This window comes from Bacillus sp. SDLI1, assembly GCF_001553895.1.
Classification (GTDB): Bacteria; Bacillota; Bacilli; order Bacillales; family Bacillaceae; genus Bacillus; species Bacillus siamensis.
Genome location: NZ_CP013950.1, coordinates 2,523,358 through 2,638,700, shown reverse-complemented (window position 1 = coordinate 2,638,700; position 115,343 = coordinate 2,523,358). Strand labels below are relative to the sequence as shown.

Annotated in this window: 120 protein-coding genes and 1 pseudogene (2 of these 121 only partly in view); 24 read left to right on the top strand and 97 right to left on the bottom strand. The window is 47.4% G+C overall.

The window, feature by feature from the left end; genetic code table 11:
- The 10 genes from AUL54_RS12710 to AUL54_RS12670 all read right to left on the bottom strand — a co-directional run.
- A protein-coding gene (locus AUL54_RS12710) for a response regulator aspartate phosphatase (protein ID WP_060964065.1) crosses the window boundary here: on the bottom strand, positions 1-571 show its 5' portion. It extends 560 nt beyond the left edge of the window; 571 of the gene's 1,131 nt are visible here — the first part of the coding sequence; its start codon is at positions 569-571; the stop codon falls past the left edge of the window.
- Positions 572-760: 189 nt separating this feature from the next.
- Entirely contained in the window at positions 761-1,786 is a 1,026-nt protein-coding gene (gene moaA / locus AUL54_RS12705) for a GTP 3',8-cyclase MoaA (protein ID WP_047475857.1), read from the bottom strand.
- 17 nt (positions 1,787-1,803) lie between these two features.
- Positions 1,804-2,592, bottom strand: coding sequence for a formate dehydrogenase accessory sulfurtransferase FdhD (gene fdhD, locus AUL54_RS12700; protein WP_060964064.1), 789 nt, complete (start codon positions 2,590-2,592; stop codon positions 1,804-1,806).
- A 94-nt stretch (positions 2,593-2,686) separates the two neighbouring features.
- On the bottom strand, positions 2,687-2,851 hold the full coding sequence (locus AUL54_RS21510; RefSeq protein WP_007407587.1) for a hypothetical protein: 165 nt from the start codon (positions 2,849-2,851) through the stop codon (positions 2,687-2,689).
- 85 nt (positions 2,852-2,936) lie between these two features.
- Positions 2,937-3,617, bottom strand: a complete 681-nt coding sequence (locus tag AUL54_RS12695) for a VWA domain-containing protein (protein ID WP_060964063.1) — start codon at positions 3,615-3,617, stop codon at positions 2,937-2,939.
- Between the two features lie 309 nt (positions 3,618-3,926).
- Complete coding sequence (locus AUL54_RS12690) at positions 3,927-4,613, bottom strand: VWA domain-containing protein (RefSeq protein WP_060964062.1); 687 nt, start codon at positions 4,611-4,613, stop codon at positions 3,927-3,929.
- 265 nt (positions 4,614-4,878) lie between these two features.
- Positions 4,879-5,910 (bottom strand): stage II sporulation protein D, encoded by a 1,032-nt coding sequence (gene spoIID, locus AUL54_RS12685; RefSeq protein WP_060964061.1) that lies wholly within the window; start codon positions 5,908-5,910, stop codon positions 4,879-4,881.
- A 201-nt stretch (positions 5,911-6,111) separates the two neighbouring features.
- Positions 6,112-7,422, bottom strand: a complete 1,311-nt coding sequence (gene murA, locus AUL54_RS12680) for a UDP-N-acetylglucosamine 1-carboxyvinyltransferase (protein WP_016937650.1) — start codon at positions 7,420-7,422, stop codon at positions 6,112-6,114.
- Between the two features lie 33 nt (positions 7,423-7,455).
- On the bottom strand, positions 7,456-8,196 hold the full coding sequence (locus tag AUL54_RS12675; protein ID WP_060964060.1) for a YwmB family TATA-box binding protein: 741 nt from the start codon (positions 8,194-8,196) through the stop codon (positions 7,456-7,458).
- Positions 8,197-8,338: 142 nt separating this feature from the next.
- Positions 8,339-8,569, bottom strand: a complete 231-nt coding sequence (locus AUL54_RS12670; protein WP_007614366.1) for a DUF1146 family protein — start codon at positions 8,567-8,569, stop codon at positions 8,339-8,341.
- Between the two features lie 172 nt (positions 8,570-8,741).
- On the opposite strand from AUL54_RS12670, the gene AUL54_RS12665 reads away from it, so the two are divergent.
- Entirely contained in the window at positions 8,742-9,212 is a 471-nt protein-coding gene (locus tag AUL54_RS12665; RefSeq protein ID WP_060964059.1) for a hypothetical protein, read from the top strand.
- Positions 9,213-9,256: 44 nt separating this feature from the next.
- Here the strand turns inward: AUL54_RS12665 and AUL54_RS12660 are convergent, their stop codons facing one another.
- From AUL54_RS12660 to spoIIR, 18 genes are all read right to left on the bottom strand, one after another.
- Positions 9,257-9,655: a F0F1 ATP synthase subunit epsilon gene (locus AUL54_RS12660; RefSeq protein ID WP_013353907.1), complete on the bottom strand. Its 399-nt coding sequence runs from the start codon at positions 9,653-9,655 to the stop codon at positions 9,257-9,259.
- Positions 9,656-9,678: 23 nt separating this feature from the next.
- Entirely contained in the window at positions 9,679-11,100 is a 1,422-nt protein-coding gene (atpD, locus tag AUL54_RS12655) for a F0F1 ATP synthase subunit beta (protein ID WP_016937646.1), read from the bottom strand.
- A 25-nt stretch (positions 11,101-11,125) separates the two neighbouring features.
- Positions 11,126-11,989 (bottom strand): ATP synthase F1 subunit gamma, encoded by an 864-nt coding sequence (gene atpG, locus AUL54_RS12650; protein ID WP_003151172.1) that lies wholly within the window; start codon positions 11,987-11,989, stop codon positions 11,126-11,128.
- A gap of 75 nt (positions 11,990-12,064) precedes the next feature.
- Complete coding sequence (gene atpA / locus AUL54_RS12645) at positions 12,065-13,573, bottom strand: F0F1 ATP synthase subunit alpha (protein WP_016937645.1); 1,509 nt, start codon at positions 13,571-13,573, stop codon at positions 12,065-12,067.
- 16 nt (positions 13,574-13,589) lie between these two features.
- A complete protein-coding gene (locus AUL54_RS12640) occupies positions 13,590-14,135 on the bottom strand; it encodes a F0F1 ATP synthase subunit delta (protein WP_003151169.1) in 546 nt (181 codons plus the stop codon).
- Positions 14,132-14,644, bottom strand: a complete 513-nt coding sequence (gene atpF / locus AUL54_RS12635) for a F0F1 ATP synthase subunit B (RefSeq protein ID WP_016937644.1) — start codon at positions 14,642-14,644, stop codon at positions 14,132-14,134. Before atpF ends, AUL54_RS12640 begins: the two co-directional genes overlap by 4 nt.
- Before the next feature lie 141 nt (positions 14,645-14,785).
- Positions 14,786-14,998, bottom strand: a complete 213-nt coding sequence (gene atpE, locus AUL54_RS12630) for a F0F1 ATP synthase subunit C (RefSeq protein WP_003151167.1) — start codon at positions 14,996-14,998, stop codon at positions 14,786-14,788.
- 46 nt (positions 14,999-15,044) lie between these two features.
- A complete protein-coding gene (gene atpB, locus AUL54_RS12625; protein WP_016937643.1) occupies positions 15,045-15,779 on the bottom strand; it encodes a F0F1 ATP synthase subunit A in 735 nt (244 codons plus the stop codon).
- A 7-nt stretch (positions 15,780-15,786) separates the two neighbouring features.
- Positions 15,787-16,170: an ATP synthase subunit I gene (atpI, locus tag AUL54_RS12620; protein WP_003151155.1), complete on the bottom strand. Its 384-nt coding sequence runs from the start codon at positions 16,168-16,170 to the stop codon at positions 15,787-15,789.
- A 419-nt stretch (positions 16,171-16,589) separates the two neighbouring features.
- Positions 16,590-17,219: a uracil phosphoribosyltransferase gene (gene upp / locus AUL54_RS12615; protein ID WP_060964058.1), complete on the bottom strand. Its 630-nt coding sequence runs from the start codon at positions 17,217-17,219 to the stop codon at positions 16,590-16,592.
- Between the two features lie 134 nt (positions 17,220-17,353).
- Positions 17,354-18,601 carry a serine hydroxymethyltransferase gene (gene glyA, locus AUL54_RS12610; RefSeq protein ID WP_060964057.1) on the bottom strand — a complete coding sequence of 416 codons (1,248 nt, stop codon included), beginning with the start codon at positions 18,599-18,601 and terminating at the stop codon, positions 17,354-17,356.
- A 147-nt stretch (positions 18,602-18,748) separates the two neighbouring features.
- Positions 18,749-19,291 carry a TIGR01440 family protein gene (locus tag AUL54_RS12605; RefSeq protein ID WP_060964056.1) on the bottom strand — a complete coding sequence of 181 codons (543 nt, stop codon included), beginning with the start codon at positions 19,289-19,291 and terminating at the stop codon, positions 18,749-18,751.
- A 13-nt stretch (positions 19,292-19,304) separates the two neighbouring features.
- Entirely contained in the window at positions 19,305-19,754 is a 450-nt protein-coding gene (rpiB, locus tag AUL54_RS12600) for a ribose 5-phosphate isomerase B (protein WP_016937637.1), read from the bottom strand.
- 131 nt (positions 19,755-19,885) lie between these two features.
- Positions 19,886-20,341, bottom strand: coding sequence for a low molecular weight protein arginine phosphatase (locus tag AUL54_RS12595; protein WP_060964055.1), 456 nt, complete (start codon positions 20,339-20,341; stop codon positions 19,886-19,888).
- Between the two features lie 73 nt (positions 20,342-20,414).
- Positions 20,415-20,972, bottom strand: a complete 558-nt coding sequence (locus tag AUL54_RS12590; protein WP_060964054.1) for a manganese efflux pump MntP — start codon at positions 20,970-20,972, stop codon at positions 20,415-20,417.
- Between the two features lie 69 nt (positions 20,973-21,041).
- Positions 21,042-22,082: an L-threonylcarbamoyladenylate synthase gene (locus AUL54_RS12585; RefSeq protein ID WP_060964053.1), complete on the bottom strand. Its 1,041-nt coding sequence runs from the start codon at positions 22,080-22,082 to the stop codon at positions 21,042-21,044.
- Between the two features lie 156 nt (positions 22,083-22,238).
- A complete protein-coding gene (locus AUL54_RS12580) occupies positions 22,239-22,682 on the bottom strand; it encodes a GNAT family N-acetyltransferase (RefSeq protein ID WP_060964052.1) in 444 nt (147 codons plus the stop codon).
- 72 nt (positions 22,683-22,754) lie between these two features.
- Positions 22,755-23,435 (bottom strand): stage II sporulation protein R, encoded by a 681-nt coding sequence (spoIIR, locus tag AUL54_RS12575; RefSeq protein WP_060964051.1) that lies wholly within the window; start codon positions 23,433-23,435, stop codon positions 22,755-22,757.
- A 160-nt stretch (positions 23,436-23,595) separates the two neighbouring features.
- Here spoIIR and AUL54_RS12570 point away from each other — a divergent pair, with 160 nt between their 5' ends.
- A complete protein-coding gene (locus AUL54_RS12570; protein WP_060964050.1) occupies positions 23,596-23,970 on the top strand; it encodes a UPF0715 family protein in 375 nt (124 codons plus the stop codon).
- Here the strand turns inward: AUL54_RS12570 and AUL54_RS12565 are convergent.
- The 3 genes from AUL54_RS12565 to prfA all read right to left on the bottom strand — a co-directional run bounded on the left by AUL54_RS12565 (position 23,957) and on the right by prfA (position 26,238).
- Positions 23,957-24,235, bottom strand: coding sequence for a DUF5316 family protein (locus tag AUL54_RS12565; protein WP_029575295.1), 279 nt, complete (start codon positions 24,233-24,235; stop codon positions 23,957-23,959). The genes AUL54_RS12570 and AUL54_RS12565 overlap by 14 nt on opposite strands.
- 70 nt (positions 24,236-24,305) lie before the next feature.
- Entirely contained in the window at positions 24,306-25,166 is an 861-nt protein-coding gene (gene prmC, locus AUL54_RS12560) for a peptide chain release factor N(5)-glutamine methyltransferase (RefSeq protein ID WP_060964049.1), read from the bottom strand.
- 1 nt (position 25,167) lies between these two features.
- The gene (gene prfA / locus AUL54_RS12555) at positions 25,168-26,238 is read right to left on the bottom strand and encodes a peptide chain release factor 1 (RefSeq protein WP_029575294.1); all 1,071 of its coding nucleotides are present in this window, start codon (positions 26,236-26,238) and stop codon (positions 25,168-25,170) included.
- A gap of 111 nt (positions 26,239-26,349) precedes the next feature.
- Here prfA and gloA2 point away from each other — a divergent pair, with 111 nt between their 5' ends.
- Positions 26,350-26,733 (top strand): SMU1112c/YaeR family gloxylase I-like metalloprotein, encoded by a 384-nt coding sequence (gene gloA2, locus AUL54_RS12550; protein ID WP_045926575.1) that lies wholly within the window; start codon positions 26,350-26,352, stop codon positions 26,731-26,733.
- A 111-nt stretch (positions 26,734-26,844) separates the two neighbouring features.
- Positions 26,845-27,408 (top strand): chromosome-anchoring protein RacA, encoded by a 564-nt coding sequence (gene racA, locus AUL54_RS12545; protein ID WP_060964048.1) that lies wholly within the window; start codon positions 26,845-26,847, stop codon positions 27,406-27,408.
- A gap of 33 nt (positions 27,409-27,441) precedes the next feature.
- Here racA and AUL54_RS12540 read toward each other — a convergent pair whose 3' ends face one another.
- The 11 genes and pseudogenes from AUL54_RS12540 to spo0F all read right to left on the bottom strand — a co-directional run bounded on the left by AUL54_RS12540 (position 27,442) and on the right by spo0F (position 37,897).
- Entirely contained in the window at positions 27,442-28,398 is a 957-nt protein-coding gene (locus tag AUL54_RS12540) for an AEC family transporter (RefSeq protein ID WP_016937625.1), read from the bottom strand.
- A gap of 85 nt (positions 28,399-28,483) precedes the next feature.
- Entirely contained in the window at positions 28,484-30,181 is a 1,698-nt protein-coding gene (gene malS, locus AUL54_RS12535; RefSeq protein ID WP_060964047.1) for an oxaloacetate-decarboxylating malate dehydrogenase, read from the bottom strand.
- A 276-nt stretch (positions 30,182-30,457) separates the two neighbouring features.
- Positions 30,458-31,048, bottom strand: coding sequence for a thymidine kinase (locus tag AUL54_RS12530; RefSeq protein WP_060964046.1), 591 nt, complete (start codon positions 31,046-31,048; stop codon positions 30,458-30,460).
- A gap of 82 nt (positions 31,049-31,130) precedes the next feature.
- The gene (gene rpmE / locus AUL54_RS12525; RefSeq protein WP_003151132.1) at positions 31,131-31,331 is read right to left on the bottom strand and encodes a 50S ribosomal protein L31; all 201 of its coding nucleotides are present in this window, start codon (positions 31,329-31,331) and stop codon (positions 31,131-31,133) included.
- Between the two features lie 122 nt (positions 31,332-31,453).
- Positions 31,454-32,740 carry a transcription termination factor Rho gene (rho, locus tag AUL54_RS12520; protein WP_003151107.1) on the bottom strand — a complete coding sequence of 429 codons (1,287 nt, stop codon included), beginning with the start codon at positions 32,738-32,740 and terminating at the stop codon, positions 31,454-31,456.
- Positions 32,737-32,946, bottom strand: a pseudogene (locus AUL54_RS21965) (hypothetical protein). The gene rho and the pseudogene AUL54_RS21965 overlap by 4 nt, the downstream one beginning before the upstream one ends.
- Positions 32,947-33,148: 202 nt before the next feature.
- Positions 33,149-34,114, bottom strand: coding sequence for a class II fructose-bisphosphatase (gene glpX, locus AUL54_RS12510; RefSeq protein WP_016937621.1), 966 nt, complete (start codon positions 34,112-34,114; stop codon positions 33,149-33,151).
- A 33-nt stretch (positions 34,115-34,147) separates the two neighbouring features.
- Entirely contained in the window at positions 34,148-35,437 is a 1,290-nt protein-coding gene (locus tag AUL54_RS12505; protein ID WP_060964044.1) for a UDP-N-acetylglucosamine 1-carboxyvinyltransferase, read from the bottom strand.
- Between the two features lie 296 nt (positions 35,438-35,733).
- Positions 35,734-36,372 carry a fructose-6-phosphate aldolase gene (gene fsa, locus AUL54_RS12500; protein ID WP_016937619.1) on the bottom strand — a complete coding sequence of 213 codons (639 nt, stop codon included), beginning with the start codon at positions 36,370-36,372 and terminating at the stop codon, positions 35,734-35,736.
- A gap of 118 nt (positions 36,373-36,490) precedes the next feature.
- Complete coding sequence (locus tag AUL54_RS12495) at positions 36,491-37,348, bottom strand: class II fructose-bisphosphate aldolase (protein WP_003151102.1); 858 nt, start codon at positions 37,346-37,348, stop codon at positions 36,491-36,493.
- Between the two features lie 174 nt (positions 37,349-37,522).
- Positions 37,523-37,897, bottom strand: a complete 375-nt coding sequence (gene spo0F / locus AUL54_RS12490) for a sporulation initiation phosphotransferase Spo0F (RefSeq protein WP_101605357.1) — start codon at positions 37,895-37,897, stop codon at positions 37,523-37,525.
- Between the two features lie 164 nt (positions 37,898-38,061).
- Here spo0F and AUL54_RS12485 point away from each other — a divergent pair, with 164 nt between their 5' ends.
- A complete protein-coding gene (locus AUL54_RS12485; protein WP_060964042.1) occupies positions 38,062-38,583 on the top strand; it encodes a DUF2529 domain-containing protein in 522 nt (173 codons plus the stop codon).
- 47 nt (positions 38,584-38,630) lie between these two features.
- On the opposite strand, the gene pyrG is transcribed toward AUL54_RS12485, so the two are convergent.
- The 3 genes from pyrG to AUL54_RS12470 form a co-directional block, all read right to left on the bottom strand.
- A complete protein-coding gene (gene pyrG, locus AUL54_RS12480; protein ID WP_060964041.1) occupies positions 38,631-40,238 on the bottom strand; it encodes a glutamine hydrolyzing CTP synthase in 1,608 nt (535 codons plus the stop codon).
- 240 nt (positions 40,239-40,478) lie between these two features.
- The gene (gene rpoE, locus AUL54_RS12475) at positions 40,479-40,997 is read right to left on the bottom strand and encodes a DNA-directed RNA polymerase subunit delta (RefSeq protein WP_060964040.1); all 519 of its coding nucleotides are present in this window, start codon (positions 40,995-40,997) and stop codon (positions 40,479-40,481) included.
- A gap of 227 nt (positions 40,998-41,224) precedes the next feature.
- Entirely contained in the window at positions 41,225-43,333 is a 2,109-nt protein-coding gene (locus AUL54_RS12470; protein ID WP_060964039.1) for a (Fe-S)-binding protein, read from the bottom strand.
- Positions 43,334-43,471: 138 nt separating this feature from the next.
- Here AUL54_RS12470 and cls (AUL54_RS12465) point away from each other — a divergent pair, with 138 nt between their 5' ends.
- The 3 genes from cls (AUL54_RS12465) to AUL54_RS12455 all read left to right on the top strand — a co-directional run bounded on the left by cls (AUL54_RS12465) (position 43,472) and on the right by AUL54_RS12455 (position 45,987).
- The gene (gene cls / locus AUL54_RS12465) at positions 43,472-44,671 is read left to right on the top strand and encodes a cardiolipin synthase (RefSeq protein WP_060964038.1); all 1,200 of its coding nucleotides are present in this window, start codon (positions 43,472-43,474) and stop codon (positions 44,669-44,671) included.
- 12 nt (positions 44,672-44,683) lie between these two features.
- Complete coding sequence (gene uvsE, locus AUL54_RS12460) at positions 44,684-45,646, top strand: UV DNA damage repair endonuclease UvsE (protein WP_060964037.1); 963 nt, start codon at positions 44,684-44,686, stop codon at positions 45,644-45,646.
- Between the two features lie 68 nt (positions 45,647-45,714).
- Positions 45,715-45,987, top strand: coding sequence for a hypothetical protein (locus AUL54_RS12455; RefSeq protein WP_007407620.1), 273 nt, complete (start codon positions 45,715-45,717; stop codon positions 45,985-45,987).
- A gap of 68 nt (positions 45,988-46,055) precedes the next feature.
- Here the strand turns inward: AUL54_RS12455 and AUL54_RS12450 are convergent, their stop codons facing one another.
- The 8 genes from AUL54_RS12450 to arfM all read right to left on the bottom strand — a co-directional run bounded on the left by AUL54_RS12450 (position 46,056) and on the right by arfM (position 57,273).
- Positions 46,056-47,780: an ABC transporter ATP-binding protein gene (locus AUL54_RS12450; RefSeq protein ID WP_060964036.1), complete on the bottom strand. Its 1,725-nt coding sequence runs from the start codon at positions 47,778-47,780 to the stop codon at positions 46,056-46,058.
- Positions 47,781-47,860: 80 nt separating this feature from the next.
- Complete coding sequence (gene cls, locus AUL54_RS12445) at positions 47,861-49,363, bottom strand: cardiolipin synthase (protein ID WP_060964035.1); 1,503 nt, start codon at positions 49,361-49,363, stop codon at positions 47,861-47,863.
- A gap of 94 nt (positions 49,364-49,457) precedes the next feature.
- On the bottom strand, positions 49,458-50,087 hold the full coding sequence (locus AUL54_RS12440) for a YitT family protein (RefSeq protein ID WP_060964034.1): 630 nt from the start codon (positions 50,085-50,087) through the stop codon (positions 49,458-49,460).
- 137 nt (positions 50,088-50,224) lie between these two features.
- A complete protein-coding gene (gene narI / locus AUL54_RS12435; RefSeq protein WP_060964033.1) occupies positions 50,225-50,896 on the bottom strand; it encodes a respiratory nitrate reductase subunit gamma in 672 nt (223 codons plus the stop codon).
- Entirely contained in the window at positions 50,893-51,450 is a 558-nt protein-coding gene (gene narJ, locus AUL54_RS12430; RefSeq protein WP_060964032.1) for a nitrate reductase molybdenum cofactor assembly chaperone, read from the bottom strand. Before narJ ends, narI begins: the two co-directional genes overlap by 4 nt.
- A gap of 25 nt (positions 51,451-51,475) precedes the next feature.
- A complete protein-coding gene (narH, locus tag AUL54_RS12425) occupies positions 51,476-52,939 on the bottom strand; it encodes a nitrate reductase subunit beta (protein ID WP_060964031.1) in 1,464 nt (487 codons plus the stop codon).
- Complete coding sequence (locus AUL54_RS12420) at positions 52,929-56,615, bottom strand: nitrate reductase subunit alpha (protein WP_060964030.1); 3,687 nt, start codon at positions 56,613-56,615, stop codon at positions 52,929-52,931. The genes narH and AUL54_RS12420 overlap by 11 nt, the downstream gene beginning before the upstream one ends.
- Positions 56,616-56,796: 181 nt before the next feature.
- On the bottom strand, positions 56,797-57,273 hold the full coding sequence (gene arfM / locus AUL54_RS12415; RefSeq protein ID WP_060964029.1) for a Crp/Fnr family transcriptional regulator ArfM: 477 nt from the start codon (positions 57,271-57,273) through the stop codon (positions 56,797-56,799).
- A 143-nt stretch (positions 57,274-57,416) separates the two neighbouring features.
- Between arfM and AUL54_RS12410 the strand changes: the two genes are divergently transcribed.
- The gene (locus AUL54_RS12410) at positions 57,417-58,130 is read left to right on the top strand and encodes a YwiC-like family protein (protein ID WP_060964028.1); all 714 of its coding nucleotides are present in this window, start codon (positions 57,417-57,419) and stop codon (positions 58,128-58,130) included.
- A 30-nt stretch (positions 58,131-58,160) separates the two neighbouring features.
- Here AUL54_RS12410 and fnr read toward each other — a convergent pair whose 3' ends face one another.
- The 4 genes from fnr to AUL54_RS12390 all read right to left on the bottom strand — a co-directional run bounded on the left by fnr (position 58,161) and on the right by AUL54_RS12390 (position 62,395).
- Positions 58,161-58,877, bottom strand: a complete 717-nt coding sequence (gene fnr, locus AUL54_RS12405; RefSeq protein WP_060964027.1) for a fumarate/nitrate reduction transcriptional regulator Fnr — start codon at positions 58,875-58,877, stop codon at positions 58,161-58,163.
- 100 nt (positions 58,878-58,977) lie between these two features.
- A complete protein-coding gene (gene narK / locus AUL54_RS12400) occupies positions 58,978-60,165 on the bottom strand; it encodes a nitrate transporter NarK (protein WP_060964026.1) in 1,188 nt (395 codons plus the stop codon).
- 134 nt (positions 60,166-60,299) lie between these two features.
- Positions 60,300-61,970, bottom strand: coding sequence for an arginine--tRNA ligase (gene argS / locus AUL54_RS12395; RefSeq protein WP_060964025.1), 1,671 nt, complete (start codon positions 61,968-61,970; stop codon positions 60,300-60,302).
- On the bottom strand, positions 61,967-62,395 hold the full coding sequence (locus tag AUL54_RS12390; protein ID WP_003151069.1) for a YwiB family protein: 429 nt from the start codon (positions 62,393-62,395) through the stop codon (positions 61,967-61,969). Before AUL54_RS12390 ends, argS begins: the two co-directional genes overlap by 4 nt.
- A gap of 291 nt (positions 62,396-62,686) precedes the next feature.
- On the opposite strand from AUL54_RS12390, the gene AUL54_RS12385 reads away from it, so the two are divergent.
- Positions 62,687-63,832: a Rap family tetratricopeptide repeat protein gene (locus AUL54_RS12385; protein ID WP_082761635.1), complete on the top strand. Its 1,146-nt coding sequence runs from the start codon at positions 62,687-62,689 to the stop codon at positions 63,830-63,832.
- Positions 63,816-63,935, top strand: a complete 120-nt coding sequence (locus AUL54_RS21205) for a PhrC/PhrF family phosphatase-inhibitory pheromone (protein WP_017418707.1) — start codon at positions 63,816-63,818, stop codon at positions 63,933-63,935. The genes AUL54_RS12385 and AUL54_RS21205 overlap by 17 nt, the downstream gene beginning before the upstream one ends.
- A gap of 122 nt (positions 63,936-64,057) precedes the next feature.
- On the opposite strand, the gene speB is transcribed toward AUL54_RS21205, so the two are convergent.
- On the bottom strand, positions 64,058-64,930 hold the full coding sequence (gene speB / locus AUL54_RS12380; RefSeq protein WP_060964024.1) for an agmatinase: 873 nt from the start codon (positions 64,928-64,930) through the stop codon (positions 64,058-64,060).
- A gap of 58 nt (positions 64,931-64,988) precedes the next feature.
- Positions 64,989-65,819 carry a spermidine synthase gene (gene speE / locus AUL54_RS12375; protein WP_060964023.1) on the bottom strand — a complete coding sequence of 277 codons (831 nt, stop codon included), beginning with the start codon at positions 65,817-65,819 and terminating at the stop codon, positions 64,989-64,991.
- Between the two features lie 199 nt (positions 65,820-66,018).
- Here speE and AUL54_RS12370 point away from each other — a divergent pair, with 199 nt between their 5' ends.
- Positions 66,019-68,091, top strand: coding sequence for a transglycosylase domain-containing protein (locus AUL54_RS12370; protein ID WP_060964022.1), 2,073 nt, complete (start codon positions 66,019-66,021; stop codon positions 68,089-68,091).
- Between the two features lie 24 nt (positions 68,092-68,115).
- Here AUL54_RS12370 and AUL54_RS12365 read toward each other — a convergent pair whose 3' ends face one another.
- From AUL54_RS12365 to AUL54_RS12355, 3 genes are all read right to left on the bottom strand, one after another.
- A complete protein-coding gene (locus AUL54_RS12365; RefSeq protein ID WP_060964021.1) occupies positions 68,116-68,547 on the bottom strand; it encodes a hypothetical protein in 432 nt (143 codons plus the stop codon).
- 142 nt (positions 68,548-68,689) lie between these two features.
- Positions 68,690-69,208 (bottom strand): YwhD family protein, encoded by a 519-nt coding sequence (locus AUL54_RS12360; protein ID WP_060964020.1) that lies wholly within the window; start codon positions 69,206-69,208, stop codon positions 68,690-68,692.
- A gap of 12 nt (positions 69,209-69,220) precedes the next feature.
- The gene (locus AUL54_RS12355; protein ID WP_060964019.1) at positions 69,221-69,880 is read right to left on the bottom strand and encodes a site-2 protease family protein; all 660 of its coding nucleotides are present in this window, start codon (positions 69,878-69,880) and stop codon (positions 69,221-69,223) included.
- Positions 69,881-69,985: 105 nt separating this feature from the next.
- On the opposite strand from AUL54_RS12355, the gene AUL54_RS12350 reads away from it, so the two are divergent.
- Positions 69,986-70,174: a 2-hydroxymuconate tautomerase gene (locus tag AUL54_RS12350; RefSeq protein WP_003151042.1), complete on the top strand. Its 189-nt coding sequence runs from the start codon at positions 69,986-69,988 to the stop codon at positions 70,172-70,174.
- Positions 70,175-70,212: 38 nt separating this feature from the next.
- Here the strand turns inward: AUL54_RS12350 and AUL54_RS12345 are convergent, their stop codons facing one another.
- On the bottom strand, positions 70,213-70,632 hold the full coding sequence (locus AUL54_RS12345; RefSeq protein WP_060964018.1) for a MarR family transcriptional regulator: 420 nt from the start codon (positions 70,630-70,632) through the stop codon (positions 70,213-70,215).
- A gap of 366 nt (positions 70,633-70,998) precedes the next feature.
- On the opposite strand from AUL54_RS12345, the gene AUL54_RS12340 reads away from it, so the two are divergent.
- The gene (locus AUL54_RS12340; RefSeq protein ID WP_060964017.1) at positions 70,999-72,378 is read left to right on the top strand and encodes an amino acid permease; all 1,380 of its coding nucleotides are present in this window, start codon (positions 70,999-71,001) and stop codon (positions 72,376-72,378) included.
- Positions 72,379-72,441: 63 nt separating this feature from the next.
- On the opposite strand, the gene AUL54_RS12335 is transcribed toward AUL54_RS12340, so the two are convergent.
- The 3 genes from AUL54_RS12335 to AUL54_RS12325 form a co-directional block, all read right to left on the bottom strand.
- Positions 72,442-72,942, bottom strand: a complete 501-nt coding sequence (locus AUL54_RS12335) for a YwgA family protein (RefSeq protein ID WP_007407653.1) — start codon at positions 72,940-72,942, stop codon at positions 72,442-72,444.
- Positions 72,943-72,981: 39 nt separating this feature from the next.
- Entirely contained in the window at positions 72,982-74,283 is a 1,302-nt protein-coding gene (locus tag AUL54_RS12330) for an HD domain-containing protein (protein WP_060964016.1), read from the bottom strand.
- Positions 74,284-74,442: 159 nt separating this feature from the next.
- Positions 74,443-74,667, bottom strand: coding sequence for a YuzB family protein (locus AUL54_RS12325; protein WP_003151034.1), 225 nt, complete (start codon positions 74,665-74,667; stop codon positions 74,443-74,445).
- Between the two features lie 202 nt (positions 74,668-74,869).
- Here AUL54_RS12325 and AUL54_RS12320 point away from each other — a divergent pair, with 202 nt between their 5' ends.
- From AUL54_RS12320 to AUL54_RS12300, 5 genes are all read left to right on the top strand, one after another.
- Entirely contained in the window at positions 74,870-75,643 is a 774-nt protein-coding gene (locus AUL54_RS12320; protein WP_060964015.1) for an RsfA family transcriptional regulator, read from the top strand.
- A 261-nt stretch (positions 75,644-75,904) separates the two neighbouring features.
- Positions 75,905-76,219 (top strand): PadR family transcriptional regulator, encoded by a 315-nt coding sequence (locus tag AUL54_RS12315; protein WP_012118696.1) that lies wholly within the window; start codon positions 75,905-75,907, stop codon positions 76,217-76,219.
- Entirely contained in the window at positions 76,220-76,774 is a 555-nt protein-coding gene (locus tag AUL54_RS12310) for an HAAS signaling domain-containing protein (protein ID WP_060964014.1), read from the top strand.
- Between the two features lie 97 nt (positions 76,775-76,871).
- On the top strand, positions 76,872-77,792 hold the full coding sequence (locus AUL54_RS12305; protein ID WP_060964013.1) for an ABC transporter ATP-binding protein: 921 nt from the start codon (positions 76,872-76,874) through the stop codon (positions 77,790-77,792).
- Positions 77,789-78,742: an ABC transporter permease gene (locus AUL54_RS12300; protein WP_060964012.1), complete on the top strand. Its 954-nt coding sequence runs from the start codon at positions 77,789-77,791 to the stop codon at positions 78,740-78,742. Before AUL54_RS12305 ends, AUL54_RS12300 begins: the two co-directional genes overlap by 4 nt.
- Here the strand turns inward: AUL54_RS12300 and AUL54_RS12295 are convergent.
- The 6 genes from AUL54_RS12295 to AUL54_RS12270 form a co-directional block, all read right to left on the bottom strand.
- Positions 78,732-79,568: a hypothetical protein gene (locus tag AUL54_RS12295; protein WP_060964011.1), complete on the bottom strand. Its 837-nt coding sequence runs from the start codon at positions 79,566-79,568 to the stop codon at positions 78,732-78,734. The two genes, AUL54_RS12300 and AUL54_RS12295, sit on opposite strands and share 11 nt — an antisense overlap.
- Positions 79,559-80,356 carry a hypothetical protein gene (locus AUL54_RS12290; RefSeq protein ID WP_060964010.1) on the bottom strand — a complete coding sequence of 266 codons (798 nt, stop codon included), beginning with the start codon at positions 80,354-80,356 and terminating at the stop codon, positions 79,559-79,561. The genes AUL54_RS12295 and AUL54_RS12290 overlap by 10 nt, the downstream gene beginning before the upstream one ends.
- Positions 80,325-81,248, bottom strand: a complete 924-nt coding sequence (locus AUL54_RS12285) for a DUF6895 family protein (RefSeq protein WP_060964009.1) — start codon at positions 81,246-81,248, stop codon at positions 80,325-80,327. Before AUL54_RS12285 ends, AUL54_RS12290 begins: the two co-directional genes overlap by 32 nt.
- A gap of 46 nt (positions 81,249-81,294) precedes the next feature.
- Positions 81,295-81,474: a hypothetical protein gene (locus AUL54_RS12280; RefSeq protein WP_060964008.1), complete on the bottom strand. Its 180-nt coding sequence runs from the start codon at positions 81,472-81,474 to the stop codon at positions 81,295-81,297.
- A 152-nt stretch (positions 81,475-81,626) separates the two neighbouring features.
- Positions 81,627-82,490, bottom strand: coding sequence for an octanoyl-[GcvH]:protein N-octanoyltransferase (locus AUL54_RS12275; RefSeq protein ID WP_045926605.1), 864 nt, complete (start codon positions 82,488-82,490; stop codon positions 81,627-81,629).
- Between the two features lie 55 nt (positions 82,491-82,545).
- On the bottom strand, positions 82,546-83,436 hold the full coding sequence (locus AUL54_RS12270; protein WP_060964007.1) for a cysJI operon transcriptional regulator CysL: 891 nt from the start codon (positions 83,434-83,436) through the stop codon (positions 82,546-82,548).
- Positions 83,437-83,551: 115 nt separating this feature from the next.
- On the opposite strand from AUL54_RS12270, the gene AUL54_RS12265 reads away from it, so the two are divergent.
- Complete coding sequence (locus tag AUL54_RS12265; RefSeq protein ID WP_060964006.1) at positions 83,552-84,529, top strand: YeiH family protein; 978 nt, start codon at positions 83,552-83,554, stop codon at positions 84,527-84,529.
- A 38-nt stretch (positions 84,530-84,567) separates the two neighbouring features.
- Here the strand turns inward: AUL54_RS12265 and pta are convergent, their stop codons facing one another.
- Positions 84,568-85,539 (bottom strand): phosphate acetyltransferase, encoded by a 972-nt coding sequence (gene pta, locus AUL54_RS12260; RefSeq protein ID WP_060964005.1) that lies wholly within the window; start codon positions 85,537-85,539, stop codon positions 84,568-84,570.
- A gap of 256 nt (positions 85,540-85,795) precedes the next feature.
- On the opposite strand from pta, the gene hemQ reads away from it, so the two are divergent.
- Together hemQ and AUL54_RS12250 are read left to right on the top strand one after the other, a co-directional pair.
- Positions 85,796-86,560: a hydrogen peroxide-dependent heme synthase gene (gene hemQ / locus AUL54_RS12255; protein ID WP_016937570.1), complete on the top strand. Its 765-nt coding sequence runs from the start codon at positions 85,796-85,798 to the stop codon at positions 86,558-86,560.
- Positions 86,561-86,681: 121 nt separating this feature from the next.
- Positions 86,682-87,461, top strand: a complete 780-nt coding sequence (locus tag AUL54_RS12250; protein ID WP_007407669.1) for an NADPH-dependent reductase BacG — start codon at positions 86,682-86,684, stop codon at positions 87,459-87,461.
- A gap of 16 nt (positions 87,462-87,477) precedes the next feature.
- Here the strand turns inward: AUL54_RS12250 and AUL54_RS12245 are convergent, their stop codons facing one another.
- The 7 genes from AUL54_RS12245 to AUL54_RS12215 form a co-directional block, all read right to left on the bottom strand.
- On the bottom strand, positions 87,478-88,677 hold the full coding sequence (locus AUL54_RS12245) for a transaminase BacF (protein WP_060964004.1): 1,200 nt from the start codon (positions 88,675-88,677) through the stop codon (positions 87,478-87,480).
- 12 nt (positions 88,678-88,689) lie between these two features.
- Positions 88,690-89,871, bottom strand: coding sequence for a bacilysin exporter BacE (locus tag AUL54_RS12240; RefSeq protein ID WP_007407671.1), 1,182 nt, complete (start codon positions 89,869-89,871; stop codon positions 88,690-88,692).
- On the bottom strand, positions 89,868-91,286 hold the full coding sequence (locus tag AUL54_RS12235; RefSeq protein WP_060964003.1) for an alanine--anticapsin ligase: 1,419 nt from the start codon (positions 91,284-91,286) through the stop codon (positions 89,868-89,870). The genes AUL54_RS12240 and AUL54_RS12235 overlap by 4 nt, the downstream gene beginning before the upstream one ends.
- Positions 91,287-91,303: 17 nt before the next feature.
- Complete coding sequence (gene bacC / locus AUL54_RS12230; RefSeq protein WP_060964002.1) at positions 91,304-92,065, bottom strand: dihydroanticapsin 7-dehydrogenase; 762 nt, start codon at positions 92,063-92,065, stop codon at positions 91,304-91,306.
- Positions 92,062-92,772, bottom strand: a complete 711-nt coding sequence (locus tag AUL54_RS12225; RefSeq protein ID WP_060964001.1) for a 3-((4R)-4-hydroxycyclohexa-1,5-dien-1-yl)-2-oxopropanoate isomerase — start codon at positions 92,770-92,772, stop codon at positions 92,062-92,064. Before AUL54_RS12225 ends, bacC begins: the two co-directional genes overlap by 4 nt.
- Positions 92,762-93,376, bottom strand: coding sequence for a prephenate decarboxylase (locus tag AUL54_RS12220; RefSeq protein WP_060964000.1), 615 nt, complete (start codon positions 93,374-93,376; stop codon positions 92,762-92,764). Before AUL54_RS12220 ends, AUL54_RS12225 begins: the two co-directional genes overlap by 11 nt.
- A gap of 160 nt (positions 93,377-93,536) precedes the next feature.
- A complete protein-coding gene (locus AUL54_RS12215; RefSeq protein ID WP_060963999.1) occupies positions 93,537-94,775 on the bottom strand; it encodes an MFS transporter in 1,239 nt (412 codons plus the stop codon).
- A gap of 220 nt (positions 94,776-94,995) precedes the next feature.
- On the opposite strand from AUL54_RS12215, the gene AUL54_RS12210 reads away from it, so the two are divergent.
- Positions 94,996-96,198, top strand: coding sequence for a multidrug effflux MFS transporter (locus AUL54_RS12210; RefSeq protein ID WP_060963998.1), 1,203 nt, complete (start codon positions 94,996-94,998; stop codon positions 96,196-96,198).
- Positions 96,199-96,229: 31 nt separating this feature from the next.
- Here the strand turns inward: AUL54_RS12210 and AUL54_RS12205 are convergent, their stop codons facing one another.
- From AUL54_RS12205 to AUL54_RS12135, 15 genes are all read right to left on the bottom strand, one after another.
- Positions 96,230-97,648, bottom strand: coding sequence for an amino acid permease (locus tag AUL54_RS12205; RefSeq protein ID WP_060963997.1), 1,419 nt, complete (start codon positions 97,646-97,648; stop codon positions 96,230-96,232).
- 24 nt (positions 97,649-97,672) lie between these two features.
- On the bottom strand, positions 97,673-99,355 hold the full coding sequence (locus tag AUL54_RS12200) for a M20 family metallopeptidase (protein WP_060963996.1): 1,683 nt from the start codon (positions 99,353-99,355) through the stop codon (positions 97,673-97,675).
- Positions 99,356-99,425: 70 nt separating this feature from the next.
- The gene (gene pruA / locus AUL54_RS12195) at positions 99,426-100,973 is read right to left on the bottom strand and encodes an L-glutamate gamma-semialdehyde dehydrogenase (protein WP_060963995.1); all 1,548 of its coding nucleotides are present in this window, start codon (positions 100,971-100,973) and stop codon (positions 99,426-99,428) included.
- Positions 100,974-101,157: 184 nt separating this feature from the next.
- Positions 101,158-102,444, bottom strand: coding sequence for a Glu/Leu/Phe/Val family dehydrogenase (locus AUL54_RS12190; RefSeq protein WP_060963994.1), 1,287 nt, complete (start codon positions 102,442-102,444; stop codon positions 101,158-101,160).
- Between the two features lie 211 nt (positions 102,445-102,655).
- Positions 102,656-103,111 (bottom strand): dTDP-4-dehydrorhamnose 3,5-epimerase family protein, encoded by a 456-nt coding sequence (locus tag AUL54_RS12185; protein ID WP_029575291.1) that lies wholly within the window; start codon positions 103,109-103,111, stop codon positions 102,656-102,658.
- The gene (rfbD, locus tag AUL54_RS12180; protein ID WP_060963993.1) at positions 103,108-103,956 is read right to left on the bottom strand and encodes a dTDP-4-dehydrorhamnose reductase; all 849 of its coding nucleotides are present in this window, start codon (positions 103,954-103,956) and stop codon (positions 103,108-103,110) included. The genes AUL54_RS12185 and rfbD overlap by 4 nt, the downstream gene beginning before the upstream one ends.
- A 20-nt stretch (positions 103,957-103,976) precedes the next feature.
- A complete protein-coding gene (gene rfbB / locus AUL54_RS12175; protein ID WP_060963992.1) occupies positions 103,977-104,924 on the bottom strand; it encodes a dTDP-glucose 4,6-dehydratase in 948 nt (315 codons plus the stop codon).
- Between the two features lie 2 nt (positions 104,925-104,926).
- Complete coding sequence (locus AUL54_RS12170; protein WP_060963991.1) at positions 104,927-105,664, bottom strand: sugar phosphate nucleotidyltransferase; 738 nt, start codon at positions 105,662-105,664, stop codon at positions 104,927-104,929.
- A gap of 27 nt (positions 105,665-105,691) precedes the next feature.
- Positions 105,692-106,696 (bottom strand): PseG/SpsG family protein, encoded by a 1,005-nt coding sequence (locus AUL54_RS12165; RefSeq protein WP_060963990.1) that lies wholly within the window; start codon positions 106,694-106,696, stop codon positions 105,692-105,694.
- Position 106,697: 1 nt separating this feature from the next.
- Entirely contained in the window at positions 106,698-107,438 is a 741-nt protein-coding gene (locus AUL54_RS12160) for a cytidylyltransferase domain-containing protein (protein WP_060963989.1), read from the bottom strand.
- Positions 107,431-108,552: an N-acetylneuraminate synthase family protein gene (locus AUL54_RS12155; protein ID WP_060963988.1), complete on the bottom strand. Its 1,122-nt coding sequence runs from the start codon at positions 108,550-108,552 to the stop codon at positions 107,431-107,433. Before AUL54_RS12155 ends, AUL54_RS12160 begins: the two co-directional genes overlap by 8 nt.
- Positions 108,552-109,415 (bottom strand): GNAT family N-acetyltransferase, encoded by an 864-nt coding sequence (locus AUL54_RS12150; protein WP_060963987.1) that lies wholly within the window; start codon positions 109,413-109,415, stop codon positions 108,552-108,554. The genes AUL54_RS12155 and AUL54_RS12150 overlap by 1 nt, the downstream gene beginning before the upstream one ends.
- Positions 109,416-110,585 (bottom strand): DegT/DnrJ/EryC1/StrS family aminotransferase, encoded by a 1,170-nt coding sequence (locus tag AUL54_RS12145; RefSeq protein WP_060963986.1) that lies wholly within the window; start codon positions 110,583-110,585, stop codon positions 109,416-109,418.
- Positions 110,586-110,607: 22 nt separating this feature from the next.
- The gene (locus tag AUL54_RS12140; protein WP_060963985.1) at positions 110,608-112,032 is read right to left on the bottom strand and encodes a capsular polysaccharide export protein, LipB/KpsS family; all 1,425 of its coding nucleotides are present in this window, start codon (positions 112,030-112,032) and stop codon (positions 110,608-110,610) included.
- Positions 112,033-112,036: 4 nt separating this feature from the next.
- Positions 112,037-112,807 (bottom strand): glycosyltransferase family 2 protein, encoded by a 771-nt coding sequence (locus AUL54_RS12135; RefSeq protein WP_060963984.1) that lies wholly within the window; start codon positions 112,805-112,807, stop codon positions 112,037-112,039.
- A gap of 280 nt (positions 112,808-113,087) precedes the next feature.
- On the opposite strand from AUL54_RS12135, the gene gerQ reads away from it, so the two are divergent.
- A complete protein-coding gene (gene gerQ / locus AUL54_RS12130) occupies positions 113,088-113,630 on the top strand; it encodes a spore coat protein GerQ (RefSeq protein ID WP_060963983.1) in 543 nt (180 codons plus the stop codon).
- Between the two features lie 46 nt (positions 113,631-113,676).
- On the opposite strand, the gene AUL54_RS12125 is transcribed toward gerQ, so the two are convergent.
- Both AUL54_RS12125 and AUL54_RS12120 read right to left on the bottom strand, forming a co-directional pair.
- The gene (locus AUL54_RS12125) at positions 113,677-114,048 is read right to left on the bottom strand and encodes a DUF423 domain-containing protein (RefSeq protein WP_003150969.1); all 372 of its coding nucleotides are present in this window, start codon (positions 114,046-114,048) and stop codon (positions 113,677-113,679) included.
- Positions 114,049-114,110: 62 nt separating this feature from the next.
- On the bottom strand, positions 114,111-115,343 hold the 3' portion of the coding sequence (locus AUL54_RS12120; protein WP_060963982.1) for a purine/pyrimidine permease. It continues 87 nt past the right edge of the window; the window shows 1,233 of its 1,320 coding nt (coding positions 88-1,320); its start codon lies beyond the right edge, outside the window; its stop codon occupies positions 114,111-114,113.

Sequence of the window (115,343 nt, the reverse complement as noted above, 5' to 3'; positions counted from 1 at the left end):
TATAGTTTCCTGAGATGACGAAATGGCACTGTATTCTCCGCACTCTGTAAAAATCGTGTTTCATATATGTATCCAGCGCCTGAATCCCGTGATTCATGGAGAAATGAGTCTGCTTCATGACGTAAAACACTTCAGACATCTTGAAATGGAATTCCGCCCTCTCTATATCATCCTCGACAAATGAAAGGAGTTTTTCCGCTTTCCGGTAAAAAGAAATAGCCGCAACATAGTTATTCTGATCGAATTCATACATTCCTCTGAACAAATGAAAATAATACTCGGACAGTCCCGATATGCTGTCCGTGCTTTCGATCGTCTTTTGCAGCTCGCTGTACTGAATTTGAGATTGTTCGGTGAAATCCGGCTTGACGTAATCAAGCATAATATGATGGCGGTAGCTGATCAGCTGGTAATATAACAGCAGCAGCTGGTCTTCCTCCATACGTTGTATATCCTCATCAATTTCCTCTTTCAGCTTTATGGCATCAGCCGCTTGAAACGCTAAAATGTGCTTGTACCATTTGTTGATCTTGACTCCAACTTGAGATGACGGAATCTCGTATGCGGTCATGCCCCTTTCACAACCTTTTCTAATTTCTATTGGTTATATTTTAACATATTGTATGGCTTTGGAATTGAATAACTTGATCGTCCTGCATCAAAATTCCTATCATATATTTCGGCAGACATCGGTTTTTTTTGAACAGGCCTGAGCTTCATTTGAATAAAAAAGCCTGCCCTTGTTCGGGCAAGCCTTTTTTCATCCGCCTATATACGACATTTCCACTTTCTTTTTCCCATCTGTTTTAGAAAGTGCGCGGTCAATTGAATACTGATCCGTGCGATTTCTCCAGACAGAGGCGATGGATTCCGTCAATTCGTCATCAGTCAGGCCGCCGCGCACAAGCTTCCGCACATCGAAGCCGCTTGAAGCGAACAGGCACGTAAAAAGCTCGCCCCTTGCCGACAGACGCGCTCTGTTGCAGGAGGCGCAGAATGCATCCGAGACGGAGGAAATCACGCCGATTTCGCCGGAACCGTCGAGATAGCGGAATCTGGAAGCGACCTCTCCTCTATAATTCGCTTCTATCGGCTCCGCCGGCATGTGCTGATTGATCAGATCAATGATTTCAGCCTTCGTGATGACGTCTTTTTTATTCCATTGATTTGTATTGCCGACATCCATAAATTCAATAAACCGAAGAATATGGCCCTTTTCTTTAAAATAGCGGGCCATCGGCAGGATGTCTTTTTCATTGACGCCCTTTTGAACAACCATATTGATTTTCACACCGAGTCCGGCCGCTTTTGCCGCTTCAATGCCCTCGAGCACCTTGTTCACCGAGACGCCGCGGCCGTTAATGGCCTTAAACCGCTCATCCTCTAAAGAATCAAGACTGACGGTCACGCGATGCAGCCCCGCCTGCTTCAGCTTTTCAGCATACACCGGAAGCAGAGAGCCGTTCGTCGTCATCGCAATATCGTTAAGCCCCGGGATGCGCGCAAGCTTTTTGATCAATTCAGGCATATCTTTTCTCATCAGCGGCTCCCCGCCCGTCAGCCTGATTTTTTCAACGCCGAAGCGGCCGACAAACAGTTTGGCAAGCCGTTCAAGCTCCTCAAATGAGAGCAGTTCCGTCTTTTGCAGAAATGGATAATCCGGTCCGAACAGTTCGGCTGGCATACAGTACGTGCATCTGAAATTGCAGCGGTCGGTTACAGAGATACGGAGATCCCTGAGCGGCCTTTCCCGTTTGTCTGACACGCGGCGCGTTTCTGTATTCATAAGCCCAAGACCCCTTTCTATTGTTCAACCCGTTCAGGATGTGTGTATATGTTAAACGATCCGTTTCTCACAAAGCCTATCGCCGTCATGTTCAGCTCTTCCGCCATTTGCAGCGCAAGCTCCGTCGGCGCCGATTTTGAAATGACAATCGACACGCCGATTTTTGCGGCTTTCAATAAAACCTCTGAGGAAATCCGGCCGCTGAAGACAATCAGCTTGTCACGGACCGGCATTCCGTTTTTCAGGCAGTTGCCGTACAGCTTATCCAGCGCATTGTGACGCCCGATGTCCGTCCTCATGAAGAGCATCTTTTCCGTATCGCACAGCGCCGCATTATGGACGCCGCCCGTTTCCTGAAATGTGCCGCTTTCGCTTTGCATCTCCTTCATGAGGCGAAGACACGTCTCAGGAGTTATAGTGATGCGGCTGACGGCCGTTTTGGCCGTTTTCACATCCTGCTGAAAGTAAAAATGGCGGCCTTTCCCGCAGCATGAACCGATCACTCTCTTCGTATAGTCTTTTTGCTCAAGCACTTCGGGATTCGTCAGCTCCACATATGCAAATCCGAGACTTTCATCTATCGTAAAACGTTTGATCTCTTTTTCAAAACGAATGACGCCTTCTGACGCGAGAAATCCGATAACGAGTTCCTCTAAGTGGTCGGGCGTGCAGACGAGCGTAACAAATTCCTGCCCGTTCACCATGACAGTCAATGGATACTCTGATACCATCCGATCTGCCGTTTTTGTTAATACCCCTTTTTCATAGCGGTATATTTCTCTTACCGCTGTTGTTTTTTCATCCACTGTTTTCCCCTCCGCAGTATCCTTCTCTTTTATTCTTCCATAATCCCTGTATTTTGTCGAATTTGCGGTTTAAAAAAAGAGCCCTCTTCGGACTCTATGTTTCGTTGCGATGATGTCTGCTCAAAATGGTGAATAAAATAACTGCGGCGATAATGGCCAATATACTGACGAATATGAAGGCGGCAAGCTTCAGAAAAATTCCCATCAGTACAAAAACGACTGCCGCCAGCACTAATATAATGCCTGCTCCTTTTAACAACAGCGCTCATCTCCTTTTAGTTGTATCATTCCCGCTGTTCCGTTTTCTAAACAAAAAAGACGCCGCGCGGGCGTCCTTTTTCAGCCTATTCTTTTGCTAAATCCTTTGCAGCGTCTTCCCAAGCCTGTTTGAACTCGTCCGCGCTGTCAGCTGAGACATACGTCCCGCCTCCTGCTTCCGCCGCTTTTTCAAGGCTTTCGCTTCCTTTCATGCCGAAGTTGAAGCCGATGATATTGACGATTGTGTTGACGTTCGCTTTACGGAGCTTTTGAATTTCAGCCTGAGGATTACCGCCGCATGTTTCTTCACCGTCTGTAATCAGGTATACGACGTTTTTCCCTTTAGCGCCGGCCCGCTCAAATTCTTCGCGCGTATCAGAAAGCGCTTTCGCTATCGGTGTCCAGCCTGTCGGTTTAATTTTGCTGAGTGATTGCTCAAACGGAGTCACGGCGTACGGCTGAAGTCCGTATAACGTTTCTGTCGCGTTACATGATACGGCTTTGCCGGAGTTTTTATTATTGCCCTTATGGCCGAATACCCGAAGCATCAGATTCGTGTCTTCAGGAAGAACTTTCGCAAAAGAGGTGACAGCATCTTTCGCAACATCTATTTTACGTTCTCCCCCCGTTTTTTGTATCATGCTTCCGCTTGCATCAAACAGCACAGCGACGTTGGTTTCCTCTTGCTTTTGCTCAGCCGCAAAAACAGGTGATCCGAGTGAGAGCGTCAAAAGTCCGACAATCCCCGCAGTAAACATTTTTTTCATTTCCTTCATTCCTCTCCATTTGTTTTTTTGCCGATGGGCCCCGGCTCTTCTCTATGCTAGTTTAGCTATTTGGAAAAAGATATAGGGCGTGATGCCTTTTGTGAGACGGCGATATATTACCAAAAATGAACAGAATTATGCGCATCATCCTAAAAAGATTGGCTAAATGATGACAGTTTTAATGCCTTTTTTGTCCTTTTTGTAATATAAGTCCGGGATCTGATTCTTTTTACAGTTTTCTCTTCATCTCTTCATGAAAATTTTGTTAAATCAAACATAAAAAAAGGGCCGATAAACGGCACCTTTTTCTTATTCCGCTAATGATCTCGCTTCCATTGTAAAGATACGGTTCATATCCTTTTGGCTGTGAGCTTCGTAATATTTTCCTCCGCCCGCTCCGGCAATCGCGTGCAGCTGGCCGTTGAAGCCTTCCTTAAAGTCAAAACCGATCACGTTGACTTTAATATGATGTTTGCGAAGTTCTTTCGCCGTCTTAATAGGATCTCCGCCGCATGTCTCCTCACCGTCCGTCAACAGGTACACGGATTTAAAGCCGAATTTATGAACACCGTTAAAAGAAGCCTTCGCATCTTCTAATGCTTTTGCAATCGGTGTCCAGCCTGTAGGCCCGATTCCGTTCAGAGAGTTGAGGAAGCTTTGTCTGTCAAACTTTTGTAATCCGTACACACCGCGAATGGCTTCACATGATTGAACTTTTCCGGAATTTTTATTATTGCCTTCCGAACCGAAAACCGTCATTCTGACCTGTGATGTAGACTTAATTTGATCCGCAAAACGGATGATTTCATCTTTTGCCATATTGTATTTAGATACGCCGTCTATCCGTTTCGCCATACTGCCGCTCGCATCAAGTAAAATGGCGGTATTGTTTCTGAATAAAAGAGTGTTCTCGTCTGCTTTCTCAGCAGCAAAAGCAGGAGATGCAGCAGTCAGCATCAATCCGAGCATAAGTATGAGTGAAAATGTTTTTTTCATTGCTTTTTCCCCTTTTCAATAGATTTACGTTCAACGCTGAACAATATTTATCGTAAATGAGATGAAAAGGGAAATAAATAGGACGGGCTTCCTCATTATTTTTGCGTACATTCACATAGAAGCGGCAATTTTATCAGTGATTTTCACCCGGTGCGCAGCCATCTATCCCCATTTGTCAGCCTTTAGCCTTTCGTTATATGAGTCCGTTGGTTGTTTTACCGTTTATGGAATAGTTTTCCGAAAAAGTAGACGCTGATGACAGCGTCTACTTTTTCGCCATATATTTGTTTAAAAAAGAAGCGGCCTCGGAAATGTTCACTCCCTGATAGTAATGCTTGACGATGTCCGTCACGGATTTTCCCTGCTCCGCCATGTAATTGGCTCCGTACTGGCTCATACCCACGCCATGGCCGAAACCCTTTGTCGTAATAGTGATGCTGCTCCCGTTTCGTTTCCATTCAAAGTCGGCAGAGCGGAGTCCGAGTTTTTCCCGGATGTCTCTGCCCTTCAGCTTCTTGCCGTTTATGACGGCCGTCGCCACTTGATGCCCCGGTGTTCTGGCCGTAATCTGCCCCACCGTGCTTTGTCCTGAAAGCTGCACGCCGAGCTTTTGCTGAAACTCAGACACACTGAAGGTCTGGGTGGCGAGATATTTAGGCGATTTCTTATCCCAGGGGCTTTTCACACTCTTTAAATAAGGAATGGCGCTTGTCCAATAGGCTTCCGCATTTTCCGTATAGCCGTTGCTTGTAGAGAAAAAAGATGCCTCAATCGGTTTGTTGTCATACGTTAAAATCTTTCCTTGGGTGCCGGCCACCGCGTTAGTGATTTTCTTAAGCTTTTGAGCGTACTCAGAACCCCATTCTTTTTTCAGCTGGCTCTTGCTTTGATAGACTTGGAACATCTGTGTGTCATCCACCAGCGATCCTTTAGGCGCCTGAACGGCTGAGTCAGCGACCATCAGTCTGACAATGAAAGTCCGGGCAGCGAGCGCCTGGGCTTTTAAGGCCTCCGGTTTAAAGTCTGCGGGCATTTCGGAAGCTACGACTCCGGTCACGTACTCTTCAAGCGGAATGTTCTCTACAGAATGTTTGGATGTCCGATAAACCGGAATGGATACAGGTGATTCTTTCAATGTTTCTGCTCCTTTTGTCTCTCGTATGGTGTGTGCTGTTTTGTGTCCGGGCTCTTTGTTCGCGGCCGCTCCTTTTTCTGCCTGAAACGGAAGAACGAGAATGGTGGGAACAAGAAGAATAAGTACACACAGCCCAGATAGTAGAAATACAATGGGTTTCATATATCAGCTGCCTCCTGCTTGGGATTCGACTCTACTTCATCTTATGGGCAGGGACAAGCTAATATGACTTCCTTTTGGACAGAATCTTTATTCGATTATTCACGCCAAAAACGTATTCTTTTTTGAAAATCAGAGCATAATAATGATGATAAACCCTATAAAAAAACAGTATGCCAGATTGACATACTGTTTTTATAACCTTTATGCGTTTAAGTCAGTAACGGCTTCTTTGCTTTCTTGTTCAGCGGCCGTTTCATCAACGACACGCTCGATGTCAGCGCCGAGAGCCGCAAGTTTTTTATGGAAATCCACATAACCGCGATCCAAGTGCTTCAGTTCCGTAACGCGTGTATGACCTTCAGCCACTAATCCCGCAAGAATCAGCGCCGCGCCCGCACGCAGGTCCGTAGCGGCAACTTCTGCGCCTTGCAGCTGTACAGGACCGTTAATGATCACAGAACGTCCTTCAATTTTAATGTCGCCATTCATCCGGCGGAATTCTTCAGCATGCATAAAACGGTTTTCAAACACAGTTTCAGTAATCATGCTTGTTCCGCTCGCACGGAGAAGCAGCGCCATCATTTGCGACTGCATGTCAGTCGGGAATCCGGGGTGAGGCATCGTTTTGATGTCGATCGGCTTCAGCTGGGCAGGACCGATGACACGAAGGCCTTCTCCTTCATCCGTAATTTTGACTCCCATTTCTTCCATCTTCGCAATTAAAGACGTAAGATGCTCAGGAACCGCACCTTTTACTAATACATTTCCTTCCGTGATAGCCGCAGCCACCATGAAAGTTCCCGCTTCAATACGGTCAGGAATGATGTTGTGTCTTACGCCGCGAAGCTTCTCGACACCTTCAATTTTAATGGTGCCTGTGCCGGCTCCGCGGATTTTTCCGCCCATCGCATTGATATAGTTCGCTAAGTCAACGATTTCAGGCTCTTTTGCCACGTTTTCAAGCGTTGTTGTTCCTTCAGCTAATGCAGCTGCCATAATCAAGTTTTCTGTCGCACCCACACTTGGGAAATCTAAATAGATTTTTGCGCCTTGCAGACGGCCTTCCACTTCCGCTTCAATAAAGCCGTTGCCTACTTTGATTTTTGCACCCATTGCTTCAAAGCCTTTTAAATGCTGGTCAATCGGTCTTGAGCCGATAGCGCAGCCGCCCGGAAGCGCTACTCTTGAATGACCCGTACGGGCTAACAGAGGGCCCATTACAAGCACTGACGCGCGCATTTTACGCACATATTCAAAAGGTGCTTCTGTTTCTAAAGCGTAAGAAGCGTTTACCGTAACTTCATTATTCTCAAAATGCACATCTGCTCCTAAATGACGCAACACTTCATTAATTGTATATACATCGGAGAGCGTAGGTACATCACATATTACGCTTTTTTCTTCACTTGCTAATAAAGATGCAGCGATAACAGGTAAAACGGCATTTTTTGCTCCTTCAACTTTCACTGTGCCGTTTAACTTCTGACCGCCGCGGACGATGATTTTTTCCAAGGTATTCCCCTCCGCGTCCCTATATTCTCTATATTAATATTCAGTTGTCACGATTGGTGTGCCAACCGTAACGGTATGTTTTTCGCCCATTCCCGCACTTCTAAGCGCAATTTGCACATTCATCTTATGTTTAGATGTCATGATGTAATCTGTCCACTTATATGTAAATGCAGAAACAGAAACGAAATGAGGCTCAACTACATGTTCAACTGGACTTGCTTCAAATTCTTTCATGAGTTGTTCTGCTTTTTTTTGCAAAACAATACTCATATTATCATTTAAATGACCCTTAAGACAAGTAAAAATAAATACTTTATTTTGAAATATGTCATGTGCCTGCCGTTCAAACTGTTCATATGTATCATTCCAGTTTTCCGGTTGCTCCGGGCTCATTTGCTCATATAATAAATACGAAGTTGGGTTCTGGTTTTTGAGGGTAGTGACGAGCTGCAGTTTAAAAGTTGTATGATTTTTTTTGTCAGAATACGTGCCGACAGCCTTTACAATTTTATCTTCTTGAGCGGTTTCCCACTGATATTGAGGATTCTGCGTCTTCAGTTCTTTCACCTTGTCATCAAATTCACTCAGTGACAGGTTCAGATTTTCTTTCGCATGAAGCGTCCACTCATCTACAGTGACATGCTGCCGCTCCATTCCTTCGGCAATCTGGGCAAGCGGAGACAGCTCACTTGCATGAATGGAATGAAATACCACAATTAAGGCGCTTAAAAAAACAAAAAACAAGATGATACGGCCTGCTCTTTTTTTCTTCATATCGGTCTCTCCCCCTTACTCCCATTTTTGCCGGAGCCGGGGAAAGCGATACATGGAAAACTTCGTCAAAACTCGCCAAACGGGTGAAGAAAAAATTGGTTTCTCCCCCAGCGATTCCCTTCATTTCAACTGACGAAACACCTTAAAACAAGTATGGAAGCTGCTTCGAATACGTAAGATAATCTAAAAAGAAGTCAGCGACTGCCGTTCCGATCGCAATGGTAAGAAGAATAATCAGCAGCCTTGCCTGCACTATTTTTCCTTTTCGGATCAGCGGATCAAAGTTGACGGCCTGTAGGGCCCACCAAGTCACCGCAATGCATACCAGATGAACCAGAATGCTGATTGCGGCCTGCTGCCCCAATACATTCACACATTCCATCTCCTTTCATTTTTTCCGTCCCTCATATCCTCTCTTATTATATAAGAAGAAAAGAGAAAGATGATCATTTTCACAGCAGAATTTTTATCCAAAATTAGGGGCAATCCCCGCTTAAATGTCCGTTCTCCTGCATGGTATACTTTTTTGGAAAGGAGATGGGAATATGAATCATTCCTTTTTTCATCCGGAAAAGCAGTATGGAGAATCACTGCCCGTATTTGACCACGAGTGGGAAGCGATAGCATTCTACTATGATTATAGACAGTCTCAAACAGAGGAACTGAAAGAATTATGTCAGTTTTTCAACATTTCTCTTGATTATTCACACGGAAGCCTGACGAAATTGGAAGCTCTTTACTTCCGCAGCATAAAAGAGCTGCTATTGGCGGACTGGAATCTGCCGATTGACGAATTTGAGAAAATGCTCAGTGTGTATGTCATAGATTGCGCCATCAGACACCATGACGATGCCGAATGGATCGTTAAACCTTATCCGTATACGGACGGCGCCTATACGACGGGCGTGCGAAGAGGAAACAAAACGTGGCACACCGACAACTGCTGTGAACATTTATATCTGCAAAAAGAAGAGGATCATCCGCTTATCGGCGTCTATGAATCTCTTATGCGTTAATATAGAAAAAGAATCCTTCTCAGACAGCCGAGAAGGATTCTTTTTTAGTTTCCTGCAACATCCAATCTGTTTACAGCCCGCTGTAACGCAAGCTCAGCCCGACGAATGTCAGTATCATCTGATCGTTTGTTCAAACGGTCTTCCGCCCGCTTTTTCGCAGCAAGGGCGCGCTCTTTATCAATGCTGTCCGCAGTTTCAGCGGCTTGTGCAAGGATAGTGACCTGATCAGGACGGACTTCCAAAAATCCGCCGCTGACAGCCGCCAAGTCGGTCTGTCCGTCTTTTTTAAGACGGACAGCGCCGATTTTAAGCGGAGCCACGGTCGGAATATGGCCCGGCAAGATACCGAGATCACCGCTCTCGGCTCTTACGCTTACCATTTCAATATCAGCATCATATACTGGGCCGTCGGGAGTAACGATATTGACTTTAACGGTCTTCATGCTTTTACCCTCCTAGGACCAGATTAAACTTCTACACCCATCTCTTTTGCATTCTCAATAACTTCTTCAATGCGTCCTACAAGACGGAATGCATCTTCCGGAAGATGGTCATATTTACCGGAAAGGATTTCTTTAAAGCCTTTAACTGTTTCTTTAACAGGCACGTAAGAACCCTTTTGTCCCGTAAACTGCTCAGCTACGTGGAAGTTTTGAGAAAGGAAGAACTGGATACGGCGTGCGCGGTGAACGACAAGCTTGTCTTCTTCACCCAATTCATCCATACCGAGAATTGCGATAATATCCTGCAGTTCTTTGTAACGCTGAAGCGTTGACTGAACTTCACGCGCCACCGCATAATGCTCTTCTCCGACAATTTCCGGAGCAAGCGCGCGGGAAGTGGAAGCCAGCGGATCAACCGCAGGGTAGATACCCATTTCAGTTAATTTACGCTCAAGGTTAGTCGTTGCATCCAAGTGAGCGAACGTCGTCGCCGGAGCCGGGTCAGTGTAATCATCGGCAGGCACGTAGATCGCCTGGATAGATGTAACTGAACCAACGTTTGTAGACGTAATACGCTCTTGAAGCTGACCCATTTCTGTCGCAAGCGTCGGCTGATAACCAACCGCAGAAGGCATACGGCCGAGAAGCGCGGAAACCTCTGAACCCGCTTGTGTGAAACGGAAAATGTTATCGATAAAGAACAGTACGTCCTGTCCTTGTTTATCACGGAAATGCTCAGCCATTGTAAGACCAGTCAGTGCTACACGCATACGTGCGCCCGGCGGCTCGTTCATTTGTCCGAAGACCATGGCTGTTTTCTTGATAACGCCTGAATCGCTCATTTCGTAGAAAAGGTCGTTCCCTTCACGAGTACGCTCTCCTACACCGGCGAATACGGAAATACCGCCGTGCTCTTGCGCGATGTTGTTGATTAATTCCTGGATTAATACGGTTTTACCTACACCGGCACCACCGAACAATCCGATTTTACCGCCCTTGATGTAAGGAGCGAGCAGGTCAACGACCTTAATTCCCGTTTCAAGAATTTCAACCTCAGTTGAAAGCTGATCGAATGAAGGAGCTGATCTGTGGATCGGGTCCTTTTGAGCATCCGCAGGCAGCGGTTCATTTAAATCAATTTTATCTCCCAGTACGTTAAATACGCGTCCGAGAGTCACATCACCGACAGGAACGGAAATCGGAGCACCTGTATCAACTGCTTCCATTCCGCGCTGAATTCCGTCCGTAGATGCCATGGCAATTGTACGGACTGTATCATCGCCTAAATGAAGAGCAACCTCTAGCGTTAGGTCGATGCCTACTTCATTTTCGCCTGTAGCTGGCTGTGAAACTTTAATCGCATTATAAATCGCAGGCAAGTGGCCGTCCTCGAAACGTACGTCGACAACCGGTCCAAGCACCTGACTTACGCGTCCTTTCTTCATCGCTATCCCTCCTGACAAAATCTTTCTATTCTAAAGCGGCTGCACCGCCGACAATTTCGGTAATTTCTTGTGTAATCGCCGCTTGACGCGCGCGGTTATATGAAAGCGAAAGTGAATCAATGAGTTCTTTCGCATTATCAGTCGCATTTTTCATTGCTGTCATTCTCGCAGCGTGTTCACTTGCTTTACTGTCAAGAAGCGCGCCGTAAATTAAGCTTTCCGCATATTGAGGAAGCAGCACTTCGAGCACCTCTTCTTCATCCGGTTCGAACTCGTAAGAAGCCGTGCGCTTCCCGCCGCTCGTTCCGAAATCCGTTAAAGGCAGCACTTTTTTCTCCGTCACTTCCTGTGAAATCGCACTGACGAAATGGTTATACACCAAATGCAGTTCATCAAAAGCGCCGTCGATAAACATTTGAACCGTCTGACGGGTCAAATCCTTAATCTGAGCAAAAGTGACCTCGTCGCCAAGCCCCACTAACTCAGACAAAATCGGCATTTCCCGTTTTTTGAAGAAATCGCGGCCGACTCTGCCGATTGCAATCACCGTGTATTCATCTTTAGACTGATGGCGTTCTTGAATGGTGCGGTAAGCGTTTCGCAAAACCGAACTGTTAAACGCACCCGCAAGCCCGCGGTCAGACGTAATGACGAGATACGCCGTCTTTTTCACTTCTCTTGAGACAAGCATCGGGTGTTTCGCGTTTTTCGCGCCTTTTCCGACGTTAAACACAACCTCCTGGATCTTATCCATATACGGAGCAAATGACTTCGCGTTGGTTTCCGCACGGTTCAGCTTCGCAGCGGATACCATCTGCATGGCTTTTGTAATCTGGCTTGTTTTTTTCGTTGACGTGATCCTTGACTTAATATCGCGTAATGAGGCCAAAGATTTCACCACCTTTATTCTTCATTTGCGTAAAAAGAGAGAAAAAGAGAACCTTTTTCTCTCATCTTCTAAGGGTTAGTTGCTTGGTGCAAATGTGCGTTTGAAGCCTTCGATTGCAGCTTTGAAGTCTTCATCAGCAGGAAGGTTTCCTGTTTTCGCAATGCCGTCAAGCAGATCTTTATGGTTTTGATCAAGGTACATGTAGTACTCTTCTTCAAAACGTCTGATATCCGCAACCGGAATATCATCAAGATATCCTTTTGTCAGCGCATAAAGAATGGCTACCTGTTTTTCAACCGGAAGCGGTTTATTCAAGTCTTGTTTCAGCACTTCAACTGTACGCGCACCGCGGTTCAGTTTCGCCTGAGTCGCCTGGTCAAGATCAGATCCGAATTGGGCGAATGCTTCAAGTTCACGGTATGAAGCAAGGTCAAGACGCAATGTTCCCGCTACCTTCTTCATCGCTTTGATTTGGGCTGATCCGCCGACACGGGATACTGATAATCCGGCATTGATCGCAGGACGCACGCCTGAGAAGAATAAGTCGGATTGAAGGAAAATCTGTCCGTCAGTAATGGAAATGACGTTTGTCGGGATATAAGCTGAGATATCTCCTGCTTGTGTTTCGACGAACGGCAGCGCCGTAATTGATCCTGCGCCTTTAGCGTCACTCAGCTTGGCTGCACGCTCAAGCAGACGGGAGTGAAGATAGAATACATCCCCAGGGAATGCTTCACGGCCCGGCGGACGGCGAAGAAGCAATGACAGCTCACGGTAAGCGGCCGCTTGTTTGGATAAATCATCATATACGACGAGAACGTGCTTGCCGTTGTACATGAATTCTTCACCCATTGTCACCCCTGCATACGGTGCAAGGTAAAGAAGCGGAGCCGGCTGTGAAGCAGACGCCGTCACAACAATCGTGTAATCAAGCGCGCCATGCTTACGAAGTGTTTCCACCACGCCGCGTACTGTAGATTCTTTTTGACCGATCGCTACATACACACAGATCATGTCTTGGTCTTTTTGGTTTAAGATTGTATCAATCGCAACAGATGTTTTACCTGTCTGACGGTCCCCGATAATCAGCTCACGCTGTCCGCGGCCGATCGGAATTAACGCGTCGATCGCTTTGATACCCGTTTGCAGCGGCTCATGTACCGATTTACGGTCCATTACGCCTGGTGCCTGGCTTTCGATCGGGCGGGTTTTGCTTGTCAGAATCGGGCCCATTCCGTCTACCGGCTGTCCGAGCGGGTTGACGATACGTCCGATTAATTCTTCACCTACAGGAACTTCCATGATGCGGCCCGTTCTTTTGACCTCATCACCTTCACGGATATCTCTGTAAGGTCCTAAGATAACGATACCTACGTTGGATTCTTCAAGGTTTTGAGCCATACCCAAAACGCCGTTTGAAAACTCAACAAGTTCACCGGCCATACAATTGTCAAGGCCGTGCACACGCGCAATACCGTCTCCGACTTGGATGACTGTACCTACGTCATGAACTTCAATTTCAGATTGGTAATTTTGAATTTGCTGCTTTATCAGCGTGCTAATCTCTTCAGCTTTGATGCTCACTTAGGTTTCACCCCTTCTATCGATTTCCTCCGGCAAGTTGACGTTCCATGCGCTCAAGCTTTCCGCTCACGCTTCCGTCATATATCCGGTTTCCAATGCGGACTTTAATGCCGCCTATTAAATCCGTCTGCACTTCATTTCTGATTCTGAGCGAAGCGATTCCGGCTTTTTTTGCAAACACTTGAGATAATGATAACATTTCCGCTTCTGACAGCGGTTTTACTGAATAAACAACCGCATCCTCTGTCTGACGGGCCTGATTGGCGAGTTTGATAAACTCGTCTGTGAGATCAGGCACAATCGAAGACCGGCGGCGGTCAATCAGAAGAAAAATCGTATGCAGCACAGACTCAGACAGTGCGCCGAACGATTGCTGAATCAGCTCTTTTTTCTTAGCAGCCGATACCTTCGGATGGCTTAACACTTCCTGTAATCCGGCTTCATTTCGGAAAACTTCTTTTAGTACGGTAAGCTCTTCTTCGATTTCATTGATTTGAGAAGTCTCAACGGCAATGTCGAAAAGCGCTGACGCGTATCGTTTAGAGACAGCAGATCCACTCATCGGCTCTCTCCTACCTCTTTAAGATAATCCTGAATCAGTTTTTCCTGGGCTTGTTCATCAAGCTCTTTTTCGATCACTTTCGATGCGATTAAGACAGAAAGTGATGCGACTTGCTCGCGAAGTGCGGAAACCGCTTGTTCTTTTTCTTTGACAATTTCGGTTCTCGCCGCTTCTTTTAATCTTTCAGACTCGGCGCGCGCAGCCTGGATAATGTCTTCCTTCTGCTTTTCACCCAGTTTTTTCGCATTTTCAATGAGTGATTGTGATTCCTGTTTCGCTTCTTTTAGAAGAACGCGCTGCTCTTCAATCAGCTTCTGCGCTTCTTTATTTCTTTCTTCAGCGGACGTAATTTCGCCGGTGATATGATCTTCACGCTGTTTCATTATATTTAATAGCGGTCCAAGAGCGAATTTCTTGAGAAGCGCTAATAAAACTAACATAGCTAACAATTGGAATAGGATATCTCCGCCGTTAAACGACAGTCCTAATTCAAGAGGTAATTGAGACATCTACTACGGCAACTCCCTTCTGCAGGTTTTCTCTGCTGATAAAAGCCGTTTCAAGACGGCCTGCTTATCAGACATAAAGCAATGGCGAAGGTTCTCTTAGAGTGATCTTCGCCATTTTTAGTTCATATAAGGCTTTTATGCTTAGCCAAAGAACGCTAAGAACGCGATAACGACAGCGATAATTGGAAGGGCCTCAACCAATGCGATACCCATGAACATAAGAGTTCTAAGTTCTTTTCCTGCTTCCGGCTGACGGGCAATTCCCTCTACCGTACGTGAAACAATCAAACCGTTACCAATACCTGCACCAAGTGCACCTAAACCGATTGCAATCGCAGCTGCTATTAAATTCATGAAAAAGTTCCTCCTTTAAAATGTTATCCGAATTGGATATATGATTTTAATGATCATGACTGATTTTGTGTGACATGTACACCATCGTCAGCATCGTAAAGATAAATGCCTGGATGGTACCGATGAACAAGCTGAACGCCTGCCATGCAAGCATCGGAATAATGGCTCCGACTGTACCGACCAAACCGAGAAAGAAACTGTTTGAGTAGAAATTCGTCGCCAGATTTGCAAGAAGGCCAAGAAGAATTTCCCCGGCGAAAATGTTACCGTAAAGACGAAGTCCGAGTGTCAGCGTATTCGCAAACTCCTCAATGATCTTCATCGGGAACATAAGCGGAACCGGTCTGAGGTAATCCTTAGAATATTCCTTCAAACCTTTCATTTTCACGCCGTAATAGTGTGTTAATGACACGACCATAACGGCTAGAGTCAGAGTAATAGCCGGATCAGCCGTCGGTGATTTCCACCAAAGCTCGTGTCCGACCGTTACAGAAAACGGCAGCCCCAGCATATTTGATACAAATATGTACATCAGCAAGGTTACACCAAGCGCCAAGAAGTTAGCCCCTGTCTTTAAATCCATTGTACTGCCTATAATATTGCGGACAAAATCAACAATCCATTCCATGAAGTTCTGGGCTTTTCCCGGACGGATGGACAGCGTTCTCGTAGTAAGAATCGCAATCAGCAGCACAATCACACTTGCCACAGTAATCATCAGAATGTTTGTCAGATTAAAAGTAAGACCATACAAATCAATAGTTCTGTAATCGTGATTCAATGGGTTTTCACCTCTCTTCCATTGATGAACGTTTGAGCTGAATAATGGAATCTATCATAATGACGGGATAAATTGTCATTAATCCAATAATCACACTTGCCACACTGACTTTGTCGGGATATTTAAAGGCGACAGCCATCGCAAGTATCGCATTGCACCAACGCGCTGCGCTCCCGAGTGATCGTATGGACTTTCCTTTCGCTACGGCCTTGTCAAAAGCATTCATTCTTCTGGTCAAGAGCCACAGATTAAACAAACTGAAAACAGTTCCCAAAAAGAGGCCTAAAAAAACAGTTTTATACGCCGTAAGACCATATCCCAGCAAATAGATTGCCAAGATCACAAATACATATCTTCGTTGTCTGCTGAATGTAAGATTGGGATCGTCCATCAACTATCTGTCTCCTGATGAAAAAGTAATATAATTCCTGGATACGGCATACATGCGGTTAACCCTTTGCAGAAGGCCTTTTTTGTCCCGCAAAAAAACGGCCTGTTCGAAAAAACCACTCATCCTCCTGATGCGGGATGCTGTTTCATTCGCTTAGATAAATCCTCATATAACGGGTTTTTTTGGAGGATTTAAAATGAGGATGGATACTAGAAATGAAAGGAATGAAAACCTTCTCATAATACCCTCGTTTAGCATACAATAGCCCCTAACATGTGTCAATCTGTTTAAAGTTAAAAAACTTTTTATACCGGAAGCATACACAGAATGTTCACAAATTCACCTATAAATGTATGAACTCTCCCCTTTCAGCAAAAATTTGGATAAAAAAAGAAAACCTCTGAATGAGGTTTTCCGATTTATTTTGTTCCGTACAGTCTGTCACCCGCGTCACCGAGACCCGGAACGATATAGCCTTTTTCATTCAGCTTTTCATCCAGGGCCGCGATGTAAATATCAACGTCTGAATGGTGTTTCTGCAGCTCTTCCACGCCTTCGGGAGCCGCTACAAGACACATGAAACGAATGTTTCTCGCCCCGCGTTTTTTCAGGCTGTTTATCGCTTCAACCGCAGAGCCTCCCGTTGCAAGCATCGGGTCCACGACAATAAATTCACGTTCTTCCACATCAGAAGGAAGCTTCACATAGTATTCCACCGGTTTTAAGGTTTCCGGATCACGGTATAATCCGACATGTCCCACTTTGGCGGCAGGGATTAATTTCAGCATGCCGTCAACCATTCCGAGACCCGCTCTCAGGATCGGCACGATACCGAGTTTCTTCCCTGAAATCACTTTGGATGTCGCTGTTTGAACAGGTGTTTTCACTTCCACATCTTTAAGAGGAAGATCACGTGTAATTTCAAACGCCATCAGTGATGCAACTTCGTCCACAAGGTCTCTGAAATCCTTTGTGCCTGTATTTTCATTCCGAATATATGTCAGCTTATGCTGGATTAAAGGATGATCAAATACGTAAACCTTTCCCATACTGTGTTCAGCTCCTTTTTTGTTGTCCGAGTGACTTTTTCACACTTCTATTGATTCTACAGAAAAAGACAAACAGTTTCAAGAAAATCATAAAAAAACCCGCCGGATTAGGCTTCCGGCGGATTTCTTCCTTATTAATAGTCCAGTTCTTTATATAAAGGAAACTTTTCAGTCAAGGCAGATACGCGCTGTCTTGCTTCTTCAAGCTTTGCTTCGTCTTCATGATTTTTCAGCGCAAGGCCGATGATGGCGCCGACTTCTTCAAGTGCGTCACCGTCAAATCCGCGGCTTGTCACAGCTGCCGTACCGAGACGGATTCCGCTTGTGACAAACGGTTTTTCCGGATCATAAGGGATCGCGTTTTTATTAGATGTAATACCGATTTCATCAAGAACATGTTCAGCGACTTTTCCGGTCAGACCGAGTGAACGGAGGTCGACAAGCACGAGGTGGTTATCCGTTCCGCCTGATACGAGCTGAATGCCCTCTTTGGTCAGAGATTCAGCAAGACGCTTCGCGTTCGAGATGACGTTTTGCGCATATGTTTTGAAATCATCTTCAAGCACTTCCCCGAAAGAAACGGCTTTGGCCGCGATGACATGCATAAGCGGTCCGCCTTGGATGCCCGGGAAAATGGATTTATCAATCTTTTTGCCGAACTCTTCACGGCAAAGGATCATTCCTCCGCGCGGTCCGCGAAGTGTTTTGTGAGTCGTTGTCGTTACAAAGTCAGCGTAAGGAACCGGATTCGGATGAAGGCCGGCCGCGACAAGACCCGCGATATGCGCCATGTCGACCATGAAGTAAGCGCCGACTTCATCAGCGATTTCGCGGAATTTTTTAAAGTCGATCGTGCGGGGATACGCGCTCGCTCCGGCAACGATCAGTTTCGGCTTATGCGCCAGCGCTTTTTCACGCACATCTTCATAATCTATATATTGCGTGTCTTTATCGACACCGTATTCAACAAAGTTGTATTGAACGCCGCTGAAATTAACCGGGCTTCCGTGTGTTAAGTGGCCGCCGTGGGAGAGGTTCATCCCGAGCACCGTGTCGCCGTGCTCTAAAATCGTGAAGTAAACAGCCATGTTCGCCTGAGCGCCTGAGTGCGGCTGAACGTTTACATGCTCGGCTCCGAAAATCTCTTTCGCGCGGTCGCGGGCGATGTCCTCAACGACATCAACGTGCTCACAGCCGCCGTAGTAGCGTTTGCCGGGGTAGCCTTCAGCATATTTGTTTGTTAAAACAGAGCCTTGCGCTTCCATTACCGCTTCCGTCACGAAGTTTTCAGAAGCAATTAATTCGATATTAGTCTGTTGACGCTTACGCTCATTTTTAATGGCGTTAAACACTTGTTGATCTTGTGCAGGTAAATGTTTCATCAGCGAAATCCTCTCCTATCCGTTTCCTGTTCTTTATTTTTACCACCCTTATTGTACATGGTTTTTCAGGTGAATGTAACAGCTTATTTAAAAAAATCACAATATTTAATTAGAAAACACGAACATTATATAGGAAAAGTATTTTCATCATTCGCATTCATAAACGGCGCGAATTCCGCCGATCAGCTTCGGCCTTGTCCGGGCCATCGTCACATGCGCTTCTCCGAGCTCACGGCTTGATATCCTAACAGGGACGGCAACGGGTTTTAAATGCATGCCGATGAACGTATCACCGATGTCAATTCCGGCGTCAGCCTGAATCGATTCAGCGAGCACGGGAGACTGCATCTGCCGGTATGCATATGAAGCCATCGCTCCGCCCGCTTTCGGGACGGGGACGGCTGAAACGATGGGGAGCCTGAACCGCTCGGCCGTTTCCGCCTCAATGACAAGCGCCCTGTTTAAATGCTCGCAGCATTGAAAAGCAAGATGAACACCCGTTTTTTCCTTGAACCGGGCAAGTCCGCCGTAAATCAATTCAGCCCAATCGCCGCTCCCCGCGGTGCCGATCCGGCTTCCGGCGGCTTCACTCGTACTGCACCCGATGACCAGCAGACTGCCGTCCTTAAGTCCGGCCTGCTCTTGAAATTCAGTCAGCATGTCCGTCCATTTTCGCTTCATCTCTTCCATTGTCCAGCACCTCTTACAGATTTTTTTCTTCGTAATCTGCGATTTTGCCGATCCGCCGTTCGTGGCGGCCGCCCGTAAATTCAGTCGTCAGCCAGATTTTTGCGATTTCGCGCGCCAGACCCGGGCCGATGACGCGTTCCCCCATCGCAAGAACATTCGTATCATTGTGTTCCCGCGTCGCTTTTGCGCTGAAGGTGTCATGCGCAAGCGCACAGCGTATTCCTTTTACCTTGTTTGCGGAAATGCTCATGCCGATGCCTGTGCCGCAAATTAAAATTCCCCTGTCAACTTCACCGTTCACCACTTTTTCCGCTACCGGAAAAGCGTAGTCAGAATAATCAACAGAACCGCTGCCGCATTCACAGCCCATATCAATGTATTCAATCTGCAATTCATCCAACAGACTTTTGATTTCTTCGCGGATATGGACGCCGCCGTGATCTGACGCAATAGCTACTTTCATTCATTTACCTCCTAGGTGTGGCTGGGCGAAGACAGCCCAGTGTGCTTGTCCTTTTTTACGAAATCCGTTGATTTTATTCTACTCTTTCATATTCGTTTTGCAAATGACCTGTTTGCAGATTTTCTGACAGATTACTTGCTTTTTCCGTCAAGCAATTGGTCAGCCAAAAGGGTCAGCAGTTCCTCCAGTTCGTCCCGCGTCCTTTTATAAACATCAAGCGGACCGCCGAATGGGTCAGAAATATCGCCGCTTTTTCCCGTTACGTATTCTTTAATGGTAAATACTTTACCATGACTGTTTCGATATCGGCTTTCGATCAGCTGTTTGTGCTGTTGGGTCATCGTCAGCACCAGATCGGCCGTCTCGATATGTTCTTCCGTTAAGGGAGATGAACTGTGATTGAGAGCGATCCGTTTTTCAAACAGCGCTTCCACGGCATGAGCCGACGCTTTTCCGTTCGGGGACGCAAATACTCCGGCAGAGCTTGCGCTGACGTCCAGCCCTTTCGTTACTGCAATGGATTTAAAAAGAGCCTCAGCCATGGGACTGCGGCACGTATTGCCTGTACAAACAAAGATTATTTTCATATCCGTCACCTCTTACTGCCTATTATAAATGAAGAAAAAAGAAACGGCATCTTCGTTTCTTTTTTACTCAGCCCTATATCGGTAAAAGCAATTTCACCCCGAATCCGATCAAAATGGCTCCGCCGAGGGCTTCACTGTAGGAGCCGAGCCATGATTGCACCTTTCTTCCCGCCAAGAGCCCCGCCCATGTTAAAACGGTGCTGAAGATTCCGAACAGCGCAACGGCCAGAATCGGGTTGGAGCCGTTCATCCCGAGGCTGAGCCCGACAGAAAAACTGTCAAGACTGACACCGACCGCGAATAAAAACAGTCCCGAGCCTGCCGGAGATATGAGCGGCCCGTCCGATTGCTTAAACGAGGCGATGATCATTTGCACTCCTAAAATGAAAAGAAGAGACCCGCCGATGTAAACGGCAAGCATACCCAGAAAACCGGACAGCAGATGCCCGGCCGCCATTCCTGCCAGCGGCATGATGACATGAAACAGCCCGATGACAATTCCTATATGAAAGATTTGTTTTTTCTTCAGCTGAATCATTCCCATTCCGAGCCCGACGGAAAAAGCATCCGTCCCCAAAGCAAATGCCATGATGCTTAAGGAGACAAGCTCCCCGATGAATAGATTCGACATGAAATAAAAAACCCCCTTGGACGTGCCCGCTTGTTTAGCTTATGCATGTCCGATAAGGGGTAGAACAAGTTAATGGATAACGGTGCCGCCCGCAGCCTTCATCAGCCTGTTCATAATGGCGAGTCCCACTCCGGTGTCCGGAAAGGATTCAGATATAATCATATCCACTTTCGCATCATCAAAGCTGCGGAGCGCATCGTACAAGGCCGACGCCACTGTTTCAAGGTCGGCGCGCCGGCCGCATACTTTAATAAAATCAGCCTGGTAGCTATCGGCATTCTCCTCTGTTGTCAGAATGCCGATCCGTTTTCCCCGGCTTTTATATTCGTCAGCCAGCTCTTGAATTCTCAGAGCGCCGCCGTCGGCAATAGCCATCGGCGCAGAAGGCGCATAGTGTGTATATTTCATACCGGGAGAAATAGGAACCTGATCTTCTTCGGTCAGCCCTTTATCCACAAGAACCGGACCGGCTGCGGATTCAATCTGTTCTTTTGTCACGCCGCCCGGACGAAGCAGCACGGGCTGTTTCCCCGTACAGGACAGAACGGTTGATTCCACTCCGATCCCGGTCGCTCCGCCGTCCACAATGCCGGCAATGCGGCCGTTTAAATCATGAGCCACATGCCCGGCCTTCGTCGGGCTCGGTTTTCCTGATAAATTGGCGCTCGGCGCTGCGATCGGCAGTCCGGCTGAGCTGATGAGGGCTAACGCCACCGGATGATCAGGCATTCTGACCGCTACCGTCTCAAGTCCCGCGGTGACACGGGGGGACAGCACGCCGGGCTTACACGGCAAGACCAGAGTCAGCGCACCCGGCCAAAAAAGCGTCATGAGCTTTTTCGCCGTTTCAGGAATATGGCTGATAAAACGATCAAGCTGGCTGATGTCAGATATGTGCACAATCAGCGGATTATCGCTCGGCCTTCCTTTCGCCTCATAAATTTTCGTTACGGCTTCCGTATTTTCAGCGTTAGCGCCCAGTCCGTAAACGGTTTCTGTCGGAAAAGCCACAACTTCATTCTGCCGGAGCAATTCCGCGGCTTGTGTAATCTGGGGATCGGTTGTGGATAATTCTGCGGAAGAATCCACAAACCATCTTCTTGTTTTCATGTATAACCAAACTCCTTATTTTAAAGCGGTAAAACTTTATTTTCTCTCGTGTATTCCTTTTGAAAGTATAAAAGATGTCCTTTAATAAAACAAGTGTTATCCACAAACTGTGGACAACACTTTTCGATAAGTGGATAACTTTGTGCATAAGTGAGGTTATGCAGAGGTTTTCACCATCAAAAACGAACCCTCTGTGCATAACGAATTGCGGAAATGCTCGGACGTATACAGTTCATCAGGCACATCTGCGCATTCTTCAAATCCCATCACATTCAGAAATTCAGCAGATGAGGGCTGATTGGCGACTAAGTAGACATCTTGAATTTCATGTTTTTTGCACAGCACATCCATACTTTGAAACAGCGTAACGATATGGCTTTGGTTCAGCCTGTCCGACATAACGAGTGAACGGAGAAGCCCTTTTCCGCCGCTGAATTTTTCGATCCCGAGACAGGCGGCAATCTCTTTCTCACTGTCCTCCAGCATGATAAACCGGCTGATCTGCTGATCGATTTCCGCATGTGCCGTATCAGCCTTTTTCAAAAAAGCCTCCAGCGCCTCCGTATCTTGATCTCTTGCCACTCTCAGCTGATAAAACATATATTTCCCCTCCGTTTCGATCAACTCTTTCTTCCAATCTATGAATCGAATCCGGATTTATGCCTTTTTGCTTCAGGAAAACAGATCTGAAATCCAATCGACGAGGAAAAACTTCACTTCGGTATCATCGTCATCTTTATTTTCTTTCTTCGCTTTATCAGCTTTCGCTTTGACGTCATCCATCACTTTTTCTGTCTGTTTTTTCGTTTCTTCCTGCTTCTGTCCGTCGTCTTCCTGATCTTTCACCGCTTCACCGTTTGAGAAATCAAGGAAGCACAGCGGCGGAAACAAGACGCACCACCAGTTGGCGCCCTCGCCATTGCCGAGGGTAATTAAAATCGCTTCATATTTTCCGGCCGGATAGACCATATTGCCGTAAAGCTTTGTCGGAAATGAAATTTTATTGAATTCAACTGAAACGGATTGATGCGCACCTTTTTCTTTCATTGTTTGTTTGGCGATGTCTTTAATTTCAGGAAGCTTTGAACGGATGAGCCGCCGCGCTTTTTCAATAGAAGTGATATCTTTCACCCAGCCCGTGATTTCCTTGTTTACAGCATCTCTGATCTGGCGCTTGAGCGTTTGATCCTCATCGTTATCACTGTTGGCTAAGATCCGAAGCCGTATCGCTTCATCCGGTATGACAACGGGCTCATTGGCTGACGCCCGCGCCGTTTCTTCTTTCGTCAAGCCCGCAAGCGCTCCTGATAATAAAAGAAAAATATATATGCAGATCATCATTGTCTGTTTCATCGGTCCCCACCGTTCCTCTCCGTGCTTTTTTATCTAGTCTTATTATGGACATGACCGAAAAGGTTTAAACCGGCGGGAAGAAAAAAATCTAGCAAGCTGATAATCTGCATTGACAGACTCAGAATATGGTACGATATTATTTTGATAGGAGGGTTTTCAGATGAAATATAATTACACCGTGCTGCTGTCGGCGGCATGTATGTCTGTCATTTATTCTATTTTGTATGTTCATCAATTTATTTTCGCGGCTTTCATTTCGATGGCATTTTATTTTTTGTTTCCCTATTTGATTTTTGCGCTGCCGCTTCAATACTTTTTGAATAAAAAGCCGAAGAGATTTCATCCGCTTTATTTCATTTATTATTTAGGAACGTCTTTTGTCGCAAACGGGATCATCTTCGGTCTTTTGCAGCCGTCAGGCCAATCCCTGTTTTCTAATTCGGCCTTTTATATTTTTGCGGTTTTAACAGCCGCCGTCTATTGGGTGTGGGATTCCGTATTGCTGCAAAGACAAAGTCCGGCTACAGAAGCGTAATCAGCAGACAGACGGCTGAAGGCAGAGCGGCGCAAAAGAAAACGGCTGCCATCTTTAAACGGGCGTGCCGGCCTTCTTTTGTTTCAGAATGATAATTGGCCCGCTGTTCTGCTCCGCTTACGGCCAACCCGGAAACAATGATCGCTGTGATGATAAGAACGGCCGTAACGGCACCGAAAATGCCGTCAAAGCCAAACGGCAGAACAAACCCCGCCGCATAAGCTGCGGCGGCGAGTATACATCCGAAGGCGAACGCTTTTTTCAAGGCGATTACCCCTTTCATTTTCTTTCCATTGTAACAAAAGCCTGCCGTGTGCGTCACCGGCAGGCTTTTTTCATGATGTGATGACCGCGGATACGGTTCTGTCTTTTCCATTGATGTCCTTTATGACTTCCACTTCCGCATTCGGAAAGGAATGACGGAACAGGTCTTTCACGGCTTTTCCCTGATTATATCCGATTTCAAAGACGACAAGCGCTTTATCTTTCATGACAAGAGGCAGCTCCTCCATAAACCGCTTGTAGAATTTCAAGCCGTCACCGCCGTCTGTAAGAGCATGAAGCGGCTCATGAAAACGGACGATATCGGATAACTCCGCCATCTCTTCTTCAGAAATATACGGCGGGTTGGACACAATAATATCCGCTTTTATTCCTGATGAAATAAAAGGAGTCAACAGATCTCCCTGCAAAAAGCGGACGTCCGCTCCGAGGTTTTGCGCATTTCTTTCCGCCACTTGAAGCGCTTCTTTTGAAATGTCCGAAGCCGATACTGAAAAATGTCCGCATTCAAGCGCAAGCGTCACCGCAATGGCTCCGCTCCCCGTTCCGATATCAATGACATTCAGGCGTTCTCCCTCAGAAAACACCCGCTTCTGTCTGTCCAGCAGATGAAAGACAACTTCTTCCGTTTCCGGACGCGGAATGAGAACATCGTCATTCACAAAGAATTCCCGGCCGTAAAACTGTTCTTTCCCGATAATATATTGAATCGGAACGCCTTCTTTATGCATTTCCACATGCCGCATGAAACGGTATAGCTCATCCTCGCCGACAGGCTCCTGCAGACTTGCGAGAAGCTTGCTCCGATCCATTCCGGTATCATTTAACAGCAGCAGCTCGGCCGCGTTTTTTTCTCTTCCCGCTTCGGTTAAATAAGAAGAAGCCCAGCTTAGGGCTTCAAAAACGGTCTTCATCTTAATTTTCCGCCTGCTGGAGCTTGCTTGACTGGTCTTCTACGATTAACGCTTCAACCACTTCATCAAGCTTTCCTTCAAGGATTTGGTCCAGCTTTTGAATCGTCAGTCCGATGCGGTGATCCGTCACACGGTTTTGCGGGAAATTGTATGTGCGGATACGTTCAGAACGGTCGCCTGAACCGACGGCTGATTTGCGTGTCTGATCATATTCAGCCTGGGCTTCCTGCTGGAATTTGTCATAGATTCTGGCGCGGAGCACCTTCATCGCTTTTTCTTTGTTTTTAATCTGAGATTTTTCATCCTGACAGGATACGACGACACCCGTCGGCAAATGCGTAAGGCGCACGGCCGACATTGTCGTGTTTACGCTCTGTCCGCCCGGTCCGCTTGATGCGAATGTATCGACGCGGATATCCTTTTCATGGATGTCCACTTCTACTTCTTCCGCTTCCGGAAGACACGCCACCGTCGCCGTAGACGTATGAATGCGGCCGCCTGATTCCGTTTCCGGCACACGCTGCACGCGGTGCGCCCCATTCTCATACTTCAGCTTGGAGTACGCGCCTTTTCCCGTAATCATAAAGATGATTTCCTTGTAACCGCCCGTTCCGGTCACGTTTGCTTCCATGACTTCGGTCTTCCAGCCTTGGATTTCGGCATAACGGGAGTACATTCTGTAGAGATTTCCCGCAAACAGCGCGGCTTCTTCTCCGCCTGCTGCGCCGCGGATCTCCATGATTACGTTTTTGTCATCGTTCGGGTCTTTCGGGATGAGGAGCACTTTTAAACGCTCTGATAAGGTTTCGGTCTCTCCTTGCAGCTCGGAGATTTCTTCCTTCACCATTTCTCTCATATCGGCATCAAGCTTATCCTCAAGCATTGCTTTCGCATCGGCAAGCTGTTCTGATGCGTCTCTGTATTGTCTATAGACTTCAACAGTTTCCTGTATATCAGATTGCTCTTTCGAATATTCTCTAAGCTTTTTCGGATCGTTGACCACTTCCGGATCACTTAAAAGCTCATTTAATTTTTCGTATCGTTGTTCAATTGACTGTAAACGGTCTAACACGGTCTTCACCTCTGTTTTCCTGTGCGTAACATTCTCATTATAGTATAGGGCTTATCGCCAGTCAAAAGCAATCGGCCTCTGCTATACTGAAACAAAAAAGGAGGAGCGGATATGCTGAAATCCATCCACCATATAGCAATCATATGCTCTGATTATGAAAAGTCGAAAGCTTTTTACACCGAAACGCTCGGTTTCGGCATTATAAAAGAAACCTACCGAAAGGAGCGCGGGTCTTATAAACTCGATCTGGCGCTGGACGGCACATATGTGATTGAATTGTTTTCCTTTCCCGATCCGCCCGAGCGGCCGACCCGTCCTGAAGCAGCAGGTCTCCGGCACCTCGCCTTCACTGTAAACGATCTTGAAGCGGCCGTCAGGGAGTTAAAAGAAAAGGGCATCGACACAGAACCGGTCAGAACCGATCCGCTGACGGGGAAACGCTTTACCTTTTTCTTCGATCCCGACAAGCTTCCGCTAGAATTGTATGAAGCGTAACGTTTTTTGAAGAAATGTTGCTTTCTTTGGCGAATTCCTTCTTGTTTTGTCTAACATGAAGGGAACGCCGCCTCATGGTCGAATACCTAGCTGAAAAGGAGGTATGTGATCATGAATACAAACATGGCCGCGAAAGAACTCGGTGTCTCCGCAAAAACGGTGCAAAGGTGGGTCAAGCAGCTGAATCTTCCGGCTGAACGGAATGAGCTCGGGCATTATTCCTTTACGCCTGAGGATCTTGATGTACTTAAATCGGTCAAACAGCAAATTTCTGAAGGCACTGCTCTGCTGGACGTACAAGTGCCCCGGCAGCCAAAAAAAAGGACGGGCTTTATTTTGCAGCGGCCGAAAACCAGCGGCGGCGCCGAACAAAGGTTGGCAGAGCTGGAACGCAAACTGGATATTCTCACGAAAGAGAAACAGGACGGGGACCAACTGCTATCAAGAATAGATGAGCTGGAACGCCAGCTGAAACAAAAGGCGGATGAAGGTGTGTCTTATCAGCTTCTTCAGCACAGACGGGAAATCGACGACCTCAATGCCGAATTGCAGACATTGGCCTCCCGCATCCAGGAACTTGCCCAGACAGCTCCCCTCTCAGAAACAGCCGCTTCTTCAGAACATAAGAAACCCAGAAAAAAAACGAGATTTTCGCCTTTTAAATTTCAATTCTAATGAAAAAAGCTCCCTGAAACAGGGAGCTTTTCATTATGCAGTCAGCGCAATGATGATCGGCAGTGAGATTAGAGATAAAATCGCACTGATCACGAACGCAGACGCAGTTTCTTCCTCTTGTTTTTCGAAACGTGTGGCAATCATCGCCGCTACCGCAGATCCAGGGAATGCAACAAGCAATACCGCTTTTGTGATCTGGTCAGCCGGAAGTCCGACTGCAAGAGCGATCAAGTACATCAATGCAGGCTGAACGGCAACTTTTAACAAAGCGATACCGAAAGCCGGCACACTGAGCTTGATGTTGCGGATACCGACAGTTACACCGACGGCGAAGAGCGCAACACCTGATGTTGTGCTTCCGAGCTGCTCAAGCATTTTATCGCCGAGCTCAGGAAGACTTACACCGAACAGCACAAGGATGATACTGATAAGCGGTGCAGCCGCAAGCGGTTCGGAAAGACCGTGAAGAATAGACTTACCAGTCATTTTCCAGAAATTCTCGTTTTCACTGTCTTGCTTCTTAGATGACTCACCGACAGTAGCGATAATGATCGCAATCGGATCAAGCATGGCGTTAACCACGATACCTGTTACGGCAATAGGAATCGCTACTTCGTTTGCGCCGAATAAGCTTCCGAGTACAGGAATACCCATAAATGCAAATGTCGGCTGTGCTGAGTTTAAAGAAAATACAGATGAGTTCGTTAAATCATACTTAAAGATGAATTTACAAACCAGCAGAATGACGATATAGAATCCGACAATCCCGATGATCAAAGCGATCATTAAAGGAACCTGTGTTAAAAACGCACTTCTTGAAGTGGTTAAAATACTGGCGATAAAATGCGCCGGAAGCGCGTACTTCGTAACTAAGGTGCTTACCCCTTTTGCTGACTTCGCGTCATAACTTCCGAAGCGACCTGCGAACCATCCCAGCACGATCACGAAAAAGATCGGCGCCAGGAGGATTAAAATATCTAAGAAGCTCAAAATGTTCTCCTCCAAATCCTTAATGTCCGTATACTTTAGCCTTTACATAAAAGCTTTCCCTCGGACTGTTAAATTAATCGTAAAATTATTTAGCGACAACTTGTTTGTATTGCGGTTTCCACATTGCATCAAGAACGGCTTGTTCTACATTTTCAGGAATGCGGTTTGCCACGCCTTCTTTAATTGCAGTTTCTGCTACGGCGATCGCAACTTTAATTGAAACTTCTTGTAAGTCGCTCATGCTCGGAAGAAGGCCTGAACCCGGTGTTTCAAAATCAACGCTTTCTGCGATTGCGTCAGCAGTTGCCGCAAACATTGCAGGAGTAATCACTTTCGCTTCTACAACGATTGAACCGAGGCCAAGTCCAGGGAACGCGAATGCGTTGTTAGATTGTCCGATTTCATGAGAAACGCCATTGTACTCAACATTGTCAAACGGGCTTCCTGTTGCCACAAGAACTTTACCGTCAGTCCATTTGAAAAGATCGCTAGGAACGGCTTCAGCAAGCGGTGTCGGGTTAGACATCGGCATGATGACCGGACGCTCAACGTGTTTTGCCATTTCTTTTACGATTTCTTCACTGAATGCGCCGCTTTGGCCTGAAGTACCGATTAAGATAGTCGGTTTTGCTTGACGGATCACTTCAATGAAAGGAATTTGTCCATTTTCATCGCGTTTCCAATCTTTAATTTCTTCAGCTGTGCGCAGGTACGGCTCTTGGAAATCAAGAATGTTTTCCATACCTTCAACTAACAGGCCTCTGTAGTCCATTGTGTAGAATGCTTTGTTAGCTTCTTCTTCAGAAAGACCGGCAAGCACCATAGTGTCGCGGATTTGGTCAGCGATTCCGATTCCGGCAGATCCCGCACCGAAGACAACCACACGCTGATCTTTAATAGAAGCGCCTGTTTTCTTCATAGCTGCAAGCACACCTGCAAGCGTAATCGCACCAGTACCTTGAATGTCATCGTTGAAAGTAAGAATTTCATGATTGTATTTCTTCATGATATTGCGCGCGTTTTTGTTTCCAAGGTCTTCCCAGTGAAGAAGAGCTTTAGGGAAATATTTAAGCGCAGCTTTTACATAAGCGTCAATGAAAGCTTCATAACGTTCGCCTTGGATACGTTCATGGCGGTTACCGATGTATAAAGGATCGTTCAGAAGTTTTTCATTGTTCGTACCGACGTCAAGAACGACAGGAATAACACGGCTTGGATCAATACCGGCAGCGGCTGTGTATACGGCTAATTTACCGATGGCGATGTTGATTCCGCCTACACCCCAGTCACCGATTCCGAGGATGCTTTCTGAGTCTGTCGCAACGATCAGATCAATATCGCCGGCAGTGGCATGAAGGTTTTCAAATGCTTCTTCAATGCCTTCCACATTGTCGATAGAAAGGTAAATCCCTTGAGGTCTTCTGTACTCATGGCTGTATTCTTGAATCGCTTCACCAACAGTCGGTGTGTAAACAACCGGCAGCATTTCGCGAAGATGGTTTTGAAGCAATTTAAAGAAAAGAACTTCGTTACGGTTTTGCAAATCATTCAAATACACGTTTTGGCGAAGGCGGTCCGGCTGAGCCTGAAACTGCTCGTATGCGCGTTTAGCCTGCTCATCAAGAGACAGAATTGTCGGAGGAAGCAGCCCGTCTAATCCAAGGCTTTTTCTTTCCTCTGCTGAAAATGCAACACCTTTATTTAAAGTAGGGATAGATAGAACTTCTTTTCCTCTTAAAGTAGTTTCTAAGTTGCCTTCCTTCGTTACTTTAATATTATTCAAGAAAATCTCCTTCTTTCTTCAAATAGTTAACAAAGTTAAGTAATCACCTAATTTGGCCAGTGTGATCGCGATCTGCTATATCTTTTTTTGACAATTATTCGAACAATGTCTCATAACTATTTACATTACTTAGTCATTTTATGCCTGTAAAAATGAAAATTCAAGAGATGAAAATTACTTAATTTTTTCATACTCTTTTTTAAGTTATTTAACTACAATTTTTGAAAAAACGTCAAAAAAACACCGGATCTTTTACCGATGTTTTCATGAAAAGGGTTATTTATCAGTCTGTTTATTCGGCACTTCATGATGGTGTCTGCATCTCGCTTCGTATGACTCTGATGCGCCGACTAAAATGACCGGGTCATCATAGGAAGCGGGCTTCCCGTCAATTAAACGCTGCGTACGGCTTGCCGGCGACCCGCAGACGGAGCATACCGCCTGCAGCTTCGTTACCGATTCGGCAACCGCCATCAGATTCGGCACAACGCCGAACGGCTCTCCGCGGAAATCCATATCAAGTCCGGCCGCGATGACACGATAGCCTTTATCGGCAAGCCGGGATAAGTCGTCAATGATCGATTCGCCGAAAAACTGCACTTCATCCACCGCGATGACGTCCGTGCTTTCACTGATATGATCCCATATTTCAGCCGAAGACGAGATGACGTGGCTTGTCATGGATGTGCCGTTGTGAGAAACGACGGCTTCCTCACTGTAGCGATTATCAATGGCAGGTTTGAATACCTTAACCTCCTGCTTCGCATATGTCGCTCTTTTCACTCTGCGGATCAGCTCTTCTGATTTCCCAGAGAACATGCTGCCGCATATCAGCTCAAGCCATCCGCTTTGCTTCATTATGTACATAGGCTATCCGCTCCCCTTTTTCCTGTTTATAGACATAAAAAACAGGCAAGAAGCAATTCTTGCCTGCCTGTAAAATCTATTATTACTTAAGACCGTATTTTTTGTTAAAGCGATCAACACGACCATCAGCAGAAGCGAATTTTTGACGTCCAGTGTAGAATGGGTGGCATTCAGAGCAAATCTCAACGCGTACCTCTTCTTTTACTGAGCCTGTTTCAAATTCATTTCCGCAAGCGCATTTAACTGTTGCTTTTTTGAAATTAGGATGAATTCCTGCTTTCATTGTATCCATCTCCTTCCGCCCTGAATCCCGTGTGGAAACAGAGTTATTATTCCGGAGCGAATCCGGAACGCATATGAGAGAATTATATCAGTCATTTACTGCATTTGCAAATACATTTTTTATCAGCGGCGGGCTGATGATGACAGGTTCGCCTGCTTCCATTCTTGGTTGATCAGATCGAAGAACTCCTGATTCGTTTTCGTTTTTTTCATTTTTCTCATAAACTTCTCTGCGAAGTCAGGAGAATCAGACATCGACTTGCGGATCGCCCATAAACGGTCAAGATGCTCTTTCGGCACGAGCAGCTCTTCTTTCCGTGTGCCGGAGCGGCGGATATCGATCGCCGGGAAAATCCGTCTTTCCGCAAGAGAACGGTCAAGGTGAAGCTCCATGTTGCCCGTTCCTTTAAATTCTTCATAGATGACGTCATCCATCCGGGAACCCGTGTCTACGAGTGCCGTCGCTAAAATGGTCAGGCTGCCGCCCTCTTCAATGTTTCTCGCGGCACCGAAAAAGCGCTTCGGACGATGGAATGCAGCCGGGTCAATCCCGCCGGAAAGCGTTCGTCCGCTTGGCGGGATAACGAGGTTGTAGGCGCGTGCCAAGCGGGTAATGCTGTCCATCAGGATAATAACGTCTTTTTTGTGTTCAACGAGACGCATCGCCCGTTCAAGCACAAGTTCCGCTACCTTAATGTGATTTTCCGGCACTTCATCAAACGTGGAGCTGACGACATCGCCCGCTACGGAACGTTCAATATCCGTTACTTCTTCCGGTCTTTCATCAATTAAGAGCACGATCAATTCAGCGTCAGGCTGATTTGTCGTAATGCTGTTAGCGATTTCTTTTAACAGCATGGTTTTACCGGCTTTCGGCGGCGCCACGATCAGACCGCGCTGGCCGAAACCGACGGGAGCCATCATATCGAGAATTCGTGTTGAGAGATAATTCGGTTTCGTCTCAAGCACCATTTGGCGGTCGGGATAAAGCGGAGTCAGCGCAGGAAAATGAACGCGCTCCTTCGCGGATTCCGGATCATCGCCATTTACCGCTTCAACGTGCAAAAGTCCGTAATAGCGTTCGTTCTCTTTCGGCGGGCGCACCTTGCCGGAAACTTTGTCACCGTTTCTTAAATCAAAGCGGCGGATCTGGGAAGCAGAAATGTAGATGTCTTCTGAGCTTGGCGAGTAATTAATCGGTCTGAGGAAGCCGAACCCTTCCGATTGGATGATTTCGAGCACACCTTCCATAAACAGAAGATCCTCCTGCTCGGCGTTGGCTTTCAGTATGGCAAAGATTAATTCTTTTTTGGTCAGTTTGCTGTAATAGGAGATTTTATAATGTCTTGCCAGTTCGTACAGTTCTTTTAATTTCATATTTTCCAAAGAGGAAATAGATACGTCTTTCATAAAAACACCACGCTTTTCATAGTCAATGTATTGCTGTTTTCATTCAAATCGGCTGCTTTGCATGATTCCGCCAAAGCACATTCTTTTATAAAACATTCAGGAACTTCTATCGGTAACACTTCCACCCATGATCGGCGCTTTTTTTTAAAAAGGATTGTCTTAATGAGTTTTGAAGGAAGCGAGGACAAAAACTTGAGAAGATCAATATTTATATCGTCTGTATGCGGTAGAATTTGAAATTTCCCAGTACTCAAAAGAAGGAATGACACAGAAAAATCGCAGCACTCTTTATTTTTACCTCATTTTAAAAAATTATTCAACTTAAATAATGCTTTGACATATAAATGATAGGGTTGACTCTTTTTTGCAAAAGAAAAGCGGGACGGAAAGTCCCGCTTTTCTCTCTATCTATGGCCGGATCACAAGATTTGGTTTTTTCTTCAGGCTGTGTCTTCCGTCAACGAATCGGACCGTTCCTGATTTCGCCCGGATAACCAGACTTTCGGTCGTGCCGACTGTGCCTTTGAACTGAACGCCTTTCAAAAGCTCTCCGTCCGTTACGCCCGTTGCCGCAAAAATGGCGTCGTCCCCCCTCACAAGGTCCTCCATCCGGAGCACTTTGGATACATCGAGCCCCATCCGCTCACAGCGGGCTTGCTCTTCCGCACTTTGCGGCAGAAGCCTGCCGATGATTTCGCCGCCGAGCGCTTTTAACGCAACGGCAGACAGGACGCCTTCAGGTGCCCCGCCTGAGCCGAAGAGAATGTCTACGCCCGTATGGTCAAAGGCCGTATTGATGGCGCCCGCGACATCACCGTCGTTGATCAGTTTGATTCTGGCGCCGGCCTCACGCAATTCAGAGATGATTCTTTCATGTCTGTCGCGATATAAAATGGTTGCCACGACATCTTCAATGTCTTTGTTTTTCGCTTTCGCAACAGCTTTTAAGTTATCAATGACAGGAGCTTCGATGTCGATGCAGCCTACCGCTTCAGGTCCGACCGCGATTTTTTCCATATACATATCAGGAGCGTTCAGCAGTGTTCCATGGTCAGCGACCGCGATCACCGTCAGCGCATTCCAGCCGCCGCTGGCTACGATGTTAGTGCCTTCAAGAGGATCGACGGCGACATCGACGCGGGGGCCGTATCCGTTTCCGAGCTTTTCGCCGATGTAAAGCATCGGCGCTTCGTCCATCTCGCCTTCCCCGATAACGACCGTGCCTTTCATTGGCACTGTGTCAAACACGTCACGCATGGCGCTTGTCGCCGCATCATCGGCTTCATCCTTTTTCCCGCGGCCCATCCATCTGGCAGATGCTAAAGCCGCCGCTTCAGTAACCCGAACCAATTCCATTGATAAGCTTCTTTCCATTTCAACACGATCTCCTCTCAAAAGTCCGCATTTCTATGAATTTTGGAGCTGTTCTATCTCTTCGTCCGTCAGCCTCTGCCGCCAGATTGTGGCGCCCAGACCTTCGAGTTTTTTCTCAAGATTGCTGTAGCCGCGGTCCAAATGCTCAAGACCGGTAATTTCGGTTACGCCGTCGGCCATCAGCCCTGCTACGACCAGACAAGCGCCTGCACGCAGATCGCTCGCCTTTACTTTTGCGCCCTGCAGCTCGGCCGGACCGGTGATAATCGCCGACCTGCCTTCCACTTTCATGTTGGCTCCCATCCGTCTCAGCTCATCAATATGCTTAAATCTGGCCGAGTAGATGGTGTCAGTCACGACACTCGTGCCGCCCGCTCTCGTTAACAGAGACGTCATCGGCTGCTGAAGGTCAGTCGGGAATCCCGGGTAAACAAGCGTTTTCACGTCAACCGGTTTTATCTGCTTCTGCCCGCCGAGCATGAGAAGCTGGTCGTCACTCGTCTCGATGTGAAAACCCATTTCCCTGAGCTTTGACGTTAATGACTCCAGGTGAGTCGGTATGACATTATCAATAATGACTTCTTTCCCCATCGCGGCGCCGGCAATCATAAAGGTGCCCGCCTCAATTCTGTCCGGGATGATGGTGTGCCTGCATCCGTGCAGCTCTTTCACGCCGTCGATTCTGATCACATTGGTTCCCGCGCCTTTTATCTTTGCGCCCATGCTGGTGAGCAGTGTGGCAACATCAATAATCTCAGGTTCCTTGGCGGCGTTTTCTATCACGGTTTTTCCTTCAGCGAGCACAGCGGCAAGCATGATATTGATCGTCGCCCCGACGCTGACGACGTCTAAATAAATCCGTGCGCCTCTCAGCCTTTCGGCGCGCAGATAAATCGCGCCTTGTTCATTGGTGACTTCAGCCCCAAGCGCCTCAAACCCTTTTATATGCTGGTCAATCGGTCGAGGCCCGAGATGGCACCCGCCCGGCAGTCCGATGACCGCCTGTTTAAAGCGGCCGAGCATCGCGCCCATTAAATAATAAGAAGCGCGGAGCTTTTTCACTTTGCCGTTGGGAAGCGGCATGCTGATCATCGGTGAAGGATCCACGACCATTTCTCCTTTTTCAAAATGGACGTTTCCGCCGATTTCTTTCAGCAGGTCACGCAGCGTTTCAATATCTGAGATCTCCGGAAGCCCTTCGATCGTTACTTCGGAATTTGCCAGAATGGTTGCGGGTATCAATGCGACGGCGCTGTTTTTCGCACCGCTGATATGTACGGTTCCGTTTAACGGATCGCCGCCGGCAATATTCAACTTTTCCATGATAGTCTCCTTCCATAAGAAGATAGCTGCGGAGCATAAATAAAATGGCATTTTATTCTGTCTCTGCAAATAAAGCTCTTGTCCAAAATGTAGCCAATTCGAAGAGAAAGAATACAAGGACATTATAAAATAACAGGAAGAAAATAGCGAAGCTTTACGGGGCATTTTTAACACAGGATGCACAGAGACCCGCCGGGTTCACATTCCGGGGAACTTTGATATGAAGGCCCGCCGTCAAACAGGAAAACATAAGGGTGCGGCAAACGGATGCAACCGGTTTGCCGCCCATTACACCCTTATTTATTCCAGTCTGCCAAAAATTGCTCAATGCCTTTATCCGTTAACGGATGTTTTGTCAGCTGGTGAATGACTTTCAGCGGCATCGTACCGATATGTGCACCGCGCAAAGCCGCTTCAGTCACGTGCTGCGCATGACGGATGGAAGCTGCGATGATTTGTGTATCAATGTCATGAAGGTCAAAAATCTGTCTTACTTCTGAAATCAGGTCAAGGCCGTTATGGCCGATATCATCCAGGCGGCCTAAGAACGGAGATACATAAGTCGCTCCGGCTCTTGCGGCTAAAAGCGCCTGGTTGGCGCTGAAGATGAGCGTTACGTTTGTTTTTATGTTCAGGTCGCTCAGCGCTTTTACGGCTTTTAACCCTTCAGACGTCATCGGGATTTTCACCGTGATATTCGGCGCAATTTTCGCAAGTTCTTTACCTTCTTCAATCATTTCTTCAGCATTCAGGGAAATGACTTCTGCGCTTACTGATCCGCTCACGACTTCCGTAATCTCACGAAGTCTGTCATGGAAAGTCACGTCAGCTTCTTTTGCTACTAAACTAGGGTTTGTCGTCACTCCGGCGAGAACGCCAAGTTCATAAGCTTCTTTAATCTCGTCAATGTTTGCTGTATCAATGAAAAATAACATAAGGAAAGCCTCCCCAGTAATCAATTTTCAGAACTGTAAAACATGATTGCGCTTTCTAAAGGTAAGACATAAAACCGCCTGTCAATGCTGTCAGGCGGTTTATGGATGTTACACTGGATTAAGCTTGGTTTGAAGAACCGAACTCACGCATTTTGCCGATAACCGTTTCTTTGATCGCTTCACGAGCAGGTCCAAGATATTTACGAGGATCATATTCGTTCGGCTTAGCTGCCAATGTTTCGCGGACAGCTTTTGCAGAAGAAATTTGGTTTTCAGTGTTTACGTTGATTTTAGCCGTACCAAGTGAGATTGATTTTTTAATGTCGGCAGTCGGAATTCCTGTACCGCCGTGAAGTACTAACGGAAGGCCGGTTGATTTGCCGATGTCTTCCATTTCTTTGAAACCGAGGTTCGGTTCGCCTTTGTAAGGGCCGTGAACAGAACCTAATGCAGGTGCAAGGCAGTCGATGCCAGTACGCTCTACAAGTTCTTGACACTCTTTAGGGTCAGCATAGATTACGCCTTCAGCGATAACGTCATCTTCCTGTCCGCCGACAGTTCCGAGCTCAGCTTCAACTGAAACGCCGTGGAAATGAGCAAGCTCAACCACTTTAGCTGTAGTTGCTACGTTTTCCTCAAACGGATGGTGAGATGCGTCGATCATTACAGAAGTGAAGCCTGCATGAATCGCTTTCGCACAAGATTCAAAGCTTGAACCGTGGTCTAAGTGAATGGCAACAGGAACTGTCACTTTGTATTCTTCCATAAGAGCTTTAACCATGGCAACGACCGTTTTGAAGCCGCCCATGTAGCGTCCCGCGCCTTCTGAAACACCAAGAATAACCGGGGATTTTTCCTCTTCTGCTGCTTGTAAAATAGCTTGAGTGAACTCAAGGTTATTTAGGTTAAATTGTCCAACAGCATATCCTTTTTCTTTAGCTGTATTCAACATTTCCGTCATTGAAACTAAAGGCATGTCGAAAGTCCTCCTTATGTAGCCTGATTTGCTTTCTCGAAAAAAGCTTTCCACCCTATAGCATGACCATAAAAACCTGTCATATGTAAAACAACAGATCGCTTTTTCTCCATCTCTAGGATACCAACTTTTCGACAAATCGGCAACACAATGACATAATTGTTTCTAATTTTATTAATTCGATTTTAGAGGTAAATATTTTTTCACCGCGTCTCTGATCTCGTCAATGTCGAAAGGTTTGGCAAAATGAGTCAGCGCTCCGAGCTCTTTTGATTCCTTAATCATATCGAGTTCTCCGTAAGCGGTCATAATAATGACGCGGATGGAGTCGTCGATCATTTTCATGCGTTTGAGAATTTCGATTCCGTCCATGCCGGGGATTTTCATATCTAAAAGCACAAGATCGGGCCGTTCTTTTGTTACGATGTCCAGCGCCTGTATGCCGTTGGCGGCCTGAAACGTCTGGTACCCTTCTTTATGAAACACTTCATTGAGCAATATACGTATACCGTATTGGTCATCTACGATTAAAATCTTTTCATTCATCATTTTACACCCCAATATTATCATTTTCGTCAAAAGGAAGCAGTTGTTTATGTATTCTGTTTGATTTTCACATTTCCTTTAATTATAATAGTCTACTTTCCGACATTTTCTGAGCATTTTCTCTTTTGTTGTATACTGTTCTTGTAAGTGTAAAGGAGGTTTCACTCATGTTAAAGATCTTTACGACGCAGCTTGCAGGCATTTTTTCCCGCATTCAGGATAAGGAATCCGAAGCAATAGAAGACGGCGCGCGGCTGCTGGCTCAGGCTGCCGTCAGCGGCCATTCCATCTATTTATACGGCGCAAATGAGATGCAGGGCATTTTGTGCGAGGCGGAACTCGGCTCTGAACCGATGCCTTCGGTCAAGGCGTTTCCGGATACAGCTGATTCGATTACAGTAAGCGACAGGGTGCTGATGTTCTGTTCAGGCCCGGGTACGGCTGAAGAACAGGCGCTGGCAAAAAAGCTTTATGAAAAAGGGATCGGCCTCGTCTGCGTGTCCCCCGTCATTAAGGATCAAACCGGGATTGAGGCATTTTGTGATGTTCATATTGACAGCAAATTAAAAATGCCGCTTCTGCCCGATGAAGACGGAACAAGATACGGCTTTCCTTCATTAATGACAGGCCTGTATGTCTATCACGCACTGTCCTTTACATTAAAGGAAATGGTGCAGGAATATGACTGATGAAGAAAAAAGACTTGCCGCTTTTAACGGAGGCAAGTCTTTTTTTATTACTTCTGTTCGGCAGCTTGTACGGAAGCGCCGATAAAGTCTTTGAATAAAGGCTGAGGTCTTGTCGGTCTTGATTTGAACTCAGGGTGGAATTGGCAAGCGACATACCAAGGATGGTCTTTCAGCTCGATAATTTCCACAAGGCGGCCGTCAGGGCTTGTGCCTGAGAACACAAAACCGTTCTCTTCCATTTTCTGTCTGTATTCATTGTTGAATTCATAACGGTGGCGGTGGCGTTCGTATACCACTTCATCCGCATACGCTTCGAAAGCTTTCGTGTCTTCCTGAAGCTTACAAGGGTACAGTCCGAGACGAAGCGTTCCTCCAAGATCCTCGACATCTTTTTGTTCAGGAAGAAGGTCGATGATCGGATAAGGAGTGGACGGATCGATCTCCGCAGAGTGAGCCCCTTCCAGACCTAATACGTTTCGCGCATATTCAATGGATGCAATCTGCATACCGAGGCAGATGCCGAAGAACGGAATTTTATTTTCACGCGCGTACTTGGCGGCGATGATTTTCCCTTCTACACCGCGGTCTCCGAAACCGCCGGGCACGATGATTCCGTCTGTGCCTTCAGTGAGCTCTTGAATATTGCTTTCTGTCACTTCTTCGGCGTTAATCCATTTGATCTTCACATCAGCGTCAAACGCATAGCCCGCGTGGCGCAGTGATTCAACAACTGAAATGTAAGCGTCCTGAAGCTCGACGTATTTTCCGACGAGGCTGATTGTAATGGTTTTAGACAAGTTTTTCACTCTTTTGACAAGGTCTTTCCATTCCGTCATATCCGGATCTTTGCACTCTAATTTCATATGATCGCAGACAAGCTTATCGAGTCCCTGCTCCTGAAGGTTAAGCGGGATGGAGTAAAGGTTGTCCGCATCTTCACATTCAATAACCGCTTTCGTGTCAATATCGCAGAAGAGGGCGATTTTATCTTTCATATCTTGAGAAATCGGCATTTCTGTGCGCACGACGATGATATTAGGCTGAATGCCGAGGCTTCTCAGCTCTTTTACGCTGTGCTGCGTCGGTTTTGTTTTCAGCTCGCCCGCCGCTTTGATGTACGGAACAAGCGTACAGTGAATGTACATCACGTTTTCATGGCCGATGTCGCTTTTCATTTGACGGATGGCTTCAAGGAACGGAAGGGATTCGATATCTCCCACGGTTCCGCCGATCTCAGTAATGACTACATCTGCATTTGTTTCTTTGCCGGCGCGGTAAACACGGTCTTTCAGTTCATTTGTGATATGCGGAATGACCTGAACCGTTCCCCCGAGGTAGTCCCCGCGGCGTTCTTTCTTCAATACAGCAGAATAGATTTTACCGGTCGTCACGTTGCTGAATCTGTTCAGATTAATGTCAATGAAACGCTCGTAGTGCCCTAAGTCAAGATCAGTCTCGGCGCCGTCATCGGTTACGAACACCTCACCGTGCTGGTACGGGCTCATCGTTCCCGGGTCAACGTTGATATAAGGGTCAAATTTTTGGATGGTGACGCTCATGCCTCTGTTTTTCAACAGGCGGCCCAGTGATGCTGCCACAATTCCTTTTCCGAGTGAAGATACAACTCCCCCGGTTACAAAAATATACTTCGTCATTTCGTTTGCTCCTCTCTTCGGTCTGCGCTACATTCTTTAAAATGTGCCGTTTTATAAAAAATCATTTCACTAAAAACAAATGATGTTTAAAAGAATTTGGGAGATGAAAATAAGAAAGCTCCCTTTCAATTTCTTGAAAGGGAGCGTAGCACTCTTATGAATTCTCTTCTTTTTGAAGAGCCCAAAATACATACTACATAGTTCGACAATGAAAGTCAAGATCGTTTTGCTGCTATGAAATCAGCGTTTTTGATCCTCGTCTTCATCCTCATCTTCTTCAATCATATCCTCTTCGATCTCAAGATCGTCGTCATCTTCTTCATCGTCGATATCTTCGTCGTCAAAGCTGTCTGCTTCAAGGTCAAGATCTTCTTCAATTTCATCGAGATCGATGTCATCTTCATCAACTTCCTCGAATTCGTCAAGATCAAGATCTTCTTCAACGGCTTTTTTCGCTTTTTTCTTTTTCGCTTTTACAGTCGGCTGTGTTTCTTCGTCCAGCTGATCGTACGGATACCAGCTGCGAAGCCCCCAAGTCTGATCTGACAGAGCAATAAAGCGGCCGTCAATGTTGAGGTCGGTATAAAATTGGGCGATGCGGTCACCCAGTTCCTCTTTCTTAACACCGAGCAAGGAGGTAATTTCATTCAGCAGCTCCTGGAACGGAACCGGTTTTTTATGTTCTGAGAAAATTTCGTGAGCGATTTCAACTAAAGCCATCTGCTTCAGCTGTTCCTGAGAATATTGTTTGATACTCAAGGTCGGACACTCCCTTTCTATTACTTATATGTATCTGTTTCTATCCTATAATAAGAACGATTTTGTATTGTTTTGTTCATAAACCATACCTCTCATTATAAACAAATTAAAACAGAATATGCTACCCTTAACAGTGTAATTTAAGAAATTTTAGAGGCGTCCCTTCATAATTCGGCCGATGCGCGAAAACAAAGCCGCCGGCATATGCGCGGGCGGCCTGCTTCTCTCTATAAAGACTCTTGTTTTTCCGTACCGAATACAGACATGGCGAGTAATTCACTGACATCATAAGTGCCGATCGCGTCTTCGGCATCTTTCGCTTTTGTACCGTCACCGAGCATGGTCAGGCAGTAAGGGCAGCCGGAGCTGATGACCGTCGGGCTGACAGAAAGCGCCTGCTCAGTCCGGGCCGTGTTGATTCTCACTCCCGTTTCTTCTTCCATCCACATGAGGCCTCCCCCGGCGCCGCAGCACATTCCGTTTTCGCGGCTGCGCTCCATTTCTTTCAATTGAACGCCCGGGATGGCTTTTAAGATCGCTCTCGGCGGCTCATACACTTCATTGTATCTGCCTAAATAGCACGAGTCATGGAAGGTAATCGTTTCATTCACCGGATGAAGCGGTTTTAGTTTCCCCTGCGACACCAGCTCGGCTAATAATTCAGTATGATGATAGACTTCAGCCTGGAATCCGAAATCCGGATATTCATTTTTGAACATATTATAGGCGTGCGGATCAATCGTGACGATTTTTTTGATCCCGTGTTTTTCAAATTCGCCGATGTTGTGTTCCGCCAGCTCTTGGAACAGAAACTCGTTGCCTAAACGGCGCGGCGTATCGCCAGAGTTTTTTTCTTTATTGCCGAGTATCGCAAAGGATACGCCCGCTTCATTGAGCAGTTTTGCAAATGAGACGGCGATCTTTTGGCTTCTGTTGTCATAGGAACCCATTGAACCGACCCAAAACAAATAATCAAACTCTTTCTCTTGTTTTTTCATTTCTTTCACCGTTGGAATCTCTGTATCCGTCTGCTCCCGCCAGTTTTCCCGCTCTTTCCGGTTTAAGCCCCACGGGTTTCCCTGTCTTTCAATGCTTGTCATGGCCCGCTGCGCGTCGCTGTCCATCTTCCCTTCCGTAAGCACAAGATAGCGGCGCAGATCGATAATTTTATCAACGTGTTCATTCATGACCGGACATTGATCTTCACAGTTGCGGCATGTGGTGCACGCCCAGATTTCCTCCTCCGTAATGACCTCGCCGATTAAGCTCGGGTTGTAGTCAATGGCTGCCGCCGCTTCACGCGAGCCTCCCCCTGAGGAAGCCGCGGCGAGCTGATTCGCCTTCGTATGCTGAAAAACGGGCGCGGGCACCCACGGAGATTTTGATGTCACGGCAGCTCCCTTTTCCGTCAGGTGGTCTCTCAGCTTTAAGATGAGATCCATCGGTGAAAGCATTTTGCCCGTACCGGAAGCAGGACACATATTTGTACAGCGGCCGCATTCGACGCAGGCGTAAAGATCGACAAGCTGGGAGCGGCGGAAGTCTTCAATCTTTCCGGCACCGTAGCTTTCTTTCGTTTCATCGGTGAAATCAATTTTTTCCAGTTTTCCTTTTGAATTCAGCCTGGTGAGGAACACATTTGCCGGACCCGCAATTAAGTGTGCATGCTTTGATTGCGGCACGTACACTAAAAAGCTGAGCAAAAACAACAGATGAAGCCACCATGAAACATAAAACACGGCGGCTGCGGCCGGTGCTGAAAGACCGCCGAGCACAAACGCAATGGAGGAAGCGATCGGCTCCGTCCAGGACAAAGAATGATCGTGCCATAAAAGGTTCATGGCGTTCCCGAGAAGCACCGTCACCATCAGTCCTCCGATGAACAGCAGGACAAGCCCCGCTTTAAACCCGCGTTTCAGTCTGACGAGTTTTTCAATGTAGCGCCGGTAAAACGCCCAAACCACGGCAATTAAAATAAGAAACGTGACGATTTCCTGAAAAAAGGTAAACGCCGGATAAAGCGGGCCGAACGGCAAATGCCGATCGGGAAGCAGCCCTTTCAGAATAAAATCAATTGCGCCGAACTGAACGAGTATAAATCCGTAAAAAAACAGAACGTGGATGATTCCGCTTTTTTTATCTTTCAGCAATTTTTTCTGTCCGAACACATTCACCCATATCTTTTGCAGACGTTCTTTCAGGCGTTTATCAAATTCTTCCCTTTGGCCGAGCTTAATATAAGCGATCCTCGTTCTGATCAGGTAAACGAATAAATAAACGGCGTAAGCGGTTACAGCTAAGAACAGCAGCGCGTTTACCATGAGAAAAGCGTTCATCTTGTCTCCCCCTTTGTTCTGATTCCCCTCTTCATTGTCATATCTTTACTTTATCATAAATAATGAATGAGTGTTCAGTCAATGGTTAAATTCGCATTCTCAGGGCACACTATGGATACTTAGGAAAGGAGTGTCGATATGAAGATCTTTGTTGTATTGCTTGTCATTTTTATCATATTAATCGCACTTATGCTGCTTGATATGCTGCTTGGCCGGGCGGCGTACAAAAAACAGGCGTATGAGCCCGTTTTTGATCCGAAAAAGAGTGATATCAGACTCATTCACTGCGGCGGCGAGCTGGTGCAGCAAATGACGGCCGATATCCGCCAAGCCGTCTCTTCTATTCATATGATGTTTTTTATTATGAAGAACGACCAAGTCTGCCATGATATGTTTCATTTATTGAAAGAAAAGGCGCAGGCCGGCGTCTCCGTATATCTGCTGCTTGATTGGGCGGGCAGCCGCCAAGTGAAAAAGCCTTCTATTCAAACGATGGAAAAAGCCGGCGTTCACGTTCATTTTCTGAACAAACCCGGATTTCCGTTTCTTTTTTTCAAGCTGCAAAAACGGAATCACCGGAAAATAACCGTCATTGACGGCAAAATCGGCTATGTAGGCGGATTCAACATCGCGGAAGAGTATCTCGGCAAAAAAGCGAAGTTCGGAAACTGGGAGGATTATCATCTGCGGATGACCGGCGAAGGCACGGCGGATCTCCAGACTCTTTTTTTAAGCGACCTGAAACGAAACACCGGAAAAACACCCGAGTCACCCGAGGTTTATCCGCCGTTGCCGGAAGGGAATATCTCTCATAGGACATATGCGTCGGACGGTTTTTCGCTTGAATCGCATTATGAAACCTGCATCCTTAAAGCAGAAAAAAACATCGTGATCGGCACGCCTTATTATGTACCGAGCAAAAGGCTTCAGGCAGCGCTTATTGCAGCCTGCCGAAAAGGCGTCAAAGTCACTTTGATCGTGCCGATGAAGTCAGACCATCCGCTCGTTCGGGAAACGGCGTTTACCTATTATCCCGAGCTTTTGAAAGCCGGCTGTCTCATCTACCGGTATTATCAAGGCTTTTATCACGTCAAAGCCTTCATTATAGACGACCGCATCAGCATTATCGGTACGCCGAATTTTGATAAACGGAGCCTGTTCTTGAATGAAGAAGTGAATGTCATCATTAATGATGAGGCCTTTACGGAAGAAGTGCTCTCAACCATAAAGCAGGACATCGAAAAATCCGAGCTTCTCACATTAGAAAAAGTGAAACAGCGCTCCGTCAGACAGCTTCCTGCAGCATGGCTGGGAAAAGCCATATCTTATTTTTTATAAAGGAGAAACCATATGCTGTTCAGATTCGGTTTCGTTTCAAACGCCATGTGCCTTTGGGACGCATCCCCCGCCAAAACCTTAACATATGCGCGCTATACAAAACTTTCACCCGGCGAGCGGAAAGAGGCCCTGCTTTCTGTGACGAAAGCAAATCTTACCAATACGCTGCGCACCCTCCACTATGCGGTCGGACACGGCATCCCTTTGTACAGGTTCTCAAGCTCGATTGTGCCGCTCGCCACGCACCCGGATGTACTGTGGGATTTTGTCACGCCGTTTCGCCAGGAGTTCCGTGAGATCGGCGGGCTGGTCAGAAAATATGATCTCAGAACGAGCTTTCACCCGAACCAATTCACCCTTTTCACAAGCCCGAAGCGGGAAATTACCGCTAATGCGGTCAAGGATATGGCCTATCATTATGACATGCTGGACGCCATGGGCATCGCGGACCGCTCCGTCATTAACATTCATATCGGAGGCGCTTATGGCGACAAACAAAGCGCGCTTGACCGTTTCGGCATGAATCTGAAAGAACTCCCCGATGTCATCAAACAGCGGATGACTTTGGAAAACGATGATAAAACGTATACATCTGAAGAAACACTCAGTGTATGTGAACAAGAGGGCATTCCGTTTGTGTTTGATTATCATCATTTTTACGCCAATCCGACCGATGACGCTGATTTAGATGACATTCTCCCGCGGATGATGAAAACGTGGCAGCGGATCGGCTTAAAGCCGAAGGTCCACCTCTCCTCGCCAAAATCAGAAAAAGCCGTACGCAGTCATGCGGACTATGTGGATGCGAATTTTATTCTGCCGGTGCTGGAGCGGTTCAGACAATGGGAGACGGACATCGACTTTATGATTGAAGCGAAAGAGAAAGACCGAGCGCTGCTTCGGCTCGTCGAAGAATTAAGCGCTATCCGCGGAGTCAAACGTCTGGCGGGCGGCGTGCTGAGGTGGAAAGCATAACCAGGTTTATCACCGGTTTATATGGGGAATGTCCGAAATAACATATCATCAGACGGAGGAGAATACATATGAAAAATATAACATCTTTGAAAATAGCCGCTAAAAAGTTCACTTTACGAAACATGCTTCAGCTTTATCAGCTTTGCCACACGGGAGGCCACGAGCTGTATATCTACTCTAAAAAAACGATGTGCAAAATCAAAGACATCATCGAACTGGAAACGTTCAGAATGGCGCATAAAGAACAAGAATATTTAATTGTAGTGGAAGGAAAGAAAGCGGTGCAGCTCATTGACCGTTTCAAACATATCATCGAACCTGCGCAAAAAGAAGCCCATTAAATACGGACTACATAAGAAAGGATAGACAGGAGGCGCCTCGGCCCCCGTTCGTCTATCCTTTTTCTATATTAATGAATCAGTTCGCCGAATTGCGCCTGATGGAGTCTTTGGTACATGCCGCCGGATGCCAGCAGTTCCTTGTGGTGTCCTTGTTCGGCGATGCCTTCTTTCGTGACGACGACGATCCGGTCCGCATCCTTAACCGTAGCCAGCCGATGGGCGATCACAAGTGTCGTGCGGCCTTCAGAAAGTTTCTGCAGAGACTTTTGAATGGCAGCTTCCGTCTCTGTATCGAGAGCCGATGTAGCCTCATCCAAAATTAAGATCGGCGGGTTTTTCAAAAACATTCTGGCGATGGAAAGCCGCTGCTTCTGTCCGCCTGACAGCTTCACTCCGCGTTCGCCGATCACCGTATCTAAACCGGCAGGATACCCGTTTACCAAATCCTCTAAATGCGCCTGGCGGACGGCCTGCCAGATTTCTTCCTCGGACGCGTCCAGCCGGCCGTAAGCAATGTTCTCCCGCAATGTGCCGGAAAACAGAAAAACATCCTGCTGGACGACGCCGATTTGTCCGCGCAGAGATGACAGCGTCATGTCTTTAATATCAATTCCGTCTATGGATATCGCGCCTTCAGACGGTTCATAAAAACGCGGCAGCAGACTTGTCAGCGTTGATTTCCCCGCTCCCGAAGGCCCGACAAATGCGACCGTCTCCCCCGCTTGAATGGACAAATTAATGCCGGACAGCACCGGATTGTTTTCTTCATAGCCGAATGACACATGATCATAGCGGATATTCCCTTTTAAACCGGACACATGTTTCGCATTCGGGGCATCCTTGATGTCAGGCTCCGTTTCCAGGATTTCCATAAAGCTTTTAAAACCGGCAATGCCTCGCGGGTACATTTCAATAATCGCGTTGATTTTATCAATCGGACGGAAGAGAACGTTCGTCAGCAGCACGAAAGCGACGAATTCCCCGTAGGATAATGATCCGCGGATGACAAACCATGTGCCGCACAACAGGACGAACAGCGTGACGAATCTTGTCAGCATGTAACTGATTGAGCCGTTTTTCGCCATGATTTTATATGACGTCAGTTTTGTTTTGCGGAACCGCTGATTGTTCACGTCAAACCGCTGCTGTTCAAACGCTTCATTACTGAAAGCCTGGACAAGGCGGATGCCGCCGATATTGTTTTCGACCCTCGCGCTGAAATCCCCGACGTCTTTGTTCAGTTTTGTAAATGCAGAGGTCATTTTTTTATTGAAATACAGAGCGAGCCAAATGACGACCGGCATGATGATAAAGGTCAACAGCGCGAGCTGCCAGTTAATGAACAGCATGACGCCGAACGCGCCCAAAATCGTCATGATGGCGATAAACAGATCTTCGGGCCCGTGGTGGGCGGTTTCTCCGATATACATCAAATCATTGGTGAGCTTGGACATTAAACTGCCCGTTTTGTTGTTATCGTAAAATTTGAAGGAAAGCTTTTGCAGATGGTCAAAAAGCTTTTTCCGCATATCGGTTTCAATGTTAATGCCGAGCATATGGCCCCAATACGTCACAACATACTGAAGTGCCGAGCTGAGGGCGTAGACCCCGAATAAAGCAGCGGAAGTCAAAATAATCAGACTCCAATCCCGGCCCGGGAGCAATGTATCGATAAAGTAATTGACAATCAGAGGAAAACTCAGCTCCATCAATCCGCCGGCAATGGCAGAAAAGAAGTCGAGAAAAAACAGCTTTTTGTACGGTTTATAGTAAGAAAAAAATTGTCGCAGCACGATTCCGTCCTCCTTGTGCCTCGTTCTTAATGATAATATTTCTCAATTATACTATACACAAGGCGTTTTTAAAGCGCTTTTTATAAAACGCCTGAAAATAACCGTGCAAAGGATTCCTTCGTTCTTTCCCATAATGTGCGCTTATAGAAACGGACGGGGCTGATCTTCTCAGATTCCTTCATATCTTCCAGATAATGTGCTTCAAGATCTTTGATCGCAGCCTGATCTGTAAAAAAGACATTGACTTCAAAGTTCAGCTGAAAGCTTCTCATGTCCATATTCGCCGTCCCGACAGAAGCGAGGTTTCCGTCAGTGATGAGCACCTTTTGATGCATAAAGCCTTTTTGATAGGAATAGACTTCGATTCCTTCGCGAAGAAGCTCGGGGAAATACGATCTCGTCGCGTACTGGGTTAAAAACCCGTCATTGGTTTCCGGCACCATAACACGCACCTCTACGCCTCTGGCAGCTGCCTCCTTTAACGCTGTGCGGATCGGCTCATTCGGCACGAAATAAGGCGTCGCAATCCATACAGACGATTCGGCTGCCGCAATCATGGCATAATACAGATCGCTCATCCTCTCCTTCATATCAGGGCCTGTCGGAACGACTTGATAGATGCCGCCGCTTTCTGCAGGGACCGGGCGGCTGTATGCTTTCTGATCAATAAGCACCTCATCCGAAACGTATTCCCAATCAAGCATAAAAATGCTGTGGAGCGTCTGAACAATCTCTCCTTCGACTTTCATATGGGTGTCACGCCAAAAACCGACATTACGGTCTTTGCTGATATATTCCTTGCCGACATTCAGCCCGCCGACAAAACCGGTTTTCCCGTCAACGATCACGATCTTGCGGTGATTTCGGAAGTTGAATTTCTGGTTGAAAAAGCCGTATTTCAGCGGCAGAAACGGGACGATATTCACGCCCGCATGTTTCAGTTTTTTAATGTCTTTTCCGGCCAGCTTCAAGCTGCCGGCCGCGTCGAACAAAAACCGCACTTCCACGCCTTCACGGGCTTTTTCCATCATAATCTCCATCATCTTGTGCCCGAGCATGTCTGATTTGAACATGTAATATTCAATATGTATAAATGACGTTGCCGCCCGAAGCGCCTCAAACAGCTCAGGGAATGTTTCATCCCCGTTTTTGAGCACCGTCAGCCTGCTTTTTGTATTGATATTCATATGGGCCGCTTTGATTGAATACTGAAAGAAACGTTTTTGATTTCCTTTCAATCCGGACAAGTCAGGAGTTTGCTCCATATCAAATATCGTCCTCAGCTTTTCCCGGTTATATGTCCGTTTCGACCTGAACAGCTTGCCTTTTTCATAAAGCTGGCCGGAAAAAAGGTAAAATAAGTACCCGGCGATCGGAAAAAACACAAGAATGTGAATCCATAACAGCGTATGCTGCGAGGTGCGGTTTTCAAGAATTAACGAATAGATGCTGAACAAAATAATACTTGCATAGCAAAGCAATCCGCCGTAAAACTCAAGCCTGGAGACCGGAAAAAACCATATGACATATGCTCCGATAAGCATCATATATAAAAAGCAAAATTCCAGTCTCCTTTTCAGCATCCCGACTCTCCCCCATCTGATCCGATATCTCTGTATACCCTCTGTTTTCCGGCCTGTAAACATATGAAAAGCCTCTCCGAACGAGCGGAAAGGCTTACGATGAGGCTTCCTGTGATTGCCCCGGCGTGAGGTTATGAAGCAAAACCGGCTTGAGGGAGCTGCTGTTTTTGATTTTATTTTTAAAAATGCCGATGATCAGGCCCGTGACCGCAATCGACACTAAGGAGAAGATTCCTCTTTGCAATCCGACGGAAAAAATGCCGGCCAGCACTACGCCAAAATCGAAAAGGAAATTAACCGCACCCGGATTCCATCCGCAGCGCTTTTGCAGAAATAAAGCGAGGATATTGGCGCCGCCGAGCGATGCCTGATGGTAAAACATGAGCGACAGGCCGAACCCGATCAGCGATCCGCCGCAAATCGCCCCGGCAAGCGGTGAAACAGAGAACGGCGGCAGCCAGTGATCTGCGCCTGTAAACATAGTCAGCACTGTGACTGCAAAAACGGTAGATAGAGTGAATTTGATGCCCATTCTGATGAGGGAAAATATATAAAACGGGATATTAATCAGAAAGAAGATAACGGCAAACGAGGATGGAAACAAATATGACAGGCTTAGTGACAGTCCGGCCGTGCCGCCGGTTAATATATGAGAATGTCTGAGTGTCAGGACGCCGGCGCTGGTGATGAGACAAGCAGCTACAATGAAGAAAACCCGCTTCATTCTTCACTCTCCTTTTGTTCATGTATTTCACATCAAACATAACAGGAATCCCGGCCGCCCAGCCATTACATTGGCAGAAAATATCTTATATTTTTATTTTTTTCACCATAAAAATCCCCCTCTTGGAAAGGGGATTTTCATGAGCGTTTCCGATAAACAACATAGCTGCGGGTCAAATACTTGAGCGGCAGGCTGAACACGTGAACCAATCTTGTAAACGGCCAGAGGATAAAAACAACATACCCGATGATGATATGAAACTTAAACCATAGCGGGACACTCTCCATCAAAGAAGCGTCAGGCCGGAACAAAACGATTTCCCTGAACCACGGCCCGACTGTCGCTCTGTAATCAAAGCCTTTCGAATCAATGTTGAGAAACGTGGCCGCAACGCCCGACAGCATCATAAACAGCAGCAGGATGAGCGTAAGGATATCCGATGGCGAGCTGGTTTTGCGGATTCTTTTGTCAAACAGCCTTCTGTACGTCAGGATCACGAGTCCGGTACACGCCGCAATCCCCGCCGGCAAGCCAGCGCCGATCGCTATTTTGTGATACATATGCTCTGAAATGCCGATGGAAGCGTACACGGCTTCCGGGATCAAAATTCCCATGACATGTCCGCCGACAACGCACACGAGGCCCCAATGAAAAAGTGTGCTGCCAGCCGCGAGTTTTTTCTTTTCTAACAGCTCGCTTGATTTCGCCGTCCAGCCAAACTGGTCATGCTGATAGCGGTAAATATGCCCGCCGATAAAGATCGTCAATACAATGTACGGCATAATCCCCCACAGGACCCGCTCGCTCATGCCTGAACAGTCCCTTCTTCAATGCTTTCCCGCACGCCGAGAATGTCCAGCGCGGCCAGCAGGGCATGCAAGAGCCCGGCGTATATGCTGTCATTTTTTTCGAGTCGGGATGCCAGCTCTCTCACATTGGACAGATATTTCTCAAACACGCTTCTCGCCGCTTCAGTCTCCGCAGCCGCCGCAAATTCCAGCATCAGCGGCAGGTAATCAGGCAGTTCTTTCTCTGTCGGCAGGAAACCGGATTGCTGGTAGGTGTTTTTTAAATGCAGCAATTCAATGCCGCGTTCCCTTTGTTCGCCTGAGTTAAAGTAGGTGACGTACATATTCGTTTTTTTCCCGAAATCGAACGTATAGACATAGTGTTCAATCAGCGCTTCCGGAGAAAATCCGGCTGCCGCCTCCAAAAAGTGCAGCAGCTTCTCCCTGATTTTCCGGCTGCTGATTTCAAGAATAAGAGACTTCCAATCAGGAAGCTCGGCTCTCCATTCTTCATCAGGATAAGAGAGAAGACAGGAAAGAGCAGAAAACGTAATTTGCCGGTCCATGGTGTTCATCTTGTTCCACCTCATTTATCAAAAGTTAGAAACAAGAGCCTGGGCCGCCTGAAAATGATAAGCCGCAGCTCCCTTGTTCAGCGTATAAATCAGACACTTCTTCCCGATGGCTGCTTGGAATCACAAAGCGGTCATCATATTTGGCGATCGCCAGCAGCCGGTACATGTCTTTAATTTGCTGTTCTGTTAAGCCGACACTGGAGATCAGTGCCGGGTCGATGGATTTATTCGTCTGGACCGCTCTCATATATTGGCGCATAACAGACATTTTCTTTAACGTGGACCGAATATGATCCGTATCACCAGCCGTTAATAGCTGCGCCAAATAGTCAATCGGAATTCTCATTTGGTCGATAGCCGGGAAAATAGCTTCCGCGGATTGCCCGCTTCCTTTTCCTTCAAAGAGATTCATAATCGGGCTCAGCGGCGGAATGTACCAAACCATCGGCAGGGTGCGGTACTCAGGGTGAAGCGGCAGCGCAATCTTCCAGTCGATGATCATTTTGTAGATCGGCGATTGCTGCGCCGCCTCTATCCATTCAGCCGGGATGCCTTGTTCTTTTGCCTGTTTGGCAACCTCGGGATCATTCGGATCGAGAAAAACGTCTAATTGGGAATGATAGAGATCCTTTTCATTTTCAACAGATGCTGCTTCCTCCACTTTGTCCGCGTCATACAGCATGACACCGAGATAGCGGATTCTGCCGACACACGTCTCCGAGCAGATGGTCGGCAGCCCCGCCTCCAAGCGCGGAAAGCAAAGTGTGCATTTTTCCGCTTTGTTCGTTTGCCAGTTAAAATAGACTTTTTTATAAGGGCAGGATGACACGCAATATCTCCATGAACGGCACGCGTTTTGATCCACAAGCACAATGCCGTCTTCTTCGCGTTTGTACATGGCGCCGGATGGGCAGGATGACACGCATGCCGGATTGATGCAGTGTTCGCAAATACGCGGCAGGTACATCATAAAGACCTCATCGAACTCCGTTTTGATCGATTCCTCCATTTTTTGAACGTTTGGATCTTCAAGCCCTGTAATATGGCCGCCGGCGAGATCATCCTCCCAGTTCGGGCCCCACTCAATATTCATGAAATCCCCCGTCAGGGACGATTTCGGCCGTGCCACAGGCTGGTGTTTTTTCTGCGGACTGTTCGTTAATGTTTCATAATCATAGTTCCAAGGTTCATAGTAATCATCAATTGACGGCTGATTCGGATTATAGAAAAGGCCTGCAAGCCGGTTTGTTTTCGGGCCGGATTTCAGTTCAAGCTTCCCTTTTTTCAATGTCCAGCCGCCTTTATATTTGTCCTGGTCCTCCCATTGCTTCGGGTAGCCGATACCCGGCTTTGTTTCTACATTATTGAAGTACATATATTCCGCACCGGAACGGTTTGTCCACGTGTTTTTGCAGGTGACGCTGCACGTGTGGCAGCCGATGCATTTATCCAAGTTCATGACCATCCCTATTTGCGCTTTAATCTTCAAGCCAATCGACCTCCTTCAGCTTGCGGATGACGACATTCAGGTCGCGCTGGTTCCCCGTCGGGCCGTAATAATTAAAGCCGTAGCTGAGCTGGGCATAGCCCCCGATCATCTGTGTCGGCTTAACGTGAATCCTTGTCGGGCTGTTATGGGTGCCGCCGCGGTTATTTGTCAGTTTTGTGCCGGGCACGTTGATATGGCGGTCCTGGGCATGGTGCATAAACGCCATTCCTTTAGGAATCCGGTGAGACAAAACCGCCCTCGCCACGACAACGCCGTTTCGGTTAAAGCATTCAATCCAATCGTTGTCTTTGATATCCGTATCCGCGGCGTCATCTTTATTCATCCACACGGTCGGCCCGCCGCGGAACAGTGTCAGCATCGGCAGGGAATCAAAATACATGCTGTGGACGGACCATTTATTATGCGGCGTCAAATAATTAAGAACGATTTCTTTGCCCTCTTGATCAGGCCTTTTGCTTAGGAACGGGCGATGCTGGAGGATCGGTTTAAATGTCGCCATCGTTTCACCGAATTCCATCATCAGTTCATGATCGACATAATAAGATTGTCTGCCGGTCAGAGTCCGCCACGGAATTAATTTTTCTACGTTTGTCGTAAACGGCGAGTACCTGCGTCCCCCTTTTTCTGAGCCGGTAAAGGCCGGAGACGTGATAACCGTTTTTGGCTGGGCTGTAATTTGTTCGAACGTAAAGCATTCTTCCTCCCGTTCTTCCGCCAGGTCTTTCAGCTCCAGATTGGTGATGTTTTCAAGTGATTCCCATGCTTTCACGGCGACTTTTCCATTGGAGGTGGACGACAGGGTTAAAATCGCTTCCGCCGCCTGCTTCGCTTCACTTATATTCGGACATCCCTTTGCGACGCTGTCCGAGGTGATTTCTCCAAGTCTCTTTTTGAGTGATTCATATTCATCGGCTATCGACCAGCTCATCCCTTTTGTGCCGCTCGGTTTTAAACCGGTGTAAGGTCCGAGCGCGGTCATTTTATGAAAGATGTGCTTGTAATCCCGTTCAACGACTTGGATGTTCGGCATCGTTTTTCCCGGAATGGCTTCACATTCGCCCCTGCTCCAGTCATTGATTTTGCCGAACGGCTGGGCCAGCTCCTGCATCGTGTCGTGGAGAAGCGGCGTTGCAACCACTTCTTTCACCGGCTCCATCTCGACTTCTTCCGCCAGATCGGAAACGGCTTTTGACAGGGCCTTGAAAATATCCCAGTCTGATCTCGATTCCCACGGAGCTGAGATGGCCGGAGCAAATGGATGGATGAACGGGTGCATATCCGTGCTGCTGAGATCGTGTTTTTCATACCATGTCGCCGCCGGCAGCACGATATCGGAATACAGCGCCGTACCCGCCATTCGAAAATCAAGGTTGATTAACAAGTCGAGCTTGCCTTCCGGCGCCTGCTCCCGCCATTTGATTTCTTCAGGGCGGATGCTGTCGCTGTCGTCATTCATCAAACCGTTCGTCGTTCCCAGCAAATGCTTGAGAAAATATTCATGCCCTTTTCCTGAGCTTGAGATCAGATTGGCCCGCCATACGAAGAGATTCCTTGGGAAATTGGCTTCATTGTCTGGATCTTCAATCGCGAATTTCAGCTTTTTGTCCTGAAGCTGTGAGGCTACATACGCACCAACGTCTTCAGGCGTCGCCGCCCCCGCTTTTTCAGCTTCTTTGTACAGGTCAATGCCGCTTTTATCGAAAGTCGGGTAGGACGGCAGCCACCCTAATCGCGCCGCCAGCACATTGTAATCGGCGTGATGCTTGTAGCGGGATGACCCGGCGATCGGTGAAGCCAAGTCACTGATCGGCTGGTCTTCATAACGCCACTGGTCTGTCGCAAAGTAAAAAAATGAGGTGCCGTTTTGCAGCTTAGGCACGCCTTCCCAGTCCTTTGCATTTGCGATCGTCTGCCACCCTTCGGCAGGACGGAGCTTTTCCTGACCGACATAATGAGCCCAGCCTCCGCCGTTTACGCCTTGGGCGCCTACGAGTAAAACAAGATTTAACACCGCGCGGTAGATTGTGTCGGAATTGAACCAGTGGTTAATCCCCGCTCCGACGATAATCATGGATCTGCCGTCAGTATCAATCGCATTTTGAGCAAACTCTCTCGCAATCTGAATGACGGCCTCTTTTTTGATTCCCGTCATCTGTTCCTGCCAGCCAGGTGTAAACGGACGAGGATCATCATAAGAGACAGCTGATTGCTGACCGATGCCCCGGTTCACGCCGTAATTGGCCAATATCAAGTCAAACACGGTCGTGACACATACCTCTTCGCCGTTCAGATCCAGTTTTTTAATAGGAAGATCCCGCTTGAGCACTTCGTTTCCGTCATTTGAAAAATACGGAATGCGCACCGAGCCGATTTCGTCCTCCATTCCAAGCACAGAGAGACGGGGCTCGATCTGTTCCCCGGTGTCTTCATCGATCATGTGCAGGTTCCATTTCTGCTGCCCGTCCCAGCGGGAGCCCATTGTTCCTTGCGGTATGGCAAGAGCGCCTGTCTGTTCATTCCAGACTGCAGGCTTCCATTGATCATGCTTTGTCTGCCGCCCTATGTCCTTCGCATGCAGAAACCGGCCCGCTGTGTATACGCCGTTTTCTTTTGACAGAGTGACGAGGAATGGAAAATCCGTGTATTGCTTCGCATACTTGATAAACCGCTCCGTCTCTTGATTCACGTAAAATTCCTGCAAAATGACATGCCCCATAGCCATCGCAAGCGCCCCGTCAGTCCCTTGGCGGATACTGAGCCAGTCATCGGCGAACTTTGAGGATTCCGCAAAATCCGGACTGATCGAAATGACCTTAGCGCCTTTATAGCGGGCTTCCGCCAAAAAATGTGCGTCAGGCGTTCTCGTTAACGGAACGTTTGAACCCCATGTGATGATATAGCCGGAATTGTACCAATCACTGCTTTCCGGAACGTCCGTCTGGTCGCCCCAAATTTGCGGGGACGCCGGCGGAAGATCCGCATACCAGTCATAGAAACTGAGCATAGGGCCGCCGATTAAAGACATGAATCGCGAACCTGATGCGTAGCTGATCATGGACATCGCCGGAATCGGTGAAAAGCCGACATTCCGATCAGGCCCGTATTTCATGACTGTATACAGCAGAGAGGCTGAAATCAGCTTCAGCACCTCGGACCATTCAGCGCGCACAAACCCGCCTTTTCCTCTTGCCTGTTTATAGGACTTCGCTTTTTCAGGATTTTCAACGATTGATTTCCAAGCATCAAGCGGATTTTGATGCGCCTGCAGTGCTTCCCGCCACAAATTGATCAGCACACCGCGCACGTACGGATATTTCACACGGAGCGGGCTGTAGATGTACCACGAAAAACTGGCGCCCCGCGGACAGCCTCTCGGTTCGAAATCAGGCATATCCGGGCCTGTTGATGGATAATTCAAGTTTTGCCCTTCCCACGTGACAATTCCGTTTTTCACATAAATGTTCCAGCTGCAAGACCCTGTGCAGTTAACACCGTGGGTGGAGCGAACGACTTTGTCGTGCTGCCATCTGTTTCTGTATACATTCTCCCAATCGCGATCTTCGCGGGTGGTTTGGCTATGTTTATTTGAATGGTGTTCGATAGGAGAGAAATAATTCAATCTCCTAAACAACGGACTCATTTTCTTTTTCTTCATGAAAGTTCACTCCTTCCGAGTCAGGTGATGCTAAGTTCACTATAAACAGAGACAGCGTATTTTCTTGTGAACTATGTCACACACTCTGCTTTTTTCACAAAATATTCACATAAAGGAGAAGGAAGGACTTTCACAGATGAGAAGGCTGCGTTCATTCAACGATCAAAAAAACCGGCTCTATTTAAGAACCGGGCTCGGCATTTTCATCTTGTGATGTATGCAGATACCGCAAAAATAATTGATAGGAACAAAAGACGTTTTGCTGAAGCATGGCCAAAAAATTCATTTGCAGCCGCGGATGGTAAGACATCATTTTTTTAAATATGCAATAAGGGATATTAAGAATCAGAATGTCTGAAGTGGCATTGACTTTGATAAAAGGCGATAAATACAGCCCGCCTTTTTCATCAATCGGAAACACATCGCCTTTTTCCCACAGCGCAACGGTTTTCGAGCCTTCAGGGAGCCTGCTGTCCATAAAACGGACACTGCCTTTTAATACAATATAAACGGATTGAGAATGAAGAAAGGATGGAGACCGATCAGATGAGCCGCGGATAAACGTTCCGTTTTTTAGCAAGGTTTCCACAATCGATAGAGGCACTTCATTAAACATGGGAAGTTGTTTCAGAAATAATAAATAGTCACACTGATTCATAGGAAAGCCTCCTGTGTTAAGGATAGCTTTAGTGTAGCTCGATTGAGCCTGTGCAGCAGTGATATATTTCACAGCTTGTATGATGAATGTCACTTACCGGAAGGATGACTGCATTTAGAATCAAATAAAAAAGGAGGGTTTCGATGAAGGTGCTTGTTCCGAAGCAGCACGGCGCATGGGCCATGCTGCTGATTCCATTTTTACTCGGGATGGTCAAGGGCGGTCCCGTTCTCTGGCATATTCCGCTCTTCCTAGGCTGGCTTTTCCTTTACTTGGCGGTTTATCCCGTTACGCTCGCCTTGAAAAAGAGACAACTCAAGCCCTATCAAAAGTGGATATATGTTTACGGTTTTCCGGCTTGCTGCTTCTTGATCATTTCTGTTTTTCATAAGCCGCCGCTCATCTGGATTGGCGTTACTTTAGTGCCGCTGTTCCTCATCCATATGTATTTTGCCCGCCGAAAAAACGAACGGGCGCTCGTGAATGATATGGCGGGAGTTCTGTTCTTTTGTTCAGGCGGGCTTGCGAGCTGCTGGCTGGGGACGGGGGCTCTTGACGGCTGGGCTTGGTTTATTCTCTCTCAATCTGCTTTATTTTTTATCGGGAGTTCCTTTTATGTGAAGTCGGTCATCCGGGAGAAAAGAAACAGAGGATTTGCATACTGGTCATGGGGTTATCACCTGCTGCTCCCCTTTTTATCCGCTCTTCTCGGAGCAGGATGGGCATTTTTTGCTTTTATTCCAAGCAGCTTGCGGGCATGGTTTTTTCATGGAAGAGATTGGCCCGCGAAAACGATCGGCATTTTGGAAATCGTGAATGCCAGCTTCTTTTTTGCCGTCATGTGCATGTTTATATAAAAAAACAAGGACAGCGGTGTCCTTGTTTTTTCAGTCAATATTGCAAATCTCCAGCGGACAATTTTCACACTCGATCTCGCATCGCAAATAGTCCAGCTTGTGCAAAATAATTTTTCCGGATTCGTCTATTGAAATAACCCCTTGTTTTCGGAGATCTCCCAGCATACGGTTGACACTTTCCCGTGCCGCCGCGCAAAACTTTGCCAAATCCTGATTTGTCAGCACAATGTTAATCAGAATGCCGTCGCTTCGTTCCACCCCATAGCTGTTTGATAAGCGGATAAGGGTGGAGTAGAGCGCTCCCTTTTTGCCGTGAAGAAGCAGATCCCTGATTTTGGACTGGATTTTCCGGAGGTGGGTGCTCATCCATTTCATAAATTCAAATGTCAAAGCACCGTTTTGGATTAATTCCTTTTCGAGCTTGTTTTTATTAATGACGAGCACCTCGCCATCCTCCAGCACTTTTGCACTGAGCATATACCTTGGCTCTTCGGTGAAAAGTGTTAATTCCCCGACAATATCATGCTTTTGGCAGATTCTAAGCGTCAGGTCTTTTCCGTCAGATGTCAGCTTGCCGATTTCAATGAGCCCTGATTGAATCAGATAAAGCTCTTCTGCATCCATTCCTTCCCGAAACAAATACGTGTGTTTTTCCATTTTTCTTTTCGTGCTGATTGATTCCAGCAATTCATGGAGATCGCTGGAGATAAAATCACTATCAGATGGTCGAACAGAGAGAAAATTCATGAGCTCACCTCGAAGAAAATCACGTTGCGTATGTTTATTGTAACGTGAATTGATTTGTACCCATCGAGAAAAAATTAACAATCTTGTGAATGCCCCAGTGTTAATTGAGGCTCTGACTGTTTCTCTCCGTGTGCGTTTTCATTTTTTCCTGCCAATACATCCATATGACAAGGACAAAGCTGGCTAACGCCACTTCCGAAAGCGCCATAAAACCAATCGCGTATTGGCCTGTTGCCTGAAATACACTCGCCAAAATCAGAGGAGGGAAAAATCCTCCTAATCCGCCCATGGCAGACACAATACCATTTGCAATACCCGCTTGCTTCGAAAAATAGAAAGGCACGAGTTTAAAAACGGTCCCGTTTCCTATACCTGAGCAGACCGCCACCGTTAATGTCCCAAACGTATAAAGGCCGATCGTCGGTGAGAACGATAAGATAATTCCTGATAATGTAAGTCCCGCAAAAACAACCATCAGGATGCGAAGCGGGCTTATTTTATCAGCCAGAAATCCACCTGCTGGCCTGAGCAGCGTTGATACGGCAATAAAGCCAGCCGTCCGCAAACCGGCATCCGCCGGACTCAGTCCAAAGTGCTCTGCCAGAAAGTTCGGCAGATAGATAGTGAAGGCGACAAAAGCCCCAAACGTAATAAAATAAAACATGCTCAAAAACCACAGCACATGATTTCGGTAAACGGCTTTGATTTGGGTTTTTACGGAGACTTTGACCTTCTTCTCATGCCGGTCGCCGAACAAAACGTGCAGCAATGCGAAAACAGCCAGCAAAACGAGATACATCCGCACGGCTGCTTTCCATCCCGCGGCCTGAGCGATAACCGGCGCCGCAAAAGTGGTAATGGCGGTTCCGATGTTTCCGGCTCCGTAAATCCCATTGACGACACCGTGCTTTTCTTTCGGATAATATTTCGGAAGGGATGTCACCCCAATGGAGAACACCGCTCCCCCGATCCCTAAGAAAAAACCGCCTGCGATTAAATCAAACAGAGAGTTTGCGATACTGATCCAAAACACAGGAAACAAAAGCAAGATGAAGCTGATCATAAACATCAGCCGCGCGCCAAACCTGTTCGTTAAATACCCTAAAGGAATGCGGAGAAGCGACCCGAGGATAACGGGAATCGCCGTCACCAAAGAGATCTCGCCTTTGGTTAAATGAATATCTGATGTCATTTGGGAAATGAGCGATGAAATCAGCACCCACACCATAAACCCTGCCACTAAGCTTAATGACTGCAACGATAATTGAATATGTTGACGATTGATCATTCGGCTTGCCCCTTTCACTGATTCAATATCAGTCTTATCATACAAAAACTCGGTGTGCGGGATTGTGAAGTACATCACACGTTTTATATACAAAAAAAGGACAAAGCCCGAAGACTTTGTCCTTTCATGAATGGTTACATTTTTTCCGGAGCCGATACCCCGATCAGCTGAAGCGCATTGTTCAGCGTAATTTGCGTTGCCTTCATTAAAGCAAGGCGTGCGCGGCTTTTCTCTTCATTTTCTGGATCGATGACTTTCTCCGCGTTGTAGAAGCTGTGCAGAGCAGAAGCCAGATCATAAATATAGTTTGTGACACGATGCGGAATTCGTTTTTCCGCCGCTTCCGCCACCGCCTCAGGGAAGCCGCCGATCGTTTTCAGCAAGTCATATTCTTTTTCTGATTGAATATGGCTGAAATCAAGATCCGCCGCCGGTTTAAGCCCCTGCTCCTCCCCTTGGCGAAGCATGCTGCAAATACGGGCATGTGCGTATTGCGCGTAATACACAGGGTTTTCGTTAGATGTAGATACGGCAAGGTCCAAGTCAAAATCCATATGCGTATCAGCGCTGCGCATCGCGAAGAAATAACGGACCGCGTCAAGGCCGACCTCTTCAATCAGATCACGCATCGTGACGGCTTTCCCCGTACGTTTGCTCATTTTCATTTTCTCGCCGTTTTTGTATAAATGAACGAGCTGAATGATTTCAACTTCCAATGTGCCTTTTTCGTAACCGAGCGCTTCAATTGCCGCTTTCATACGCGGAATATAGCCGTGGTGATCCGCGCCCCATACATTGATGAGCTTGTCGAATCCGCGGTCAAGTTTGTCTTTATGGTATGCGATATCCGGCAGCAGATAAGTATATGAGCCGTCTTTTTTGATCAGCACGCGGTCTTTGTCGTCGCCGAACGTTGTGGAACGGAACCATGTCGCGCCGTCCTCTTCGTAGACATGGCCCTTTTCGCGAAGCGCCTCGAGCGCCTGATCAATTTTTCCGTTTTCGTACAGTGACGTTTCAGAATACCATACATCAAACGGCACGCGGAAATTCTCCAGGTCGGAGCGGAGTTTATCAAGCTCGTACTTTAAGCCGTATTCACGGAAAAATGCCCGGCGTTCGCTCTCCTCTTCATGGACGAAGCGGTCGCCGAAATCTTCGGCAAGCTTTTTCCCGATAGCGATAATATCTTCCCCGCGGTAGCCGTCTTCCGGCATTGGTTTTTCGAGACCGAGCGCTTCAAAATAACGGACTTCAACGGAAAGCGCCAGATTGTTAATCTGGTTGCCCGCATCATTAATATAGTATTCGCGGCTCACATCATAGCCCGCTTTAGAAAGCACGCTGCACAGCGCGTCACCTACCGCCGCGCCGCGCGCATGGCCTAAATGAAGATCTCCCGTCGGGTTGGCGGACACGAATTCAACCTGAATCTTTTCGCCCTGTCCGACGTTTGTCTCACCGTAATGTTCACCCGCTTCAAGCACGGACGGAATCAGTTTTGTTAAGTAGCTGTTGTTCATGTAAAAGTTGATAAAGCCGGGCCCCGCAATATCCATCTTTTCAATGGAAGCTTTGCCTTTATCAAATGACGCCACGATCTCCTCAGCGATTTGGCGCGGCGCTTTTTTTGCGATTCTCGCCAGCTGCATCGCCATGTTTGTGGAATAATCACCGTGTGTTTTGTCTTTCGGCGTTTCTAACAGTACGCTTGGAATCTGGCTTTCTTCCGCCAGGCCCGCTTTCAGAACGGCCGCTTTGATCTCTTCCTTCAGCACGTCCTTCATTTGTTCCGCAATATTCATGCCTTTGTTTCCTCCTTATATTGGATCGTCATGTTATGTACATGTTCTTGGTTTTCGCCTACAGTCATGTTATATGTCAGTTTGACGGAGCCTTCCGAACCGCCGACATCAGATTGAATGTTTTTCGTTTCCGTACGGAGCTCCATTTGTCCGAACGGCAGTTTATATTGAGTGAGTGTCGATGCCCCCGGAATGAACCGCTGTTTCATTTGGATGGCGCCCGATCTCATTACGAGAATCTCTTTTTCTGTGATCTTGACGACCGTTTTAATCTTGCCCAAATCATGCTCTTCGTGATAGGAAAGATACGTTTTGCCGTTTCTCACGTAATAGAATCCACTCGATGTAAATTCAACCGACTCTTCTTCGGAGCCGTTATGAATGAATGATTGCACATGAATGGCTACTGGTGTCTCCTGTCTCATGCTGACACTTCCTTTTCATCATCCCGCTTAACCTGAATAGTATAAGTTTTCAAGGGAAAAAGTTCAACCGCTTCCTCCTATCTTACCATCTTTGCTGATTGGTTTTGAAGATAAACATGATTTTTAAGGAAAATGAAAAAACCGGAAATCCTAGGCTGCGGGATAAATGCGGTTCCTTCGGCGGACGGCTTTGTCAAAGGGGAAAAGTTTGCGGTATTTTTGCGCTATCCTTCCGAATGAAAATGATAAAATATGTCATATACATAACGTGGAAGGGAGGGATTCGGAATAGTGGCGAGTGTTGTATCGTCTTCAGCGGTTGGAGAAAAAATCAACGAATGGTATATGTACATTCGAAGGTTCAGCATCCCGGACGCCGAGTACTTGCGGAGAGAAATTAAAGAAGAGCTTGCAAGCCTGGAAGATGACCAGGATCTTCATCTGTACTATTCTCTCATGGAATTCCGCCACAATCTGATGCTAGAATACCTCGAACCGCTGGAATCGCAGCGGATAGAAGAACAGCCGAGACTATCGGATCTGCTCGCGGATATTGATAAAAAGCAGGCCCGGCTGACCGGACGGCTTGATTATTATTTTAATTTTTTCCGGGGGATGTATGAGCTGGAATGCCGTGAGTATCTTTCAGCCATTCAGTTTTTTAAGAAAGCTGAAAGCAAACTGACGTACGTTAAAGATCATATAGAAAAAGCTGAATTTTACTTTAAAATGTCAGAAGTCTATTATTATATGAAACAAACTTATGTATCGATGGATTATGCGCGGCAGGCTTATTTAATTTATAAAGATGAAAAAAAATACAATATTAGATTAACCCAGTGCCATTCTTTATTTGGGGCTAATTATCTTGATGTAAAGCAATACGATCACGCGATTTCCCACTTTCAAAAGGCATATACGATGGCTGAATTGGAGCAGCAGCCGCAATTAATGGGAAGAACACTTTTTAACATCGCTTTATGCCATAATAATCAAAACAATAAAGTCGAGGCTATTCCCCATTTAAAAGAAGCCATAGCTGTTTTTGAAAAAGCTCAAATGAGCCATTCACTTCCGCAGCCCTACTTCTTACTTACACAGATTTATTTTAAGTTAGAAAATATAGATAATGCGTACGATTATCATAAAAAAGGTATCTCAATATGTAAGGAAATAGATGATATAATTTACGAGGAAAAATTTAAATTTTTGGAATATTTATATATGCCGGATCCAAGAGATACATTAATAAACGATTGTCTGCATTTTCTTGAAAGTAAATTGATGTATGCTGATATTGAGGAATTAGCCCTTGATGTAGCTAAATATTATTACACAAAAGAAGAATATAAAAAAGCTTCTGTCTACTTTTTAAAAGTTGAAGAAGCCAGACAGCAGATCGAAGGAGGAGTGAATTTATATGAAATTGAAGTATAAATTACTTATAGTCTGTTTTGCTGTGAGTACGATATTAGTATCAGCAGGGATAATGAATAGCTTAACTCCTCATTATTATGTTTCTGAACGCGCCATGATTTGAATTTATTATGAAAGATTTCATTTTAGGTTTGCGGGGACAATCCCCTCGAGTGTTTTAATATCTATTACAAAAAACCCGGAACAAAGGCTGCTTCTGCCCTGTTATTCCGGGTTTTCTTCTTTCTATTTCACAAACCCAAGCAGCATTTCACGAATCATCTTGCTTGCCGTGTTTGCGGTTTGTTCTGAGTGGTCATAGACCGGCGCGACTTCTACGAGGTCAGCGCCTTTTACGTTGACTTCTGAGCGCGCGATTTCATGAATGGAGGCGAGCAATTCCTTAGACGTGATGCCTCCTGCGTCAACCGTGCCCGTTCCCGGCGCATGAGCGGGGTCAAGAACGTCAATATCAATGGTAACGTAAACAGGACGTCCCGCGAGCTGCGGCAGCACTTTTTTCAGCGGCTCAAGCACTTCAAACTTAGAAATGTGCATGCCGTTTTCTTTCGCCCATTCAAATTCTTCCTTCATTCCGGAACGGATGCCGAATGAAAATACGTTCTGCGGCCCGATGAGCTCCGCCGCTTTGCGGATCGGAGTAGAGTGGGAAAGCGGTTCGCCTTCATAATCCGTGCGCAGGTCGGTGTGCGCGTCAAAATGAATGATGGCAAGGTCCGGAAACTTTTTATACATGGCTTTCATGACAGGCCATGACACAAGGTGCTCCCCTCCCATGCCCATTGGGAATTTCCCTTTTTCTAAAATGCTGTCCACGTATTCTTCAATCATGTCAAGGCTTCTTTGCGGATTGCCGAACGGCAGCGGAATGTCGCCGGCGTCAAAGAAGTTCAGATCGGCCAGATCACGGTCTAAGTACGGGCTGTACTCCTCAAGGCCGATTGACACCTCGCGAATTCTGTTTGGGCCAAAGCGTGAGCCCGGGCGATAACTGACCGTCCAGTCCATCGGCATGCCGTAAAGGATGGCGTCCGCCTCTTTCCAGTCGGGACGGCTGGCGATAAATACTTTTCCTGAATAAGCTTCATCAAATCTCATGATAAAACCCTCGCTTTCCTGTAAAAAAGCGCAAGATTCGCTCCTGCGCCATACATTTTTATTTGATTAAGTCGCTCACAAATTTCGGAAGAACAAATGCCGCTTTGTGAAGCTCTTTCGTGTAATACTTCGTGTCGATCTCGAAGAAACGGCTGTCCTCCACTTCAAGCGGATCGTACTTTTTAGAACCGATTGTAAATGTCCACAGACCGCTTGGGTACGTCGGGATATTTGCCGTATACAGGCGGGTGATCGGGAAGATTTCTTTCACGTCACGCTGTACGTTTGTAATCAGTTCCGGCGTAAACCACGGGTTGTCCGTCTGCGCGACGAAGATGCCGTCTTCTTTTAACGCCTTGGAAATTCCGGCATAGAAGCCTTTTGAGAACAGATTGACGGCTGGCCCGACCGGCTCTGTTGAATCAACCATGATGACGTCATACTTATTTTCTGATTTCGCGATGTGCATGAAGCCGTCATCGACTCTTACGTCGACGCGCGGATCATCAAGTTTGCCCGCAATGGACGGAAGAAATTTTTTAGAGTATTCAATGACCTTGCCGTCAATGTCGACAAGCGTCGCTTTTTTTACACCCGGGTGCTTCAAAATCTCTCTGATAACACCGCCGTCTCCGCCGCCCACAACGAGGACGTTTTCCGGATTCGGGTGCGTAAATAGCGGTACGTGCGCAACCATTTCATGATAAACGAATTCGTCTTTTTCAGAAGTCATGACCATTCCGTCTAAGAACAGCATGTTTCCGAATTCTTCTGTCTCTACCATTTCCAGATGCTGAAATTCCGTCTGTTCAGTATGTAATGTTTGCTTCACCTTTAATGTAATGCCGAAATTCTTCGTCTGCTTCTCCGTATACCAAAGCTCGCTCAATTGTCATCTCCCTTTCAAGGCTTATTTCATTTATTGTAAGCGTCTGTTTCGCTTTTATTCCGGTTAAAATCTCATTTTCACCTAAGGAAAAAGTATAGAGGATGGCGGGGAAAAAGTAAAGAAGTGTCCGGTTTGATATGTTTAAAAAACCCCCTTTTTTCACATAATAATAGAATCATGAAAAAGGGGGTTCCCAAAAGTGGATAAAGTATCTGGAAAACAGCTCAGAATCACGCTCAAAATCATCCGCGCCTGCATCTTTCTGACGCTGATCGGCGGAATGCTGGCCGGCGTCTGCTTCACATCCGTTCTTCTTGCAGCGAAATGGCAGGGCGCCCCCTCCGTCCGGGTCCCTCAGTCTACGATTCTTTATGCAAATGACGGCTCAAAGCTGGGAGAGACCGATTTCGGTGAAAAACGCTACTGGGTCCGGTTAAAAGATATTAATCCGATGGCGGTGCAGGCCGCCATTGCGGTAGAAGATCAAAACTTTTACAGCCACCACGGATTTGATTACCGGCGGATGGCCGCTGCCGCGCTTGCTGACATAAAAGCAATGGCCAAGGTTCAGGGCGCCAGCACCATCACCCAGCAATACGCAAGAAACCTCTATCTTGAGCATGATAAGACATGGAAACGAAAATGGAATGAAGCATTTTATACGATCCGCCTTGAACAGAACTATTCTAAAAATGAGATTTTAGAAGGTTATGTAAATACGATATATTACGGCCACGGCGCATACGGAATTGAAGCCGCCTCCCGCCTGTATTTCGGCAAACACGCCAAAGATCTGAACGATGCGGAAGCCGTGCTTTTGGCAGGCATACCGAAAGGCCCGTCCGGCTATTCGCCTTATATCAGTGAAAAGAAGGCCAAACAGCGCCAGGAAACCATTCTCCGATTGATGACCGAACAGAAAATGATCTCAAAAGAAAAGGCGGAAAAACTCAAGAAAACACCGCTTGCCTATCAGCCGCTGAAAAACAGAACCGCGGCAAAAACGGCGCCTTATTTTTACGATGATGCGATGAAAGAACTCGAGAAAAAGCTCGGGATGACGCGCGAACAGCTGACAACGAGCGGGCTGCGTGTTTATACAACGCTTGATAAGCGCATGCAGCGGATCGCAGAAAACACTGTGGCACATACGATCCGGACCGGCTCTGACATTCAGGTCGGCTTTTCCGCGATTGATCCGGCAACAGGGCGCGTACTTGCGCTGATCGGCGGACGTGATTACGAAAAAAGCCCTTTTGACCGGGCGACACAGGCGAAACGCCAGCCGGCTTCCACGATCAAGCCGCTTTTATACTACAAAGCGATTCAAAGCGGCTTTACTCCGGTCACGCTGATGAAAAGCGAAGAAACAGAGTTTCAGATTGACGATAACGGAGATACTTATTCTCCAAGCAATTACAACGGCTACTACGCCAATAAACCGATTACGCTGCTTCAGGCGCTTGCGTTATCAGACAACATCTATGCCGTGAAGACCCATCTCTTTCTCGGCACGAATAAGCTCGTGTCGGCGGCAAAGGAATTCGGCATCAGCGAACATTTAAAGCCCCTTCCGTCTCTGGCGCTCGGAACTGAACCCGTGCGCCCGATTGAAATGGTCAATGCCTACGCGATGCTCGCAAACGGGGGGAAGCAAATCACCCCTTCCTTTATCACAAAAGTGACGGATACCGCCGGCAATGTCTTGTATGAACAGCCGCACAGACATCAGCAGGCGCTCGATAAAAAAGCCGCATTTGTGACGGCGAGCATGATGACGGGCATGTTTGATCAGGATTTAAACGGCTATACTTCCGTCACAGGACGCACCATTTCAGACAGGCTGACCCGGACGTACGGCGGGAAATCAGGCACCACGAGCGCGGACAGCTGGATGATCGGCTTTAATCCCGCTCTTGCTGCCGGTGTTTGGACAGGCTATGACAAAAGCAGCACGATAGATTCCGTAGAGGAAAAAAGCTATGCGAAGACCATTTGGGCGGACTTTATGGAGAAGGCGCTTAAAGGAGAACCGGAAATAGCGCTTAAACCGCCGAAGGGCGTCACGGGCGTCTATATCGATCCCGCTTCCGGCTACACTTCCGGACCCGGATGCGCCGCAAAGCATTATACGTATTTTATCGCAGGCACAGAGCCCGCCGATGTGTGCTACGGACCGGAACCGTCTAAAAAAGAAAAGGAACACGCTCCCGCCCGCAAGGAACCTCCGCGCAGAAAGTGGTGGGATAAGTGGCTCGGCAAAAAAGACTAAGCCCGGTGCATCGTGCGCCGGGCTTTACTCCGCTTCTTCCTCAAGCACCCACGGGAGCAAAAGTGAAAAGTCGAGATGGATAATAGGATCGGGAAAATCCTTCGGTATAAAAAATGTTGTACTCGGCAAAGAAAATGAAAAGCGGATATCTCCCGCTCTCTCAATATGAAACTTCGGCCCGCCTTCCCTAAGCCTGCCGACAATCGGATAACTGCCCGCATAATGATGCAGGCCGTTTTCCTTTCCATGCTCCCCCAAGTCGTGACAGACAGCCGGACGAATCCCAAACTGCGTAAACAGCCTTGTTTTCTCGGCGGGAAGGAGATTCATCGCCTCGGAAAAGTTCCGGCAGCTCCCGCAATCGCAAGGATCAGCCCATGATTTTTCATATTGTTTTCTCGTTTCCGCCGCATCTGCTTCAATGACCCAAGGCCCGATTTCAAATACGGTGAACATGATGAAACCTCCGCTAAACATGAAAAACCCCGAGTCTTGGTTCGGCTCGGGACTTTCCATGTCCTGATTCTGTATCAACAGTTTACTCAGTAAAAATGTAAAATAGTGCAAATATTTATAAAGTTCACAAAAAGTTCACAAATTATTTTTCTTCCGGAAGCAGACCCGTCTTCAATTCATCAGATGATCGTTCCCAGAGCCCTTGGTCATGCTTCTGAAGAAATTCAGCAAGCACCTGCTTTGAGCTGTCATCCATTTTATCCAAGATAATGCGGCGCTTCATTGATTTATCCATTAAATTCACATGCTCCGGCAATGACTTATAGCCTCTGCGGATACTTCTGTCCACTGTCATTTCACAAGCCGTCACACCCGCGTAATAAGGGCCTTCTTCTTTTCTGTCAATGGTGACCCACACGAGCCAGTACGGTTTTCCGTTCGGCACTTCATCCTTGTTCGGCAGGAATTTGATCCCTTTTTCCACGACACTGCGGGCGTGCATGGCGCCGATATCGACGAAGGCTTCCTTCTCTTCCACATCGACAAATACCGGAGAAATATTGTCAAGGCTCAGCGATCCGGCGCCGAAACCGCCATGTCCGTCGGTCGGATCACTTTTAATGATATTAAATCCGATTGTTTTTTTCTTTTTTTCTTCCATGAAAATACCCTCCTACAAAAGCGGTTGAAATATAATGGCAAAAACCTTGAGAATCCAGTCTCTTCCCTCGCTTAACAGCGGCCACACGACATAGGAGCCGACCGGTGTCACAAACAGCACGAGAAACACGATGATCCCGTAGCTCTCAAATTGAGTCATTTTCGCGCGCACCCGCGGCGGCACGAGATCCTCAATCATCCGGTAGCCGTCAAGCGGAGGAAGCGGCAGCAGGTTGAATAAACAAAGCGCGAGATTCAGCTGAATCCAAATAGAGAAAAAGCGGTCAAGCCCCATGCTGAATGCCGAAAGCAGCTCCATTCCGTAAGCATGCATCAACACTAGCAAAAAGAAACCGATAAAGGCAAGAAGCAGGTTGCTTACAGGCCCGGCGACGGAAACCAGCACCCCGGCCAGCCGCGGTCTTTTAAAGGCGCGGCGGTTCACCGGCACCGGACGGGCCCAGCCGAAACCCGCGACCAAAATAAGAATGGTTCCGAAAACATCAAGATGTTTAATCGGATTGAGCGTTAATCTTCCCTGTCTGGCCGCTGTATCATCACCGAACCGATACGCGACATACGCGTGCGCCAGTTCATGCATCGTAAATGCCACGATCAGCGTAATTACGACATAGGGCATAAGCTCCAGCGGATAATATAAAAATCTGTCCAAATGTAAAAATCCCCTTTTTTTAAAAATGCAAGATTGTCCTTCATTCAGTATACTATAAGTGATCTCTCTTCCAAAGAGAGGAAACGATAAAGGAGGATCAGCACCATGCCGCTCGTAACCGTTAAAATGCTTGAAGGCCGCACAGATGAACAAAAACGGAATCTGGTTGAAAAAGTAACAGAAGCCGTCAAAGAAACGACAGGCGCAGCCGAAGAAAAGATCATTGTCATGATTGAAGAAATGAGGAAGGATCATTACGCCGTCGCCGGCAAACGGATCAGCGATACGGAGTAATCCTTGATAAAGGCCGGCAATGCTGTACGCAGGCCGGCTTATTTCACAACCTTTTCAACCAGGCCGAAAAAGATTTTCTTTTCTTCCTCTGTCAATGCTTCGAACAGTTCGTCAATCAGCAGCTGCCGGTTTTCAATCATTTGCATGGCCGCCATTTTCCCCGATTCGGAAAGCGTCATCCATACCGTGCGGCGGTCTTCGTTGTTTCTCGACCTTTCCACGAACCCTTCTTTTTCTAAATGATTGAGAGCGGTTGTCGTGGCGGAAGGTGATAATGTAACCTCCTGCAATATATCTTTAATCGTACACGTGCCGTGCCGGTAAATAATCCTCAGAATAAATCCTCTGATATTGTTGATACTCTTCGGAATTGTCGCCTCATCAAGCTTTTTCGTGCTCTTTAAATACTTTGTAAGAGCGTAATCCAGTACATTTGCTTGCAAGTTATCGTGCTTCATGCAGAAACTCCCCATTTCAAGATGCATCCATCATCATTTGTTTGTTTTTTATTACATTTTACTGATACCTTACGGAGAAAGTCAAAGTTCCGGCCGGAATGCCCGCAACTTTTATCCTGCCTTGTACAGACTTTTGTCTCCCTCTTTTTTACCATATCCTTTTATGCAATGCTGGTTTTATAGACACGATTCAGGTAAAATCATAAAGGCGGCTGATCTGATCGGATGCGGCAGACAATATGATTGGAAAAGAAACGAAACAGACAGGGAAACAGAACACAGGATTGTTGATTACACAGAAGATGTGACACGGGTAAAAGCCAAAGAGCTCCTCTTGGTTTTTGCTTTCGGATGGAGGGATGCGTGTTGCGGAATATCCTACAAAAAAAAGACATCACCCAGCTGCTTGAACAAAGCAGAAACAGGCAGACTGCCAAAACGATGGGTGGATTTGATTTAACATTACTGGGCATCGGCGCCGTCATCGGGACGGGTGTCATGGTCCTTACAGGCATTACGGCCGCGAAAAACGCCGGGCCTTCCGTTATCTTTTCTTTTATCATTGCAGCCGTTGTCTGCAGCCTTGCAGCATTATGTTACGCCGAAATCGCTTCTGTTCTCCCGGTTTACGGAAGTGCTTATATTTACTCTTACACGACGATGGGAGAAATTATCGGCCATTTAATGGGCTGGACGCTCTTATCCGTTTATATGGTGACGGCATCCGCGGTCGCAAGCGGCTGGTCAAGCTATTTCAATAATCTGTTAGCCGAAATCGGCATGCCTTTGCCGGACAGTCTGCTGCACGTGCCGAGCCAGGGAGGCATCGTCAACCTTCCTGCCATCATCATTACTCTATTAATTGCGGTCGTTCTGTCACGCGGCTCCAAAGAGAGCAAAACATTTAATAATATAATGGTTCTCGTAAAAATCGGAATTGTTTTGCTGTTTATCATCACAGGAAGCTTTTTTGTAAAGCCGGGCAATTGGCATCCTTTTATGCCTTTTGGAATGAAAGGCGTCATCACAGGGGCTTCTGCCGTCTTTTTTGCGTTTCTCGGGTTTGACGCGATTTCCGCTTCGGCTGAAGAAGTCAAAAAACCGCAGCGCAACCTGCCGATCGGCATTATCGGTTCACTGGTGATCTGTACATTAGTATACGTCATTGTCTGTCTCGTCATGACGGGGATGGTTCCGTATACACAGCTTAATGTGCCGGAAGCCATGTCTTATGTATTGCAGACTGTCGGACAAAACGCGGTGGCGGGTGTGATCGCTGCCGGAGCGGTGATCGGGCTGATGGCCGTCGTTCTCGCCCATACCTATGCGGCGACCCGTATATCTTTTGCGATGGCAAGAGACGGAATGCTGCCGAAAGTCTTTACCATTGTCGGAAAGAAATCGGGAGCGCCGATCTTTAATACGTGGCTGATCGGACTGATCAGCGCAAGCATCGCGGGTTTTGTTGATCTGAAAGAACTGTCGGATCTCTCAAACATCGGCGCATTGCTGACATTCGCCATGGTCAGTCTGTCCGTGCTGATTCTGCGCCGCACCCATAAAGATCTTCCACGGGGATTTAAAGTGCCTTTCGTACCCGTACTGCCGATTTTGGCCATTATCTGCTGTTTGTTTTTAATGGTCAATCTGCCGCTGAAAACGTGGCTTTATTTTGCCGCCTGGCTGATCATCGGCGTGATCGTTTACTTTTTATATTCGTACAAGCACAGCAAATTGAGACAATAAACAAAACCAGGCCCGCATGTTGCGGCCTGGTTTTTACATAAAAAAAGACGAAAGCCATCGCCTTTAACAAATGTGTTTCAGCTCTTCTATGTAGTGAAGCGCCTCATCATATTCTTCATCTGTATATTTCTGCTTGCTCTTGATCGTAAACACTTTCTCTTTCTTCTCCTCAGCTTCAAGGCCGTCAAAATACAAAATCGTAGACACCAGCTCCAGAAACCGGGATGAACGGCTGTTGACGCTGTCGATGTACTTCTTCATATCCGGCATCGTCAGCTCCGCGTGATGTAAAAACTCAGCGCCCGTCTCCGTCAGCGAATACCGGTATTGAAAGTAGCCGCCCTTTTTTTCCTTCACCTCATCCAGAAACCCAAGATTGCACAGCTCTTCAATTCGAAGCGTCAGTTCTTCGGAATACGGGCCGTAAAAATGAAAATCATATTTTTCGTAGAAAGGATACTGCATTTTCTTCGCGATATAAATGATTTTCTGCAGCTTTTTCCGCCCGATGATTTCTCCAGAATCCGAGAACACCTTCATCAGTTTTGCATGTTCTTTCAACAAATTCCCGACATCTCCTTTTCCTTCTTTACCAAAATCCTTTTATGTCAGTCCCAGCAGCTGCCGGATTTTTAATTTCGCTTCAGGGTTTTCTGAATCGTCAAAAATGAGGTCCATCGGATAGTACAGCTTATGATCCGTCCGCAGTTTTCCCGAAATGGATTCGACAATAGCGGACTGCCTGGACAGCTCTTTGATCTGGCCGTTCTGCGTTAACAGATGAATCGGCAGACGCTCCTCCTCTTCACCCGGCCGGTAAAAATCATACGGCAGATCCGATGAAGAATCGACCACCAAATAATAATTGGGATCAATTCCCGCCTCTTTAAACAGAGCGGTCAGTTCAAAATAAGCCGACATTTCCTCATTCGGGTTGAATTCGGCATACTGAAACAGCTGGCGGTTAATAAAGCGGCGGCACAAGTCGGACAGAATCTGATCCTCTTCATCCTCCCAAGCCTGGAAATAATATAAAATGATGGCTTCATCAAGCTTCAGATAATCGTCAAGCGTCAGCTTCCCTTCAAAGATGGAATAAAAATGAACGGGAGCATGCGTGAAGATATACCCTTCTTCATGGAGCTGCTTCGCACGGTGGAGGATTTTCGTCAAAATGACTTCAGCGCTTCTCGTCACGGGATGAAAATACACCTGCCAATACATTTGATAGCGGCTCATAATATAGTCTTCGACGGCGTGCATGCCGCTTTGCTTAATGACGATCTGGTCCTCACGCGGACGCATCACCCTTAAAATCCGTTCCATATCAAAATGTCCGTAGCTGACGCCCGTATAGTACGCGTCCCGCTGAAGATAATCCATCCGGTCGGCGTCAATCTGGCTCGAAATCAGGCTGACCACCTGTTTGTTTCTGTATGTTTTAGCAATGACTTCTGCAACATCCTGCGGAAATCCGGGACCCGCCTTTCTGAGAACCTGATTCACCTCGGTATCGCCGAGAATAATTTCCCTCGTATAGTCTTCATGATCCAGATGAAAAACCTTTTCAAAGGAATGCGAAAACGGCCCATGTCCCAAATCGTGCAAAAGCGCTGCGCTGAGACAGAGTTCGCGTTCATTGTCATCCCATTCAGGGCGCCCTTTAAAAACATCGTCAACCATTCTTCTGACAATCTCATAGACGCCGAGAGAATGGTTAAAACGGCTGTGTTCCGCGCCGTGAAACGTCAAATACGTCGTACCGAGCTGTTTGATCCGGCGCAGCCGCTGAAATTCACGGGTGCCGATCAAATCCCAGATCAGCTTGTCCCGCACATGAACATAGCGGTGAACGGGATCTTTAAACACTTTTTCTTCTGATAATTTTCCATTTGGATACGCCATCGTCATTCCCTCTTTTTTTTAGCCGTGATTCTATTATATCGGCTCAGTCTTTTGAAAACATCCTTGAATTTGTCCGGCGTTTTGTTCCACTTTTTCCGAAACTGAATTTTTTGAAGCAAAAAAGCCTGACCCATCGGGCGAGGCTGTCGAAACACACATTTACTTTTTGATCTTCTTTTTCACTTTCTCAATCAGCTCGTCCTCAGTCGGCGCCGACAGCGGGCGGTTGTTTACGAAAGCAAACGATTTTTTGCGTCCGGGTCCGCAATATGACTGACAGCCGACCTCCACTTTTGCATCCGGGTCAGCTTCTTTTAAACGCGGCAGCAATGTCTTAATATTGGTGGCTTGGCAATCATCACACACTCGGAATTCATTAGCCATGATGTACGCTTCCCTTCATTCAATGTTCCTCTATGTTAAATCTTAATTTTAAAAACGAAAAAAATCACATCACATCTCATTGTACAAGGATTCATCTTATCCTGCAAGGCCCTGCGTATCTCTCATTCTTTCAGCCAATTTGTATAAATATTTTCCAATCTGGACATTCTAATACCATCAAAGATATTGGGGGTTGAGAACATTGACAAAACAAAGACAGGACGCCTGGTCAGAGGAAAACGACCTGCTGCTTGCGGAAACCGTGCTCCGTCACGTTCGGGAAGGAAGCACGCAGCTGAACGCCTTTGAAGAGGTAGGCGATAAATTAAACAGAACGTCGGCAGCGTGCGGATTCAGATGGAATGCCGTCGTCCGCCATCAATACGAAAAAGCGCTTCAGCTCGCCAAAAAACAGCGAAAACAGCGGATGCGCGCGCTCGGAAACGGACAGCCGGCCAAGAAGAAACTATTATATCAGCCGCCTGCTCCGGAAGCGGATATCATGCAGGAAACCGCAGCCGAAGAGACGGTTCAAGCAGAAGCGCCTAAAGAAGACCGGCAAGCTGTCATGTCCGGCGAACATATGCCTTATGTCGATGAAAGCTTCAAGGAAGAGTTAGCTAGTTTATCACATTTGCTGGCGCCTCAGCAGCCGAGCCAAAAGGCGGAGCTCACAATGGCAGACGTCATTCAATTTCTGCAGAGCTATGAAGGCAGCGGAAAGCAAACTTCGGCCCTGCAAATGGAAAATGACCGTTTAAAACGGGAAAACCAAGAATTGCAGTCTAAAACCGAGCAGCTGGAAGCGGCTGTCGAAAAGCTTGAAAAAGACCAAAAAACCATCCAGGAAGACTACGAAACCTTGGTTAAAATTATGAACAGAGCCAGAAAACTAGTTTTATTTGAAGAAGACGAACACGCCTCCCCGTCCTTCAAAATGGACCGGAACGGCAATTTAGAAAAAATGGCCGAATAACGGAAAAACCCCCTTTCCTTGTCATGGAAAAAGGGGTTTTTGCCATTTGTCAATGACGTACAACCTGATCTATATTAATGTAAACATTGTTCATGAGGTCTTCTTCCCGCAAGGCCTGCATAACTCGGTTCCCGCCCGTACATAAGCATAAAGATTCAATTCCTCACCCCAAATGGTTCTTGGGAATTATTGATTGATTAACTACTGTGCAATACACTGTATAGAGAATACAATTATTAGATATGATGGGAATGATAGTAAATGAGTAGCCAATTACGAAAAGGAGCGTTGGAACTTTGTGTGTTATCCCTGCTTCTTTATGAAGATTTATATGGTTATGAATTAATCAAGATCATAAGTGAAACGTTCCCTGTATCGGAGGGCACCATCTACCCCATATTACGAAGACTCACAAAAAATAACTATTTAAAAACGTATACAGCAGCTTCAGATCAAGGCCCGTCACGCAAATATTACAAAGTAACAGAAGAAGGCGCCTTTTATCATCACACATTAAAATCGGAATGGCTTGACCTGTCCGAAAAAGTGAACAGCATCATTAAGGAGGGAAAATGAATGTGTAAAGACCAATATTTAAAACATCTCCAGCGGGAAATCAAAGATCTGCCGGAATTTGAGCAAAAAGAGATACTCGCGGATATCAGCGAAATATTTGACATGGGCGGGGCTGAAGGAAAAAGCGATGAACAAATCGCCGGCAATTTAGGTAATCCCAAAACACTTGCGCGCACTCTAAAAGCGGATATTTTCATCAATAATGCCCAGGAGCAGAAGACATGGCGCTCCTTTTTCAAGGCATTCGGCCTGCTGCTGGGTATGGGCATGTTCAACTTCATGTTTATGCTGACACCGTTTCTTTTTGCCTCTGTTACGGTATTAAGTTTGATGGCAATCGGCCTTATGCTGATGACCGGATCATTCTTTCTCCTCGTAAAAGTGCCGATTGTAACAGCCGTCTTTAACGGATGTATTGTCCTCGGAGCCGGTATGGCGGTGTTTATGGCAGGATTTGATCTTTCGAAACTGATATTCCGCATCTTTTTGCGCTATTTCAAATGGAATGTCAGCGTTGTAAGGAGGGAAACCATTGAATCGGAAAATGTGGTATAGCATTGCTCTCATTTTAATCGCCGCCGGTCTGATCGGAAGCATGTTCTTCGGTTTTGACGGCTTTTATCCTAATTCATAAGGAAGGTGTGCAAATATCATGACTGAACCGGCCCTGATATTGAAAAATGTTTCTAAAACCATCAATCATACTCCGATTGTACAGTCAATTTCTTTCGAGGTGAGAAAAGGTGAGATTTTCGGCCTTCTCGGACCGAACGGCTCGGGAAAAACCACTATTTTCAGAATGATCGTACAGCTTATTAAAAAAACGGAAGGAACCATTTCGTTCAGGGGCAGACCGGACAGCGACTTTGAATATTTTATGAAACATATCGGGGTTATCATCGAAGGCCCGGACATGTATCCGAATATGACCGCTTTGCAAAACCTGAAATATTTCACCAGACTGCGGAGCACCCCGCTGAAAACGGATGACCTCATGAATATCCTTGCAAAAGTCGGATTAGAGCAGGCTGCCCGTAAAAAAGTGAAACATTTCTCATTAGGTATGAAACAGCGCTTGGGGCTCGCTTATTCTCTTCTTCACAATCCCGGGTTATTAATTCTGGATGAACCGATGAACGGCCTCGATCCTAAAGGAATGAGAGAATTGCGCACCATTCTTTCTGATTTAGCGAAGCAAGGGGTTTCTATTTTATTATCAAGCCATTTATTATCTGAAATGGAGGAAATTTGCGACAGGGTTGCCTATATCAAAAAGGGCCGGATTTTAGGAATTGAAGAAATGAAGCAAAGAAATGACCCTGCCCAGAAAAAGCTGTTTACCGTCACGGTCAATCATCCTGAAAGGGCGAAAGAAATATTGGAACAGGAAGGTATTCTTCAAGTACAGCAAAAAGACAGCCGCATCATTGAATTGGAAGCGGAAGAAGACACCATCCCGTATGTCATTAAATCTTTGGCAGAGAAAGAGATTCTGATTTCCCGCGTTTCTGCAAGAGCTTTGTCATTGGAGGAAAAATACATGATGATTACAGATCAGGAGGACGCGGTATGAGCATATTTCATCTGGCGCAGAACGAATTCATAAAAATAACCCGAAAAAAAGGCACGCTTTTATCTCTTTTTTTCCTGTTTCTCATCGTTTTGCTGGCCGGCCTTATTATGAATCATGAGTTAGATGCTTCCTCGGATAACAATTGGAAAGAACAGCTTCTCGCCGAAAAAAAACAGGAAGAAATTGATAAACCGGCTGAAACGACAGGCGTTTATTATTCTGCTGATGTTAAGAATAAAGACTATTATTTAGAGCATAACATCAACCCCTATGAATGGAACGGCTGGAGGTTTTTCGGCACGGTTACTTCAAACGGACTTGAGATTTTCGTAAGCTTAACCGCGATTTTAACCGTCAGCGGGGTTGTTTCTAAAGAGTTTGCCCTTGGGACGATTAAGTTTATCGCTACAAGCCCGAACAGAAGATGGCGGATCTTAGCATCAAAATTTCTGGCGTCCCTTCTGTTTACCGGTATGGTTTATTTGTTTTACTGTGTGAGCTGTTTGCTGATCGGCGGCGTGTTATTCGGTTTTTCCAATGCTTCATATCCGCTCGTCTATACTCATTTAAATGACAGTCTGTATACCATCAGTTCCTTAAAAGCATCCGGGATCATCCTTCTTTTGCGTTTCATTTCAATTATAAGTATTGTCACCATCGCGTTCACTTTGTCAGTATTGTTCAAAAGCCAGGCTCTCTCCCTTTGCTTATCCGTTTTACTGCTGTTTGCCGGCAGTATATTGGGCGGAACAGATTTACTTGCCCAATTTACATGGTATAAATTTACACTCTTTCCGCATTTAAATCTCGTTGCTTATGTAAATAAAAACGCGGGTGATGCAATTTCAACGTTAAACATTCCCTATTCCGTGACGGTTATAGCGATCTACTTTCTTATTTGTTTATTGATTTCTTTTTCCGTCTTTCAAAGGAGAGACATTACAGCATAGACAGAGAGGCGGCGGCATAATGAGCGGACGGCAGAAAATACTGACGGTCCAGCAATTTGCCGCTGGCCTTCCCTTGATCCATCGCTAATGGATTCAAATAACCGAAGCTCCCGCTGCTTCGCTGCTGAAAGCGTAGAAATTCCCGCCCTTCCTGTATAAAAAGAGCCTCATCGAATCGAAGAAATTTCATAATGGCTGTGTATTTCGCAACGGCATCAATGTGATACTTTCTGCACTCGGCTAACATTAAACCTGAGAAAGCAAAGTCCGATGTTTTGTACCATTTTGTGAGAAAAGGCTGTAATTCTTTCATTTGCAAATAAGAGACGGCATAAAGGGCATCCGCCTGTTCTTCCTGCATGCCGCCCGGTGCCGTGAGCAAATCGGCCTCCCGTTTCATTGCGGTTTCTAAGAAAACGATCAGCTCTTCCGGGGTCACCACCCCAAAATAAGCTGCTAACACCATGAGGATCATAGAGGCGGGCTCTGATTTCAGTTCATCTTGTAAACCGCGGACCATTTGTTCATGTCCGTTATGAAAAAAAATGCTTTTTGCGGCATCCATCCTGCGGTAAACATGATACGCATACGCGAACAGGACCGGGTGGCATTCATGTGTTTTTTCTCCGAAATAACGGTCTAGGAATAGAATAACTTCTTCTGTATCCTTTCTGCTTTCAAAATGATGACATGCCGCTAAACCGCAAAACAGGTGCATAAGGTCATCAGCTTCCATCTCTTCCGGCTGCAGCTGAAGGTTCTTCCAAAAACCCAGCAGCCATTCCTCTGTTTTTTTTATATTAAAATGTCCCTTTACTATCTGCATATTCTACACTCCAGATTCAGAATCTCAATCGCCGGCAAAAGAGCCGGAGCACATTGAATGGATGGATTCTCGTTATGTATGTAATGAAGGGCTGCTTGACAGCCATAAAAAAAAGGATCAATACACGATTGGATCAATAACATAGTGCAAAGCTGTTTCATTTTTCGGCTGCTGAGACAAAACACAAGCCATTTTTGAATGGAAGCCTTCAAGCCGGGATGAAGCTGATGCCCTCCCTTATTCAAATGAAGAAAACAGTACTCAATAAACTCAAGCTCGTTTTCAGCTGTTCGTTTCCATGCGTCGCAGAGCAAAGGCTGAAACATCGAATTTTTGTAAAAACGGACTTTTTCCTGATCAAATGGCATTTCCAGTTCGTTCAGCAAACCGACTAATTCGGCGTATTTAAAATAAGGCCATTCTTTTTTTATAAGATATCCGTTTTGCAATCCATGACGTATGATCTGATCATCCGCTTGCAATCCCTGCTTCTTTTTATAAGTTTTTGCCGTTAAATAGATATGAATCAATTCATTGACTATGGCCGTATTACAGTGAAACAGATCCTCCCAGCATGGCTTATCAACGAAGGCTGCCGCAATCCTTTCAATATGTTCTTTTAGAGCGGAAGAATGGCTCGTCTTCCTGTAGTATTTGCAGAAGCCGGCAAACAGCTGAATGCTCTTCATATCCGGAAGCGATTGTTCAGCAAAAGATAATAAAAATTGATCTGTCTCTTCAGCTAATCTATTCAAGTTAATCGTTCCTTTCTGCTCTAAGACAGGCATGCGCGGCACCCGCGGCGACAAGTGTTGTATGATAGCAGTGTTTAAACACATCTTCTCTTTGCTGTTCACCTTTCAAACCGGGTTTATGTTGATAGGTGATGCTCGGGATATTCCCTTCTTTCATTCGGCCCTGAAATATTTTATTCCAGGCTGCCTCATAGAGCGGTTTATGATTTTCTTTTTCCATGTCGATATGTAAAAAAGAGCTGCACATCAATAATTCACTGGTAATATCTAAATTCTCAAGACATATATAAATCCCGAGAAATTTCAGGACCTTTTCTTTTAAGGAGGGCAGATGATACTCTTTATCTGTAAGCGAAGAACATCCCATATCTGTTATATAAAAAATCGTATGAGTTATACTGTACGCATCATGGTCAGTCATATATGTATTTGGGATATTTTGACCGGCTGCCGTGTAGCAGTATAAATCAGAAAAATCCGGCATTTCTAAATTTACGCCTGCTCTTTGCAGACTGTACTTCAGATCCATTTTTCGAAAGGGAATTTTAGCAAGGCTTTCATCAAAACGAGACGCCGTGAATTTTTCCAGCTCCCATATCACTGAAGCCCGTGTCGGGTGATCAGTTAAGACAAGAAATTCACCTGCAATAGCCAATCCGGCAAGGCCGTCCGGATCAAAATGAATAAATTCTTCAAGCTGATCATTACGGAGCCTTTCTTTAATAAACTCCGTTAAAACAGCAACTTCCTTATCCTCTGCCTGATTTCTGATCAGGTAATTGGTAAGAAAAATAAGCTCTATAAATGTTTTAAGCCGCCATCTGAAATCATTCGCTACTTTATGATTCATATCAAAATAATGGATATTCTCAACAATCCATGACAGTGCTCCCCGCTTAATTTCTCTTATATACTCTTGTGTCAAACTCTCACCGCCTTTTCTAAGATGCGTAGGTTCCAAACGGGTGAATCTAATTCTGAACGGCTAAATCATTTAAATTCAAATTCGGGTTTTGATTGTCTTCTTGGCTCGGTACTACAAGCACCCAGCCGCTCCAAGCAAAGCTATTGCCTGATTGCTCAGCATCTCCGGCTAACAAATGTGTCGGGATCGTGATTCTTTTTTCCTCTTTTATTTTTTTAAAATTCATATCTCCATCTCCTCTAGTTTATAGAATTATTTGGAACCTACAACAATATATTAATCAAATAAGGGATAAATTGTAAACTAGTTTTAGAATAACGATTCTTTTTTCACTGTAACTAATTAGTATATAATTACTAAAAATAAAAAAGCCCGGACCTAGTCCAAGCTTTCCTGCGTACCGAACACCTTCTCATTCCGTTCCAGCATTCGGGTCAGATTTTTTTCAAATACCATTTCTTCTTCCGGCGATAATCCGGCTGCATACAGGCGGCCGCTGCGTTCCTTCAGTTCGGTTAAAAGCGACAGCATTAAGTCCTGCACGGTAATGTCCGTTTGCAGCAATTCGCTTAAGGAAGCCATCGTTTCAGGCCGGATGTCGGGGTACACGCCTTTTGTGTCATTGCTTTTGTCTTTTAAAGCGGCTTGATAGAAACGTCTGATCAGATCGGCGCGTTCGCTTCCGCTTTTATCAGCGCAGAGGTAAATCTGAACTGCGGTTCCGCCCCGCAGGCGCCTTTGTGAGATTCCCGCGAATTTCCGCCCGCCGATGCTGAGATCATAGCTGCCCGGACAGTACGATCCTTTAATTTCATATGCTTCAATTTCAGCATTGTACGAACGCAGCATCCGCCGCACAAGCTCCGTCATCGCCTCGTAGCCTCTGTCGATGTCGATGCCTTTTTTCTCGTCTTCAAAAATAAGCGAGATATTCAATACGCCTTCATCGAGAACGACCGCGAGGCCTCCTGAATTGCGGACAATCACACGATAGCCTTCGTCCTCCAGCAATTTCACGCCGTCCTCTAAAAACGGCAGGCGTGTGTCCTGAATGCCGAGCACGATCGTCCGGTGGTGCACCCAAGAGCGTGCTGTCGCAGGCGATTCCCCTTTGCCTACGGAGGCGCACAGCGTATCATCCATTGCGAATGACTGCTTCGCATCAAAATAAGGACCGAGGCTGGATTGGTCAATGATTCTCCAGCTCGGCTGCATCAATAAATCAATCGGTTGCTTTCCCATCTATATTAAATCCCTTTCGTCATAGGCTTTCCATGCATTTATTATATCATTCCGCTTAAGATGATTGAAATTGACTTTTCAAAAGAGCGATGAAGATTTCTTTGTTTTTTGTGTTCTCCATAATGGAAGATTGAATGATAGACAGTTTCCGTTTTAAGGAAAATCCTTTAATCTGAAGCACGGAAATGCTGCCGTGAAGCAGATCCTTTTGCAGTACGCTTTTTGACAGAACGGAAAGACCCATTCCGCTGATCACAGCTTCCTTGACGCCCTGGTTGCTGCTGATCGACATCATGGATTTCGGCCGCAGTCCGTTTGAATGCAGGACATGGTCCAAATATTCCCTCGTCCCCGAACCCTTCTCCCTCGTCACCCACGCTTGATTTTGCAAGTCGGTCACCGGGATGTTTTTTCTGCCGGCGAGCGGGTGCCCATTCGGAGCGGCAATGCATAATTCATCCTCCATGAACGGCTGAATGTCGAGCTCGTTTTTCCCCGTATGTCCTTCTATTAATCCGATATCGGCTTGAAGCATCCGAACCGCTTCGCTGACCTCCTCCGTGTTCCCGATCATGACGTCAAGGTTCAGTTCGGGATACTCGTCATGAAGCTTTGCAAGAAGCGGCGGCAGAATATATTCGCCGATGGTAAAGCTCGCGGCGATTTTGAGCTTCCCTTTGACATAATGATGATGGGCGTAAATTTCGGTTTTCGCCTGCTCGTACAAGAAGACCATTTGCTTGGCGCGCTGATAGAGAATGTCCCCCGTCGGCGTAGTCGTAAAGTGCTTCGGGGAGCGGTTCAGCAAGGCGGTTTGGAATTCTTTCTCCAGATTTTTAATGTGAAGGCTGACGCTCGGCTGAGAAATCATCAGCTTCTGCGCCGCTTTTGTAAAGTTTTTTTCTTCGACGACGGCAATGAATGTTTTCAGTTCCCCATAATACAAAAAGCATCGCCCCTTATCATTATTTTTCCTAATTGTTTAGATCATATAAATATATTTTACTAATGATTAAGACCGCAGTAAAGTGGAGTTATCAACCTAACGGGAAGTGACGGAGATGAAGATGGTAAAGGGTGTTTCAGTTACCGCAGGAATTGCGTTTGCGGCTTTCTATGCCAGCCGTCTGCCGTTTTTAAATTTGCTCGGAATGCTTGTCCTCGCGATGCTGATCGGAATGGTCTGGCGCGCCGTTTTCGGACAGCAGGCGGCATTGGAGCCGGGGATTGGATTCTCAAGCAAATACTTGCTGAAAGCCGGTATTATCCTGCTTGGCATGAGACTGAACCTGACGGATATCTATCATGCCGGCTGGCACGTATTTGCAATTGCCATCTGCTGTATGATGGTTGCGAGTGCCGTCGTATACGGACTGTCCCGGCTGTTCCGCATTGATCAGACACTCAGCATGTTAACAGCCTGCGGCACTGCGATCTGCGGGGCGGCTGCCATTGCCGCGATCGCGCCGCAGATCAGGTCAAACGAAAATGCGACAGCCATCAGTGCAGCCGCCGTTTCATTATTAGGAACCGTTTTTACAGTTGTATATTCTCTTTCTTATCATGTATTGGGCTTTTCTCCTGCTGCTTACGGCGCCTTTTGCGGGGCAACGCTTCATGAGGTGGCGCATGCGGCGGCGGCCGGAAGCGCCGGAGGAAAAGCAGCCGTCGAGATGGCGGTGGTCGTCAAGCTGACGCGGGTCGTGCTGCTCGTCCCGGCCGCATTCATGCTTGGAATGCGGGCGCGCCGCGGCGGGAAATCAGAGACGGTCTCTGCTGCTTCACTGCCGATCCCTTGGTTTATCTTCGGATTTCTCGGAATGAGCGCCATCCACACATCAGGCATCATTTCCGCCGCGCATTCCGCGTTTCTTGTTCAAGTGTCCTATGTTTTAATCGGCATGGCAATGGCGGGTCTCGGTTTGAACGTTCATATATCGGCGTTTCGTCATAATGGCTGGCGGGCGCTCGCGGCTGGCTTGATCGGCTCTCTCTGTTTATCGCTGTTCGGCTGGGCCGCAGTAGCTTTCTTTCTATAAAAAAAGCCGGCCTTCTTAAAAGGCCGGCTTTTTCCGGATTACAGCGCTTGAGCAGCCGTAATTAACGCAAGATTGTAGACGTCTTCCGCATTACATCCTCTGGAAAGATCGTTTACAGGCATATTTAATCCTTGCAGAATCGGTCCGACCGCTTCAAAGCCGCCTAAACGCTGAGCGATTTTGTAGCCGATGTTTCCTGCTTCAAGGCTTGGGAATACAAATACATTCGCGTCTCCTTTAATGTCGGAGGCCGGCGCTTTCTTCTCCGCAACAGACGGCACAAATGCAGCGTCAAATTGAAATTCGCCGTCAAGCGTAAGCTCAGGCGCTTTTTCCTTCGCGATTTTCACCGCTTCTGCCACTTTTTCCGTCTCATCAGATTTTGCCGATCCTTTTGTAGAGAAGCTGAGCATGGCAACGCGCGGGTCAATATCAAACATTTGAGCCGTATTGGCGCTTTCAATGGCGATTTCAGCAAGGTCCTGGCTGTCAGGGGCAATGTTGATCGCGCAATCAGCGAACACATATTGCTCGTCACCGCGGGCCATGATGAAGACGCCTGATGTTTTTTTCACGCCTTCTTTTGTTTTGATGATTTGCAGTGCAGGGCGCACCGTATCGGCAGTAGAATGTGCAGCTCCGCTGACAAGTCCGTCCGCGAGACCTTTGTACACAAGCATCGTGCCGAAATAGTTCTCGTCTAACAAAGCTTTGCGGGCCTGTTCTTCCGTCGCTTTGCCTTTGCGGCGTTCTACGAAAGCCTGAACGAGTTCTTCCATGCCTTCATATGTATGCGGGTCAATAATGTCAACGCCGTCAAGTGTAAGATTTAATTCTTTCGCTTTTGCTTGAATGTCTTCTTTATTGCCGACTACGATCGGCTTTAATACCTTGTTGCCCGCCAAATTGTTGACCGCAGCCAGGATACGTTCATCCAATCCCTCAGGAAATACGATTTTCACATCTTTTCCTGCTACTTTTTCTTGTACTTTTGTAAATAAATCTGCCACAATATACCCTCCTCTATGTTGACGAAAAACGCTTACTTTTACAGCATACTCTTCTTCCAGCTAAATTCAAATAACCAACTTCTATTATAGCGCTTTCAATAAGAAATCTTATTTTTCTAACTAATTTAACTGACGGGCAGTTTACGGCTTAGTTTCTGATACAAGGGGTGGGATTATTCAAGGTTTCTCCACAGCCGAAACGGTTAAACTGTGATATAGTGAAGGCATCAATGAAAAGATATAGGAGTGAAGATAAATGAGTGAGCAGCAAAAAACGAACGAGGCCGCACAAACGCTTGACGGCTGGTATGCGCTTCACGATTTCCGCACAATGGACTGGACGTCATGGAAGCAGTTATCCAGCGATGAGCGCCTGTCGATTATACACGAATTTACGGGACTGCTTGAAAAATGGGGCGTCGCCCAAAAAGAAGGCAAAGGCTCGCAAACCATCTACAGCATCGTCGGACAGAAAGCTGATTTTATGCTGATGATTCTTCGCCCGACAATGGAAGAGCTGAACGAAATCGAGCTTGAATTTAATAAATCAAAGCTTGCTGAATTTACAATCCCGGCTTATTCTTACGTGTCCGTGGTTGAGCTGAGCAACTACCTCGCAAGCGGAGAAGGCGATCCGTATGAAAATCCGCATGTCCGCGCCCGCCTGTATCCTGAGCTGCCTGAAGCGAAATACGTCTGCTTCTATCCGATGGATAAAAGAAGAAGCGGCAATGACAACTGGTACATGCTTTCTATGGATGAACGCAGAAACCTGATGAGAAGCCACGGCTTGATCGGACGGAGCTATGCCGGCAAAGTCAAACAGATTATCACGGGATCTGTCGGTTTTGACGATTACGAATGGGGCGTCACGCTCTTCAGCGATGATGTGCTTCAGTTCAAAAAACTTGTTTACGAAATGCGCTTTGATGAAGTCAGCGCGCGCTACGGCGAATTCGGTTCATTTTTTGTCGGAAACCGCTTATCTCTCGACACGCTTCCGAAGTTTTTGCACGTGTAACACCCACCCGCCTGTCCGGCGGGTTTTTTTTATTTATCAGAATTTAAATAAAATTTGCTATTTTTATCATTTTTTTTTACGATGTAAAGGAGATTCCATTTTGGTAAAGGGGTGCAGACAGTTGTCAAAACGAACCGCGTTTATTATGGGAGCCAGTCAGGGGATCGGCAAAGCGATCGCTCTGAAACTGGCGGACAATGGCTTTCATACCGTCATTAATTCACGAGTTCCCGAAAATATCGAATCGGTAAAAGAAGAGATCCTCGCCAAACATCCGGATGCGGGCGTCACCGTTCTCGCCGGGGATATGTCGGACCAGAAGACAAGAGCCGGCATTTTTGAAGAGATCAGATCACAATGCGGACGGCTTGATGTATTGATCAACAACATTCCGGGCGGCTCGCCGGATACCTTTGAAAACTGTGATATAGAGGATATGACAAATACCTTTACGAATAAAACGATCGCCTATATCGACTCTATGAAAACGGCCGCAGCAATCATGAAACAGCACGAATTCGGCAGAATCATTAATATCGTCGGAAACCTATGGAAAGAACCCGGCGCCAATATGTTTACCAACAGCATGATGAACGCCGCTTTAATTAATGCCAGCAAAAACATCGCCATTCAGCTTGCGCCTTTTCACATTACTGTCAACTGTCTGAATCCCGGATTTATCGCCACAGACCGTTATCACCAATTCGTGAAGAATGTCATGAAGCAAAACGGCATTTCTAAAGCGGAAGCGGAAGAACGGATTGCATCAGGCGTCCCGATGAAGCGTGTCGGAACTGCGGAAGAAACCGCGGCGCTGGCTGCCTTTCTTGCCTCTGAAGAAGCCTCCTATATTACCGGACAGCAAGTGTCAGCCGACGGCGGCAGCATGAAAAGCATATAATAAAAACATCCCGCTCTCAGCGGGATGTTTCTTGTAATGAAGGAAAGGACAAACCGAGCTTTTGAATCCGCATCACGAATTCCCTTAAATCACCCTGTTTGGCCACCATTGATATCCTGACATAACGCTTTCCGCCGCTGCCGAAAATCTCGCCGGGCGTCACGACAACATGGGCATGCTCCAGCAGATAGTCCGAAAACTGGTGTGAAGACTCGAATTCATTCGGAATTTCAGCCCAGACATAAAAAGTCCCCTTCGGTTTTTCAATGCTCCAGCCTAATTCCTTTTCACATAACGCCGTGAAAAAGTCAATCCGTTCTTTATATGTGCGCTTCAGACGCTCGGTATGCTCAGGATTTCCTGACAGCGCTGCCGCTGCCGCCTGCTGAAGACCGCCGAACATGCCGACGAAGACGTGATCCTGAAACTCATTGACCGCCTGAATGATTTTCTCATTCCCCACGGCAAATGCCATTCTCCAACCTGCCATATTGAAGGTTTTCGAAAATGAATAAAGCTCCGCGCCGATCGTTTTCGCTTCTTTCGCCTGAAGAAAGCTGGCCGGATTCTGATCAAATTCGAACGCGCCGTATGCAAAATCGTGAATAAGGTGGATGTCATGTTTTTTTGCAAACGCTGCCGCTTTTTCATAAAACGCCTGATCCGCAGTCGCGCCCGTCGGGTTATTCGGGTAATTCAAAAACATCAGCTTGGCTTTTTTCAGGACGGCGGGATCAATCCGCTCAAAATCCGGAAAATAGCCGTTTTCCGGATGAAGCGGCATCTCATGCAGCTCCGCTCTGGCCATTGTAATGCCCGATAAATACTCAGGGTAGCCGGGGTTCGGGACTAAGGCGATATCGCCGGGATTCAACAGGCATTGCGTCAAAACGTACAAACCAGCTTTCCCTCCGCCGAACAGCGCGACTTCTGTCTCCGGATTGACCGATACCCCGTACTCTCTCTCATAAAATTCCGCGATGGCTTCTTTCAGAAACGGATAGCCTCTGAACGGGCCGTATCCGTGATACGAAGGATTCAGCGCAGCCTCCCGCAATGTTTCAACGATATGCGGCGGTGTGGGGAGATCGGGATTCCCCTGCCCGAGGTTAATAATCTGGGCTCCCGTTTTCTCCATCTCTTTTACCTTTTGAAAAACGAGCGAAAATTCCTGTTTCGGAAGTGTCTTGATGACGTCGGACGGTATGATTTCCATCTGAAAGGCTCCTTATAAATGAATTTGCTCTGATTCGTTATTCCGTTCTGAAAAGGATTTATTGACCAGTTTTGTATGCAGAAACAGCCCGCTGACCAAAAGGACGATAAACGCCATGATGACTGCCGCGTCTACAATGTTGATCAGCATTGAACCGACGGCGATGCACAATCCGATGGACGCCTCCGCCACCGAAAAGATCCGGCCCTGAATCTGGTTCGCCGCGTTCTCCTGAACTTTGACCTTTGCCAGCACTTCACCGTATTCCATTGCGATAAAGAAAAGAATGGCGGCAATGACTGACACGGCGAAAATCGGGGTAAACAAAAACAGCGCAAGCGAGACGATCGATAACACTGTAAAATACATCAGCCCTTTATTGTTGTTAAAGCCCCATTTGCTGACAAGAGCGGCGCCGATAAAGCCGCCGAAGCCGATACAGAACGTCAGGATGAAATTGCCGATTTCCCCGTCGCCTAAAAAGCGGCTGACAATCGGGAAATAGCTGTAGACGACACCCCACAAAAGCGCCATCGTAATCATCGTGAACATGGCGTTTAACACAAAAGCATTTGTTTTGATTTCCTTCAGGCCTTCTTTAAACGACTGAAAAGCTTCTCTCACGTTTTCTGACTGAATCGGCACGTATTGAAGCTTAATGCGGCTGATGAAAAACGCGGAGACAAGATAGGTCACCCCGTTAAACGCGACGGCAAGCTCCACAGAACCGCCCAACAGAAAAAGTCCGCCGGCTGCAGCGCCGACAATAATCGAAATCGTCGTGGCTTTTGCAAACAAAGTGTTGATATTTTTAATATCCGCTTCTAAAGACGACATGACCGCGAGACGTGCGGGGTTAAAAAACACGCCGCTTCCGTAAGAAACAAACAGCAGCGCCAGAAAAAGCAGCGGATATTCGCCTTTCGGGAGAAATGTCAGCCCCAAAAAGATGACACCTCTGATCACATCCGTCCACAGCATGATTTTCACCCTGTCGAGCCGGTCCACGAGCACGCCTAAAAACGGCTGAAACACCATCGGAATACTGCGGACCGCGATGACGCCGGACGTCACCCAGTAGTCGTGATAGTATGTAGACAAAATGAGCAGAGCCGGGAGAACGCAATAGTCTCCCATAAACGAAAGCGCCTGCCCGAAAAGCAAATACTTAGAGTTCGGTTTCAGCTGTTTCATATCGGTAACGCATACTTTGCAGTCAGCTTCGCCTGCTGCTGAATTTGTTTGATTGATTCGGCCACGTCACCCGAATTGCTTCCTTTCAGCTCAAACGCCGCAATGCTGTTGAACGCTTCGAACAGCCGCAGATCCACGGATGTACCCGCTTCGGCCGCTGAGAAAGAAACGATTTCGGTGTCTCCCTTTAAGACGCCGTCGGGAATGTCAATGCTTTCAATGACGAAATCGACAGCCGTCTCAGGCAACTGGCCGTTCTCTTTAAAATGCTGAGGATACAAGTGGCAGTCGGCGACATAGCATGGCTCCTGCTCCAATAATCCTTTCGGCAGATCGGCTTCTTTTCCGAAACAGAGAACATCCAATAACAGCTGCGCCATATCGACGCCGAAGACCTTTTTAATATTCGGAATCATGTTCCAGCCCGCAAATCGTGCCGCTGATTCAATCAGTCCGGCTTCCCGGTTTTTCATTAATTTAATCTCTGTATGTGTTGCGCAGTTTTCGAGGCCGAGTCCTTCATTCGCCTTTTTGGCTGCTTCGACGATTTTCCGCTTCGCGTCATCATCCAGGATGGACGGCGTAATATGTGATGTCTCCGTGAATCCGATTTGCGGTGTTTTATCATGAATCGCGACAGGGAAGTATTCTCCGTCGGCCATGATGCCTTCTATGCTGATATAGTCGGAATAACCGCTTGTTTCGTACCAGTCGTCATACTCGCCCTGCAAAAATTCTTCCGCGATAAACGGCGCTTCAAACGTGACCGCTTTCGGTACGTTGATCGACTTCAGGTATTCATTGACTCTGTTAAATTCGGCTTCGGCCGTTTCCATCTCTTTAATGAGCGTCACGCCGATGGAGCTCGCCAGATATGTAGGCTTCAGAATGAGCGGCGTTCCGATTTCCTGAAGCGCGGCGCGGAAATCTTCCAGCGTCGTCACCCGTTTGTTTTTGATGGATTTGACGCCGGCCCGGTTGAAGGCGGCTCTCATTTTGTTTTTATCTCTGGCATTTTCAGCGGCCTGTACGCCCGCTCCCCGCAGGCCGAGACGTTCACACGCTTTTGCCATCGGAGCGATAAACAGTTCATTATTGGTCGTAATGGCGTCAACCGCGAACATGCCGGCCACCTTGATGATTTCTTCGACTACTTCTTCCTCAGGTTTGTCATGATCTTCATGAGCCCAGTAAATCGAATCGGGATGCTCAAAATCAGCCAGACTCTTAAAATAGTCTTTATCTTTAATGACCGCGACCGAGTATTTTTCAATCAAAGCTGCATGAGAGGCTGTAATTGCAAAAGGTCTCGGAATAAAGCTGACGAGGTTGTATTTTTCAGCTGCGCTTTTGTAAAACATATGCGGCGGGCATCCCCCAAGGTCAGCGATAACCAATACTGTTTTTCTCTCCATATGTAAACACTCCTTCTCTATTGTGCGGTGTATCCACCGTCTGCGGTGATCGCGCTTCCGGTCATATAGCTTGATAAATCCGACGCGAGAAACAGCATGACGTTCGCTATTTCTTCAGGCTTGCCGAGTCTCAGCAGCGGATTGACTTTCGCTTTTTCTTTTTTGATTTCTTCAAGCGTGCCTTCGTTGTTTTCAAGGAACGACTTTTCATTCAAAGGTGTGTCAATGATTCCCGGGCACACGCAATTGACGCGGATGTTGTGTTTGGCGTAATCGACGGCCATCGAACGCGTCAGCTGCAATACGCCGCCTTTAGAGGCGTTATATGCGGGAATGTCGGGCCATGCAACGACTCCTCCGACGGAGCACGTGTTAATGATATTGCCCTTGCCGCTTTTGAGCATATACTTGAGCGCGTGCTTGCTCATAAGAAACATGCCCGTCAGATTGACGTTGAGCACCTTGTTCCAATCGCTCAGCTCCATCTCATGAATCGGCGCGACAATTTCGATGCCGGCGTTATTGATTAACACGTCCAATCCGCCGAACTTGTCCGCCGCTGACCGGATGGCGTTTTGACATGCCGGTTCATCTGTAATATCCGTCCGGACAAAATGCAGCCTGTCATTGTTTTCTTTCCGGATCATCGCTTCTCCCTGCGCCTCATCAATATCCGCGACGACCACATTCGCCTGCTGATTCAGAAACGCCTGAACCGCGGCATAACCGATACCTGATGCGCCCCCTGTGATGAGGATGGTTTTATCCGTCAGGTTCATGCCTCTTTCGCCTCTAATTTTTTCGCTTTTGCTCTGTTATAGCGCGGAGGGAAAAAGATATTGACTGATTTTGAATCTTTTTCAAATCTGTTGATGGCGCCGTGATCTTCTCTCGGATCACAGAAATAAGCTGTGCCGAATGTCATATCCACTTTGCAGCCTTCAATGGTCATATCATAGCCGCCGCCGATGCAGATGCCGATCTGTTCATTGCGGTGTTTATGGAATGGCATTTCTCCCCCGTTGCCCGGAATGTTGGCAAGCATGATTTCCACCCAGTCTTCCACGAAGAACGTGACTTCCATCCCAGGCAATAAGTCTCTCGTTTTAAAAATATTCAAAAAATAGTCCTCGGGGCTTGTGTAGGTTTCACCGGCTTTCAGGCGTTTGATATCAATGGCGATCACTTCTTGATCCGTCTCATTTCTTGCGCCGTGAGGCACGTTAGGAGGCGCGATATAGGCTGATTCCAGCGCTGTCATCTTTCTTGTGACATCTCCGACAGTCATGGACAGCTCGCCGGAAACGACAAGGCCGATTTGGACTTCCTTATGCTGATGCGGTTCCACGTTTGTATGCGGCGGAACGTAAGAAAGCAGAACTTCCGTATCCCCTCTGACAGACGAATATTGTCTTACTCCGTTATCCCATTCTATTAATTTAGGCGTCGGGAAATAAAGTTCCTGCAAATCTTGTTCAGTTTTCATCATGAATCTCTCCTTTTCCGAATAATGACCAGCTCATGGGAATGCTTTTAAATGTTTTGACAAAGTGAAGGCCGTACTTTTGTCTGGCCAGCTCATTTGTCAGCGCGATGTCGGACAAACCGTCCTTCACTCTTTTCGCGGCTGCGCTCGTCGAGTTCACCAGATCAAACGTAACATCTTTACGGGTAAAATACTTAATCAAATTGATAGGAGACGGGTGGGATACGATGACAGCCTGTTCAAGCATGTCATCTGTATATTCAAAACCGGGCCGGACAGCCAGGCCGTACATCGGGGTGTCGCACCTGAAAATTTGCAGAAGCTGCAGATCCGGTCTCATGTAGAAGTGCTTAATGCCGTCATACGCGTGAGGCACAATTGTGTATTCCAGCGGACTTTGAAGCGTTTTTTCAATGCACGATTCAAATGTATCATGCAGTGATAATTTGCTGTTCACCCCTTGGAGAAGGGTAAAATTGGTGATGAAGTTTTTTGCTGCGTACTCACTGCTTGTCCCTTCAGGACCGAGCGTGTTGATCGTAATCAGTTTAGATATTGAATAAGCCTTGCTTTTTGTTCGAATGCTATTATCCAATATAATCATGAGCACCAACCAATCTGTTAAATTTTAAGTAAATATTATCCATAGAAGTTCGAGCTGTCAATATTATTCGAAAATATTGATAATTATTCCTATATATTAGAAAACACCTTAAGATATAAGGTGTTAAAAATTACATTTATAAAATTATAGAAACTTTATTTTACCGATACAATGATTGGTCGGCCTGATGCTCATATTTCCCATACCTTCTGTATGCGAAAACGCTGAGGACAAAGCCGATGAGGGTGACGGCCGCACAAATAAATCCGACAGCTGCATATCCGTATCCGACATAGACCGGACCCATGACAGCAGAACCCAAAGTGACGGCCAAATTGGACGCCAGGCTGTAAAATGCCATGATTTTGCCCCGGCGGCTCTGTGAGCAATCACTTAAAATGGTGCTGAGCAAGGTCACCGTCAGGCTTTGCATCAATCCCCAGACGAATAACCCGATGACCAAAAACGGCATTGATGACGGTGCATAGGCGAGACAGGAAAGCCATATGCTGATCACGGCCAATGCCGCGATCAAAGAGCGCATTTTCCCCGCCTTATCTGCGATTTTTCCGGTGAACACGCTCATGGAAAAACCGATTCCATACACCATGATCAGCAGCCCTGAAGCTGTATTTCCCCCCGGCAGCACGCGGTGAAGATAGGTGCCAAGAAAGGAATACATGCCGTAAAAACCGATCATGTTGCAAAAAGTGATCGTGAGGTATACAGGGACACGTGGCACCTTCAGCGCATCCCGGAAAGTGCCTCCCTGCCGTCCGTTTTCCTCTTCTGTTTTATCCCCATCCGCCGTGCTGCGGCGCGCCTCAATGAAAATGAGCGAAGCAACGAGGACAGACATCAGGGCGAAAATCCAAAACGTCCACCGCCAATTCAAAACGCCGCCGATAAAAGAGCCGATTGGAACGCCGAAAATCAAAGCGAGCGACCAGCTTGACACGATCAGACCCATCACCTTGCCGCGGTACGCATAAGGCACACGGTCGCCGACCACCGCATAAGCTGTCGGCACAAATGCCCCCGCCGCAAGCCCGGAAAGCGCCCTGCCCAGAAAGAAGAAAAAGAGATTGTGCGCCAGCGCGCAGATCACCGTGCCGGCCGTAAATATAAGCAGCCCCGCCATCAGGCTGAGCTCCCGGGAATATTTATCTCCCAGCGGAACGAGAAGCGGCGCCCCGATAAAAATCATCACTCCGTAAATACTGATGGAGAGCGCCAGCACACTGACATCCGAGCTGAAAGCCCGCGCTAAATCCGGAAGCAGCGGAGAAATCACCAGCTCTTCAGAACCGGCGGCAAATACGCCTAATGTCAAAGCAAGCGCGAGACAGATCGGAAATCGGCGTTTCGTTTCGATGCGATCGGTTTGTTTGCTGTTCATGCTCTTTGAACACCTCTTCCGTAAAACTTTTCTACCTTTTGTCGCTTTATAGTTTAGCATCCTTATATTTCATTTTACATTTCACATGAAAACTAATTCCAATTTTTTATTTACATTCAGGTTTTAAATAATATATTTATTTTGTATTCAATAAATGATATAAAATACGCCGTCCGGTTATGCTATAGTGATAGAATCATTTGTTAAGGTGGGTCATGGAATGAATAACGCTGGTTCAAAGGCCGCCCGCGCAGGCCTCGGCATGGTACTGATTCTCGGGACGCTCGCTTCATTCGGGCCGCTTTCGCTCGATATGTATCTGCCCGCTTTGCCTGAAGTGGCGGCCGATCTCCATACGACAGCGTCCCTTGCGCAGCTGAGCCTGACGTTTTGTCTTTTGGGGCTGGCGATCGGCCAGATCGTTGTCGGGCCGCTCAGTGATATGATCGGGCGCCGGAAACCGCTGATTCTGTCATTGCTGCTTTATACGCTGGCATCTTTATTATGCGCCTTCAGCCCATCTGTTTCATTTTTAATTGTCATGAGGTTTATTCAAGGATTCACAGGAGCGGCCGGAATTGTCATCGCACGGGCTTCCGCGCGCGATATGTATTCCGGAAAAGAATTGACGGCTTTTTTCTCATTGCTGATGCTCGTCAATGGGGCGGCGCCGATTTTAGCGCCGATTACAGGAGGATTTATCCTTCAGTTTGCCGGCTGGAAAATCGTATTTATCGTGCTGGCGGTGATCGGCTGTATCATTTTTGCAGCAGTGCTTACGGCATTGCCTGAATCACTCCCCCCGGAAAGGCGGACAAGCGGCGGACTCAGGGAGACGCTGATGACGTTTCGCGGCCTGCTCGGTGACAGGATGTTTATGGGATTTGCGCTCAGCCAGGCATTTGTGATGACCGGCATGTTCGCATATATTGCCGGGTCGCCGTTTGTGCTGCAAAACATCTACGGCGTATCGGCGCAAATGTTCAGCCTGCTGTTTGCCGTAAACGGTGCGGGAATTATATGCGCCACCCAAATGACGGGACGGATGGCCAAAACACATGATGAACGGAAGCTGTTTGTCTCCGGATTGGTCATTGCCGTCATCGGGAGCGTCGCTTTGCTTTTATCGCTTGCTTTCGATTTGGGTCTGACGGCGGTCTGCATTTCTTTATTCATCATTGTTTCTTCTGTGGGGATCGTCACGACGACAGGGTTTTCTTTGGCTATGCAGAAACAGGAGAAAGGCGCGGGAAGCGCAGCGGCTCTTCTCGGACTCCTGCCCTTTATCGGCGGCGCGCTTGCCGCTCCCCTGGTCGGTATTGCCGGAGAAGAAAACGCCTGGCCGATGGCTGTCAGCATTTTCGGTTTTCAGCTCTTTGCCGTTCTTTCCTACGTGCTGTTGGCAAAACGAAAAACAAAGTAAAGCCCGCCGCTTTTTGCGGAGGGCTTTTTCCTTATCCTGCTGCGCCTTTTTCCGAAGAAGCCGGCTCACGTTTCAGGCGTTTTTTGATACCAAAGTGGTAATACGCGTAACAGATGATCATCAGCGGGACGCCGCAGTACAGACCGATACGCTGGTCCGGAATAAAAATGAGACTGATTAAGATAAGACCGTAAACTGAAAATCCGAGAATCGGCACGATCGGATAAAGAGGCGTTTTAAATGCCAGGGCTTTCAGATTTCCTCCCTCAGCCAGAAAGCGTCTCCGGAAAACGAATTGTGAAGCGCAGATTGACATCCACGCGACGACGGTAATCATACCCGAGATGGAAATAAGCCACACATACACCGTTTCAGCAGCGACTACACTTGTCAGCAGCGATAAACCGGAGATGGCGATGGTGATGGACAGGGCTTTCAGAGGCACGCCTTTTTTCGTCAGTTTCGTTAAGGAAGCGGGGCCCATCTTAGTTTTTGATAGGGACCACATCATTCTGGACGAAGCGTACAGCCCGGAATTCGCCACCGACAGCATGGCGGTCAGAATGACGAAGTTCATGATGTCAGCCGCATAGGATACGCCGATTTTATCCAGCACAGCGACAAACGGGCTTTCGATGACCCCTGCCGTTTGGTACGGCAAAATGGACACGAGAACAAACATCGCCAGCACGAAGAAAAACAGCGTCCGCCATATGACGTTTCGGATTGAGCGTGGAAGCGTCTTTTCCGGATTTTCGCTTTCTCCCGAGGCGATTCCGACCAGTTCGGTTCCTTGGAAAGAAAAATTCACCATGACAAGCGTAAACAGCACGGCCTGAGCCCCGTTCGGGAAAAGCCCTTTGTCCGTCGTAAAGTTTGACAGATACGGCGCTGTCTGCCCGCCGTTAAAACCGACAAAGCCGAATACGGCAGCACAGCCGAGAATAATAAATAATACAATAGCCATAACCTTGACGCTGGAAAACCAAAATTCCATTTCCGCAAAACTCCGCGCCGACAGCGCATTAATGGAGAAAATGACGACACCGAATACAAGGCACCACACCCAAATCGGAACGGCCGGAAACCACCGCTGCATTAAAATCCCCGCTGACGTCAGCTCAAGCCCCACTGTATTGGCCCAGCTGAATGCGTACATCCACCCGATCGTAAAACCAGTAGACGGCCCGAGAAACTTTGCCGCATACGCCTGAAATGACCCTGCGACCGGCATGGCGACTGCAAGCTCCCCCAAACAAAGCATCACCAGATACATTAAAAATCCGCCGATCACATAAGCCAATATCGCGCCGATCGGTCCCGCTTCACTGATCGTAAAACCGGAGCCCATAAACAGCCCCGTCCCGATCACGCCGCCGAGTGCGATCATAAACAAATGCCGGCCCTTCATCGTTCGCTGCAATTCATTTTGATTGGTATCTCCCTGCATATACATCCCCCTTATTCCGTTATGTCATCCTTTTGTGCGTATGTCTAATCGATAGCTGTGCAAAAGGTGCAGCGTCGTCTGCTGAATGAGTTTCGGCAGAACATGGAATGTGTACGGTTTATACACCCGTTCCGTCCATTTATGGCCATCCTTGCCGTATACCCCCATGTTGACTGACGGAATATTTAATTCCCTTATTTCTTTAAAAGGAATCGTCCCGATGACATCCCAGCCCGGAAAATTATCGGTAAAGGCGGCGACCTCCGCGTCTGTTTCATGCAGCGATAAAAAGCTTCCGTCCGCTAAATAAGGGAAAAACTTTTTAAAGATGAATGTTTCCCCCGTTGATGCCGCTGTTTTATCGACGGCTTCTTGAATGACATGCTGCAAAAGCCGGTCCCGCATGCTCTCTTTCTTCAAGTAATTGTGCGGGAGGTAAGGCGGCGCATAAAAAATAATAACCTTGGCGCCCTGCTCAGGATCCAGTTTTTGCAGTTCCTCGACGGCTTTAAAGCATCTCATCCGCAGTTCAAGATGTTCATATGTTTTAAATGCCTGCTCTATACACTGCGCCGGATCGATGCCGCGGCTTCTCAGCCTTTTCAAGTAATCTTCCAGACTGTACACTTGAACGTTCCATGTGATGTCTTTTTTCGGGAGGCTCGTTCTCTCGCAGTATTCGTCATAATAATCAGATAATTTTTGTTCTGTCTCTTTGCATGCTTCCTCAGCCACGGCAGTCAGCTGATCCATGACTTCTTTGGCGGTTTTTTCGTAAATAAAGTAATTAAAATAGACATAGCTGCTGACGGCGGTCTGCACGTTATACGCTTCCTTGTTGTCACGCTGGTAGAGGCAGGTCGGCGGCAGTACAAGCTCCCCTTCAATGTTTTCCGCCATATGAATATTGTTGTGGATTCTTCTGGTGATTTCTGAGGCGATCAAATTCGGGTCGATTCCGGACAGCGTATCACCGACATGCACCTCCCGCCCGTAAATCGCAAAGCAAGGCAAAAGCTTCCCTGCCGCGCCCGTGTAGATGTACCTTGTCGTGTCACCTTCATACAGCGGGGTGATGAAGTCGTTATTAATCGCTGCTAAATATCGAAGCTGCTTTTCTCGTTTCAGCCGTTTTAATTCAGAAATGCCCGTTAAAATGCCGGAATGCTGGCTTTCTTCATCCGGGTTTGCCATGAACAGAATATGGCCCGGCAGCTGATCGCGCCGTTCAGAAAAGTGAAGCAGATTGGCGAGATGAACGGCAATACCGCTCTGCATATCAACCGAACCCCTTCCGAACATCCACTCGCCTGAGCGGGCGTCCCGCTGCACGTCCCGATCAAATTCATAGCTTGAGAAATATTCCGCGAGACGGTCGGAATCAAAAGCGATATCTTTTAAAGGGCCGAAGTCTTCTATGCCGACCGTATCAAGATGAGCGTGATAAATGACCGTATTCAGGCTGTCACCGTTTCCTTCAATAAAAGCGAAGATATTCTTGCGGCCGTAAGGGTCCCCAGGAATCGCCTGCTCCCACACATGTGACGGGTTCTCCTGAAAGTAGGGAAAGCTCTTGATCATATCTTTGATATAGTCGGCTTTTTTTCCTTCTCCCAATGTGCCGTTGATGCTGTTTAACGCCACCAGTGATTTCGTAATGGCTTCTATTTTCTCCTCCGGAAGCATCTTGCTGAGCTGCTGATACATATTCCATCCTCCTTACCCTCATATAGAGAAAATAGCGCGACTCTTTTTTCATCGCGCTATTTCCGAAAGATTAATAGGCTTCAGACGTTGTTTTCGCCTGCATATGAAGAATCAGATAGTCAGGTCCTCCGGCTTTCGAATCCGTTCCTGACATATTGAAGCCCCCGAACGGCTGGTATCCGACAATCGCTCCCGTACAGCCGCGGTTGAAGTATAGATTTCCGACGTGAAAATCTTCGCGGGCGCGTTCAATGTGCGCGCGGGTTTTCGATAACAGAGCGCCTGTCAGTCCGTAATCGGTATTATTGGCAATCTCAAGCATATGGTCGAAATCACGGGCTTTTGAGATCGCGACGACAGGCCCGAAAATTTCCTCCTGCATCAGGCGGGCGTTTTCATCAACATCCGCAAAAATGGTCGGCTGAATAAAGTATCCTTTTGAATCATCACCTTCGCCTCCCGTCAGGAGTTTTCCTTCTGTTTTGCCGATTTCGATATACCTCATGACTTTATTATAAGACGCTTCATGGATGACAGGCCCCATGTATGTATCAAAATCTTCCGGACTTCCGACGGTGAGTGATTTTGTTAAAGCGACGGCTTTTTCAACAACTTCATCATAGACGTCCTGATGAATCACCGCACGGGAACCGGCTGAACATTTTTGGCCTGAGAATCCGAAGGCGGAATACACGATTGAGGAAGCGGCAAGATCAAGATCAGCATCTCTGTCTACAAGCACCGTATCTTTCCCTCCCATTTCGGCAATGACCCGTTTCAGCCACTTTTGGCCCGGCTGTACTTTTGCGGCTCGTTCATAGATGCGGCATCCGACCGCGCGGGAGCCTGTAAACGACACAAATCTCGTTTTCGGATGCTCAACCAGGTAGTCGCCGATTTCTCCTCCGTCGCCCGGTATGAATTGGAGCACGCCGTCCGGCAGGCCCGCTTCCTTCATCACTTCAACGAATTTCGCCGCCACGACAGGCGCCGCATCCGCCGGTTTCAGCAGTATCGTGTTGCCTGTTACGATGGCTGCCGCCGCCGTTCCGGCCATGATCGCAAGCGGGAAGTTGAATGGAGAAATGACGATCCCCACCCCAAGCGGCTCATAATGATACTGATTATATTCTCCGTCACGGCTCTTTACAGGGGAACCGTCTTTCAGCTTCAGCATCTGACGGGCATAATACTCTAAAAAGTCGATCGCTTCCGCCGTATCCGCATCCGCTTCCTTCCACGGTTTTCCGGCTTCTTTCACTAGATACGCGGAGAATTCATGCTTTCTTCTGCGGATGATCGCCGCCGCTTTAAACAGCACATTCGCGCGGTGTTCCGGCCGTACTTTTTTCCATGTTTGAAATGTCTGCAGCGCAGCCTGCATGGCCTTTTCCGCAAGTTCTTTTCCGGCCGCCGATACAGAGCCGATTACTTCTTTTTTATCTGCCGGATTGACGGAAATGATCTTTTTATCCGTCTCAATCGCTTCACCATTGATGATAAGCGGATAATGCTTGCCGAGCTGTGAATTCACATAAGCCAGCGCTTCTTGAAACGATTGTTTATTTGTCTCTTCCTGAAAATTTGTAAATGGTTCGTGTGCGTATGAAACTGTCATTAGAATTCCTCCCTGTATTTTGTAATGTGTGCTCACGCTTTATGAAGATGCAAGAAGCATACCAGCATAACAATTAGCCGAAAGCAGACGAAGCTTGTCTGAATCTGTCGGCTGCATTCAGGTGACGCAAAGAAATTTTGCGATCTCCTGTATAAAAGACGCAAAATATTTTTGCGGATCACCCTTATACCCAGCCGCGGAATCGGGCCGCTTCAGCCGATTTTCTGATGCCTGTCATATAGGCGGCCAAACGCATATCGACTTTGTGGGTATGCGCTGTCTGATAAATGGATTCGAACGAATTCACCATGACGCTGCGCAGTTTTCCGGCGACTTCCTCCTCAGACCAGTAAAAGCCTTGATTATTTTGCACCCATTCAAAATAAGATACCGTCACGCCGCCGGCGCTTGCCAAAATATCCGGCACGAGAAGCACGCCTCTTTCATTCAGAATTTTCGTGGCGTCTATCGTTGTCGGCCCGTTCGCCGCTTCCACAATGATTGAGGCTTTAATGTGATGGGCGTTTTCAGCTGTAATCTGATTGGAGATTGCGGCAGGCACGAGAATATCACAGTCTTTCTCCAGCAGCTCCCGGTTCGTTATGATATCTGAGAAGAGATTTGTCACCGTGCCGAAGCTGTCCCGCTTATCGAGCAGGTAATTAACGTCAAGGCCGTCAGGATCATACAAAGCGCCATGGGCGTCTGAGATGCCGATCACTTTGGCGCCGGCGTCATGCATAAATTTAGCGAGAAAGCTTCCGGCATTTCCGAACCCCTGAATGATGATCCGCGCATTTTCCAATGGAATCCCTTTTTTCTTAACGGCTTCCTCAATACAAATCGTGACGCCTTGCGCGGTCGCCGTTTCCCGCCCATGTGAACCGCCGAGAACGATCGGTTTGCCCGTAATGAATCCCGGTGAATCAAATTCTCTCAGGCGGCTGTATTCGTCCATCATCCAAGCCATAATCTGCGAGTTGGTATATACGTCGGGAGCCGGAATATCCTTTGTCGGACCGACAATCTGGCTGATCGCCCGCACATATCCGCGGCTCAGCCGTTCCAGTTCACCGAAAGACATTATCCGCGGATCACAGCTGATGCCGCCTTTTCCGCCCCCGTAAGGAAGGTTTGTGATGCCGCATTTTAAGGTCATCCAGATGGAAAGCGCCTTGACCTCTTCCTCACTGACTTCCGGGTGAAACCGCACGCCCCCTTTTGTCGGGCCGACAGCGTCATTGTGCTGCGAGCGGTAGCCCGTGAAAACCTGTACTGATCCATTGTCCATTTTGACAGGGATGCGTACGGTCAAAAGCCGCATCGGCTCTTTCATCAAGTCATACATATTGTCAGGATAGCCCAGTTTGCGCAGGGCCTCTTTTATGATCGATTGTGTTGACAGAAACAAATCAAGAACTTCTTTTTCTTCGTCTTTCTGATTGCTTTTAGAAAGCGGGTTGGCTGACATGTTTATCACCTCATCGTATTTTACGTGTAAGCTTCAATTACCGGCAGAACAAAAAGTAAGCGCTTTTACACCAAGACCCATCAGTCCCTTTCACATAGTCGTTACGTCCCTTTTTATATGCAAGATTCATGCCAGCCTTTTGTGCATAAAAAAAGAGCCATTCAGCTAAAAAACACAAAAACGAAGACATCCGCTGTCTTCGTCTTGTACGCTACCGATGGGCCGTCTGCCAGTCAAATCCGATGGTTTCGTCGTTCCATGGGATTCTTTTTTCATCCGGCTGATCCGGATTGTAGGACATTGTCGTGAAATAAATAATGGTCAGCGGGGTTTCTCCCAGCACTCTGTACCCGTGCGCGACGCCTTTGGGAATGAGAAGCAGCATCGGATTGTCTTCTCCCATGTAGTAGACATCCGTTTCGCCCTTGGTTGCCGACTCTTCGCGAAGGTCATGCAGCACGACCTGGGCGTGGCCCGTCGGGAAAAACCACAGGTCATCCTGTTTCTCATGATAGTGAAATGCTTTAATGACGCCGGGATAGCTTTTGGACCAGGAAGCCTGCCCGAATCGCTCCAAGAGATGTTCATCGTCGCGGACGAGTTCTGAAAAGAACCCCCGGTCGTCACTGTGTTTGGTCAGCTTTTTAATTTTTACGCCTTCGATCACTTGCATTGCCCCTCCCTTTGTAAATAATCCCGCAGCGCATCCCGCCAGTGCCTCATGCCGAGCCCCTGCCGTTCGATCGACTCAAGGCTTAACACCGAGTAAGCGGGACGCGGTGTCTCATTTCCGTATTCCTCCGTCGTCACGGGCAGCACGGCGGCGTTCCTGCCGCTTTCTTCAAAAATCGCCTTGGCGAATTCATACCAGCTGCACACTCCGCTGTTTGCGGCGTGGTACGTGCCCGGCGGCCTGTCAAACAGACCGATCACGGTTTCGGCTAAATCCTTTGTATACGTCGGCGAGCCGACTTGGTCATTGACGACACGCACTTGTTTATGTGTATCCGCAAGCTTCAGCATCGTATTGACAAAGTTATGCCCGCCGCTGCCGTACACCCACGATGTTCTGATAATGGTATGATTTTTTCCCGTTAACCGGATCAGTTCTTCGCCGAGTTTTTTGCTTTTTCCGTAAATCGTGCCCGGATCTGCGGGATCATCGGTCTGGTATGGCCGTGTTCCTTTGCCGCTGAAGACGTAATCGGTGCTGATGTGAATGAATTTCGCGCCGGAGTTTTCAGCCTCAAGCGCGGCATAATAAGCGCCGATTCCGTTTATTAAATATGCTTTGTCGAGCTCCGTTTCACATTTGTCAACGGAGGTGTATGCCGCCGTATTGACGACGATATCCGGCTTGTAATGGCTGAATGAGTGCCGCACCGAACGCTGGTCGGATATATTCATCATCGCTTTTGTCAGGGCGATCACCTCATACCCTTCCCGCTTCAGCAGGCGGCATAATTCCCGCCCCAGCTGGCCGACAGCTCCGGTTACTAATACCTTCGTCAATCGGATCCCCTTCTTTCCGATCAGTCTTGGCTGTCTGTATACCAGCGAATGGTTCTTCTCATTCCTTCTTCAAATGTGACCTGCTGACGCCAGCCCAGCTCATTTTTCAGCTTTGAAGCATTGATGGCGTAACGGCGGTCATGCCCTTTTCTGTCTTCGACATGAGCAAACCGTTCCTCGACTCCGAGCTCCTTCATAATAAATGCCGCCAGATCTTTATTCGTCCGTTCATTTCCGCCGCCGATATTGTAAATGTCACCGAGCGTTCCGTTTTCCAGCACGAGCTTAATGGCGCGGCAATGATCCTCGGCAAACAGCCAGTCTCTGATCTGCATCCCGTCGCCGTACAGCGGAACCGGCGTGCCGTTTACGGCGTGCCTGATAATGGTCGGAATCATTTTCTCGTGATGCTGGTAAGGCCCGTAATTGTTGCTGCATCTCGTGATGATCGCAGGGAGCTTATGGGTTTTCACATAAGACATGACGAGCAGGTCTGAGCCCGCCTTGCTTGCGGAATACGGATTGTTCGGAGAAAGCGGCGTCGTCTCTGTGAAAGCGGGATCGTCCGGCCCCAAATCTCCGTACACCTCGTCTGTGGAAATGTGAATCAGCCTGCCGGCTTTGCCCTGTAACACCGCGTCCGCCAGTCTGTATGTGCCCATCACATTTGTTGTGATAAACGGCTCTGCCTGATTAATGCTTCTGTCCACATGGGATTCAGCCGCAAAATGAATGACAGCGTCATACATTTGGGAAAATGCTTTATCAATGTCTTCTTTTTTGGAGATGTCACCTTTGATAAAACGGAAACGGCCGTGCTTTTTTAAGGCTTCTATTTCAAGCGGCCTGCTTGCATACGTAAGATTATCCAGGACGGTAATCTGCGTGTCCGTTTCTTTCAGCATCATGTTTGTAAAGGTAAGTCCGATAAATCCTGCGCCGCCTGTAATTAAATATGATTTTGGCATGATTAATGTTCCTGTCCTTTCTGTATTGCCTGCTGCGCCAGGCTTCCGGCGAGATAGAGCGATTCATGCGTGCCCGCATCCACCCACCAGCCCGTTAACACATCATACGTCAGCTCACTGTGTTCAATGTATAAATTATTGACATCCGTAATTTCCAGTTCACCGCGTTTTGAAGGGGAAATTTGTTCAATATAAGAAAACACTTCTGCGTCGTACATGTAAATCCCTGTGACACATAAGCTGGTCGGCGGATGCTCCGGCTTTTCAATGATCGATTTGATCCGTTTGTTTTCTTCATCAATCTCGGCGATGCCGAAGCGCTCCGGATCGTCAACTTCTTTCAGCAGCACTTTTGCCCCTTTTCCCTGCTGTGCGAAACGTTCCGTATAAGGTTTTAATGAATCTTCGAAAATATTATCTCCTAAAAGCAGGACGAAGGGGTCGCGTCCGGTGAACCGCTTTGCGTACGATAAACCGTCCGAAATCCCTGATGCGGCGGGCTGAACCTGGTATGTGATCGACACGCCGAGCTCTTCTCCGGTTTCGAGAAGTTTATGAAATTGCGAAATATATTCTTTTTGTGTAATCAGCAAGATATCCGTAATCCCCGCTTCTTCCAGCTTCATGATCGACCAGTAAATCATCGGATACGGACCGACAGGGAGTAAATGCTTATTAACCGCTTTCGTCAGCGGCATAAGGCGCGAGCCGGTGCCTCCGGCTAAGATAACACCTTTCACATGAACACTTCCTTACGTGTGGTTTTATCACAAATCATAAAGAATCGCCGCCGCCCGTTTGATGCCTCTCCCGTCAACCAGCGGCGTTCCGTTCTGATGAAGCCCGAGCCGTCTCGGATAATCCGCAGCCAGCTCAGACATATGCCGAGCGAGCACGTCCGCCGGGGTGTGTTCTCCCAGGCCGAGATGAACGGCGGCGCCGCGTGCGGCGAATTTTTCAGCCGTCACGGTTTGATGCGCCACTTGAGAAAGAACGATGCAGGGCACACCCGTACAAATGGTTTCATATAAAGTGATGCCGCCAGACACGACGGCCATATCAGCCCTCGTAAGAAGCGCGGCCATGTCATTTGTCTGCCTTACCATCTCGGCATAAGGCATTTGCGCGATAAGCGTGCGCACGTCATCAGCGTGAGCCGCGGCGGCGCCCATGACGATAATCACTTGTTTTCGCTGAATATCCGGAATCCGGCGGCAGGCTTCCATCACTTTAAAGACAAGCTTCTTCGGATCGCTGCCTCCTAAAGAAACCAAAATGGTCCGGCATTCTTTTCTCAGCTGATAGTGCTGTTTGGCTTTTTCAAAATCCGGATGAAGAATGATATATTCCGGGCCTTTATATATAACGGCTCTGCCCATTTTCATCGTCCGGCTTTTCAGCCCGCTGTATATGCCGTTTATGACGGCATCACATAAATGAATGACATGCTCCCGCTTTTCTTCAAAGAAGACGATGCGTGCCGATGAATGCCGTCTGATTTCTTCAAGCCAGTCACACGGCATATCGAGCAGGTCGAATATGAGAAGGTCGGGAGCCTGCCTGTTTATTTCCCGGACAATAAATTCCTTCTGTCCCTTGTCGGGCTTGATGATCACTTCCCATTGATCAGCAGACAGGTATGAAGAAGCCTCTTTGTTGGTGTAAAACGTGATTGAGCATTTATTCAAAATGGCGCCGGCAAGCAGCTTCATCCTGACGGCGTGCCCCATGCCGATGTCACGGCCCCCGTCGGCGAAAATCAAAACCCGCATGCTAATCAGCCTCTTTTTGCCGGATCATTTGATTAATGGCCCTGAGCTCCGGATCACGATTCAGCAGATGGATCAATTCTTTTGCCGGAATATCAGGACGCGAGCCCGCTTTTACGTACAGCTCGCGGGCCAGCCTGTAGTCCTCTTCGGTATCGACGGTCATCCGCAAGTGGGGAGCCCGGAGTTCCTGCGGGGGCTCAGGAAAGAGGAGCCGGTACTTCTCAGGAGATTCTCTTATTAAAAGCGTGACATGTTCCTGATATTTGTCCGCCAGCGTTTTGTCGGTATTGATCTCCGTTAAAAGGCGCGCGTTTACCGCCTCGCCGCCGATGCCGAGCGGTGTACCGCAAATATACGTGTAGTCTGCGTGCTGGTCTAAATGCGATTGAATCAGAAAATCAAGCAGCGAAGAGTCGACAAACGGGTTATCCCCCGTCAGTCTGACTGCGATATCCGGTTTTACTTGTTCGATGACTTGTGCAAACCGGTCAAGCACGCGCTGCTCGCTGCCGCGGTGCACACGGTAGTTCTTGCTGAGGCAGTGCGCAGACAGAATGTCGTCGGTCTTGCTGTCAGACGAGGCGACGATCAGATTATCCCGTGATTGATCATAATACGCGCTTTGCCGAACCCTTTTGACAATCATATCGAGGATCGTATACCCGCCGATCGGTTTCAGCACTTTGCCGGGAAGACGCCCGCTTCCCATCCGCGCCTGAATGATAAACAAAATGTCAGTCATCATATGGGCTGCCTTTCGTCAAAAGGTCATCCCAACTGATGCCCGTGTCGGCGGGGATATCCCTGACCGCACGCGCGCCGTCAGTTAAAAGCTCAAAATATCTCGGGTGGAGCCCCTGCGGTTTTTGGCCGGGACGAAGGACGGCAAGGTTTTCAGCCGTAAAACATTCGCCTTTTTGAATCGGCGCTGTTGAAAAAATGCCTCTGTAAGCGAACCTTCTGATATCTCCTTCAATCGGTGTCGTGGTTTTATGGGAGCTTCCCGACAGCACTTCCGGCACCGGAGCGTGATGCCCCTGCCGCAGCTCCGCTTCAACTGAGCGGATCGCCGCAACCATTTCTTTTAATTCATCCGGATTGAGGGCGAAGGAGTGATCGGCACCGGGCAGGTTTTTATCGATCGTAAAATGCTTTTCAATCAGTTTCGCTCCGAGCCTGACAGCCGCGCACGGCACATCATACGGATGGGCGCTGTGATCGGAGAAACCGATCACTGCATCCGGGAATGCGGCGGCAAGCATGGGAATGACGCTCAGATTGCTGTATTCAGGCGGCGCGGGATATTTCGCCACACAATGCATGATCGCAATTTCTGTGTTCCCCTCGCCGGTAATGGTTTGATAAGCCTCCTGAATATCTGAAATATCAGCGCCCGCGGTGGAAAAAATAATCGGGGTCTTCAGCCCCGCGACATATTTCAATAACGGCAGATGGTTCAGCTCGTAGGAGGCGATTTTAAAGGCTGAAGGGGAAGTCGCATACAGTAAGTCGGCAGAGCCTTCGTCACATACTGTGCTTAAAAACAGCACGCCTTTTTTCTTACAATATTCAAGCAGCGGTTCGATCCACTCGGCGGGCATTTCCATTGATTGCACCAAAGAAAAAATAGAGACGTTTTTTCCCGCAGCGGTTTTGTACAAGCCGGGGTCTTTCTGATACATTTTGTCAGCCTGAAACATTTGGAACTTGACCGCGTCCGCGCCGGCCTCACTGGCCGCATCTATCAATTCAAACGCCTGGCTCAGTTTTCCGTCATGATTAATTCCGGCTTCGGCGATGATGAATACGGGCGAACCTTCGCCGATTGACTTCGTTCCGATTTTGCATGATGCCATCAGTCCGCCTCCTTCCCGGGCCACACATGATAGTAGTAATAGGACGCATCCGCTTTAAATCCCATTCTTTCATACAGGCGGATGGCTCTTACATTGTGGAGCTGCGTTCCCGCTGATACAGTCTTATGCTGAAAGCGCAATGATTGTTCAATCACGTGCGCCGCTAAATGGAATCCCGCTCCTTTTCCTTCAAATCCCGGCTTTACCGCCATCAGATCAAGGACGAATTCATCGCCTTTAGACAGCCCCTGAACAAAGCCCACGGTCTCTCCCTTATATGTGGCGGCGAATTGTAACGAAGCTCTGCCTTCCGCGTTATTCCGCGCCCACTCTTCAAACAGGCGGTTCGCACTTTCATAGCTGAGATGGGGGTCTTGGTAATACCTGCTTTTTATAAAGGCGTCGCGGGCCAGCCGGCTGATCGCTTCCGTGTCGCCGGGTCCGGCTTCTGTAATCTCAAATGGCGGCGTGCTGTTATATACACGCACCGGACTGACGAGCTTGAGAAGACTCCCTACAAAATAAGCGTTCGGAAGCTGCTGAACGACCTGCATCGCGCCGATATCTTCAGCCGGTATTTTAATAAATATAAAATCAGTGCCTGCCGCCCGCCTTGCCGCGTAAAATTCCTGAAACAGCCTTTTGAGCTGTCCGGCGCTGTTTGCGGCTGCAAGCTTCACATTGATGATATTTTTTCGAAACAATTGACTTTCCCACGAAGAGTTTTCATATAAAATCACGCCTTGAAGGCTGTTTTCTTCCAATAAACAGAGCGACGATTCATAGGCTTCCGGCTGAATGCCCTTCTGATGCAGGAAGGCATGAATCATGTCCTGCGCAAGATTTTCCCTCAGTCTGTACACCTAATCAGCCCCTTTGACGATATCCGTAACGGCTGCAATGACGTATTCAACGTCGTCATCTGTCATTGACGGATAAAGAGGGAGTGACACGGTGCGGTGATAATACGCGGCCGCGGCCGGAAAGTCAGTTTCCTTATACCCGTACGTTTTTTGATAATACGGATGGAACGGAACCGGAATAAAATGAACACTTGTGCCGATATGATATTGGTCTTTTAAAGCGGAAATCAGATCGTTCCGGCTGACCCCGGCCTCCTGCTCCTCTATTTGAAGAACATACAGATGCCATGCATGCCGCCCGTCATCACTGACATGCGGGATGGTCAGCCCTTTCATGTGTCTGAAGGCGTCCTGGTAGCGGCTCGCAATGTCGGCTCTTCTTTGCTGCATGCTGTCAATCCGTTTCAGCTGATGAAGCCCAAGCGCTGCCTGAAGATCAAACATATTCATTTTATAGCCGGGCGTTTCGACCTCATAGTACCAGCTTCCGTTTGAAGAATAGCGGTTCCACGCGCCTTTGCTCATGCCGTGAAGGCTGAGCACCCTGATCTGATCGGCAAGCCCGTCATTGTCCGTCGTCAGCATGCCGCCTTCACCGGTTGCCAGGTTTTTTGTCGCGTAGAAGCTGAATGCCGTCGCATCGCCGATTGATCCGATCATTTTCTGTTTATACGTGGTATACACGGCATGTGCGGCATCCTCTAAGACAAATAACTGATGCTTTTCGGCAATGGCCAGAATCTGATCCATATCACACGACTGGCCGGCGAAATGAACGGGTACAATCGCCTTTGTCCGCGGGGTGACGGCCGCCTCAATTTTTTCAGGGTCCGCATTCAGCGTAAGCGGATCGATGTCAACAAACACCGGAACGGCGCCTGTGTGCACGATTGTATTGGCTGTTGAACTGAACGTCACAGCAGACGTGATGACCTCGTCGCCGGGACCGATCCCTTTCGCCTTCAGGGCCAAAAACAAAGCGGCGGTACATGAGTTCAGCGCGATCGCGTGCTTTGCCCCCGTCCAGGCGGCAAAAGCTTTTTCAAACGCCTCTACTTTCGGTCCCTTTGAAAGCCAGCCCGATTCAAGCGTATCAATAACCTCCTGAATTTCGTCCTTCCCGATCATGGGCAATGAATAGGGAAGAAAAGCTGATCTTTTTTGCACCATTTTCTTTGCGCTCCTATCTTTTTTATGAAGGGTCAACCCGTCTGAAGCTGACTCCGGTTTTTTCCTGAAGCACTTGGCATAAAGCGGCAAGCGAATCCTGAACCGGGTAATTCGCGGCGACAAAAGCACGGCGCGCCTGTTCCGCTTTTTGATATTCTGCGGGGCTTTCGCATATCCGGATTAATTCCTGAGCGAGTGCCTGCGGGTCCTCAAAAACAAATTCTCCAAGTGAATGATAATAAGGGTATCGGCGGGTTCCCGCTGATTTTCCGATCAGCACGGGCTTTTGAAACAGCATCGCTTCAAGACCGACCGTTGATGTCTGTGTCACCGCAGCGTCAACATACGGGAGAATATCATACAGCTCCATCTCTTTTTTGATGATTTTGCCTGCTTTATATTTCCGCAGCACCTGATTGTAAGCATCCAGCTTGTTTTTGCCGATTTCCCACGGATGCGGTTTAATAATGAGCTGCATGTTCTTTTGGCCGGCAAGCTCTTCAAGCACGCCCGTATAAAATTCATCAGAAAACGGCTGCGTGGCGATCAGCACCGTCCGCTGTGACGGGAGAAAAGAAAGTTTGCGGTAAAACGTATCCTGATTTATCGGCTCTCTTGAGAAAATCTCGTCGAAACGGGGATGCCCCGTGATGATGATTTGTTCATCCCTGCAGCCTTTTGCTTTAAACCACTCCGCTTCATAAGCCCCGAATACGGCCTGATAGTCCGTAAATACGGGCAGAAACGCTTCATCTCCCATGAGCGCTCCGTGCTGCAGACAGATGCTGACGGCGTTTTTTTTCGCGGACATCAGCGCCAGCACACGGCTGTAAATATCCTCTGTCGTGCCGACCGCAACGGCGGAAATGGGCTCAGCCGTAAACAAACTATCAAGCGCATCAATCGCTTCAATAAATAACGGAATATCTTTATATAATCGCTCCTGAAATTCTCTGTTTCCGAAAGCGGGATGGCTGTGCAGCTCTTTCAGAATGGCATGGGCTTTTTCAATATAGGGGACAGGGTTCCCTTTTTGGCCCATTCCCGCCAGTTCCGATTTGCAGATAACGGGAAGCCCGTGATGGTCAGGCAGACTCCATCTCGCCAGTACCGCTGTTTTTGCCGGATCAAACTGCCGGTAATTTTCCTCGGTGAACCGAAGATGGTCGAAATGCAGAATGAGTTTTCCGTTTACCGGTTTCTCACCTGTTTTCTTAATGGACTGCTTCTTTTGATCAAAATAAGACTGAATATCGGCTTCAGGAATATGCCGATCGGCGGAACCGAAAAGCTCTGGGTTCTGTTCCATGCTCTCCCGAAGCACCGGACTGATATATTGATAAAAATTACTGATCAATGCGAGCGGGATGTCTTTGTAGCGAAGTGACTGAAAAAGGTCAATATACTGCCGGTACAGCACCCAATAGTTCGCTAAGTATGCCGACAAGCCCTCACCCCTTTCCAAGCTTTTTTAATGATTCCCTCAGCTCCCGGCACGTGGCCTGCTGCGGAAGGCTGCTCACAAACTCATTTTTTTCCGCCGCGAAAAGCTGATAATGAATGGATTGATTGGTAATATAATTGATATCAAGCTCCTCAGAAATCGGGTAAAACGGATAAAAATGATTCACTCTCCAGAAGAAACGGGCATCACCGATGCGGTAAAACGCGGGGCTTTCATCCCAATAGGAACCGAATGCCGATTTGACCTGTTCCAGCACGGAAAACCGATGCATGACTGAGCAATGGTCAATGGCGCACGGCGCATTCCATACGATCCGGTCGGCGGGCCTGGCCGTTTCCTTCACCGTCTCCTTCTGCTGATTCAGATGATAGGTTTTGGAACTTGAATACACAACAGCTTTTTCCGGGTCGGCATCAAGCTCTTTCACCATTTTCTCAAGCCGGTCCGGCACATATGTGTTGTCATCGGTCGCATACGTCACATACTCGCCCTCCGCCATTTCTATTGCCTGATTAATCAAGGCGGCGTAGCGTGTTTTTTCCGTCCTCTCTTTGACGCCCGATACATCGCTTTGATAAAACCGGACGCGGGGATCTGTGAGAAAAGGGCGTATTTCCGCCAATGTCGCTTCGTTTGAGTTGTCATCCATAATAAAAAGCTCAAAGTCTGTAAACGTCTGGAACAGAATACTTTTAATAGAGCGGGCCACATAGTCACTTTTGTTATAGCTCGTCATGATCACTGACACTTTAGGCAACTCGTCACCCCCTTTACGTACCTGAAACTACCGCTATCATATGTTTCTTATGTTAAAGATGCGCTAGGATTACAGACTATTGTGTGAAAAGTCAGCTTTTCTTTACAAAAAAAAGCCGGCTTTGATGGCCGGACTAAAGGAAGCGTGTTTCTTTTTTTTGCATAAATCTTTCTATGGGCTCATATGGTGGAATAGATAAAAACGGCAGCCGCTTTGAAGGCTGTCTGATACTTGTCAGGAGGTTCCAGCACCAAGAGGTTTTCATCAAAGGAGGAACAATATGAAACCGAAAAAGAATCAATATCAGCAAATGCAGGGGATGGGGATGGGAATGGATATGCAGGGATACCAGCCGCAGCTCGGGCCTAATCCTTATCCGCAGCCTCAGGGCCAAGGATCACAGATGATGCCGATGCAGCAGCAAATGCCAATGCCGATGCAGCAAAGCCAGCAGGGCTTCGGCGGAGGGTTCTCCGGCCAGCCGCAGCAGCAGGGCGGCGGGTTTCAAATCCCGTCGGGTCCATCATCATCACAAAGCGTTCCCGGCATGCTGCCGATTGAAGAATCATACATTGAAAATATTCTGCGGTTGAACCGGGGCAAAACGGCGACGATTTATATGACATTTGAAAACAGCAAAGAATGGAATTCAAAGATTTTCCGCGGTGTGATTGAGGCGGCGGGGCGTGACCATATCATTATCAGCGACCCGAAAACGGGCACCCGCTATCTGCTTTTGACCATTTACCTTGATTACATCACGTTTGATGAAGAAATTGCTTATACTTATCCGTTCTCCATGTCTTCCTATTCTCCGAGATAAAGCAAAAAGCCAATCGCTCACTTGGCAGAGGATTGGCTTTTTTTCTTTATAAATATTTGACGGCTGCGACGATAATCATAATCCATGAAATAATAAACGCCACGCCGCCGAGCGGTGTAATCGCGCCCAGAATGGAAATCTGCGTCACGCTCAATACGTACAGGCTTCCTGAAAACAGGACGATGCCCGCGAACATCAGCCAGCCTGCAACCGACACGCTGCCTGCGCCGGAGAGCTTCTCGGCCAAAAAGGCGACAGCCAGAAGGCCGAGCGCGTGATACATATGATATTGCACGCCTGTGTGCCATACCTGCAGATATTTATCGGGGATTTTCCCTTCAAGCCCGTGTGCGCCGAAAGCGCCCAGCGCCACTGCCAATAAGGCGTTAATCGCGCCCAGAATAATAAACACTTTCATCTATTTTCTCCCGCCTTTTCGTTAAAGTTTCCATTTCAATCATAACCCAACATCGGCAAAATTCAACGTCCGTCCTCCGATGACACGAGATTGTCGGATTTTTTCCTTTTGATAAGCTGGGTTCGGTCAATCGCGATCGCCAGCAGCGTCCCCAGCACAAGACCGTTGCTTAAGAGCGAAATCAGGATCGGGTGCATCCCTGATAATGCGCTCTCCGGCACAAACATCACCCCGACTCCCGTCAGGAGCGCCAGACCGATAATGGAACGGATTCGTTTTTGCTCCGCTTTCTCATAAGAGTCAAACTCTGTAAAGGCAAGACCCGCCATTGTTGAGAAAACGACGAAGTTTACCGCAAAGCCGACCGGTGAGGGCAGACTCGCAAACGCATTCATAAATAATGGGATCATACTGATGATGATGACAAATACACTCCCCAAAAGAAACGGCTTTTTCGAAGGAAGCTTCGTCGTCTCAATAAAACCGGCCGCCCCTGAGATCGGCACGGGCGCAATGCCTCCCGACAGCCCGCTTAAAAGGTGGCTGATCGAGGCCGCAAACCCGGCCGGACGCTCACGCCGCTTCCCCACGGTGCCGCCGAATTTTTTCACAGCCGCTTCAACAACTCTGATGCTCGCGAGCATATTGACAATCAAAAGCACTGTAATGAAGAGTGACGTAATGATCAGACCGCTGTCGAACGCAGGTTTTCCAAACGGAAAGAGAGTCGGAAGCTGAATCGTGCGGTCCGGTATTTGAATCGGTCTGGCAGCGCCGAAGACGGCAAACAAGATCCATCCGCCGGCAAGCGAAAGAAGAATCGCATACTGCCTTAAAAAAGTAACATTTGATCGGGACATGATGAACATCGCAGCCGTCACAACCATGGCGAGCCCGAAGACAAGACCGTCGACGCTGTTTTTTAAATAGCCGATGCCCAAAAGGCCTTTCACAATCGGCTGACTCAGCTGCATGACCAAAAGCAGCAGATACACGCCCGTCACTACCGGTGTAAACAATACGGCCAGCCGTTCAATCACTTTAAAAAGGCTGAACAAAAAGAAAAAGACAGCGCTTAATAACAGCGCCCCCTGCAGCGCCCGCAGCGTCTCGCCGAATGTCGCAAACACCGTGCCCGTCAATCCGCCGTAAATCGTGTATACGCCCCACCATAAGCCTGCCGGGCTTTCATTAATCGGCAGACGATGGCCTTGAAGACATTGGATGACCGCCGCGACGCCAAGCACAAAAAATGTGCTCTGAATCAATACGGCAGAATCGGCATGGTTCAAGTG

Bases quoted from the DNA above. Each gene is read 5' to 3' on its own strand.
- AUL54_RS12235 (WP_060964003.1), bottom strand. From the start codon at position 91,286: ATGGAGAGAAAAACAGTATTGGTTATCGCTGACCTTGGGGGATGCCCG.
- rho (WP_003151107.1), bottom strand. From the start codon at position 32,740: ATGAAAGACGTATCTATTTCCTCTTTGGAAAATATGAAATTAAAAGAA.
- gerQ (WP_060963983.1), top strand. From the start codon at position 113,088: ATGAAACCGAAAAAGAATCAATATCAGCAAATGCAGGGGATGGGGATG.
- AUL54_RS12585 (WP_060964053.1), bottom strand. From the start codon at position 22,082: ATGAAAACAAGAAGATGGTTTGTGGATTCTTCCGCAGAATTATCCACA.
- uvsE (WP_060964037.1), top strand. From the start codon at position 44,684: ATGCTGTTCAGATTCGGTTTCGTTTCAAACGCCATGTGCCTTTGGGAC.
- AUL54_RS12675 (WP_060964060.1), bottom strand. From the start codon at position 8,196: ATGAAGAAAAAAAGAGCAGGCCGTATCATCTTGTTTTTTGTTTTTTTA.
- AUL54_RS12495 (WP_003151102.1), bottom strand. From the start codon at position 37,348: ATGCCTTTAGTTTCAATGACGGAAATGTTGAATACAGCTAAAGAAAAA.
- hemQ (WP_016937570.1), top strand. From the start codon at position 85,796: ATGAGTGAGCAGCAAAAAACGAACGAGGCCGCACAAACGCTTGACGGC.
- AUL54_RS12690 (WP_060964062.1), bottom strand. From the start codon at position 4,613: ATGAAAAAAACATTTTCACTCATACTTATGCTCGGATTGATGCTGACT.
- AUL54_RS12345 (WP_060964018.1), bottom strand. From the start codon at position 70,632: ATGAAGCACGATAACTTGCAAGCAAATGTACTGGATTACGCTCTTACA.
- rpmE (WP_003151132.1), bottom strand. From the start codon at position 31,331: ATGAAAGCAGGAATTCATCCTAATTTCAAAAAAGCAACAGTTAAATGC.
- rfbB (WP_060963992.1), bottom strand. From the start codon at position 104,924: ATGCCAAAATCATATTTAATTACAGGCGGCGCAGGATTTATCGGACTT.
- AUL54_RS12580 (WP_060964052.1), bottom strand. From the start codon at position 22,682: ATGTTTTATCAGCTGAGAGTGGCAAGAGATCAAGATACGGAGGCGCTG.
- AUL54_RS12325 (WP_003151034.1), bottom strand. From the start codon at position 74,667: ATGGCTAATGAATTCCGAGTGTGTGATGATTGCCAAGCCACCAATATT.
- pyrG (WP_060964041.1), bottom strand. From the start codon at position 40,238: ATGACGAAGTATATTTTTGTAACCGGGGGAGTTGTATCTTCACTCGGA.
- AUL54_RS12240 (WP_007407671.1), bottom strand. From the start codon at position 89,871: ATGAAACAGCTGAAACCGAACTCTAAGTATTTGCTTTTCGGGCAGGCG.
- AUL54_RS12165 (WP_060963990.1), bottom strand. From the start codon at position 106,696: ATGCGGGTTTTGATTTTCGCCGACGGGGGCCGTGACATCGGCATGGGG.
- AUL54_RS12215 (WP_060963999.1), bottom strand. From the start codon at position 94,775: ATGAACAGCAAACAAACCGATCGCATCGAAACGAAACGCCGATTTCCG.
- AUL54_RS12595 (WP_060964055.1), bottom strand. From the start codon at position 20,341: ATGAAAATAATCTTTGTTTGTACAGGCAATACGTGCCGCAGTCCCATG.
- AUL54_RS12570 (WP_060964050.1), top strand. From the start codon at position 23,596: ATGAAATATAATTACACCGTGCTGCTGTCGGCGGCATGTATGTCTGTC.
- cls (WP_060964035.1), bottom strand. From the start codon at position 49,363: ATGCTGAAAAGGAGACTGGAATTTTGCTTTTTATATATGATGCTTATC.
- argS (WP_060964025.1), bottom strand. From the start codon at position 61,970: ATGAATATTGCGGAACAAATGAAGGACGTGCTGAAGGAAGAGATCAAA.
- AUL54_RS12660 (WP_013353907.1), bottom strand. From the start codon at position 9,655: ATGAAGACCGTTAAAGTCAATATCGTTACTCCCGACGGCCCAGTATAT.
- AUL54_RS12505 (WP_060964044.1), bottom strand. From the start codon at position 35,437: ATGGAAAAGTTGAATATTGCCGGCGGCGATCCGTTAAACGGAACCGTA.
- AUL54_RS12390 (WP_003151069.1), bottom strand. From the start codon at position 62,395: ATGAGACAGGAGACACCAGTAGCCATTCATGTGCAATCATTCATTCAT.
- AUL54_RS12295 (WP_060964011.1), bottom strand. From the start codon at position 79,568: ATGCAGATAGTAAAGGGACATTTTAATATAAAAAAAACAGAGGAATGG.
- AUL54_RS12350 (WP_003151042.1), top strand. From the start codon at position 69,986: ATGCCGCTCGTAACCGTTAAAATGCTTGAAGGCCGCACAGATGAACAA.
- fsa (WP_016937619.1), bottom strand. From the start codon at position 36,372: ATGTTATTTTTCATTGATACAGCAAACATTGACGAGATTAAAGAAGCT.
- AUL54_RS12665 (WP_060964059.1), top strand. From the start codon at position 8,742: ATGAATCATTCCTTTTTTCATCCGGAAAAGCAGTATGGAGAATCACTG.
- AUL54_RS12315 (WP_012118696.1), top strand. From the start codon at position 75,905: ATGAGTAGCCAATTACGAAAAGGAGCGTTGGAACTTTGTGTGTTATCC.
- AUL54_RS12455 (WP_007407620.1), top strand. From the start codon at position 45,715: ATGAAAAATATAACATCTTTGAAAATAGCCGCTAAAAAGTTCACTTTA.
- AUL54_RS12590 (WP_060964054.1), bottom strand. From the start codon at position 20,972: ATGTCGAATCTATTCATCGGGGAGCTTGTCTCCTTAAGCATCATGGCA.
- moaA (WP_047475857.1), bottom strand. From the start codon at position 1,786: ATGAATACAGAAACGCGCCGCGTGTCAGACAAACGGGAAAGGCCGCTC.
- atpI (WP_003151155.1), bottom strand. From the start codon at position 16,170: ATGGACGATCCCAATCTTACATTCAGCAGACAACGAAGATATGTATTT.
- gloA2 (WP_045926575.1), top strand. From the start codon at position 26,350: ATGCTGAAATCCATCCACCATATAGCAATCATATGCTCTGATTATGAA.
- AUL54_RS12280 (WP_060964008.1), bottom strand. From the start codon at position 81,474: ATGAATTTTAAAAAAATAAAAGAGGAAAAAAGAATCACGATCCCGACA.
- atpF (WP_016937644.1), bottom strand. From the start codon at position 14,644: ATGTCTCAATTACCTCTTGAATTAGGACTGTCGTTTAACGGCGGAGAT.
- AUL54_RS12245 (WP_060964004.1), bottom strand. From the start codon at position 88,677: ATGGAAATCATACCGTCCGACGTCATCAAGACACTTCCGAAACAGGAA.
- AUL54_RS12220 (WP_060964000.1), bottom strand. From the start codon at position 93,376: ATGATTATATTGGATAATAGCATTCGAACAAAAAGCAAGGCTTATTCA.
- AUL54_RS12410 (WP_060964028.1), top strand. From the start codon at position 57,417: ATGAAGGTGCTTGTTCCGAAGCAGCACGGCGCATGGGCCATGCTGCTG.
- AUL54_RS12125 (WP_003150969.1), bottom strand. From the start codon at position 114,048: ATGAAAGTGTTTATTATTCTGGGCGCGATTAACGCCTTATTGGCAGTG.
- AUL54_RS12155 (WP_060963988.1), bottom strand. From the start codon at position 108,552: ATGGCATCATGCAAAATCGGAACGAAGTCAATCGGCGAAGGTTCGCCC.
- AUL54_RS12420 (WP_060964030.1), bottom strand. From the start codon at position 56,615: ATGAAGAAAAAGAAAATGAGTCCGTTGTTTAGGAGATTGAATTATTTC.
- narI (WP_060964033.1), bottom strand. From the start codon at position 50,896: ATGAGCGAGCGGGTCCTGTGGGGGATTATGCCGTACATTGTATTGACG.
- upp (WP_060964058.1), bottom strand. From the start codon at position 17,219: ATGGGAAAGGTTTACGTATTTGATCATCCTTTAATCCAGCATAAGCTG.
- speB (WP_060964024.1), bottom strand. From the start codon at position 64,930: ATGAGATTTGATGAAGCTTATTCAGGAAAAGTATTTATCGCCAGCCGT.
- AUL54_RS12310 (WP_060964014.1), top strand. From the start codon at position 76,220: ATGTGTAAAGACCAATATTTAAAACATCTCCAGCGGGAAATCAAAGAT.
- AUL54_RS12695 (WP_060964063.1), bottom strand. From the start codon at position 3,617: ATGAAAAAAATGTTTACTGCGGGGATTGTCGGACTTTTGACGCTCTCA.
- spoIID (WP_060964061.1), bottom strand. From the start codon at position 5,910: ATGAAACCCATTGTATTTCTACTATCTGGGCTGTGTGTACTTATTCTT.
- fnr (WP_060964027.1), bottom strand. From the start codon at position 58,877: ATGAATTTTCTCTCTGTTCGACCATCTGATAGTGATTTTATCTCCAGC.
- AUL54_RS12360 (WP_060964020.1), bottom strand. From the start codon at position 69,208: ATGGAAGAAAAAAAGAAAAAAACAATCGGATTTAATATCATTAAAAGT.
- AUL54_RS12300 (WP_060964012.1), top strand. From the start codon at position 77,789: ATGAGCATATTTCATCTGGCGCAGAACGAATTCATAAAAATAACCCGA.
- AUL54_RS12605 (WP_060964056.1), bottom strand. From the start codon at position 19,291: ATGGAAGAGATGAAGCGAAAATGGACGGACATGCTGACTGAATTTCAA.
- AUL54_RS12205 (WP_060963997.1), bottom strand. From the start codon at position 97,648: ATGCAGGGAGATACCAATCAAAATGAATTGCAGCGAACGATGAAGGGC.
- AUL54_RS12305 (WP_060964013.1), top strand. From the start codon at position 76,872: ATGACTGAACCGGCCCTGATATTGAAAAATGTTTCTAAAACCATCAAT.
- bacC (WP_060964002.1), bottom strand. From the start codon at position 92,065: ATGAACCTGACGGATAAAACCATCCTCATCACAGGGGGCGCATCAGGT.
- AUL54_RS12440 (WP_060964034.1), bottom strand. From the start codon at position 50,087: ATGAAGCGGGTTTTCTTCATTGTAGCTGCTTGTCTCATCACCAGCGCC.
- atpD (WP_016937646.1), bottom strand. From the start codon at position 11,100: ATGAAGAAAGGACGCGTAAGTCAGGTGCTTGGACCGGTTGTCGACGTA.
- atpE (WP_003151167.1), bottom strand. From the start codon at position 14,998: ATGAATTTAATAGCAGCTGCGATTGCAATCGGTTTAGGTGCACTTGGT.
- AUL54_RS12225 (WP_060964001.1), bottom strand. From the start codon at position 92,772: ATGAAAACTGAACAAGATTTGCAGGAACTTTATTTCCCGACGCCTAAA.
- AUL54_RS12470 (WP_060964039.1), bottom strand. From the start codon at position 43,333: ATGAACGCTTTTCTCATGGTAAACGCGCTGCTGTTCTTAGCTGTAACC.
- AUL54_RS21205 (WP_017418707.1), top strand. From the start codon at position 63,816: ATGAAATTGAAGTATAAATTACTTATAGTCTGTTTTGCTGTGAGTACG.
- AUL54_RS12200 (WP_060963996.1), bottom strand. From the start codon at position 99,355: ATGTATCAGCAGCTCAGCAAGATGCTTCCGGAGGAGAAAATAGAAGCC.
- glpX (WP_016937621.1), bottom strand. From the start codon at position 34,114: ATGGAAAGAAGCTTATCAATGGAATTGGTTCGGGTTACTGAAGCGGCG.
- AUL54_RS12265 (WP_060964006.1), top strand. From the start codon at position 83,552: ATGAAGATGGTAAAGGGTGTTTCAGTTACCGCAGGAATTGCGTTTGCG.
- AUL54_RS12275 (WP_045926605.1), bottom strand. From the start codon at position 82,490: ATGGGAAAGCAACCGATTGATTTATTGATGCAGCCGAGCTGGAGAATC.
- cls (WP_060964038.1), top strand. From the start codon at position 43,472: ATGAAGATCTTTGTTGTATTGCTTGTCATTTTTATCATATTAATCGCA.
- AUL54_RS12530 (WP_060964046.1), bottom strand. From the start codon at position 31,048: ATGTACATAATGAAGCAAAGCGGATGGCTTGAGCTGATATGCGGCAGC.
- AUL54_RS12365 (WP_060964021.1), bottom strand. From the start codon at position 68,547: ATGTTCACCGTATTTGAAATCGGGCCTTGGGTCATTGAAGCAGATGCG.
- AUL54_RS12290 (WP_060964010.1), bottom strand. From the start codon at position 80,356: ATGCCTGTCTTAGAGCAGAAAGGAACGATTAACTTGAATAGATTAGCT.
- rpiB (WP_016937637.1), bottom strand. From the start codon at position 19,754: ATGAAAGTAGCTATTGCGTCAGATCACGGCGGCGTCCATATCCGCGAA.
- AUL54_RS12640 (WP_003151169.1), bottom strand. From the start codon at position 14,135: ATGAGTGGATCTGCTGTCTCTAAACGATACGCGTCAGCGCTTTTCGAC.
- AUL54_RS12330 (WP_060964016.1), bottom strand. From the start codon at position 74,283: ATGGCGTATCCAAATGGAAAATTATCAGAAGAAAAAGTGTTTAAAGAT.
- arfM (WP_060964029.1), bottom strand. From the start codon at position 57,273: ATGAATCAGTGTGACTATTTATTATTTCTGAAACAACTTCCCATGTTT.
- narJ (WP_060964032.1), bottom strand. From the start codon at position 51,450: ATGAACACCATGGACCGGCAAATTACGTTTTCTGCTCTTTCCTGTCTT.
- AUL54_RS12145 (WP_060963986.1), bottom strand. From the start codon at position 110,585: ATGGTGCAAAAAAGATCAGCTTTTCTTCCCTATTCATTGCCCATGATC.
- glyA (WP_060964057.1), bottom strand. From the start codon at position 18,601: ATGAAACATTTACCTGCACAAGATCAACAAGTGTTTAACGCCATTAAA.
- AUL54_RS12210 (WP_060963998.1), top strand. From the start codon at position 94,996: ATGAATAACGCTGGTTCAAAGGCCGCCCGCGCAGGCCTCGGCATGGTA.
- AUL54_RS12485 (WP_060964042.1), top strand. From the start codon at position 38,062: ATGTTAAAGATCTTTACGACGCAGCTTGCAGGCATTTTTTCCCGCATT.
- AUL54_RS12190 (WP_060963994.1), bottom strand. From the start codon at position 102,444: ATGTCAGCCAACCCGCTTTCTAAAAGCAATCAGAAAGACGAAGAAAAA.
- prmC (WP_060964049.1), bottom strand. From the start codon at position 25,166: ATGAAGACCGTTTTTGAAGCCCTAAGCTGGGCTTCTTCTTATTTAACC.
- narK (WP_060964026.1), bottom strand. From the start codon at position 60,165: ATGATCAATCGTCAACATATTCAATTATCGTTGCAGTCATTAAGCTTA.
- spo0F (WP_101605357.1), bottom strand. From the start codon at position 37,897: ATGATGAATGAAAAGATTTTAATCGTAGATGACCAATACGGTATACGT.
- spoIIR (WP_060964051.1), bottom strand. From the start codon at position 23,435: ATGAAACAGACAATGATGATCTGCATATATATTTTTCTTTTATTATCA.
- AUL54_RS12160 (WP_060963989.1), bottom strand. From the start codon at position 107,438: ATGACTGACATTTTGTTTATCATTCAGGCGCGGATGGGAAGCGGGCGT.
- pruA (WP_060963995.1), bottom strand. From the start codon at position 100,973: ATGACAGTTTCATACGCACACGAACCATTTACAAATTTTCAGGAAGAG.
- racA (WP_060964048.1), top strand. From the start codon at position 26,845: ATGAATACAAACATGGCCGCGAAAGAACTCGGTGTCTCCGCAAAAACG.